The organism is Aminobacter sp. SR38 (assembly GCF_014843375.1).
Taxonomy (GTDB): Bacteria; Pseudomonadota; Alphaproteobacteria; order Rhizobiales; family Rhizobiaceae; genus Aminobacter; species Aminobacter ciceronei.
Genome location: NZ_CP062112.1, coordinates 451827 through 566155 on the forward strand (window position 1 = coordinate 451827; position 114329 = coordinate 566155).

A 114329-nucleotide genomic window follows, 5' to 3' on the forward strand; every position below is an offset into this window, starting at 1 on the left:
CGGCGCTCGTCGATGACGTCCTTGGCGGTCAGGATCTCGTTGCGTTGCGACTTGAGCTCGAGCAGCATGTTGTTAAACGTGTCACTCAGCGCGCCGACGTCGCCATCCGACTGCCGCACCGGCACCGAGACGTCGAGATTGCCTGTGGCAACCTCGTCGGCGGCGCCGATCAGCTGGCGGATCGGCCGGACGATGCGGTCAGCGACCGCAATACCGGTCCAGATCGCCGACAGCACGACGATCAGCGTCAGGCCGAGATAGAGCAGCGCAAAGGCGATCTGCGTGGTACGCCGGTTGGCGCCGAGGTCGCGATATTCCTCGGTGTTGGCGGTGACGATCTGGCGCGCCTTGATCACCTCCGGATCGACCAGCCGGATCGTGTAGAGGTAGAGCCCTTCGATCTCGCGCAGCTTGATGATGGCGCCGACGATGTTGCGCGTCTTCGGCTCGATCAGCACCGGCTTGCCGTCGGCGGCGGTCTGGACCGCAACGGCCGGAGGCTCGGGCATGGCGAAATCGGCGCCGGTCTTGGCGCTCATGACGAAGGAGCCGTCGGCGCTGATCAGAGCCGCGTGGGCCAGCGCCCGCAATTGCGCTTGCCGGCCCATGAAGTCGAGGAAGCCGCTGCGGTCGAGACCGTAGAGCGGACGGTTGTTGTCGAGGTCGTTGGCCATCGACAGGGTCGTGCTCTGCAGGTTGCGGGCGTTTTCCTGGACATAGGCTTCGGCGATCGACAGCGATGAATTGACGATCGTCGTGGTGCGGATCTGGAACCAGCGGTCGAGGCCGATGTCGAGCGTGATCGAGGCGACGACGGCGACAAGCAGCGCCGGCAAGGCTGCCACCAGCGCGAACATCGTGACAATGCGCACATGCAGCCGCGACGCGGCCTTGCCGCGCTTGCGGGCCATGACGATGCGCTGGATCTCGAAGGCGATCAGCCCGACGAGGATCAGCACCAGCGCGGCATTGATGGCGATCAGCGCCAGCGTCGTCGTCGAATCAGGCGTGATCGGGGTGACGCCGATCAGAATAGCGAACGACACCGCTGCCGAAACCAGCGCGGCGGCGATAGCCAGCACGCCCGGAAGCGCGAGAAGGCGGCGACCTTCCTGCCGAGGGTGTACGGGCGTCTTGTCGTTTAGAGGTTTTGCCTGGCTCGCCATGCTGCCGTGTAGAGACATTGATTGCGGCGCATCTATGCAACGCATTGTGGCGATTATGCAACATTTTCGCCCGAAGCAAAAATGTTTAGACGGGCTATCGACAGATAAGCGTATTCAGTCCCGACGCGATGTTCGCGCGTCAGGCCGGCCGCGACGATTTGTAGACGTTGACGCCGAGTTCGCGGATCTTCTTGCGCAGCGTGTTGCGGTTGAGGCCCAGAAGTTCTGCGGCCTTGATCTGGTTGCCGCGCGTCGCCGTCATCGAAGCGAGCACCAGCGGGTATTCGACCTCGGCAAGGATGCGCTGGTAGAGCCCGGGCGGCGGCAGGTCGCCGGCGAACATCGCGAAATAGCGCTGCAGGAAATGTTCGACCGCTTGGCCGACCGACAGATCGTCGGGGATGAGATTGCCACCTGGGACAACCGGCTGCTCGCCGGTCTTGAGTTCGGATTCGATGATTTCGGCCGAAATCTCGTCCTGCGGATAGAGTGCAGCCAGCCGGCGCACCAGATTTTCCAGCTCGCGCACATTGCCCGGCCAGGGATAGCGCTTCATCAACTCGACGCCGCCGGCCGAGATACGCTTGGCCTGAAGCCCTTCGCTGACGCCGAGCTTGAAGAAGTGGCGGACGAGGTCGGGGACATCTTCCGAACGTTCGCGCAGCGCTGGAAGGCGAAGCGGCACGACATTGAGACGATAGAACAAATCTTCGCGGAACAGGCCCTGGTTGATGAGCGTGCGCAGATCCTTGTTGGTGGCTGCGACGATACGCACATCGGTCTTGATCGGGGTGCGGCCGCCAACGGTGGTGTATTCGCCCTGCTGCAGCACGCGCAGCAGCCTAGTCTGCGCCTCCATCGGCATGTCGCCAATCTCGTCAAGGAACAAAGTGCCGCCGTCGGCCTGCTCGAACCGGCCGGTGGAGCGGTTCTGCGCCCCGGTAAAAGCGCCCTTCTCGTGACCGAACAGCTCGGATTCGATCAGGTCGCGCGGGATGGCGGCCATGTTGATGGCAACGAACGGTCCGTTGCGGCGACGCCCATATTCATGGAGCGCGCGCGCCACCAGCTCCTTGCCGGTGCCCGATTCGCCCGAGATCATGACGGTCAGGTCCGTCTGCATCATGCGGGCGAGCATCCGGTAGATGTCCTGCATCGCCGCCGAACGGCCGACAAGTGGCATGGCGTCGGGCTGCTCGTCATGGCGCTGGTCGCTCTTCGGCCGCCGTGGCTCGGACAGCGCACGATTGACGATGCTTAGCAGCTCGGTGAGATCGAAGGGTTTGGGCAGATACTCGTAGGCACCGGTTTCCGACGCGCGGATGGCGGTCATGAATGTGTTCTGCGCGCTCATCACGATAACCGGCAGCTCCGGGCGCGCCTTCTTGATGCGCGGCAGCATGTCGAAGGCGTTCTCGTCGGGCATCACCACGTCGGTAATGACAAGATCGCCCTCGCCGGCCGCCACCCAGCGCCACAGCGTCGCGGCGTTGGAGGTGACGCGAACCTCATGACCCATGCGCGACAGCGCCTGGTTGAGCACCGTGCGGATCGCCGCATCGTCGTCGGCGACAAGAATGTTTCCGCGCACGCTCATCGATGGGCTCCTTCGCTGTCGTCGTCGAGATGCACGGGCAGTTCCTTCCAGGCAGGCATCAGGATGCGGAAGGTGGTGCCGCGCGGGGTCGAATCGCACTCGATCACGCCGCCATGGTCACCGACGATCTTGGCGACAAGCGCCAGACCGAGACCCGAGCCATTGGGCTTGGTGGTGATGAAAGGGTCGAACAGGATCGGCAGGATGTCCTCTGACACGCCCGATCCGTTGTCGTGGACGCAAAATTCCAGCGGCAACGAGACACGATCCTGTGTGCCAGGGATCGACATGCGTATGCCGGGCTTGAAGGCGGTCGACAGCGTGATTTCGCCATGCGGGTCGTGGCCGATCGCCTCGGCGGCGTTCTTGACCAGGTTGAGAAACACCTGGATCAGCTGGTCACGGTTGGCATAAACCGGCGGCAGCGACGGATCGTAATCCTCCAGGATCTTGATTCCATTGGCAAAGCCGTTCCTGGCCAGCGCCTTCACATGGTCGAGCACGACGTGGATGTTTACCGGATAGCGGTCAACAGGTCGCTCATCCGAAAACACCTCCATGCGGTCGACGAGCGAAACAATACGATCAGTTTCATCAACGATCAGCCGCGTCAGCGCGCGGTCTTCGTCGGAAGCGGAGAGCTCCAAAAGCTGCGCGGCCCCCCTAATGCCGGAGAGCGGGTTCTTGATCTCATGCGCCAGCATCGCGGCCAAGCCGGTGACGGAGCGCGCGGCACCGCGATGCGTCATCTGACGGTCGATCTTGTCGGCCATCGAGCGCTCCTGGAACATAACCACCACCGATCCCGGCAACTCGGATGCAGGTGCGACGTAGAGATCGACCATCTTCTCGATGCCCAGCCGGGGCGACGAAACATCGACGCGGTACTCGTTGACGGGCGTGTTGCGCTCGCGCACCTGCTCGACCAGCGTCAGGATGGGGCTGCCGAAAGGCACGAAGCGCGACAGCTCGCTGCGCGACAGCATGGCAGCACTGGAACGGAAGAAATCCTCGGCATCGGCATTGGCGAAAGTGATGAAATTGTCCGGCCCGATCATGATGACCGGGCGACGGATCGTGTTCAGCACGATCTGCGCGGCATCAACCGACTGAGGCGCCCGGTCGAAACTCATGCCGCATTCCTTTCGAACATGCATTCACCGAAAGCCGCAAGTGCTTCACGCAGCGATGAAATCACCTGCTGCGGCTCGAACGATGTCAGCACCCGGCGGCGCAGCTCGTCAGGCAGTAAAGCGGTGTGGCGATCGAGATACCAGCCGAGATGCTTGCGCGCCTGGCGCAGGCCACTCTCGATGCCATAGAGCGCCAGCATGTCCTCGTAATGGGCAACGACATAGTCGGCCACTTCGGACGACGACCTGGGCACATCAGTTGCATCGTTCCTGCCTGCGGCAGCGGCGATCACGCCAGCAGTCCATGGCGCACCATAATGCGAACGCCCCGCCATGACGGCATCGGCACCCGACTGCTCGAGAATGCCCATCGCATCTCCCGGTGTCGCCACATCGCCATTTGCGACGACGGGAATGCTGACTGCCTGCTTGACGCGCGCGATGGCGCGCCAGTCGGCTTTGCCCTGATAGAACTGGCAGCGCGTGCGGCCATGCACGGTGACCATCCGGACGCCCGCCTGCTCAGCACGGAGGGCCAGTTCGGGGGCATTGAGCACGTCGTCGTCCCAGCCCAGCCGCATCTTGAGCGTCACGGGCACGTCGACTGCGCCAACGACGGCATCGATCAAGGTCAGCGCGTAGTCGAGGTCGCGCATCAGCGCCGAGCCGGCATAACCGCCCGTCACCTTCTTGGCCGGGCAGCCCATGTTGATATCGATTACATCGGCGCCTTCGCCGACGGCGATGCTGGCGGCCTCGGCCATATGCGCTGCCTCGCGGCCGGCCAACTGCACCATGTGCACGGGCAGGCCGGAGTGGCGGATGCGGAAGCCGCTGGAGCCGCGCCCCTTTGCCAGTTCGCCGCTCGCCACCATCTCCGACACGACCAGGCCGGCCCCATGGGCATAAGCGCGCGTGCGGAAGGCTTCGTCGGTGACACCCGACATCGGCGCCAGGAACACCCGATTGCGGATTGTCACATCGCCGATCGAAAGCGGCTCGCCGAGTTTTTCCAGATCAGTCATGCACAAAAACAAAGCACCATTCACTGCTGCACAATGAGTAGCCACTGTCGGGTCATTGTGCAACTGCGAAATGACAGCCGAATGCGGCGCTTTCTGGATTCCTCTGGCCTTCCTGAGGGCTCGCGGCTAAGCCTCTGCTCATGAATCCGAAGCCGTTGCCGAACCAGCAGAATTCGAACGTCGCCGTCGTGGTCGTGGCGGCCGGGCGCGGTGAACGCGCCGGCCAGGCTGACGGACCGAAGCAATATCGCCGGATCGGCGGCAAGGCGGTGATCTGGCACACGCTGAAGGCATTTCTCGACCACCCCAAGGTTGGCCCGATCGCGGTTGCCATCCACGCCGACGATAGCGAGCTTTTTGCCTCAGCTGCCGGCGAACTGGCCGCGCGCGTCACCACTGTCGTCGGCGGCGCCACGCGCCAGGATTCGACGCGCTTTGCGCTCATTGCCTTGCAGCAATCCAAGCCACAGGCCGTGCTGATCCATGATGGCGTCAGGCCGTTCATCAGCCCTGAAGTCATCGATCGCGCCATTTCGGGCATCGACGCCAGTCACGGCTCACTGCCGTCGCTGCCAGTTTCCGACACCCTCAAGAAAGAAGCCTTTGACCGTACCGTGGCCGAAACAGTGCCGCGCGCGGGCCTGCATTCGGCGCAGACGCCGCAAGGCTTTCCCTTCGATCCGATCTTTTCCGCGCACCAGCGCGCCTTCGAGGCCGGCCGCAGCGATTTCACAGACGATTCCGCCATCGCAGAATGGGCAGGCATCCCGGTTCGCCTCGTGCTCGGCTCGCCCGACAACGTCAAACTCACCTGGGCTAAGGACATCGCCATGGCCGATCAGCGCCTTTCCGGCCAAGCAATCAGCTTTCCCGACGTCCGTACCGGCAACGGTTACGACGTGCACTCATTCGAAGCAGGCGACCATGTCTGGCTGTGCGGCGTGAAGATCGCGCATTCGAAGAAGCTGAACGGACATTCCGATGCCGATGTGGGACTGCATGCGCTGACCGACGCATTGCTGGCCACCTGCGGCGCCGGCGACATCGGCACCCATTTCCCGCCATCCGACCCGCAGTGGAAGGGTGCCGCGTCACGCCAGTTCGTCGAACATGCGGCGGCGATCGTGCGCTCGCGCGGTGGCCGCATCGCCAATGCCGACGTCACGCTGATCTGCGAGGCGCCAAAGGTCGGTCCCCATCGTGCGGCAATGACGGCGGAACTCGCAGACATGCTGCGCATCGCGCCCGAGCGCATCTCGATCAAGGCAACGACCAACGAGAAGCTCGGCTTTATCGGGCGTGAAGAGGGCATCGCCGCAATCGCAACCGCAAGCGTGGTCTACCCCGGGGAACTGCCGGAATGAGCGACGTCACCGCCCTCGCCTCGGCCCTGCTCGACGCCTGCCTTGCCCAGGGCATCATGATCGCAACGGCCGAAAGCTGCACGGGCGGCATGATCATCGCTGCCCTGACTGACATTGCCGGCTCGTCGGCCGTCGTCGACCGCGGCTTCATCACCTATTCCAACGAAGCGAAGATGGAGATGCTCGGCGTCTCCGAGGCGACGCTCAAGGTCCACGGCGCGGTGTCGCGCGAAACTGCGCTTGAAATGTCAGCGGGTGCGCTTGCCCATTCGCGTGCCAGCCTGGCGCTTGCGGTAACAGGCGTCGCCGGCCCCGGCGGCGGCTCGGCCGAAAAGCCAGTCGGCCTGGTCTGGTTCGGCGTCGCGCGCAAAGGCGCGCCAGTGGAAGCGGAGTTCCGCATCTTCGAAGACAAGGGCCGCGACTTCATCCGCCGTGAGACGGTCAGGACAGCGCTGGGACTGGGCCTGCGGGCCGTCGGTCAGGCCGGCTTCGCCGGACCGTAGATCGCGTCGGCGCGCTTCTCGAAAGCTTCGGCGAACATGCGGAAGGCGCGGTCGAACATGGTGCCCATCAGGGCGCCGAGGATGCGGTTCTTGAACTCGTAGTCGATGAAGAACTCGACGCCGGAGCCACCGTCGGGCGCTGGGACGAATTTCCATTCATTGGTGAGATAGCGGAACGGGCCATCGAGATATTTGACGTCGATGGTATTTTCGTCAGGGGTGAGCAGCACCTGGGTGGTGAAGGTCTCGCGGAATGCCTTGTAGCCGACGGTCATGTCGGCCACGAGAATCTCACGTCCATCGCGCTCACGCCGCGAGCGGACGTTGAGTGCTTCGCACAGCGGCAGGAATTCGGGGTATTTCTCCACGTCGGCAACCAGGGCGAACATCTTGTCCGGCGGGTGGCCGACGTGACGGGTGGTTTCGAATTTCGGCATCCGGCGCTGATCAGGCCTTTTTCGTGAGCAGCGCTTCGCGCGCGGCGCGCAGCTTGGCGAAATCATCGCCGGCATGGTGCGACGAGCGCGTCAGCGGGCTTGAGGCAACGAGCAGGAAGCCCTTGGACTTGCCGACCGTCGCGTAGGACTGGAATTCATCAGGCGTCACGAACTTCTTGACCGGGTGGTGCTTCTTCGACGGCTGCAGGTACTGGCCGATGGTCATGAAGTCGACATTGGCGCTGCGCAGGTCGTCCATCAGCTGAAGCACTTCATTGCGCTCCTCGCCGAGCCCGACCATGATGCCGGACTTGGTGAAGATAGAGGGATCGAGCTCCTTGACCCGCTGCAGCAGGCGGATCGAATGGAAGTAGCGCGCCCCGGGGCGAACGGTCAGATAGTTCGACGGCACGGTTTCAAGATTGTGGTTGAAGACGTCGGGGCGCGCGGCAACCACGATCTCCAGCGCCCCTTCCTTGCGCAGGAAGTCGGGCGTCAGGATCTCGATGGTCGTGGTCGGCGTCAGCCGGCGGATGGCGTGGATCACGTCGGCAAAATGCTGGGCACCGCCGTCGGCAAGATCGTCGCGGTCGACCGAAGTGATGACGACGTGGGTCAGGCCCATCTGGGCGACGGCCTTGGCCACGCTCTCCGGCTCGTTCGGGTCGAGCGCCGTCGGGATGCCGGTGGCGACATTGCAGAATGCGCAGGCGCGGGTGCAGATCTCGCCCATGATCATGAAGGTAGCGTGCTTCTTTTCCCAGCACTCGCCAATGTTGGGGCAGCCGGCCTCCTCACAGACGGTGACCAGCTTGTGCGACTTCACGATCTCGCGCGTTTCCTGATAGCCGCGCGACACCGGCGCCTTAACGCGGATCCAGTCTGGCTTGCGCAGAACCTCCTGATCGGGCCGGTGGGCCTTTTCCGGGTGCCGCGCGCGCGGACGGTCTTTGAGATCAAGCACAGTGACCATCAGTCTATCCTATCAAGGCCGACGCGCTTGCGAGCGGCCGAAAATCCAGAGCACGATGACCGCGCCTGCGATGGCGACGATCAGATTGCCCATGAAGCCGTAATAATTAATACCGAGCAGCCCCGCCAGAGTGCCGCCGACAAACGATCCGGCGATGCCGACGAGGATGTTGGTCAGGAAGCCGTGGTCGCGGTTCATCGTGCGCTCGGCGACGTAGCCGGCAAGGAAGCCGATGAGCAGCATACCGAAGAAACCGACACCCGGCATGCCCATGATTCCGTAACTCTGTTCCATCAGTCGTCTCCGGCCACTCGCGGACGTTCTGCTGATATAGTTCCATCAGGCGCGCCGCAACAGACGCGCCGATGCGTATCGGTCATGCGTTGAGCGCACGCCCATAGGCGTCGAGCACGCTTTCCTTCATCGTTTCCGAGATCGTCGGATGCGGGAAGATGGTGTGCATCAGCTCTTCTTCCGTCGTTTCGAGGTTCATCGCCACGACAAAACCCTGGATCAGCTCGGTCACTTCGGCGCCGACAAGGTGCGCGCCGAGCAACTGGCCGGTCTTCTTGTCGAAGATGGTCTTGACCATGCCCTGATCCTCGCCAAGCGCGATTGCCTTGCCGTTGGCGACGAAGGGGAAGCGGCCGACGCGGATGTCGTGGCCGGCTTCCTTGGCCTTGGCTTCGGTCAGGCCAACGGACGCGACCTGTGGGTTGCAGTAGGTGCAACCTGGGATCTTGAGCTTGTCCATCGGATGCACGTTGGGCAGGCCGGCGATCTTCTCGACGCAGATGACGGCCTCGTGCTCGGCCTTGTGCGCCAGCATGGGCGGACCTGCGACGTCGCCGATGGCATAGATGCCAGGCACATTGGTCTTGCCGTAGCCGTCAATGACGATGCAGCCGCGGTCAGTCTTCACGCCGAGCGCTTCGAGGCCGATGTTTTCGATATTGCCCTGCACGCCGACGGCCGAGATCATGCGGTCGGCGGTGATCTTCTCTATCTTGCCGTCCTTCATCTCGACATGGGCGGTAACCGAATTGGCGCCCTTCTCGACCTTGGTAACCTTGGCTTCGAGATGGATCTTCATGCCCTGCTTTTCGAACTGCTTCTTGGCGAAGGCCGAGATCTCGGCGTCTTCCACCGGCATGACGGCTGGCATCACTTCGACGACGGTCACCTCGACGCCCATCGTACGGTAGAACGAGGCGAATTCGATGCCGATGGCGCCGGACCCCATGACCAGCAGCGACTTCGGCATCTCCGGCGGCACCATCGCCTCGAAATAGGTCCAGATCAGCTTGCCATCCGGCTCGATGCCGGGCAGCGCGCGCGGACGGGCACCGGTAGCAACGATGATGTGCTTGGCGCTGTAGGTGCCCTCACCCAGCGTGTTCTTGGGCAACGGCGCCTGCGGCTCCATCGGCTTTTTCGACGATTTCGACACGACGATCTGGCCGGGCTTGGTAAGCTTGGCCTCACCCCAGATAACGTCGACCTTGTTCTTCTTCATCAGGAAGCCGACACCGCCATTCATGCGCTGGGCGATGCCGCGCGACCGGTCGACGATGGCCTTGAGGTCGGGCGAGATCGAGCCTTCGAGCTTCAGGCCGTAATTCTTGGCGTGCTCGGCGAGATGCAGCACTTCGGCCGAACGCAGCAGCGCCTTGGTCGGGATGCAGCCCCAGTTGGAGCAGATGCCGGCGAGGTGCTCGCGCTCGACGACTGCAGTCTTGAGACCGAGCTGGGCAGCGCGGATCGCAGCGATATAGCCGCCGGGGCCGGAGCCGATAACGATGACGTCGTAATTGTCAGCCATGAGTGTGCCTCTTGTTCAGGTCGCGCTGCGGGTGAGCAGCACCCAGTCGTGTTGTTTGCTGTAGGTGTCGGTCGATACGGATGGCTGGCGCGCGATTTCCTCAAACCCGCAGGATTTGTAGAGGCCAAGCGCCACGTCGTTGTCGCTTTCGGTGATCAGGCTGACCGGCCGCGCGCCGGCACGCTCGAGCTCATGATCGACGAGCTTTCTGCCGATGCCATGTCCGCGATGGTGCTGGTAGACACCGACGCTGTCGATGAACCAGTGGCCGATGGTCTGTTGCTGAAGCACGAGGATCGGCTCGAACACCGGGTGAGGCGCTTCCTCTTCGGCAAAGGACGGTTCGACGACATGGCCGATCACGAGACCGGCGATCTCGCCATCGACCTCGGCCAGGCTGGCATTTTTCCAGCCGGCACGGTCGTCGTCGCAACGCAGCTGGTTGCGGCCATGCTCGAGAGCCGTCTGCGTCGTGCCTTCCAGCACCGCGCCATACCATAGCCATGACGCCAGCCCGTGCGATGACAGGTCGACGAGGATGGCGAGTTCGGCGGCATCGCGCCGCTCGGCCCTGCGGATGGTGATAGCGCCAGCCAAGCTCTAGAGCTCCAGCATGACGCGCACGATCGGCGCGAGTGCCGTGCCGATCGCCCGCGTGTTCTGAGCATCGAGATGCACGCCGTCGAGCGGTGTCGTCTCGGCGATGGAGCCGGCGTCGAAGAAACCGCAGCCGACCTCGTCGGCTAGCGCTGCATAAAGCGGGGCCAGATGCTTCGAAGCTGCGTCGCCGCCGGCGAACATGTCCTTGTATTCGGCATTTTCGGTGCGACTAACAGCTGGCGGCGAAACCAGCAGGATTTCTGGCGCGGCATGGCCCATGCCGTGGTCGTAGGAGCGCACGATGGAGACGAGGCGCGCCATGCCCTGCCTCGCGGCCAGCGGGTTGCCGTGGATCCAAGGCTTCATGTCGTTGGCGCCGAGCATGATGACGACCACATCGATCGGCGCATGAGTGCCGAGGATGGTCGGCAGAAGCCGCGCACCATTACGGTCGGCAGCGGCAAGGTTGTCGTCGAAGGCAGTCGTGCGGCCGTTCAGCCCTTCCGCGATAACTTCGACGCCCTCGCCCAGTTCGGCCTGCAGCACGCTTGGCCAGCGGTCTTCAAGCGCGTGACGGCCCGGCCCCGCGGCATCGTAGCCCCAGGTCAGCGAGTCGCCGTAACAAAGCACAGTCTTCATGATTGAAGTCCTCGAATCCCCTCCCTTGGCAGGGAGGGGAAATGGGGAAACTACACCAGCATGCCCATCGGGTTTTCGATGAAGCGCTTGAAGGCCGAGAGCAGTTCGGCGCCAAGCGCACCGTCGACGGCACGGTGGTCGGTCGACAGCGTCACCGACATCACATTGGCGATCTTGATCTCGCCATTCTTGACGACCGCCCGTTCCTCGCCCGCGCCGACCGCCAGGATGGTGGCGTGCGGCGGGTTGATGACGGCCGAGAAGTCCTTAATGCCGAACATGCCGAGGTTGGAGACGGCACTGGTGCCGCCCTGATATTCCTCAGGCTTGAGCTTGCGGTTGCGGGCCCGGCCGGCAAGGTCCTTCATTTCATTGGAAATGACAGACAGCGTCTTGATGTCGGCCTGGCGGATGATCGGGGTGATCAGGCCACCCGGGATCGACACGGCAACACCGACATCGGCGTGCTTGTGCTTGACCATGGCCTGGTCGGTCCATGACACATTGGCGTCGGGAACGGCCGTCAGGGCCAGCGCCATCGCCTTGATGATCATGTCGTTGACCGACAGCTTGTAGGCCGGCACGTCGCCCTTTTCAGTCTTGCGCACCGGCGCCGCCGCGTTGAGCTGGGCGCGGAGCGCCAGCAGCGCGTCGATCTCGCAGTCGAGTGTCAGATAGAAGTGCGGGATGGTGCTCTTGGCCTCGACAAGACGGCGCGCGATGGTCTTGCGCATGTTGTCGTGCGGGATGAGTTCGTAGCTGCCTTCTTCGAACAGCTTGAGCACCTGTTCGTCCGACATGCCCTTGGCAGCGGGTGCTGCAGCCGGAGCACCGGCAGGAGCCTTGGCAGCAGGAGCAGCCTTTGCGCCGCCACCCGAGATCGCAGCCTCGACGTCGGCTTTGACGATACGGCCATGTGGACCGGTGCCGGTGACAGCCGAAAGGTCGACGCCCGAATCCTTGGCGATGCGGCGGGCGAGCGGCGATGCAAAGGTCCGGCCGTCGCCGGAGGGTGCAGCGCCGTTGGTCGCAGCCGGCTTGGCTGCCGAAGCAGCAACGGGCGCGGCAGCGACCGGAGCAGCAGCGGGCGCCGCAGGTGCCGCGGCAACAGGTGCTTCCGCCTTCGGCGCGTCTGCCTTGGCAGGAGCGGCATCGCCGCCCTTGGCTGCAGCCGCGACATCTTCGCCGTCGCCGGCGAGAATGGCGATCAGCGCATTGACCTTGACGCCTTCGGTGCCGGCCGGAACCAGCAGTTTGGCGACAGTGCCCTCATCGACGGCCTCGACTTCCATCGTTGCCTTGTCGGTCTCGATCTCGGCGATCACGTCGCCTGGCGAAACCTTGTCGCCTTCCTTGACCAGCCACTTGGCCAGATTGCCCTCTTCCATGGTCGGCGAAAGGGCAGGCATGGTGATATTGATCGGCATGATGACCTCCCGCCCGTGTCAGCGATACGTGACTGCTTTGACCGCCTCGATCACTTCGCCGACATTCGGCAGAGCGAGCTTCTCGAGATTGGCGGCGTAGGGCATCGGCACGTCCTTGCCAGCGATGGTGATGACAGGCGCGTCGAGGTGATCAAAGGCGCGCTGCGACACCTGGTTGGCAATGTGGTCGCCGACCGACGACTGCGGGAAGCCCTCTTCCACCACGATCAGCCTGTTGGTCTTCTTCACCGAGGCAATGATGGTGTCGAAGTCGAGCGGACGGATGGTGCGGAGATCGATGATTTCAGCATCTATGCCCATGCCGCGAAGTTCTGCCTCGGCCTTGATCGCATAGGTCATGCCGATGCCGAACGACACGATGGTGACGTCCTTGCCGGTCTTGTGGATGCGCGCCTTGCCGATCGGCAGAACGAAATCATCGAGCTTCGGCACGTCGAAGGAATGGCCGTAGAGGATTTCGTTCTCGAGGAAGATGACCGGGTTCGGATCGCGGATGGCAGCCTTGAGCAGGCCTTTGGCGTCGGCTGCCGAGTACGGCATCACCACCTTGAGCCCCGGAATGTGGCTGTACCATGCGGCATAGCACTGCGAGTGCTGGGCCGCGACGCGGGCAGCCGCACCGCTCGGTCCACGGAAGACGATCGGCGCGCCCATCTGGCCACCCGACATGTAGAGCGTCTTGGCAGCCGAGTTGACGATCTGGTCGATCGCCTGCATGGCGAAGTTGAAGGTCATGAACTCGACGATCGGCTTGAGGCCGGTCATCGCAGCACCGACGCCGACGCCGGCGAAGCCGTGCTCGGTGATAGGGGTATCGACGACGCGGCGCGGGCCGAACTCCTGCAGCAGGCCCTGGGTGATCTTGTAGGCGCCCTGGTACTCGGCGACCTCCTCGCCCATGATGAAGACGTCACCGTCGCGGCGCATTTCTTCGGCCATGGCATCGCGCAGCGCTTCACGCACCGTCGTCGACACCATCTCAGTGCCGGCGGGAATGTCGGGGTCGGCAGCGACTTCAGTCTTGGGCGCGGCAGCGACAGGGGTGGCGGCAACCGGAGCAGCGGCAGCGGCCGGTGCTGCCGCGGCAGCGGGTGCCTCGGCCTTGGCAGGCGCAGCACCCTTACCGATGTCGGCAGCACTTTCGCCGTCCTGCAAAAGCACAGCGATCGGCGTGTTGACCTTGACACCTTCAGTGCCGGCGGCGATCAGGACCTTGCCGAGGGTGCCCTCGTCAACAGCTTCCACTTCCATGGTCGCCTTGTCGGTTTCGATTTCGGCGATGACGTCGCCGGCGACGATCTTGTCGCCTTCGTTCTTCAACCACTTGGAAAGATTGCCCTCTTCCATCGTCGGCGAGAGCGCAGGCATGAGAATTTCGATCGGCATGTTCGCGCCCTCCCTTAGATCAAGATGTCGGTCCAGAGCTCGGAAGCATCCGGCTCGGGATCGGTCTGAGCAAAGTCTGCGGCGTCAGCCACGATGTCGCGAACATCCTTGTCGACCGCCTTGAGGTCGTCTTCGCTGGCCCACTTCTTGGCGATGAGGCGCGCCTTGACCTGTTCGATCGGGTCGTGCTCGGAGCGCATCTTCTGCACTTCGTCCTTGGAGCGGTACTTGGCCGGATCAGACATCGAGTGACCGCGATAGCGGTAGGTTTCCATCTCGAGGATCATCGGACCGTTGCCCGAACGGCACCATTCGGTGGCGAGATCGCCAGCGGCCTTGACCGCGCGCACGTCCATGCCGTCGACCTTGATGCCCGGAATCTTGAAGGACACGCCGCGCTGCGAGAAATCCGTCTCGGCCGAAGCACGCGTAACGGCGGTGCCCATGGCGTAGCGGTTGTTTTCGATGACGTAGATCACCGGCAGCTTCCACAGCGCGGCCATGTTGAAGCTCTCATAGACCTGGCCCTGGTTGGCAGCGCCGTCGCCGAAATAGGTCACCGAAACATTCGGATTTTCGCGATAGCGGTTGGCGAAGGCCAGGCCGGTGCCGAGCGACACCTGGGCGCCGACAATGCCATGGCCGCCGTAAAAATGCTTTTCCTTGGAGAACATGTGCATGGAGCCGCCCTTGCCTTTCGACAAGCCGCCCCGACGCCCGGTCAGTTCCGCCATGACGCCGCGCGCCGACAGGCCCATGGCAAGCATGTGGCCGTGATCGCGATAGGCAGTGATCATCTGGTCGCCTTCGATCAGCGACATCTGCAAGCCGGTGACGACCGCTTCCTGGCCGATATAGAGGTGGCAGAAGCCGCCGATGAAGCCCATGCCGTAGAGCTGGCCGGCCTTTTCCTCGAAGCGGCGGATCAGAAGCATCTCGCGATATGCCGCGAGGTCCTGTTCCTTGGTGAAATCGACCGGCTTGGGTGTTACCGGCGCTGAAAGGGATTTTGAATCGGATCTAGATTTGGCAGGCGCTTTTTTGGCTGCGGTGGCCATGCATCACTCCCTAGTGGCGTCTCTTTGCGGACAATGAGGAGATCATGCATAATCTCTCCTCTCCATGTCCAAACGCTAGCATGGTGAGTGACGCTGCGCCATGCGGAAAAATGCATAGCAGGCATGCGGTTAAGCGTCTAAAAACGTTGGATTTCTTGTTGATTAACTGGAAGTCAGTTAATACGGCGCCCGGATGGCCGCATTATGGTCAGTTCATCAGCATGGGACATATTCAAGGCGTTGCGCGCCTGTTCGTCAAGCATGTCCTTCTCCAGCGAGCCGTCGTGGAGCATGTGGACGCGGCGCTCGACATCGAGGCGTTGCGCCCTGACCGTGTCCAGCCGGGCCTGGAGTTCGATGGCGCGCGCCTCGAGCCTGTACTTGGAATAGATACCGAATTCGCCATGATAGGCGTGGAAGCCGAAATAGGACAGGAACATCACCGCCAGCGCCGGCACGATCAGGCGCCCGGTGTTTGTCTGCTTATGCTGGCGTGTCCACATGGTCAGAACCTCTTTCAGGCTCTTGTCGCTCCATTGTGCTTAATGGAGCGTTACGGTCTGGTGCTCACCCGCTTTCAGAACCAAAAAAGGCGGGAAACATCCCGCCTTTTTCAATCATCTATGCAACAAGCGATCAGCCGCGCAGGATCGACCTGCCGGCGAAGCGCGCCTGCTTGCCGAGCTCTTCCTCGATGCGGATGAGCTGGTTGTACTTGGCGGTGCGATCCGAACGGGCGAGCGAGCCGGTCTTGATCTGTCCGCAGTTGGTGGCAACGGCGAGATCGGCAATGGTCGAATCCTCTGTCTCACCCGAACGGTGCGACATGACGGCGGTGTAGCTTGCCTTGTGCGCGGTCTCGACGGCGTCAAGCGTCTCGGTCAGCGAGCCGATCTGGTTGACCTTGACCAGGATCGAGTTGGCAACGCCCATCTTGATGCCGTCGCGCAGGCGGGCCGAATTGGTAACGAACAGATCGTCGCCGACCAGCTGCACCTTGTCGCCGCACAGATCGGTCAGGTACTTCCAGCCTTCCCAGTCGTCCTCGGCCATGCCGTCCTCGATCGAGATGATCGGGTAGTCGGCGGCGAGCTTGGCCAGGTACTTGGCCTGGGCCTTGGGATCGCGGGTCTTCTTCTCGCCTTCATAGACATAGTTGCCGCCCTTGAAGAACTCGGTCGCAGCGCAATCGAGCGCGAGTGCCACGTCCTCGCCCGGCTTGAAGCCGGCCTTCTCGATCGATGCCATCACGAAGTCGAGCGCAGCCTGCGCGCTCTTGAGGTTCGGCGCGAAGCCGCCTTCGTCGCCGACATTGGTGTTGTGGCCAGCGTCCTTCAGCCCCTTCTTCAGGGTGTGGAAGATTTCCGAACCCCAGCGCACGGCGTCGCGCAGCGAAGGCGCGCCGATCGGCATGATCATGAACTCCTGGAAGTCGATCGGATTGTCGGCATGCGCACCGCCATTGATGATGTTCATCATCGGCACCGGCAGGACGCGGGCGTTCGGGCCGCCAACATAGCGGTAGAGCGGCAGGCCCGACGATTCGGCAGCGGCCTTGGCAACGGCGAGCGACACGCCGAGGATGGCGTTGGCGCCGAGGCGGCTCTTGTTGGGCGTGCCGTCGAGCTCGATCATCGTCTGGTCGATGTGGATCTGGTTCTCGGCTTCCATGCCGCCGATTGCCTCGAACAGCTCGCCATTGACGGCTTCGACGGCGCGCTCGACGCCCTTGCCGAGATAGCGCGGGCCACCGTCGCGCAGTTCCATCGCCTCATGGGCGCCGGTCGAGGCGCCAGACGGAACGGCGGCGCGGCCCATCGAGCCGTCCTCGAGAACCACGTCCACCTCGACGGTGGGATTGCCGCGGCTGTCGAGAATCTCGCGGCCGACGATATCGATGATTGCTGTCATGTGAGGCATCCCCGGGAGCTGATCGCAGATGGATCGGTTGGATTTCCGCGCCCGTCTTAGCCAAAGATCAGGAAAACGCAATCGCGGGCGGCCAAATATCACGCTGCGTCAGCCGCGGGATTCACTTTAGACAAAACGCTGTCATCATAATTCATCCGAACAGGCAGGCATCGGCCAAACTTTCGGGTAAACTGCGGGCGCGCGGGGCGAAACAGAGGGAGTTTCGCCATGTCCGAGTTGAGTGGTATCTTGAGTTTGTTCTTTATCGCCGCGGCGTTTCTGACCTCATGCGACAGTCAACCGCCCCCGCAAGGCGTGTCGCAGGTGCGGATACTACCGACACCAAGGTAAGTCGCCGGCACAAAAGAAAAGCCCCGCTTCGGCGGGGCTCAGACTGCTGACAAACCCTGGCGAGAGTTGGGGGTTTGTGATTCAGTGGGTGATGTTGAAGCGAGCCGGCCCTGAACAAACCGCACTTGAGATCGTCACGCTCGATCAACTGGTTCCAGTTGATCACCTTCTGCGCAAGATCGATGGTGTTATCGATTTCTCGTTCATCCACGATCTGACAGCGCCGCTTTACTGCGCCGACAATGGTCGCCCGCCACTTGATCCGACCTTGATGTTCAAGGCGCTGTTCATCGGCTACCTGTTCGGGGTGCGCTCGGAGCGGCAATTGGTGCGAGAGATCGAGGTCAATGTCGCCTACCGGTGGTTCCTGCGGCTGAAGCTGACGGACAAGGTGTTCGACGCCTCGACATTGTCGCAGAACCGACGCCGGCGCTACCAGGACGAGACGATCGCGCAGGCGATCTTCGACCGCATTGTCGAGCAGGCGATCGGGGCAGGCTTGGTCGACGGCACGGTGCTCTACACCGACAGCACGCACCTGAAGGCCAATGCCAACAAGGGCAAGTACGACCTTGCCATGGTCGCCAAGTCGCGTGCCGACTACTGGGGCGAGCTCGACCGGGCGATCGATGCCGAACGGGCGTTGCACGGCCAGAAGGCGCTGAAGGAGCAGGAGCGGCAGCCTGCGGTGAAAGAGACGAAGGTCTCGCGCACCGATCCTGAGGCTGGCTATATGGTGCGCGAGGGCAAGCCGAAGGGCTTCTTTTATCTCGATCACCGCACGGTGGATGGCGGCTTCGGCATCATCACCGACACGTTTGCCACGCCGGCCAACGTGCATGACTCGATCGTCTATCTCGACCGGCTCGACCGCCAGGTGGAGCGTTTCGGCTTCGACGTCACGGCGGCGGGGCTGGATGCCGGCTATGCCACGCCAGGCATCGCCAAGGGCCTGGAGGACAGGAACATCCACGGTGTCGTCGGCTATCGCAACCCGCCCCGGCCAAAGCCTGGCAAGATGAGGAAGGGCGCTTTCGTCCATGAGCCGGACCTTGACGGCTATCGTTGCCCGCAGGGCCAGTTGCTCACTTACGCCACCACCGATCGCGGCGGTTATCGCCACTACAGGAGCGACCCGACGATCTGCCGCAACTGTCCGCTGCTGGCGTCTTGCACATCAAACGCCAAGGCCGAGCGCACCATCACGCGCCATGTCTGGCAGGATGTCCGCGAGCGGGTCGATGCCAACCGCTTAACCGCATGGGGCAAGGCGATCTATCGACGCCGCAAGGAGACGGTCGAGCGATCCTTCGCCGATGCCAAGCAGCTCTTCGGCCATCGCTATGCCCGCTTCCGAGGGCGAACACGCGTCGCCTGCCAGTGCCTGATCGCAGCCGCCGCCCAGAACATGAAAAAGATCGCAATCAGCCTCTGGCCAAAGCCAAAACCAAGCCTCGCATGAGGCCAAAGCCGGCTCGCAACGGCCTTGGCATCTGCCCCCCGACATCAATCCAAAAAAGCTCAATCAACCCACAAAACAAAACCCCGCCGAAATTCGACGGGGTTTGTCAGCAGTCTGAGCCCCGCTTCGGCGGGGCTTTTTGCTTGTCAGGCATTCGCCACCAGCACGCCTAGTGCCAGTAAGGCTCGACGCGATAGTGTTCATAGGATGCATCGCGCGCCAGACGGCCATCGTCCTCGGTCAGTTCGTTCACCGAGTAGGAGGGTGCCGCCTTGAGCTGCTCCTTGGAAAACGGGACGACATAGCCGCCGCGACCCTTGTCGAAGTCCAGCGTCGACCACGGTATGGCGTGGTAGCGCTCGCCAATGCCCAGGAATCCGCCGAAACCGATGACGGCAAACATGATGCCGTTCGACAGCTTGTCGAGCATCACGTCCTCGATCGTTCCGATGGTCTCGCCCGACGTGTTGTAAACGTTGGTGCCGATGACCCTGGATGCGGGAATGGCTTTGGTGTGACCAGTGACTGTCGTCATGATCCTGCTCCTCGTTGGTTTGTGGATGCAGGACTAACGATCCCCCGGCGTGGAGGTTCCCCGATTTTCCCGGCGACAGGAATGCCGGTTCAGTCGTTGAGGATGAAGGTCACTTTCATGTTGACCCGGTAGGCGACGATCTTGCCATCCTCGACGACGACCTTCTGGTCCTGAATCCAGGCGCCCTCGACATTCTTGAGCGTCTTCGAGGCGCGCGCGATGCCCTCTTCGATGGCGTCCTTGAAGCTCTTGGTCGACGACGAGGTGATTTCGGTAACGCGGGCAACAGACATGGAGGCTCTCCGGCTGATACGCTCAGTCACGGAAGCGAGCCTACGCCCGGCGCAAGCCAGGCTCAAGCTGGAGTTGCAGGCAGCCTGCCTCAGCCCTTGGCGATACGGTCGAAGGCCATCAGGCGTTCGAGCAAGGCCGGCATGTCCTTGAACGGCACCATGTTGGGACCGTCCGAAGAGGTCGAATTGTCGGGGTCTTCGTGTGTTTCGATGAACACGCCGGCAACGCCGACGGCAACGGCCGCCCGCGCCAGCGTCTCGACGAAGCGGCGCTCGCCGCCCGAGGTGGCGCCCTGCCCGCCCGGCTGCTGCACCGAATGGGTGGCGTCGAAGATCACGGGTGCGCCTATGTCGGCCATGACAGGCAGGCCGCGCATGTCGGAGACCAGCGTGTTGTAGCCGAACGACGTGCCGCGCTCGGTCACCAGCACGTTCGGATTGCCCGAGCCGGTCACCTTTGCCACCACATTCTTCATGTCCCAAGGCGCCAGGAACTGGCCCTTCTTGACGTTGACCACCTTGCCGGTTTTTGCGGCGGCAATCAGCAAGTCGGTCTGGCGGCTAAGGAAAGCCGGAATCTGCAGCACGTCGACAACTTCGGCGACGATGGCGCACTGCTCCTCGGTGTGGACGTCGGTGACGACGGTGACACCGAGTTCCTTGCGCAGGTCGGCGAAGGCGGGCAGCGCAGCTTCGAGGCCCGCGCCGCGCGTGCTCGACAGCGAGCTGCGGTTGGCCTTGTCGAAGCTTGACTTGTAGACGAAGCCGATGCCGAGTTTCTGGGTAAGTTCCTTGAGCTTGCCGGCCATGTCGAAGGCATGCTGGCGCGATTCGAACTGGCACGGGCCGGCGATCAGCGACAGTGGCGCATCATTGGCGAAGAGGGTCTTGCCGACCGTCACATTTGCATTCGGCTTGGTCATTTCTGCTCCTCGAAAATGAAGATTGCGCCCTGCCCCGGCGCAGCCGGAACCACAAGGCGCTGGCCGTCTAGATCGTGCGCGACGGCGCGTTCGACAAGAAGCGCCCTTGTCGCGGCAAGGTCGTCGACGACAAAGACGATGGCTTCAAGTCGAATGCCCGGCGCATATGGCCCGTAGCGGATGCTTAGCCGCGCATTTGCGAGTGCCACGCCGGCATCGTCGGCCGCACTCCGTGCGATTGTCGCAAGCAACTTGGCCGCCGCCGCGATGTTTCCGGCAGCAAGCTCGATCGCCAAGACGCGTCTGGCGCCATTGGCATGTGCCTGGAGCGCCGACCGGTCGACGGCAGGTACGTTGGCACGCTCGCAGGTGAAAAAGAAGGCGTCGGCATCGGCATCCGGCTGGGCAGCGAAAGCCAGCCGAAACGATGCTACGTCGGACCTGCCCGAGGCGTCGACGAAAGGACGCGAAAAATCGAGCCGGCTGCCTGCGGATACGCCTGCAGCCACGAACGCGGTATGGTCGGCGTCGGCGTCACCGGATCCGAACACAACGGCCGAAAAGCCCTCCTCGCCATGCGCGTCGCGGAAGACACGATCGCGCGCAACAAACGCGTTGCCTTCACGAACCGCCTTGTCGGCCGCGACCCGGTCACCGACGGCAAGCGGCTCCAGGAAGGTGCCGTCGCTGAGATAGACGCAGCAATTGATGGTTCCGAACGGGTGCGTGCCTTGCGGCGAGACGCTGAAGCCAAGTGCGGCAAGCCGGTCGCGCGCCAGCGTCAGGTCACCGGTCGGCAGGACCACGTGGTCGAGCGGCCGCGGGCTGTTGGTTTTCGTCATGGCTGCGCTGTGCCCGAAATCCCGATGTGAAGCAAGAGTGCCCCGCTCGCGCTACGACGCCACCATGTCGCCCAGCCGGCGGACCGTGTTCCAATTGCGCGACGTGCCGACACCACCGGCGCGCTTGGGCGTCAGAGCGCCAAGCAGCCGCGACGACGCCATATTGCGGGAAAAATAGAGCCAGATGTCGCCGTCGACAGATGTGAGCTTTTCGTCGGCGGCGGCATAGGGGCGAAGCCGCTCGATCACTTCCGAAGTCACCGGCTCGCGCATCACACGGACACCGACCTGATCGGCGTGCAGTTCGGATTCCGCGAGAAAAGGGTTGGCAGCGACGAGCTTCAGCCAGGCGGCGGCATCGCGGACGATGATATCGACATGCTTGCCGAATTTTGGCGCGAACGCCGTTTCGAGTTCGCGCTCCAGTGCCGAAACCGTCTTGCCTTCTGCCTCGAAGACGAGGTTTCCGGTTGCAACCAGCGTACGCGGATTTTCGAGGCCGAGATCCGTCGCCATGTCACGCAAGTCGGACATGACGAGGCGACGGCCGGGTCCGAGAACGACGCTGTAGAGCAGCGCGACATAGGTGGTCATGCGGCCGGCCACCCGGGGAAAGAAATGCGCGCCGGCGAGTTCACGTCGGCGCGCATGGATATCAGACCAGCCGGCTCTGTTCGACAGCGGCTTCGATGAAGCTCGCAAACAGCGGGTGCGGCTCCAGCGGACGGCTCTTCAGCTCCGGATGGTATTGCACGCCGATAAACCAGGGATGGTCGGGATACTCGACGGTCTCGGGCAGCACGCCGTCGGGCGACATGCCGGCAAAGACCAGGCCGCACTCTTCGAGGCGGTCCTTGTAGTCGATGTTGACCTCGTAGCGGTGGCGGTGACGCTCGGAGATGTCGGTGTCGCCATAGATCTCGGCGATCTTCGAGCCTTCGGTAAGCTTGGCGTCAAACGCGCCGAGACGCATCGTGCCGCCGAGATCGCCCGAAGCCTTGCGCTTCTCGAGCATGTTGCCCTTGAGCCATTCGGTCATCAGGCCGACGACCGGCTCCTTGGTCGAACCGAACTCGGTCGACGAAGCAGCCTCGATGCCGGCCAGCGAACGGGCAGCCTCGATGCACGCCATCTGCATGCCGAAGCAGATGCCGAAATACGGCACCTTGCGCTCGCGGGCGAACTTGGCCGCCAGGATCTTGCCTTCCGAGCCTCGCTCGCCGAAGCCGCCGGGAACCAGAATACCGTGGACCTTTTCGAGGAATGGAGCCGGATCTTCCTTCTCGAAGACTTCGCTTTCGATCCAGTCGAGCTTGACCTTGACGTTGTTGGCGAGACCGCCATGCGACAGCGCCTCGATCAGCGACTTGTATGCGTCCTTGAGGCCCGTGTACTTGCCGACCACGGCGATGGTAACTTCGCCTTCCGGGTTGTGGATCAGCTGCGACACATTCTGCCAAGGGTCGAGACGCGGCTTAGGTGCCGGATCGATACCGAAGGCGGCCAGGACTTCCGAGTCCAGACCTTCCTTATGGTAGGCCAGCGGCACGTCGTAGATGTGGCCGACGTCGAGCGCCTGGATGACGGCGGATTCGCGCACATTGCAGAACAGCGACAGCTTGCGGCGTTCTTCCTTCGGGATGTCGCGGTCGGCGCGCACCAGGAGGATGTCGGGCGCAATGCCGATCGAGCGCAGTTCCTTGACCGAATGCTGGGTCGGCTTGGTCTTGAGCTCGCCAGCGGTGGGGATGTACGGCATCAAAGTCAGATGGACATAGACAGCGTTGTTGCGCGGCAGGTCGTTGCCGAGCTGGCGGATCGCCTCGAGGAACGGCATCGCCTCGATGTCGCCCACCGTACCGCCGATCTCGCAGAGCACGAAGTCGTACTCGTCATTGCCGTCGAGGATGAAGTTCTTGATCTCGTCCGTGACGTGCGGGATGACCTGGACGGTTGCGCCGAGATAGTCGCCGCGCCGCTCGCGTTCGATGATGTTCTTGTAGATGCGGCCGGTGGTGATGTTGTCGCTCTGGTTCGCCGAACGCCCGGTGAAGCGCTCATAGTGACCCAGATCGAGATCGGTTTCCGCGCCGTCGTCGGTCACGAACACCTCACCATGCTGGTAAGGCGACATCGTTCCCGGATCGACATTGAGATACGGATCGAGTTTTCGGATGCGCACGCGATATCCGCGTGCCTGCAGAAGAGCCCCGAGGGCCGCTGCGGCTATGCCTTTTCCAAGGGAAGAGACCACGCCGCCGGTAATAAAAACATATCGCGCCATGGGATTCATCGCTTAACGCGGCCAAATCGATTCCGCCAGAGAAAAATCCGCCGCGTCGGACTTTTCCCTATCTGGCTGTTCAGTGTTGCTGCCTGTAGGCCATGCAAACAAAAAGGCCGGCGTGACCGCCGGCCCGCTATCAGCGTTTTGAAAACGCCTTACATGACGATGACTTCAGAGCCCATCCTCACGCGGTTGTAGAGATCCATGACGTGGTCGTTGACCATACGGAAGCAACCGTTCGAAGAGTTTGTGCCGATCGTCTGCGGCTGGTTGGTACCATGGATACGGATATGGGTATCCTTCTTGCCCTGGTAAAGGTAGATGGCACGCGCTCCCAGCGGGTTTTCCGGCCCGCCGTTCATGCCGTCCTTGTACTGGCCGTACTTCTTGGGCTCGCGTTCCTGCATTTCCTTGGTCGGGATCCAGCGCGGCCATTCCTGCTTGTCGCCGATGGTGGCCTTGCCCTTGAACTCCAGGCCTTCGCGGCCGACCGCAATCGCATAGCGGCGCGCCGTCGACGACGATTCGATCAGATAGAGATAGCGCGCGCCGGTATCGACGACGATCTGGCCGCGCTCGTAGCCGGAGAACGAGACTTCCTGCGGCTCGAAGTCGGACTTCACCTTGAACTGCTTCTTGGCCTGCTTGGCTTGCAGCACGGCGTCGAGCGCACGTGTCTGCGGCAGCATCGACTGCTGCGGCGCGCTGCCGCCGAAGATGCCGGCGAGCAGGCCGGTCTGGCGCGGACGATCCTGGCTCTCGCTGCGCAGCTCGCCATTGTTGCCGGCAGAAGCCACTTCCGCGACATCGGGCGCCAGTGGCTCGATCGGCTTCATCACAGCGAGCGGCTGGAGATCGCGCTTGGGAGCCGGAGCTGAGGCGGTGGCAACCTGGGCGGTTGCCTTTTCAGACTTCTTCAGGCGGGCAAGTTCGCGGGCCTGTTCGGCCTTCGCCTTGGCTGCGGCCCGCATCGCCATCTTCTTGGCTTCGAGCATCTTGAGGCGCGCGACTTCCTTGTCGGCCTTGATCTTGGCTTCTAGGTCCTTGATTCGCGACAGGTCCTCGTCGGTCGGCTTCTTCTTTTTCTTGAGCAGCTTGAGTTCAGCTGCGTCGCTCTTGGCAGCGACGGTGATGACGTCGCTTGCGACGGGCTGAGGTGCCGCAACCGTTCCCGCCGAGGTGGCGGCAAAGGCTGTCGAGCTCATGAAAGTGGCGCAAAGGCCAGCAAGAAGGATGCGGCGGAGCTGCATGGCGAAGGGATCCCGAACGTTCAACGCGAAATTTTCTTGCGACCAAACGCGGTGCCCCCAAGGCTCCCCCGCCGAATGCCGCAACCCTGCTATAATAGATCAGCCGGAGGCGCCTCAAGGGAGGCACCACCGGCTGACCAATCGAATTGTCGTGATTGATGCGGCATTTGCCGCAACTGTGTTCAAACAACAACAGGTTGCGGCAAAGGGTAAATAGTTAGTTAGGAACCTGGGGCGTCGCAGGGGCTGCCGGCGTGACCGGAGCTGGCTGCTCGGTGCCCGAAGCGGCAGGCGCGGCGGGCTGAGTCGCGGGAGCGGCGGGTGCCGTGGCGTCTGACGCCGGAGCAGCCGGAGCGGTCGACCCGCCGAGCTGGTCGAGAACGCCGTTGCCGCCGGTGGTTCCACTCTGGGTAGTCGGCACGCGGTCGAGGATGTCGGTCGGCTTGGCGCCGTAACGGGCAACGATCGACAGCGTCAGCGACGTGACGAAAAACACCGTCGCGAGGATGGCGGTGGCGCGAGTGAGCGCGTTGGCAGCGCCACGCGCCGTCATAAAGCCCGATCCGCCACCGATACCGAGGCCGCCGCCTTCAGAGCGCTGCAGGAGCACAACGCCGACAAGGGCGAGCACAACCATCAAGTGGATGACGATGAGGACGGTTTCCATTGCGCTTCCTGGGATCTTTCCTGACGTGGGAGGGCCGCGCACAAAAGCGCCCGGCACTCCGGAGGCGGCTCAATACAATGCTTTCTAGGCATTTCCAAGCCCGCCGGCCGAATATGGGGTGACACGCTGCCTTTGCAACGGTCACGTGTGGTGAATCAGAGCTTGCGATAGGCGTCGGCAATGCCGAGGAAATCTGCTGCCTTGAGGCTGGCGCCGCCGACCAATGCGCCATCGACGTTGGCGACAGCCAGCAATTCGTTGGCATTAGACGGCTTGACCGAACCGCCATAGAGAATGCGCATCTTGGCAGCCGACGCCCCCAGCTTCGCGGCAAGGCGTTCGCGGATATGGGCATGCGCCTCGGCGACATCGGCAGCCGTGGGCGTCAAGCCGGTGCCGATCGCCCAGACCGGCTCATAGGCGATGACAGCATTGGCAGGCGTTGCCGTCGTCGGCACCGAGCCTTCGATCTGGCGCGACAATACCTGCAGCGTCGTTCCGCCTTCCCGCTCGGCATGGGTTTCGCCAACACAGATGACGGCAACAAGCCCTGCGCGCCAAGCCGCTTCCGCCTTGGCACGCACGATCTCGTCGGTTTCGCCATGGTCGGTGCGGCGCTCCGAGTGACCGACGATGACGTGGCTGGCACCGGCGTCCTTGAGCATCTCGGCGGAAACGTCGCCGGTATGGGCGCCGCTCTCCTTGGCATGGCAGTCCTGGCCACCCATCTTGACCGGGGTTCGGTGCAGGATCTCGGCGGCACGCGAAAGCAGCGTCGCCGGCACGCACAGAAGCGCGTCGGTCTCGGCATCGAGGCCGCTCATGAAACCGCCGGCAATGTTGCGCAATTCGTTGAGCGAGTTGCTGGTGCCGTTCATTTTCCAGTTGCCGGCAACGAGTGGGCGGATTCCTGGCGTCATAGTGCTCTCCCTCGAAATCGATGTTCGCTCGGGCAACCTCACTACCAAAAACAAGCCACAAAGCAATCGACACTGGCGGCGAAGGGCGCTATTGCGCTTCGTTCATGCAGGCGCATGCGACAATGCGCGTATACGGGATCTGTTACATGCTCGAATCGATGCGAAGTGCTGCTGGAACCTGGGTTGCGAAGCTGTTGCTTCTGCTCCTCGTCGTCAGCTTCGCGATCTGGGGCATCTCGGGTCAGATGATGAGCCAATTCGGCGGCGACCAGGTGGTCACGGCCGGCGGCACGCATGTTACAGGTGTCGAATACCGCCTCGCCTATGACCGCCAGCTGAACGTCATGTCGCAGCAGTTCGGCCAACGCCTGACCCGCGACCAGGCCAACGCGCTCGGCATCGACAACCAGGTGCTTTCGCAGCTCGTCGCCGGTGCGGTGCTCGACGAACAGGCACGCAAGCTCGGCCTCGGCCTCTCCAAGGACCGCCTCGCCGAACTCACCTGGGACGACCCGACCTTCCGTGGCGCCGACGGCAAGTTCGACCGCCAGGCTTTTGAATACATCCTGCGCCAGATCGGCATGCGCCCCGAAGACTATCTGAAGAACCGCGCCCAGGTTGCGGTCCGCCAGCAAATCGTCGAAGCCGTTTCCGACGGCCTCGAGGCTCCTGATACCTTCCTGCGCGCCGTCGCACTTTACCGCGGCGAAGATCGCACCATCGACTACCTGCCGCTGCCCAAGTCGCTCGTCGAGCCGATCGCGGCACCGGGCGACGACGTGCTCAAGGCCTGGTTCGAGGAAAACAAGAAGAACTACGCCGCCCCTGAATTCCGCAAGCTGAGCTACGTCAAGCTCGAGCCGGAAGACATCATGGATGCCGCAGCCGTGACCGAAGAACAGGCGCGCCAGGACTACGACAAGAACAAGTCGCACTTCACCACCGCCGAGACGCGCAAGATCGACCAGCTTGTGCTGAGCGCCGATGCGGCCAAGGCTGCTTCCGATGCGATCAAGGGTGGTGCGACCTTCGACAAGGTTGTCGCCGACCAGGGCAAGACCGCGGCTGACGTGGCCCTCGGCTCGCTGACCAAGGACAGGATCGCCGACAAGGCGGTCGCCGACGCCGCCTTCGCGCTGCAGGCCAATCAGGTCAGCGACGTCGTCCAGGGCGCTTTCGGCCCAGTGCTGGTTCGCGTCAGCGAGATCACGCCGGAAACCGTCAAGACCTTCGACGAGGTCAAGGACCAGATCCGCAAGGAGTTGGCGCTGGCCGAAGCCAACCGCATCCTGCTCGACGTGCACGACTCCTACGAGGACGCCCGCGCCGCAGGTGAGTCGATGAAGGCTGCCGCCGACAAGCTGAAGCTCAAGATGGTGACGATCGATGCCATCGACCGCGCCGGCCAGCAGCCAGACGGCACCATCGTCAACGACCTGCCGGACTCGCGCAACCTGATCCAGGCGGCCTTCACCGCCGAATCCGGCACCGAAAACCCGCCGCTCAATGTCGGCACCAATGGTTTCGTCTTCTACGAGGTCGACGAGATCACGCCTGCCCGCGACCGCACGCTCGACGAGGTCCGCGAGAAGGTCGTCGCCGACTGGACCGCTGCCGAAGCGACGAAGCGTCTCAAGGCAAAAGCCGACGAGTTGGAGAAGCGCCTCAAGGACGGTGCCTCGCTCGACGTGATCGCCGGCGAACTCAAGCTCGAAAAGCAGACCAAGCGCGGCCTCAAGCGCGAGGCCGACGATGCCGATTTTGGCCGCGAGGGTGCCTCCGCGATGTTTGCAATGGGCCAGGGCGGCACTGGCATCGTCCCCGCCCCTGCCGGCGATGCGCAGATTCTGTTCAAGGTCGCCGAAGTGTTCGAGCCGGCCGGTGCGGACAAGAGCGCGGTGCCAGAGGACGCGCAGAAGCAGTTTGCCTCGGGCATGTCGGACGACCTGCTCGACCAGATCGTCGCCCAGCTCCAGGGCGAGTATCAAGCAACGATCAACCAGGCGGCGATCACCCGCGCACTTGCGGTGGGAACGCCATGAGCGCACTCAAGCCGCATATCGCCAAGGTCGCCGCGGGCACCCCTCTCACCTTCGAGGAGGCACGCGAGGCCTTCGACATCATCATGTCGGGCGAAGCCACGCCCGGCCAGATCGGTGGCTTTCTCATGGCGCTGCGGGTGCGCGGCGAGACGGTCAGCGAGATTTCGGGCGCCGTCGCCACCATGCGCGACAAGATGCTGCGCGTCGAAGCCCCTGCCGATGCCATCGACATCGTCGGCACCGGCGGTGACGGTTCGCACAGCGTCAACATCTCGACTGCCTCGGCCTTCGTCATCGCGGGCGCAGGTGTGCCTGTCGCCAAGCACGGCAATCGCGGCCTGTCCTCGCTGACCGGCGCCGCCGACGTTCTGACCGCCCTTGGCGTCAACATCGACCTCACGCCCGAGGCGATCGGCCGCTGCATCCATGACGCCGGCGTCGGCTTCATGTTCGCGCCGGCGCATCACCCGGCGATGAAGCATGTCGGCGCGACCCGCGTCGAACTTGGCACCCGCACCATCTTCAACCTGCTCGGCCCGCTCTCCAATCCCGCCGGCGTCAACCGCCAGCTGGTTGGCGTGTTCTCGCCCGAATGGGTGCGTCCGGTGGCCGAGACGCTGAAGGAACTTGGCGCCCAGCACGTCTGGGTCGTCCACGGCGACGGTTATGACGAGATCACCACCACGGGTGAGACCCATGTCGCAGCCCTCAAGGACGGTGTGATCACCACGTTTGCGCTGACGCCCGAACAGGTCGGCTTGAGCAAGCATACGCGCGAAGAGCTGCGCGGCGGCGATTCCGCCCACAATGCCGCTGCCCTGCGCGGGGTTCTCGAAGGTGCCAAGGGTGCCTATCGCGACACGGTGCTAATGAATGCCGGTGCCGGCCTCGTCGTTGCCGGCAAGGCTGCAACGATCGGCGAAGGCGTGCCGCTTGCCGCCGAGGCAATCGACAGCGGCCGCGCCAAGGCAGTGCTCGACCGACTGGTCGCCGTTTCGAACGGATAGAGACATGGCCGATATCCTGCGCCGCATCGAAGCCTACAAGCGCGACGAGATCGCCGCAGCGAAGGCGCTGCTGCCGCTCGCCGAGCTCAGGGCGCGCGCCCGCGACGTCACCAAGCCGCGCGGCTTTCTCGCGGCACTCGAAACCAGGCACAGTGAAAGCCGCTTTGGCCTGATCGCCGAGATCAAGAAGGCGAGCCCGTCCAAAGGCCTGATCCGTCCCGACTTCGATCCGCCGGCGCTCGCCAGGGCCTATGCCGACGGCGGCGCTGCCTGCCTGTCGGTGCTGACGGACACGCCGTCCTTCCAGGGCGCACCCGAGTTCCTGACCGCCGCGCGCGACGCCTGCGCCTTGCCGGCATTGCGCAAGGACTTCATGTTCGAGCCCTATCAGGTGCACGAAGCACGTGCCTGGGGCGCGGACGCGATCCTGATCATCATGGCGAGCCTGAGCGACGAAGATGCCAGGCGTATCGAGGATGAGGCGTTCGAAATCGGCATGGACGTGCTTGTCGAGGTCCATGACGAAGAAGAGACAGAACGCGCGCTGAAGCTTCAGTCGCGCCTGCTCGGCATCAACAACCGCAACCTGCGCACATTCGAGGTCAGCCTCGACACGTCGGAGCGCCTGGCGCCGATGGTGCCGGCAGACCGGCTGCTGGTCGGCGAAAGCGGCATCTTCACGCATGCCGATTGCCTGCGTCTGCAGAAATCCGGCATCTCCAGTTTCCTCGTCGGCGAAAGCCTGATGCGGCAGGCCGACGTGACCTCGGCGACGCGTGCGCTGCTCGATGGCGCAGCCCTGGCAAGCGCCTGACATGGCAACCACCCTCACCCATATCGGCGCCACCGGCGAGGCCAACATGGTCGACGTCGGCGACAAGGCCGAGACGACACGCACGGCAATTGCCGAAGGCCATGTCGTCATGCGCCCGGAGACACTGGCGTTGATCCTGTCGGGCAACGCCAAGAAGGGTGACGTGCTCGGCACCGCCCGCATCGCCGGCATCATGGCGGCCAAACGCACCCATGAGCTCGTGCCGCTCTGCCATCCCATTCTTTTGACCAAGGTTTCGGTCGAGATCGAGCCAGATGAGGCGCTGCCCGGCCTGCGCGTCACGGCGCTTGCCCGCGTCACCGGCAAGACCGGCGTCGAGATGGAAGCGCTGACGGCTGCCTCGGTCGCCTGCCTTACCATCTACGACATGGCCAAGGCCGCCGACCGCGGCATGGTGATCTCCGGCATCCGGCTGGTCGAGAAGACCGGCGGCAAGTCGGGCGACTACAAGGCTGCCGAATAGATGGCGCTGCTGCCCGTCGCCGACGCCCTGGCGCGCCTGCTCGACGCTGCCGAACCACGCGGCACGGAAACTGTCGGCCTTGCCCAGGCATCGGGCCGCGTGCTCTCGGCTCCACTACACGCCCTGCGCACCCAGCCGCCCTTTGACGCCTCCGCCATGGATGGCTACGCCGTCCAGGCCGCCGACATCGCTTCACTGCCGGCGCAGCTCAAGGTTATCGGCCAGGCACCCGCCGGCAAGCAGTTCACGGGCACCGTCGGACCGGGCGAGTGCGTCCGCATCTTCACCGGCGCACCGGTGCCTCAAGGCGCGGATACCGTCGTCATTCAGGAAAACGTTCGCGATCTCGGCAATGGCGAGATCGCGGTGCTCGAGCCAACGCTTGCTGGCCGCAACATCCGCGCCAGGGGCCTCGACTTCAAGCAGGGCGACCTCATCCTTGATGCAGGACGTGTGCTCGACCCGGCAGCGCTCTCGCTGATCGCAGCTGCCAATCATCCCAGCGTCGAAGTGCTGCGGGCGCCTCTGGTCGCCATCATCGCCACCGGCGACGAGCTGTTGCCGCCGGGCAGCAATCCCGGGCCCGACCAGATCATCGCCTCCAACGCCTATGGCGTCGCGGCGATCGTTCAGTCGGTTGGCGCGCGCGTACTCGATCTCGGCATCGCCGCCGACCGCACCGAGGCAATCTCCGCACTGGTCGCCAAGGCGCTCGCCGCCGACGCCGATGTGATCGTCACGCTGGGCGGCGCTTCGGTCGGCGACCACGACCTCGTTCACCGTGTCCTGACCGATCTCGGCATGGATCTCAACTTCTGGAAGATCGCGATGCGCCCGGGCAAGCCGCTGATGTTCGGCCGGCTCGGCAACAGCCGCTGCGTCGGCCTGCCGGGCAATCCGGTTGCCAGCCTGATCTGCTCGCAGATTTTCCTGAAACCTCTGCTGGCGAAGCTTGGCGGCCGCCCTTATTCGCCCGACATGCGCAACGGCATTCTCGACACGGCAATGGCGGCCAACGACCTGCGCCAGGACTTTGTCCGCGCGATTGCGCGCGAGACCGCTGAGGGTCTCGTCGTCACACCCTACCTGATCCAGGACTCTTCGATGCTGCGCACGCTGGCCGACGCCAACTGCGCCATCGTGCGGGTGCCCTTCGCGCCTGCAGTCGAAGCCGGCAGCGCCTGCAAGGTGATGATGTTGCGCTGAGCAGCACCTTCCACCCTTCACGAAATATCAACAGTTGCGGAACACAACTGGAACAGATAGTGTTTGTTCTGGGTTTGTTTTTCTTCTGATTCCTCGGGGGTGGCGATGCTGACGCGCAAACAACACGAGCTTTTGCTATTCATCCACGAGAGGCTGAAGGAAGCGGGTATTCCGCCGTCCTTCGACGAGATGAAGGAAGCACTCGACCTCGCCTCCAAGTCCGGCATCCATCGCCTGATCACGGCGCTCGAAGAACGCGGCTTCATCAGACGCCTGCCCAACCGGGCGCGCGCGCTTGAAGTGCTGCGCCTGCCCGATTCGATCGCGCCTGGCCTCAACGCGGCGAAGAAGTTCTCGCCCAGCGTCATCGAGGGTAGCCTCGGCCGCAAACCCGAGCCGTCACGCAGCATGTCGGCCGGCAATGACGACGATGTTGCTTCGGCGGTTGCCATTCCCGTCATGGGACGCATCGCTGCCGGTGTGCCGATCGACGCCATCCAGCACAAGACGCATTCGATTTCGGTGCCGCCAGACATGATCATGGGCGGCGAGCATTACGCGCTCGAAGTCAAGGGCGACTCGATGATCGAGGCCGGCATCTTCGACGGCGACACTGTGGTCATCCGCAGCTCGACCACGGCCAATCCCGGTGAGATCATCGTCGCCCTCGTCGACGACGAAGAAGCGACGCTCAAGCGTTTCCGCCGCAAGGGTGCCTCGATCGCTCTTGAGGCTGCCAATCCGGCCTATGAAACCCGCATCTTCGGACCGGACAGGGTCAAGGTGCAGGGCAAGCTTGTCGGCCTGATCCGCCGCTATTGATTGCCGGGGCTGCGTTTCCGCCACCTCGGCATGTCCATCCTGCTGCAATCTGTAAGCCGGACTGATCTGCCCTGTTGCTATCTTGCCTTATCTGACGGCTCTGCGACGGCGGGTACAGATTTCGGACTCACCGTGTGGCCGCAGTCGGCGCTTTCGGGTGCGCCTTGGTTGCCCCGGCAGGTGTCTTCGGGGGCATCTCCGCTCGCTTGTAGGGTGACAGGCCCCTCGCCTCGCGCGAAAATTGGCGCTGCGCATGCCACGGGCGGTACGGTTCCGCCACGGCGTGGCGTATCTCGACCGCCCGATCTACGCCAGCCGCCTCGGCTGTGATGAATATCGACGCACTGCCAAGGCGCGCCAGCTCGCGTTTGGTAAGCACGGCCACGCCGGGGCAGACATCGCTTGCCGTGGCATCGTCGACGACGACGAGATCCGCGTTGTCGCAGGCTCGTGCAGCGGCGCTCGCATTCGCCGCATGGACGATTCGTGCACCCTCTGGTTGCTGAACCTTGCAGAGCCCGCTATCACAGACGAAGGCGTCCGCGCCGGCGGGGTTTAGCTCTCCAGATACTGGTTTGCCGGGTATCGTACCGGCGACATCTGCATCGGCTGCTGGCTGTGAGCCGGTCTCGCTGGGCATACGGACAGTCCCGTTCGTTGCATTCGCGGCCGAACGGGCCGGGGTGACGAGTGTTTCCGACGCCAGCGCGCGCTGCCAGTTGTCGACGGTGAACTGGTTCGGCCGGACGCGATTGACGGCCAGCTTGCCATCGTCGACCGGGACGCCGACGAGGCGGCCATCTTCCGAAACGAGAACGGCGGGCGTTTCCGTTTCCACGACCGTCAGCAGCCCAAGGGCCGCGAATGGCAGTGCGGCGGCGCGCAGCCAGGTCGTTGCCGTCGACGCGATGACGAGTGCTGCTGTGAGCAACAATACCGCATGTGACGAGACAAGGCCGACCGCATCGACCGGCGAGCGCTCGGAGAACCAGGTGGCGATGCCAATCATTGCCTTCAGGCCAAAGCCCATCGTGTCGAGGAAGGGGCCGTCGAGCCCAAGCGGCATGAAGATGCCAGCCATGACGGCAAAGGGCATGACCAGGACAGACACAAACGGGCTGACTGCCAGATTGGCGAACAGGCTGAGGGGCGAAACACGTTGGAAATGCCATGCGCCAAAAACGCTGGTCGCGAGCCCGGCAATCACCGACGTCGCGGCGAGACCTATCGCAACTGTCGCAAGCCAGCGCCAGATTTTGGACGGCAGCGATCTCTGACCTACCGGCAGCGCCTGCTCCTCCCGCCGATCCGACCACCAGGCATATGCGCCAACGAGGGCTGCCGTTGCGGCGAACGACATCTGGAAGCTCGGCCCGACGACTTCGTGGGGCGAGATCATGATCACGACGACGGCCGAAATCGCCAGGTTGCGCGTGGTGAGTGCTGCACGGTCGAACAGCACGGCCGTCAGCATCACCGCCAGCATGATGAAGCTGCGTTGCGCCGCGACCTCGGCGCCTGAAATGAACAGATAGCCACCGATGGCGAGCAGTGCTGCGCCTGCGGCGTACTTCTTGACCGGCCGGTGCGAGGTGAAGCCGGGAAAGGCGGCGAAGCATAGCCGCATCAAAAGCATGACCGTGCCTGCGACCATCGCCATGTGCAGACCCGAGATCGAGATGATGTGGTAGAGCCCGGTACGCCGCAGCGCCTCGTTGACATCCTCGGGAATGCCGCCGCTCACGCCGACGACCAGGGCAGCCGCGATTTCGCCCTCCGGACCGCCAATGCGGTCGCGAATGCGCTGGGCAATCTTCTGGCGCACATTCTCGATCGACGCGAATGCACGATCACTGGCCGACAGCGGCTGGGTGGTTGAAGCAAACTCCGGGCCTTTCATGAAAAAGCCGCTGGCGCCGATGCCGTCGAAATAGCTTTCGAAGGAAAAATCATAGCTGCCCGGCCGCACAGGCCCGGACGGCGGCATCAGCCTGACATAACCCGTCACCTCGGACCCCGCCATGACGCCCTCAGGAAGCTTGCGGGCAACGAGCCGCACCCGATCGGGCGTATAGCGCAAGACCGGGCGCGCAGTCGCCAGAACGTCGAGCGTCAGCCGCACCCTGCCCTTGTCCAGATTGTCGATTTCGACAACGCGCCCGGTGATGGCAGTCGAGATCTCGGCGCCCAGCATCTTCGTTGCCATGCGTTCCGTCTCGAACTTTGCAACCGCCATGCCGAGCATTGAGGCGGCGAGTGCGGCCAGCGCGTAGTGAACAGGCCGCCGTCCGCGCGTTAGGAAGGCGAGGACGGCCAGTGTCGCTGACACAACGACGAGCGGCGCGAGATCCGGCTCGTTCGGAAGCGCGAAATACACCAGGGCACCGGCGGCCAGAAAAACCGGAAGAAGCAGGAACGCCGCACCGCGGTCGAGTTCCGTTTCGATCGCGGCCAGGGTGGATCGTGCGGTGATCCGGTCACCGATCAGCAATTGCGATCCTTGCCGTAGCCAGGACTTGTGTCCTCGCTGAAACGGCGATGCATCGGCGTCAGGAGCAGCATCTCTCTCGGGCAGAGCTGGTGGTGTCCACGCAACGGCAGGCACGGCTGGAGAGGTCAGCAAGTCGCGCTCGCTGGCTTCGACCACCGGATTGTTACCGGCCTGCCCCTCCCGCATGCGGTCGCCCATCGGGCCTGCCTCTTGCGCCCCAGACCTTCTATGCTACATCAACCGCACACAAACGCCATGCGCCGCCGGTTTTTCGGCCAAGCGCCCTGCTTCCCTTGGAAATCGCCATGCCTGTCGTCACCCGCTTCGCCCCCTCGCCCACCGGCTATCTGCACATTGGTGGCGCGCGTACCGCTCTCTTCAACTGGCTTTATTCCCGCCACACCGGCGGCACTATGCTGCTGCGTATCGAGGACACCGATCGCGAGCGCTCGACCGACGCCGCAACGGCCGCGATCCTCGAGGGCCTGACCTGGCTCGGCCTGACCTGGGAGGGTGAGCCGATCTCGCAGTTCGAGCGCGCGCCGCGCCATCGCGAGGTGGCCGAAGAACTCGTGCGCACGGGCAAAGCCTATTATTGCTACGCCTCGCAGGAAGAGCTGACCGAGATGCGCGAGAAGGCGCGCGCCGAGGGCAAGCCGCCACGCTATGACGGCCGCTGGCGCGACCGCGACCCGTCCGAGGCGCCGGCTGGCGTCAAGCCGGTCATTCGCATCAAGGCGCCGCAGGACGGCGAGACGCTGGTGCTCGACCGCGTGCAGGGTGATGTGCGCTTTCCCAACAAGGATCTCGACGATTTCATCATCCTGCGTTCGGACGGCGTACCGACCTACATGCATGCTGTCGTCGTCGACGATCACGACATGGGCGTCACCCACATCATCCGTGGCGACGACCACCTGACCAACGCCGCGCGCCAGACCGTCATCTACAACGCCATGGGCTGGGACGTGCCGGTGATGGCGCATATCCCGCTGATCCATGGTGCGGACGGCGCAAAACTGTCCAAGCGCCATGGCGCGCTCGGCGTCGATGCTTATCGCGCCATGGGCTATTTGCCTGAGGCCCTGCTCAACTACCTCGCCCGCCTCGGCTGGAGCCATGGCGACGACGAGGTGATGAGCATCGAGAACATGATCAGATGGTTCGAGATCGAGGACGTCAACAAGGGTGCGGCACGCTTCGACTTTGCCAAGCTCGAGGCGCTGAACGGCGTTCACATGCGCCAGATGGACGACAAGAAGCTGTTCGACATCTTCGTTGCCACCTTGCCCTATCTGCCCGGCGGCGATGCCATCCTCGGCGGGCTCGACGACACGCGTAAGGCACAGCTGCTTGCCGCCATGCCGGGCCTCAAGGAGCGCGCCAAGACGCTGATCGAACTGGCTGACGGCGCAGGATTCCTGTTTGCCCAGCGTCCGCTGCCGCTCGATGAGAAGGCCGCCGGCCTGCTCGCCGGCCCAGCCAAGGATATCCTCAAGGGCGCGCATGCGGCGCTCGCGACGGTCGCTGCCGCCGACTGGACGGCGGCCAATGCAGAGGCCGCGATCCGCGAGTTTGCCGGCCGCGAAAATCTGAAATTGGGCGGCGTGGCGCAGCCTTTGCGGGCCGCCCTGACGGGCAAGAGCACTTCCCCCGGAGTGTTCGATGTGCTCGCCGTTCTAGGGCGCGACGAAAGTCTAGCCCGCATTTTTGATCAAATCGATTAGGTCAGCAGTGCTTTCCTAGTTTTGCATTGAAATGAGGCTGTTGCGGTGCAACATTGCGGCAACAGGTCAATTTGAAAGCAGCGGGAAAGCTGGGAAGCGAGTTCAAGCGTTCCGGGCCTAATGGGTTGCCTTGTTATGACGATTGCGCCGCGCAAGGCGGCAACTCAGCACTAAGGAGTATGCGATGACTGATTCGACCGCCAAACTGGAGTTCCGCGGCCAGACCCACGAGTTCAAGGTCCGCGGCGGAACGGTCGGACCGGATGTGATCGACATCGCATCGCTCTACGCAACGACCGGCGCATTCACCTACGACCCGGGCTTCACCTCCACCGCAAGCTGCGAATCGGAAATCACCTTCATCGACGGCGACGCCGGTGTCCTGCTGCACCGCGGCTATCCGATCGACCAGCTCGCCGAGCACGGCGACTTCCTCGAAGTCTGCTACCTCTTGCTCTACGGCGAACTGCCGACCAAGGCGCAGAAGGACGACTTCGACTACCGCATCACGCGCCACACCATGGTGCACGAGCAGATGTCGCGCTTCTTCACCGGCTTCCGCCGCGACGCACACCCGATGGCGGTGATGTGCGGCGTGGTCGGCGCGCTGTCGGCCTTCTATCACGACTCGACCGACATCTCCGATCCGCACCAGCGCATGGTCGCCTCGATCCGCCTGATCGCAAAGATGCCGACGATCGCTGCGATGGCCTACAAGTACCACATCGGCCAGCCGTTCATTTACCCCAAGAACGAGCTGAACTTTGCCGCCAACTTCCTGCACATGTGCTTTGCCGTGCCGTGCGAGGAGTACAAGGTCAACCCGGTGCTGGCCCGCGCCATGGAGCGCATCTTCATCCTGCACGCCGACCACGAGCAGAACGCCTCGACCTCGACCGTGCGCCTCGCCGGCTCGTCGGGTGCCAATCCGTTCGCCTGCATCGCCGCCGGCATCGCCTGCCTGTGGGGCCCCGCACATGGCGGCGCCAATGAAGCAGCGCTCAACATGCTCAGCGAGATCGGCCACGTCGACCGAATTCCCGAGTTCGTCGCCCGCGCCAAGGACAAGAACGATCCGTTCCGCTTGATGGGTTTCGGCCACCGCGTCTACAAGAACTACGATCCGCGCGCCAAGATCATGCAGAAGACCACGCATGAAGTGCTGGGCGAGCTCGGCATCAAGGACGATCCGATGCTCGACGTGGCAATGGAACTCGAGCGCATCGCGCTGACCGACGAGTATTTCATCGAGAAGAAGCTGTATCCGAACATCGACTTCTATTCAGGCATCACGCTGAAGGCGCTGGGCTTCCCCACCACCATGTTCACCGTGCTGTTCGCGCTCGCCCGCACTGTCGGCTGGATCGCGCAGTGGAAGGAAATGATCGAGGATCCGCGCCAGAAGATCGGCCGTCCGCGCCAGCTCTACACCGGCGCCACCGAACGCGACTACGTGCCGATCGCCAAGCGCTGAGCCTTTCAGCGCCGCGTTCGTTCAGGCGCGCGGCGCTGTCGCAGCTCGAAGCTGCGAACGACTTGAAAATCACCCGCTAGGCCATCGCCTCGGCGGGTGTTTTTCATTTCGTGATGTGTTTGAGAACCGTTTCGGCAGCGATCTCGCCTGACGGCCGTTCGGTCGCCATGCGTCTGGCAATTTCGGCAAAACCGTCTTTCTGCCAGCGTCGAAGGGCGCCATCCTCGAACAGGCCTTCGACATAGCGCGCCATCCATTGCGGACGCACATATTCGTTGTAGTTTTCCTGCACGACCGGCCTGTCGGCAATCAAGTTGGGCAGTGCAGCACTCCACACCGTGACCATGCTCTGGATCATCCGCGCCAGCGTATCGAGTTTGTAGGACGACAACATCGGCACACCCGCAAGCGCGAGTTCCAGCGACACCGTGCCCGATGCGATCAGGGCAGCATCCGCCTCACCAAAGGCCTGCCACTTGTGCTGCGGATCGAGGATGATCTCCGGCTTTTGCTGCCAGGTGGAGACAGCCTCTTCGACGAGGCCGGTGACATGCGGCACCGTCGGCAAGAGCAGCCGCATACGATGGCCGCGTGCGCGCAGGATCGAAACGGTCTCACCAAATGGACCGATCAGGCTGCGCACTTCGCTGCGGCGCGATCCCGGCAATAGTAGAAGCGTCTTCTCGCGGTCAGGCGCCGGATTGGCCTTTCCCTCCTGCATCGCCGCGGCAATGGCGATGCCCGGATCGGTCGCCAGGCGATGGCCGACAAATGTACCATGTGGGCCGCCCAGGCGCTCCAGTTCGGCCGGCTCGAACGGCAGGATGCACAGCACCTCGTCGACATGCGGCTTCATCGCCTTGGCCCGTCCCGGTCGCCAGGCCCAGACGCTCGGGCAGATGTAATGGATGATAGGAATGGTGGGATCGAGCGCCCGCACCTTCCTGGCAACGCGCAGCGAAAAATCCGGGCTGTCGATGGTTACAAGGCAATCCGGCTTTTCGGCCGCGACGAAACGGGCGGTCTGGCCAATCCGCCTGATCAGGCGCGGCAGGTCGCGAATGACCGCCGTCAGTCCCATCAATGCGATCTCGCTGGCATTGAACAGCGGCGAAAGGCCAAGCTCCTGCAGATGCCGGCCGCCAGTGCCGACAAGCCTGACCTCGCGCCCGCTCAAGCGCTGCAGCGCCTGCACCAGATCGGTGCCGAGCAGGTCGCCCGACTCCTCGCCCGCGACGATGGCAATCTTGAGCGGTGGCTGGGTCATCGCTCATTTCCCTCGCCGGACAGGCCGATGACGAACAAGCCGAGCCTGTCGGCGCGTTCGACCACCTCGCCATAGTCGAGCACCAGTGAGCGTCCGGCCTCAATGCCGATCCCGGCAAGCCCCGCTGCATGCGCAGCATCGACCGTTGCTGGGCCGATTGTCGGCAAGTCCGCACGCAGTTCCTGGTTCGGCTTGGCGCATTTCACCAGAACGCCGCGCTTTCGCCCGGCAATGCGGCCATTGTCGCGTAGCTCGCGCACGCGTTCGAGCAACAGGTCTGTGCCCTCGATGCCTTCGAGTGCGATGGCGCGCCCGCCGATGGCAACCGCCGCCTGGCCGATATCAAGCGCACCGATCGTGCGTGCGGCCTCCTGGCCTGCTCGAAGGTCGGCCCAGTCACTCTGCTGGGGCGCCAGCGCCCCCATGCTGCCGGCCACGGCCAGCAGCTCCGGAACGACCTGATGTGCGCCGGCGACCTTGATACCGTTGTCTTCGATCGTCGTGACCAGGATGCGCAGCAGGCCGTCGTCGCCGCGGGCAAGCGCTGAAAGCGCGCGCGGCAGGACACGCAGCAGGGCGATGCTGGGGCGAATGGCCCGCCACACCGGGCGACGGCTGATGCCACCGGCAAGCACGCAATGGGTGATGCCGTGGCGCTTGAGCAAAGGCACCAGCGAGGCGAACTGCTCGATGGCAAGCCGCTCGCCGGCATAGCTCCAGAGGCTGGTGCCGGGATCGGTCTCACCGTCAATCAGAACGATGAAAGGCTTGTGCCCGGCCTCGGCGAGACTGTCGGCGACATTGACCGGGAGCCGACCGCTGCCGGCAACGACAGCAATCCGGTCGGTCGCGGAAAGGTTGATCCTCTTTCCGCCCTCAGCCTTCGTCATCGGCGGCGTCTTCGGCGACGGCGTTTCTGAGCGGCGGCACGGTGAAGTGGCGCTTGCCGCGCGCCTGGATGAAATCCAGGACGTCACGCACGATGGGCGAGCCGGCGAATTCGCGTTCGACTAGCGGGATGCTCTCGGCCACCGAACGGGTTGGGTCGAAGATCATCTTGTAGGCCTTGCGCAAGGCGAAGATCTCGGCGCGCGGCAGGCCGGAGCGGCGCATGCCGATGACGTTGAGCCCGCGCAGGCGGGCGCGATTGCCCATCACCATGCCATAGGGGATGATGTCGCCATCAATGATCGCGCCACCGCCGGCAAAGGCATGATGACCGATACGCGTCATCTGATGGACGGCACACAGGCCACCAAGCGTGACGTTGTTGCCGACTTCGACGTGCCCGCCGAGGGTCGCGACATTGGCCATGGTGACGTTGTCGCCGACGATGCAGTCATGCGCAATATGCGCATAGGCGAGGAACAGCCCGTTGTCGCCGACGGTCGTGGCACCTCGACTGGTGTCGGTGCCGACATGCATGGTCACGCCTTCACGCATCGTGCAATTCTTGCCGACAGTGAGCGTCGTCCGGCCACCCTTGTGCTTGTTGTTCTGCGGAGCAGCGCCAAGCGTTGCCTGCGGAAACACCTTGCAGCCTTCGCCAAGCGTCGTTGCACCCAGTATCGCGACATGGCTCATCAGTTCGACGCGGTCACCGATGACGGCATCAGCGCTGACATGGCAGAAAGGACCAATGCGGACGCCTGCACCCAGTTGTGCACCGGCTTCGACGACAGCGGCAGGATGGATAAAGGTTTCAGTCATGGAGTTGTTGCTTATTCCTTGGGCACCATCATCGCGGCCACCTCTGCTTCGGCTACCGTCGCACCATTGACCTGCGCGTCGCAGGCAAACTTCAGGATGTTGCCGCGCTTCTTGATCTTCTTGACGTGAATGCGGAGCTGGTCTCCCGGCACGACCGGCTTGCGGAACTTGGCGCCGTCGACCGTCATCAGGTACACAAGCGACGGCGTTTCGTCGACGACCAGCCGCAGGCAGATGGCGCCCGCCGTCTGTGCCATGGCCTCGATGATCAGCACGCCGGGCATGACCGGATGGCCCGGGAAATGCCCTTGGAAGTGCGGTTCGTTGAAGGTGACGTTCTTGATGCCGACAGCGGAATCGTCGCCGTCGATGTCGACGATGCGATCGATCAGCAGGAACGGGTAACGATGCGGCAGCAGCTTGTGCAGGCCGAGGATATCGACGGCTTCGAGTGTCCTGGTCGCCTGGTCAGTCACTGCTCCCACCCCCCTTTGGTTTTCCCATGGCCATTTTTCTGATCAACGCGAACTCGCGCATTGCCAATTTCATCGGTTTTGCAGGAAATCCTGCCCAGACTTCGCCTGCCGGCACGTCATGCATCAGGCCGCTGCGCGCTGCCAGCTGCGCCCCCGATCCGATGGTCAGGTGATCGGCCAGGCCGACGCCGCCGCCCATCATCACGTTGTCGCCGACGACAACCGAGCCCGAAATACCCGTTAGCCCTGCAATAACGCAATTGCGGCCGATGCGCACGTTGTGAGCGATCTGGACGAGATTGTCGATCTTGGTGTTTTCGCCAATGATCGTGTCCGACATCGCGCCACGATCGACCGTCGCATTGGCGCCGATCTCGACATTGTCCTGGATGATGACGCGGCCGATCTGCGGGATGCGTTCAGGACCCCGCGCACCGCCGGCGAAACCAAAGCCATCCTGGCCGATGCGGGCGCCGGCGTGGATGATCACGCCATTGCCGATCAACGCATATTGGACCGAACTGTGCGGGCCGACATAACAATCGCGGCCGATCTGGGTCGAACGACCGATGACCGCATGAGCGGATACCACAGTCCCGCTGCCGACTGCCGCGTTCGGGCCGATCACCACACCAGCCTCGATGACGGCGCCTGGCTCGACGTGAGCGGTCGGATCAATGTGGGCGAATGGCGAAATGCCTGCTTCACCGCTCACACCTACCGGGCGCTCGGCATCCGGATAAATTAGCCTGCCGATGCGGGCAAAGGCCTGCTGCGGACGCGGCGAAACGAGAATGGCAATGCCATAAGGCACGAGGTCGGCGACGTCAGACGTGCACAGGACAGCGGCAGCATGCAGCGACTTGAGCGGTGCTGCGTTGCGCTTGCCGTCGACAAACACCAAAGCGCCATCGCCACCACTGCTTGCCGCTGCGATAGTCGAGATGGCGATTTCGGAATGTTTGGGGTCGACGAGCATCGCGCCGGTAAGGCCGGCCACCTCGCCCACCGTGTAGCGGCGTGACGGCACAAAAAATACCGGTTCCGTCATGAAATGCTGTTCCAGCCAAGCCGGGCAAAGAGTTTCCGGGCCGTGACGGCCCGGAAACGTTGTACCACGCAATTAGAAGCGGGTCGAAATGCCGAAGTTGAATTCCTGCGTATTGTCGGTGTCCAGCTTCTTGACCGGTACCGCATAGTCGATGCGCAGCGGACCGAAGGGCGAAGCCCAGAGCAGGCCGACACCGACCGAGGCACGCAATTCCATGTCAGTCGAGACGATGTTGGTGCCCGCGACATTAACCTTGCTGCCATAAAGCGTCGCTGCATCCGCAAAGACGGCGCCACGCAGGCCGAAGCTCTCCGGCACGACCGGGATCGGGAACTGTGCTTCGGCAGACGCATTGAAGTAGGTCGTGCCGCCGAGATGGTCGCCACCGTTCTTGTCGTACGGTCCGATGCCGTTGTACTCGAAGCCGCGGATCATCCGATCATTGTTCTTGAAGTGATCGAAGACGCGCAGGCCATCGTCGCCGAAGCCTTGGATGTGGCCGGCACCGGCTGACACGAGACCGACGATATCAAGCTCTTCCGAGAGCGTCTGATAGTAGCTGGCACGACCGGTGAACTTGACGAACTTCGCGTCGCCGCCAAGGCCAGCCACTTCGGTCGTGAAGTTGGCGTAGATGCCGTTACGCGGGTTTTTCATGTCGTCGATGGTGTTGTAGACCAGCGTACCGCTGACCGACGACTTGATCCACGGACTGTTGGCGATGCCATCCTTGATCGCCGGCGAGATCGTGCACTTCGCAGGGTCAAGAACACCGCCGCTCAGACAGTCCTCATCATACTCATACTTCTCTTGCGCGATGTTGTAGGCAAGTTGCGTCGAGATGTTGTTGGTGATCGGCAGGCCGAAACGGATGGTGCCACCCGTAATGTCGCTCTGGTACTTGTCGTCATACTTGCGGGTCTGGCGATAGATGTCGAAACCAGCAGCAATACGGCGGCCGAGGAAATACGGCTCGGTGAACGAGAAGCTGTAGTCACGAGAGTTTTTGCCGCCACCGGCCGAGAACTTGATGAACTGACCACGGCCGAGGAAGTTGCGCTCGGTGATCGAACCTTCCACCGACGGACCGGCATTGTCGCCGCCGGTCGAATAGCCGGCGCCGATCGAGAACTCGCCGGTCGACTTCTCGACCAGATCGACAACCAGCACGACCTGGTCAGGCTGCGATCCGGGAGCGGTCGAAACTTCGACACGCTCGAAGAAGTTCAGCGCCTCGAGGCGCTTCTTGGCGCGCTGGATCAGCACCTGGTTGAAGGCATCACCTTCGGAGACGTCAAATTCGCGACGGATCACGAAGTCGCGGGTGCGTTCGTTGCCGCGGATTTCGATACGCTCGACATAGGCCTTGGCGCCCTGGTCGACGGTGTAGACAACCGAGATCGTGCGGCTTTCGAAGTTGCGGTCACCGCGCGGCGTTACCTTGGCGAAGGCATAGCCAGCGCCGGCAACGTTCTCGGTGATCGCGATGATCGAATCTTCGACGTCCTTGGCGTTGTAAACATCGCCCTTGCGCGTCTCGACGAGACGCTGCAGGCTCGCGCCGTCGACCTCGGGGATGCTGCTTTCGACCGACACATCGCCGAACGTGTAGCGCTGGCCTTCGTCAACGGTGATCGTGATGGTGTACTGGTTGGTCGCCTCGTCGAGTTCGCCGAAGGCGGAGACAACCTGGAAGTCGGCGTAGCCGTGATTGAAATAGAAGCGACGCAGCGCTTCCTCGTCGGCGCGCAGGCGGTCTTCGTCATAGATGTCATCACGCAACATGAACGACAGGAACGACGAGCGCTTGGTCGAGATGACATCTGCGAGGCGGCGATCGCCATAGGCGTCGTTACCGACGAAATTGATCGCGGCGATCTTCGTGCGGCCGCCTTCATTGATCTCGAACACCACGTTCACGCGGTTTTCGCCGAGATCCATGATCTGGGTGCCGACGGTGACGTCGTCACGGCCGACGCGCTTGTAGGCTTCCTTGATCGCCTGGGTGTCAGCCTCAAGCGCTGCCTGCGAAAATGCGCCGCGCGGTTTGAGTTGGATGGCGCCACCGAGTGCCGCGTCCTTGAGCTTCTTGTTGCCCTGGAACAGCACGTTGTTGACGACCTGATATTCGGAAACCTGAACGACGAGCGTCGAGCCGACCTGATTGATGCGGACGTCGGAGAACAGGCCGCTGCCGAACAGCGCCTTCACCGCGTCGTCGATATCGGTGTTCGAGAACGACTTGCCGGGCTTGATGGAGATGTAGTTGCGGACGGTATCCGCATCGACGCGCTGATTGCCGCGCACTTCGACCCGGTTGACCACCGCCGCTTGCGCGGCTGACACGGCAACAAACTGGACCGCCACGGCGCCTGGAATGGCCAGAGCGGCGGAAAGAGCAACCGCGGACGCGGCGCTCGCAAACTTAGATGCTGCCTTCATAATCGGCCTTTACAACCTTTTCTCGAAGTCCCCACGGCGAGAAAACCGGACGTCGCGGTAATTTCCCGTACCGTAATAACTGGATTTTCCCTACACGCAAGGCTTCTGGTTAATTTGCGCTTACTTCCTCAGCGAGCGTGACTTTCGCGTCACGCATACCGCCCCGGATGGTAAACGCCCTCTCAACGGACCCCTTGCCGGCCCCAAATTTCTTCATGATTTCAGCAGCCAAACAGGTCGTTCCAGAAAACGAAGCCCATAAACGCCAGCACGAGAATCATCCCCACTCGATATACAGCCTCCATCGCCCGCTCGGAAACAGGGCGCCTGATGACAGCTTCAACTGCATAGAACGCCAAGTGGCCGCCGTCGAGTGGAGGAATCGGCAGAAGGTTCAGAAAACCGATGCCGACCGACAAAAGAGCCACCAATTGCACCAGCCAGACGAAGCCCAGCTGGGCCGCCTTGCCGGCCATGTCGGCGATCTTGACCGGTCCACCGAGCTGACACTTGTCCTCCCGGCCAACGACGAATCGCTTCAGGAACTGACCGGTACGCTCGATGATGTGCCCGGTTTCGGAAACCGCCTGCACAAATGCGCCGCCTGGGCTGTAGCTGATGAGCCTGGGCTGCCCCAGCTCCTCATTGTTGACGACGCCAATGACCGCAACCTTGACCGAATTGCCGAGCGCGTCCTTCTGCTCCATCATTTCGGGCGTCGCCGTAACAGAGACTTCCTTGCCGTCGCGCATCATCACGAAGGTTAGCGGATCGCCACCGCGTCCCGAGACGATGCGCTGGACGTCGGAGAAGGTTTCCACCGGCTGGCCGTCGACACTGACGAATCGGTCGCCCGGCTGGATACCGGCATTCGCCGCCGGGCTGGCGGCGCGCACCTCGGCAACCGTCGGCTCCATGACATAGCGGCCATAAGCCGAAAACAGCACAGTGAAGACGGCAATCGTCAGCAGGAAATTGAACAGCGGTCCGGCGAACACGGTCGCCGCACGCTTCCACACTGGTTGCGTATGGAACGCGATCTTACGTTCGGCGGCACTGAGATTGTCGTCCCCGCCGCCCTCCGGCTTGCTGGTGACGCTCATGTCGCCGACGAACTTGACGTAGCCGCCCAAGGGAATGGCGCAAAGCTTCCAACGCGTACCGCGACGATCGTTGAAGCCGAGCAGTTCGGGGCCGAAGCCGATCGAAAAGGCCTTCACACCGATACCGCACCAGCGGCCGACCAGATAATGGCCCATCTCGTGCACGAACACGACGATGGTGAGCACGAACAGGAACGGCACGATGGTGCCGATCAGGAGACCATCCGTAGTCAGGAACGCGGGAAGATACTCGCTCAATTCAAGCCCTCAACCAGATACCTTGGCGCTTCAAGTGCAGCACCGCGCCTTGCCCGAGGCTTGCGCCCCTGAACTTGGTCGCTCAGGCGGGAAACAATCCCTGAGCCGGATGGTCGGCGGAACCGGACATCCAGCCGATGACGTATAGGGCAAATGCAGCCGCGACAAGCCCATCGACGCGGTCCATCACGCCGCCATGGCCGGGAATCAGCGACCCCGAATCCTTGTAGCCATGCCGACGCTTGACCCATGATTCGAACAGATCGCCGGCCTGCGAGATCGCCGAAAGCAGTAGGCCTATCACGGCCAGGAGGAACAAGTTGCCGGTACCGGCAAAGTTGGCGAGCAGCAGTCCGGCAACCACACCACCGACAGCGCCGCCAACAGCGCCGCTGCGCGTCTTGCCGGGCGAAATGGCCGGTGCCAGCTTGGGCCCGCCGACCTTGCGGCCGACAAAATAGGCAAAAATGTCCGTCGCCCAGACAACCGCGAACAGAAACAGGATGGCGACGAGGCCCGACGCGTCGTCGCCGCGCAACAGGGCAAGGGACAGGCCGGAGAGCGCAGAATAGCCAAAGCCGGCAGCTTCCCACGCCCCTGCCCTGCGCAGCTTGCCCAGCCCCCACAGGATGAACGTGAAGACAGCGGCCAGGATGATCAGCGCAAGTGCCGGAATGCCCGCGACCAGGGCGCCGGCGAACATCAGGATGAACACTTCCGGCAGCATGTTGAGGTTGCCGCCGGCCCATCCTGTCTCGCTGTTCGGCCGCGACATGCGCGACCATTCGTAGAAGATGGCAAGCGCTATCGCCGCGGTCAGCATCCTGAACGGCAGCCCGCCCAGCCATGTCAGCAACAGCACAGCAGCTGCCAGCACGATCGCTGAAATTGTCCGGAGCTGGAGATTGCTCATGGCAAGGTCACGAAGCGACGTCGCGCGCTGCAAGCCCGCCAAAACGGCGTTCGCGGCCGGTATATTCGCGCAAGGCCTCCGACAGATGCTCGCGGGTGAAATCCGGCCAGTAGCAAGGCTGGAAGATCAGCTCGCTGTAGGCCGACTGCCAGGGCAGGAAATTGGAGAGCCGGATTTCGCCGCTGGTGCGAATGACCAGATCGGGATCAGGAATGCCCGATGTGTCGAGTTCCTCGGCAAACAGCTCCGGCGTGATCTGCTCGCTTGAAATGTCGCCACGCTTGACCGCTTCCGCCAGCCGGCGCGCGGCGCGCGCGATCTCGTCGCGCCCCCCATAGTTGAACGCGATGACCAGTGTCAGCGCATCATTGCCCGATGTCAGCGTTTCGGCTTCCTCGAGCAGGCTGCGGATATCGGGCTGCAGTGTGGCCCTGTCGCCGATGATCTGGACGCGCACACCGCTGTTGTGGAGTTCGGCAAGATCGCGCCGAATGAAGATCTTGAGCAACCCCATGAGGTCGGTGACCTCGGACTTGGGCCGCGACCAGTTCTCCGAGGAGAAGGCGTAGACGGTCAGCCAGGAAATACCGAGGTCTGCGGCGGCACGAACGGTGCGGCGCAACGCCTCGACTCCGGCCCGGTGGCCCGCAACGCGCGGCAGGCCGCGGGCTTTTGCCCAGCGACCGTTGCCGTCCATGATAATCGCGACATGCGCGGGCGTAGTCATCCGTTCGCTTTCGGGCCGGCCGTATGCCTGCCTCAGACTTGCATGATCTCGGCTTCTTTGCCTGCGAGCAGGCTGTCGATCTGGCTGATCGTATCGTCGGTCAGCTTCTGGACCTTGTCGGACTGGACGCGCTGGTCGTCCTGGCTGATGTCGCCATCCTTCTCGGCCTTCTTGAGTGCGTCCATGCCGTCGCGGCGCACATGGCGGGTGGCGACCTTGGCGTTCTCGGCGTAGGTGTGGGCGATCTTGACCAGTTCCTTGCGGCGCTGCTCGTTGAGCTCCGGCAGCGGAATGCGCAGGTTGGTGCCGTCGACGATCGGGTTGAAGCCGAGGTTGGATTCACGGATGGCGCGATCGACAGCACCGACCATAGACTTGTCCCAGACCGAGACCGAGATCATGCGCGGCTCAGGCACGGACACTGTGGCTACCTGGTTGAGCGGCATCGACGAGCCATAGGCCTGGACGTGGATCGGATCGAGCAGGTTGCTCGAGGCACGGCCCGTGCGCAGCGAGGCGAGGTCGTGCTTGAAGGCGTTGATGGCGCCTTCCATGCGGCGCTGAAGATCGCTGTAATCCGTGCTCATTGCAGTCTCCTTGGTCCCGATTTCGGGGCCATCGTTCCAATCGTCAGGCGTCCGCAACAATCGTGCAGCGGCCGCCACCTTTCAATATTTCGCCGAACCCGCCTTTTTCATGGATCGAATAGACGATTATCGGGATGTTGTTTTCGCGCGCAAGAGCAATCGCGGCCGTATCCATGATGGACAGGCCTTTTGTGATGACTTCGGCGTGCGTGATGCGTTCGAAGCGCGTCGCAGCTGGGTCCTTCTTGGGATCGGCCGAATAGACACCATCGACCTGGGTGCCCTTGAACAGCGCGTCAGCGCCAATCTCGGCGGCACGCAGGGCCGCTGCCGAATCGGTGGTGAAGAATGGGTTGCCCGTGCCACCGGCAAAAATCACGACCTTGCCGGCATCCATGTAAGCGGTTGCCTGGCGCTGCGAGAAGCTCTCGCACAGTTCGGGCATGGCGATCGCCGAAAGCACCACGGCATCAACGCCAAGCTTGTGCAGCGAGGTGCGCAGAGCCAGCGAATTGATGATGGTGGCAAGCATGCCCATGTGGTCGCCAGTGACGCGATCGCCACCCTTGGATGCCACTGCCACGCCGCGGAAGATGTTGCCGCCGCCAATGACTACGCCGACCTCGACGCCGAGCGCCCTCGCCTCGGCGATGTCGCTGGCAATACGGTCGACAACGGAAACATCGATGCCGAAATGCTGCTCGCCCATCAGGGCTTCACCCGACGCCTTAAGCAGTACGCGCCGGTAGAGCGGCTTGTCGGTCATGGGTTCCTCGCGGCTGTTGAATTTGGGTTCCGATACACGAAGGGCGCCGCGATGTCACGCGGCGCCCTTCGGCTATCCTCAGGAAGCGCTTGATGCAGCGCTGCTTTTTAGCCCTTGACGGCCGCAGCGACCTCAGCGGCGAAGTCGCTCTCTTCCTTCTCGATGCCTTCACCGAGCGCGAAGCGAACGTAGCCGGTGATCTTTGCCGGCGCGCCGATCTGCTTTTCAGCGTCCTTCAGTGCCGCCTCGACCGTCAGGTCGGGGTTGAGCACGAAAGCCTGCTTCAACAGCACGACTTCCTCGTAGAACTTGCGCATGCGGCCTTCGACCATCTTCTCGATGATGTTCTCCGGCTTGCCCGACTGGCGGGCCTGATCGGCGAAGATCGACTTTTCGCGCTCGACGGCAGAAGCGTCGACTTCGTCGGGCGTCAGGGCCAGCGGGTTGGTCGCAGCAACGTGCATGGCGACCTGACGCGCGAAGGCGCGGGCCGCGTCATGATTGCCGGCGGTCTCGATAGCGACCAGCACGCCGAGCTTGCCGAGGTTGTCGGCAACCGCGTTGTGGACATAGGTCGCAACGACGCCTTCAGAAACCGACAGCTTGACCGAACGGCGGAAGCTCATGTTCTCGCCAATGGTGCCGACAGCGTCCTTGATAGTGTCGGCAACGGACTTGTCCGAACCCGGATATTTCGCAGCGGCAACAGCGTCGGTGTCGCCATAAGCGAGAGCGACCTTCGACACGTTGGCGACGATTTCCTGGAAGGCGGCGTTGCGGGCAACGAAGTCGGTCTCCGAGTTGACTTCGACGACGACGGCTTCGCGCACGCCGGCATCGACGCCGACCAGGCCCTCGGCCGCGGTACGGCTGGCCTTCTTGTCGGCCTTGGAGATACCCTTCTTGCGCAGCCAGTCGACCGCGGCTTCCATGTCGCCGCCGGTCTCGGTGAGAGCCGCCTTGCAATCCATCATACCCGCGCCCGAGAGTTCGCGGAGTTCTTTAACCTGTGCTGCCGAAATGCTCATTGTGGCCTCTTTGCTTCAAAATGCGCGAGCGCACCACCGAGGGTTCGATGATGCGCCGAACGCCGGCGCTGGTTGCGCCCAATCCTGAAAAGGAAGGCCGGTCTCCCGGCCTTCGTGATTACGCCTGGGGCGCTTCAGTCGACGGAGTCTCGTCGAGCGCAGGCTCAACCGGGGCTTCGGCCGATGCGCCGATGTCGACACCGAGCGCGCCCTGCTGGCGAGCGATACCGTCGATCGCAGCCTTGGCAACCAGATCGCAGTAGAGCTGGATGGCGCGGGCAGCGTCGTCGTTGCCGGGGATCGGGAAGTCGATCTTATCCGGATCGCAGTTCGAATCGATGATCGCGACAACCGGAATGCCGAGACGCTTGGCTTCCTGGATGGCGATGGCTTCCTTGTTGGTGTCGATCACGAACATCAGGTCCGGCGTCGAGCCCATGTCCTTGATGCCGCCGAGGGCCTTGTCCAGCTTTTCGCGCTCGCGCTCGAGGTTCAGGCGCTCCTTCTTGGTGAAGCCGTGGGCTTCGCCAGCGAGCAGCTCGTCGAGCTTGCGCAGGCGCTGGATGGAGTTCGAGATCGTCTTCCAGTTGGTCAGCATGCCGCCGAGCCAACGCGAGTTGACATAGTACTGGGCCGAACGCTGAGCAGCGTCAGCAACGATGTCCGAAGCCTGACGCTTGGTGCCGACGAACAGCACGCGGCCGCCGCGCGAAACGACGTCCGAAACCTGCTTGAGAGCCTGGTGCAGAAGCGGAACAGTCTGCGACAGGTCGATGATGTGGATGTTGTTGCGGGCGCCATAGATGTAGGGCGCCATCTTCGGGTTCCAGCGGTGGGTCTGGTGGCCGAAGTGAGAACCAGCTTCAAGAAGCTGGCGCATGCTGAAATCAGGCAGTGCCATCGTTATTTCCTTATCCGGTTGGCCTCCACGGACAATGACGCTTTTCGCTGGATGCTCGAAACGCCACCGGGGGGTCTCAGCCGGATTTCTCCCGGACAGAAACCGAAGTCCGTGTGTGGAATGCGGCGGCATATAGACGTATTGGCTGGTGAGCGCAACCCCGGGACCGGCCCGATTGCCCGGGAAATCGAGGCTTTCCGTGCTTGTGGGCCTCAACCAAAGCCTCCCGAAGCGCACGATCGCCACTGGTCAGGCAGAGGATTCCTTGGCAGCGATTCCCTTCGGAACAGAAGATCAGCTGCCGGCCGCCCAGCGCGACATGCCGGGCTCCTGTTCCACCGGTTCCTGCACCACCTTGGGTTCGCGGCGCTTGAAGTTGCGCACGCGCACGCGGCGAAACACCGCCACGATCTCGTCGCGACTGCATTCGATCGCGCCAAGACGCACGGCACGATCACGCTCGAAGCCTGTAATGTCGTAATGCGGCGCCGAGGTCTTGGGCGGGCCCTGATAGGACGAACGCTTCAGGCCGAGCTGGGCGGCGAAACGATGCAACTCGTCGCTGTCGTCGGCGAGCAGGTGGCACCAGCGATGGCCCACCCACTTCCAGATTGCCGCGTCGACATAGACCGCCACGACAGCGGCCTAATGCTTGCAGTCGCCTTGCGGCACAGGAAACAACGATAGATTGACCAGCTTGCCGGTCATCGAGAAATCGCCGTAATCCATCACCAAGTCGCGCGTCAGGCCGTTCTCATGCAGCTTGAAGCTGATGCGATACTCCGGCACTTCCTCACCGCCGCCCTTGCTTTCGTCGAAATAGGCGATGTCGACCGGCCAGAACTTGTCCTTGGCGAGTGCCGCAAGCGCAGGGCGCTCCGGATCGGCCTCCGGCGCCTCGCTTTTCTTGCCGACGATGACGGTGGTGGTCATCACCTTGTCGGCGTCCTCGGAGCCGTCGAACAGGCTCGTTTCATAAAAGGTCTCGCCCTTCTCGGCCTTGTCGATCAGCTCGACGAGATGCTGGGTCGGGAACTGCGTCTTCGCGAGGTCGACGGAACCCGCCGACGGTTTTTCCAAAGCGACCTTGAGCCCGTTGGCTTCGCGCGTCGCCGTGCCCTTGACCTCGCGGTCGAGGTTCTGATCGACGAAGGATTTGGTGACGAACGAGAAGGTCTTGCCCTCGCCGTCCTCGAAGGTGGTCGTCTGCTGATCGGTCAGCCGCGTGTTCTCGCTGGTCGCGATCTGGGTCACGAAGCGGAACTTGACCGTGTAGCCTTCGCAAGCGGAGCCATTGAACTCATAGACCATGCGCCCGGAAAGGCCTGTTATCCCTGACCGGTCGGAGGCCTGGTCGAGCACCAGATCATAGACGGCGCGATGGGGCGCAAGCACGGGAGCCGCAAGAGCTGGCGTCAGGGACAGCAGCGAGGTGGACAGGGTGGCAAGAAGAACAAGGCGCTTTGCGCGCATACACTGGCTCCGATCGGCGCGGCCATGACAAGCCGCCTTGAATGATGGTCCACCTTAAAAAAAGTCGTGGCGGAAGCGAGGCAAACATAGCAGTTTCGGCGCAGCCTCACCCGCCACACGAGACTCAGAGATAAGGAAAGACGATGGGCGAAACAATCGAAAAGCGGCTAAGCGATCTTGGCATCACCTTGCCCGAAGCCGCAGCCCCCGCCGCCAACTACGTGCCCTTCATGGGCTCGGGCAATCTCGTCTTCACCGCCGGTCAGCTGCCGCTCAAGGACGGCAAGCTCACCGTCACCGGCCTGCTTGGCCGCGATGTCGACGTTGCAGGCGGCAAGGAGGCGGCCAAGCAGTGCGCCGTTAACATCCTCGCCCAGGCAAAGGCAGCTCTTGGCGATCTCGAAAAGATCCGTCGCATTGTCAAGATCAGCGTCTTTGTCGCTTCGTCCTCCGACTTCACCGAGCAGCATCTCGTCGCCAATGGTGCGTCCGACTTCCTGGTCGCGGCACTTGGCGACCGCGGCAAGCATGCGCGTTCGGCCGTCGGCGTCGCCTCGCTGCCGCTGAATGCCGCCGTCGAGATCGAAGCCATCATCGAGCACGAATGAGCGGCCTCATGACCGACCTATCCTGGCTGACCGCCCGCCCGATTGCTCATCGCGGCCTGCACGACCTCAACAAGACCTGCTGGGAAAACACGCTGTCCGCCTTTGAGCGCGCAGCGGCGCGCGGCTTTGCCATCGAGTGCGATGTCCATCTGACCGCCAACGGCGACGTTGCCGTGTTTCATGACGACGTGCTCAACCGGCTGACGGGTACGGATGGCTTCATCTGGCAGCGTACGACACGCGAGCTTGCGGCACTTCGCGTCGGCGGCACCGCCGATCATGTGCCGACGCTTGCCGAAATGCTCAAACTGGTCGACGGGCGCGTACCCCTGGTCATCGAACTCAAGGGCATTCCCGGGCATGACGGCGAACTCGTCGAACGCGTGGCGGCGGCCTTGCGCAACTACAAGGGCAAGGCCGCGATCATGTCCTTCGATCATTGGCTGATCCGCGACTTCTCCCGTCACGCGCCGGGCATTCCGGCCGGACTGACCGCATGGGGCGATCTGGATCACGAGCTCGAAGCACATTTTTCGATGCTTGCACACGGCATTTCGTTTGTTTCCTACTCCGTGACGCACCTGCCGAACAGGTTCGTCAGCTTTGTGCGCGACAAGCTCGCCATGCCGGTCATCACCTGGACAGTGCGCGACGAAGACGCCGTGCGGACGACCTTCGCGCAGGCCGACCAGATGACCTTCGAGGGTTTTGATCCGGATGCGCTGGCGGTGGCCTGACCCTTGCAACGGCTGTTATCGAGCGTAAGTAACTACGCATGAGCAATGCGAGCGATGTCGGGGCGACGAATGCGGATGGCGGCTACGCCGTCCGCGTCGTCTCAAGCATCAGCGAATTCGGACGCGACGACTGGAACAGCCTCTCAGGCACGTCAAAGGCTTCAGGATCGGCCTATAACCCGTTTGTTTCATTTGATTTTCTGAGCATCCTCGAGGACTCCGGCTGCGCCGTACGCAAGACCGGTTGGCAAGGCCACCATCTCCGGCTGGAAAAGGCCGACGGCAGCTTTCTCGGTGCCCTTGCCTGCTACGCCAAATCACACAGCCAGGGCGAATATGTCTTCGACCATGGCTGGGCCGACGCTTTCGAGCGCGCCGGCGGGCGATATTATCCCAAGCTCCAGGCTTCGATACCGTTCACGCCGGCGACCGGCCCTCGCCTTCTGGCTGTTCCCGGCAACACGGCAACCGTAACCAAGGCGGCGCTGGCAACGGCGCTGCGCAGTGTCGCCGAGGGCGTCGGGGTGTCGTCGGCACATGTCACCTTCGCCGAGCCGGACGAAGTCGACATCCTCGCCGACACCGGCTTCCTTCGCCGCACCGACCAGCAGTTCCATTTCTTCAACGAAGGCTTCGGCACCTATGACGACTTTCTCGCCACGCTGGCCTCGCGCAAGCGCAAGGCGCTGAAGAAGGAGCGGCGCGAGGCGCTGACCGAAGGCATTTCGATCGAACGACTGACCGGCAAGGACATCACCGAAGCGCACTGGGACGACTTCTTCGCCTTCTACATGGACACCGGCGGCCGCAAATGGGGTCGGCCTTACCTCAACCGGACATTCTTCTCGCTGATCGGCGAACGCATGGCCGACGACGTGCTGCTGGTCATGGCCAGACGCGGCGGCCGCTACATCGCCGGCGCGATCAACTTCATCGGCTCCGACACGCTCTACGGCCGCAACTGGGGCTGTATCGAGGACCACCCCTTCCTGCATTTCGAGGTCTGCTATCACCAGGCCATCGACTTCGCCATAGAACGCAAGCTGCGCATCGTCGAGGCCGGCGCCCAAGGTGAACACAAGCTGGCGCGCGGCTATCGACCCGTCACGACGCAGTCGGCGCATTACATCGTCCACCCCGGCCTTCGCCGCGCCGTCGCTGAATATCTCGAGCGCGAACGCCGGGAGGTCGCCCAGATCGGCGAGTATCTCGATGATCACGGGCCGTTCCGGCGCGGCTGAGGTTCAGTGGGCTATCGACTTCGAGAAGAGGTTGATCACGATGACGCCCGCCATGATCAGCCCGATGCCGAGAAGTGCCGGCAGGTCGAGCGTCTGGCGGAACCAGATCCAGGCAATCGCCGTGATGAAGACGATACCGGCACCGCACCACATCGCATAGACGATGCCGACCGGCACCTGGCGCAGCACAAGGGAAAGGAAATAGAAGGCGCAGGCATAGCCGGCCAGTGCTACGACGGATGGCCACAGCCGCGTGAAACCGTTGGTTTCCTTGAGGGCGGAGGTTGCAACGACCTCGAAGGCCACCGCCACGATCAGATAGATGTAGTTCAACTCAGCTCCTTGCAGCCTTCCGCGGCTTGACGTTCCGCCTGCCAGCGCCGAAACATCCACCACGAAATCGCAGCAAACGGGATAGGCCATGTCGAGCGCCGGTTACGATCCAAACAACATCTTCGCCAAGATCCTGCGCGGCGAGATCCCCTCGCATCGTGTCTACGAAGACGATGCCGTGGTGGCGTTCATGGATGTCATGCCGCAGAGCACCGGGCATACGCTCGTGGTGCCCAAGACGCCGTCGCGCAACCTTCTCGACGCCGAACCCGAGACATTCGGCCGGCTGTTCGCAGCAGTCCAGAAGGTGGCAAGGGCCGCCCAGCAGGCTTTCGACGCCGACGGCATCGTGATCTCGCAGTTCAACGAAGCTCCGGCCGGCCAGACGGTGTTCCATCTCCACGTCCACATCGTGCCTCGCTTCGAAGGCGTCGCACCCAAGGGTCACGCGGCGGTGATGGAAAAGCCTGAAGTGCTGGCGGCAAACGCAGAGAAGATCAGGGCTGCGCTGGCGGGAGCATGACAGACGCAGCGCGTTTCAGGCCAGCGAGAGCGCTGCCTCGGCGGCCGGCCTGTCGAATGCGCCGTAGTCTCAACCGCTACTTCAGAGACCCTGCTCCAGATCACGCGATGGCTTCCACGGCAAGCCGGCCTTCAACAACCGTTGAGAGCTTCTCAGCCATCCCCCAGGCCAAAAACGCCACAAGAAGGCCGGCCAACGCGTCGGCAAGATGATGGCCGCCGTCAACTGGGGAAGACAAAATGACGGCAAGGTTCAGCGCCAACACAGGCCAGAACCAGATCCTGACCCTCCAGAAAGCAATCACGGTCAACACAGACAGCGCCCAGTGATAGGACGGGAACGCAATGAGCCCTTGGGGGTGGTCAAGTGAGATCAAGCGTGATGTGCCGGCGCGAATGTCAAAAAACGCCTGCTTGTATGCGAGATCGACGATTGGCTTGTTCATAGCCATGAAGTCGGCGGATGGACGGACGGTCCCGAGAACTCCGGCTGCTGGCAAGAGGGCTGAAACCAAGACGCACACCAGCGCACCCAGCATAACCGCAGTCACGACCTGCTGAACGCGCCGGGTTCGTCCCAGCAAACTGGTCGCAAATATTGTCAATGCAACCTGCGACAGTGATGTGACATAGACCATTGACGACAGTTGGGCGAGCCAGGGTCTCGCATTGACGAAATCGACATAGGCACGCCAATCGAAACCCAACGCAGCGTCGAATGTGATCAACCGGTCGTCGATCAGCGGCATGTCGTTGGAATCACCAGAACGCTGAGCACGGTCGCGGCCGCAGAGAATGCTAACAGCACAGCTGTTTCGGCACACAGGACCTGGAAGCGTTCGACCGGGCGCATTACGGCATAGAACCAGGATATGGACGCCAATCCGGATACCACGGCAACTACTTTGACCGCGCTGACAGGGTCAAAAACGAAGTCCGTCGCCCCTATCCACTGCGCATCGATCGCAATCAGCAAACCAACGAGCGCCATTTTGACGGACAGCAGGGCATCAGTCCGCTGCCTGAGTTCAGGCGCCGTCACGTCCAGTTCGGTCATTGTGGATCCCCCAACCCTTGGAGGATATTAGGCATCAGAATTTAAGCCGTCGCGAATGTACCGAGACACAGCGGAACCAGCGCTGTGGCTCTGGAATGCGGGCAATGTCCCAGCGGCTCAGGATGTCCACATCCCTACCAGCAGGATCACTTCGGCCGCAACGATGCCGACCAAAATCTTTCGCCCGAGGCAGATATAGGCAACGAACCCAGCGCAGGCGGCACCGATGCGGAGGGCAAGCGCGGTGTCGACAAGCGCTCCGCTGGGAAAGACGATCAGATTGCCGATGACCGCGGCGACGAGTGCGGTGGCGAGTGCGCGGACCAGGACAAGCAGGTCCGAGTCCTCCGACAGGCGGTCGCCGAGATAGACGCCAAGGAAGCGCCAGGCGTCAGTGGCGAGCCAGCCGCCGACGAGGATGAACAGGAACGGCCACCACCAGTTGTCGAAAGCGGCGAAGGTCATGCCGATGTCCTCCGCCACGCCCGCTTGTGGAAGGCAAATGCGATACCGCCGCCGATCAAGCCGGCGCCGAGCAGGTCGAAGCCGGGCACGACGAGGTGGAGAAGCGGGCCGAGAATGAGGCCGAGGATCATGGCAACGTGCCCTGCCCGCTCGCGCGCCGAGCCCCAGAGCGAGGTCAGGAAGTACATCGGCGTGAGCAGGAACAATGCCGCCGAGACGATAGGCGGCAGGCTGTCGGCGACGAGATAGACGATGGCCGTGACCACCATGTTGAACAGCACGAGCGTCGAGCCGAGCCCGGCATAGTAGGTGGTGCGAAGCTCCCGCGGGATGCCGCGCAGCCGCTCCATCGCCAGTACCCAGGAGGTGACGGCGACGAAGTGCGACAGGACATAGAGCACCCAGCGCGGCGTCCTCGGCCCACGCAGCTCCGGCACCAATGCCACCACCATCGGGGTCAGACGTATCGATGACAACGCCACCGCAAAGGCCGCCGCCGGCAGCGAAGCGCCTGACAGAATGGCACCGATCAGCACCACCTTGGCCGGAAGAGCCCAGACCATGCCGACCATGAAGACGGTCTGCGCAAGCGTCAGCCCGGCCTCTTTGGCAAGCCCGGCGAAGCCGATAAAGGCGCTGGCGAGGATCAGGCCGGGGATCGAGAAGGCAGCGCGAACGCCGCGCAGATACCAGAGGCGGCGTGTCGACAGGCTCGGCGTTGGAGATGCGTGGTCAGCAGGCATTGAAACCGCGCATAGCATGGCCTCCCTGCCAAGTCAGCGCTTCGATCCGCCTGGCGCAATCAACTGCACCTCGTGACCACCGATCCGACCGCGCCATATCGCGCCAACCAGCGAAAGAGACGGCATATTAACGGTTTACCTACCGCGAATGTGTAGATAGGCCTTTGGGTGGGAAGCGAGGAACAGCCAGGTCATGACAGGTGCATTGCTGCTGGTCCTGCAAGCGCTGATCTACTTCGTGACCATGGCCGCGGTTTTCCATTCACGGCACAGATTCGGCATCGGAATCTTTGTTTGCGTGCTTGGGGTCATGCATTTCCTCGAGACCTATCTTGCCGCCGTCTTCTTCGTTCAGCTGCCCTTTGGCCTGATATCCCCCGGCTCTACGGTGATGTTTTCCGGCAAGCTGCTGATGTTCCTTCTGCTCTACATCAAGGAGGATGCCGAGACAGTACGCCAGCCGATCTACGGGCTTCTGATCGGCAACTGCCTGATGGTGGCGCTGGCCCTGATCCTGCGCCTCTACGGCGATGTCGCGGAAATGCCGGGTTATCAACCCGACCTGACGTTCCTTGACGACATGGGCGTACTGATGGTCTGGGGCACGGCCCTGCTGTTCCTCGACAGCATCGCCTTGATCCTGATCTACGAGAAGCTCGGACAGCGCATCGCCAACACCCTGTTCAAGCGCATTTTCCTCAGCGCCGCTCTGGTCCTCACCTTCGACCAGTTGATGTTCTTCCTTGGCTTGCATCTGGTGTCGGGTGTGCCGATCAGCGCGCTTTACGGCGGCTGGATCGCCAAGATGGCGGCAGCGGCCCTCTACAGCGCAATGCTCGTCATCTACCTCAGATATGTCGAGACACGTCCGGCACTGGCCGGCCCCGAGCCGCTGCTCAAGGTCTTCGACCGGCTGACGTTTCGCCATCGCTACGAGGACCTGCTGGAAAAGACCGGCAAGGACACGCTGACCGGCACCAGTGACCGTGGCCATTTCGAAGCGGTGGCACAGTCGCTGATCGACCGGCCACTGGCCGACCGCAAGCCGGTGAGCATGCTGATGATCGACATCGACCACTTCAAGAGCATCAACGACCAGTATGGCCATGTCACCGGTGACAAGGTGCTCAAGGACGTTGCACGCGCGCTGGACGGCGCTTTGCGCAGCGGCGACCGCCTGTTCCGTTATGGTGGCGAAGAGTTCGTCGCCATCTGCCAGGACTTGAACGCCGGCGACGCGACGATCCTCGCCGAGCGCCTGCGCGCTGCGGTAGCGAGCATGACCCTGGCTGAGCCCGGCCTGAGCACCACCGTCAGCATCGGGGTGACGACCGCCAGAAGCGGTCCAGTTTCGGTCGAGCAGATGATCAGGGATGCCGACACCTGGCTGTATCGTGCCAAACGGCTCGGCCGGAACCGCGTCGAGAGCCCCGTCATCGCCTGAAGCAAGCCGCCGGGCAGTTTCGATCAGCCAAAAAGGAAGCCCCGTTGCCGGGGCTTCCTTGTTTTTCCAATCAGCCCTTTCGAGGCAATTGGGGAACGAGGCTGCGCTTGCCGCCATCCTTGCCCTTCGGCTCGGACTTCGGCTTCGCCGACACGACCTTCTTGGCGACCGGCTTCTTGGCAGCAGCTTTCTTGGGCTTCGGACGATCGGCCGGATCTTCCTTCTTCGGCTTCACCGGCACTTCGTCGGCAACCGTCTCGAGTTTCAGGCCGGATTCGCCGGTTTCCTTCTTCTCGACGGTGACACGCACCGTGCCGCCCTTCTTGAGCTTGCCGAACAGCACCTCGTCGGCCAGCGGCTTCTTGATGTGCTCCTGGATGACGCGGCCGAGCGGACGCGCGCCCATGCGCTCGTCGTAGCCCTTCTCGGCCAGCCAGGCGATGGCATCCGGCGACAGGTCGAAGGTGACGCCCCGCTCGGAAAGCTGGGCTTCCAGCTGCATGACGAACTTCTGCACGACCTGATGCACCACCGGCACCGGCAGCGAGCCGAACGGGATGATGGCATCGAGGCGGTTGCGGAACTCGGGCGTGAACAGCCTGTTGATCGCCTCGACATCGTCGCCTTCGCGTTTTGTCGACCCGAAACCGATCGCCGCGCGCTGCGCGTCGGACGCGCCCGCATTGGTGGTCATGATCAGGATGACATTGCGGAAGTCGATCTGCTTGCCGTTGTGGTCGGTCAGCTTGCCGTGGTCCATGACCTGCAACAGGATGTTGAACAGATCGGGATGGGCCTTTTCCACTTCGTCGAGCAGCAACACGCAATGCGGATGCTGGTCGACGCCGTCGGTCAGAAGACCACCCTGGTCGAAGCCGACATAGCCGGGCGGCGCGCCGATCAGGCGGCTGACGGTATGGCGCTCCATATACTCCGACATGTCGAAGCGGATCAGCTCGACGCCGAGCGACAGAGCGAGTTGCTTTGCCACTTCGGTCTTGCCGACACCGGTCGGGCCCGAGAACAGGTAGGAGCCGATCGGCTTCTCCGGTTCGCGCAGGCCGGCACGTGCCAGCTTGATGGCCGAGGTAAGCGCGGTGATCGCCGTGTCCTGACCATAGACGACGCGCTGCAGCTCGACCTCGAGGCCGGCCAGCACCTTTTCGTCGTCGGCCGAGACGGTCTTCGGCGGAATACGCGCCATCGTGGCGATCGTCGCCTCGATCTCCTTGATGCCGATCGTCTTCTTGCGCTTGCCTTCCGGCAAAAGCATCTGCGACGCGCCCGTCTCGTCGATCACGTCGATCGCCTTGTCGGGCAGCTTGCGGTCGTTGATGTAGCGTGCCGAAAGCTCGACGGCCGCCTTGATCGCCTCGTTGGTGAACTTCACCTTGTGGAAGTCCTCATAATAGGGCTTGAGGCCCTTCATGATCTCGATGGCGTCGTCGACGGTCGGCTCGTTGACGTCGATCTTCTGGAAACGACGGACAAGCGCCCTGTCCTTCTCGAAGAACTGGCGGAACTCCTTGTAGGTGGTCGAGCCGATGCAGCGGATGGCACCCGACGACAGCGCCGGCTTGAGCAGGTTGGAGGCATCCATCGCGCCGCCCGATGTCGCACCCGCACCGATGACGGTGTGGATCTCGTCGATGAACAGCACAGCGCCCGGATACTCCTCGAGCTCCTTGACCACCTGCTTCAGCCGTTCCTCGAAATCGCCGCGATAGCGCGTGCCGGCAAGCAGCGTGCCCATGTCGAGCGCGAAGATGGTGGCATCCTCGAGCACTTCGGGAACATCGCCCTCGACGATGCGCTTGGCGAGGCCCTCGGCGATCGCAGTCTTACCCACGCCGGGGTCGCCGACGTAGAGCGGGTTGTTCTTGGAGCGGCGGCACAGCACCTGGATGGTGCGGTTGATCTCGGACTCGCGGCCGATCAGCGGATCGATCTTGCCGGCCCGCGCCTTGACGTTGAGATTGACGCAATAGGCCGTCAGCGCATCCTGCTGCTTCTTGCCCTTGCCTGTCTCTTCGTTTGCCTCATTGTTCGAGCTGCCCTGCTCCTCATCGGCGCCGCGCGGGCTGCGCGTTTCGGTGGCGCCGGGACGCTTGGCGATGCCGTGCGAGATGTAGTTGACCGCGTCGTAGCGGGTCATCTGCTGTTCCTGCAGGAAATAGGCGGCATGGCTCTCGCGCTCGGCGAAGATCGCAACGAGCACGTTGGCGCCGGACACTTCCTCGCGGCCGGACGACTGGACGTGGATGACGGCGCGCTGGATGACGCGCTGGAAACCGGCGGTCGGCTTCGAATCCTCGTCATAGCCGGTGACGAGATTGTCGAGCTCGGTGTCGATATAGGTCAGCACTGTCTGCTTGAGTTCGTCGAGATCGACGTTGCAGGCGCGCATGACCGCTGCTGCCTCATTGTCGTCGATGAGAGCGAGCAGCAGATGTTCGAGCGTCGCATATTCATGGTGACGCTCGTTGGCGAGCGTCAACGCCTGATGCAGCGCTTTTTCGAGGCCCTGGGAGAAAGCCGGCATTCAATACCTCACTTCTTCTCCATCACGCATTGCAGCGGATGCTGATTTTGTCTGGCGAAATCCATGACCTGGGACACCTTTGTCTCGGCCACTTCGAACGTGTAGATCCCGCATTCGCCGACGCCATGGTTGTGGACATGCAGCATGATGCGGGTAGCGGCCTCCCTGTCCTTCTGGAAGAAGCGTTCGAGCACATGCACGACGAACTCCATCGGGGTGTAGTCGTCGTTGAGGATGAGCACCCGGTAGAGGCTCGGCCGCTTGGTCTTGGTCTTCGTACGGGTAATGACTGCGGTGCCGCGGCCTGGGCCGTTGCCTCCCTCGTCACCGCTCTGCATCCGCGCCACGTCGAAGTTCGTGGCTTCCAAGCCGGTCGTCAATCTGGTCCTGCCCTTCATCAATTCCGACACTTCGTCATGTAGGTGTCATTAGGGGGATTTTAAGCCCTTCTGACGTGCTGACAATATGGTGACGGGGGCGGCATGGCCCGAATTGCCATAAACGTGAAGCACTTGTGCAAAAGAAAAACAAAAAACCCGGCTGCGCGGGCGCAACCGGGTCTTATCTGCCGGATCTTTCGATCCAGCCCCCTGAAATCGGGGATCAGTCGATCACTTCGCCTTGGCGACGAGCGACTCAAACGGCTTGTAGGCATCCTTGGCGAGTTCGGCATAAAGTTCGCCGAGCTTGGTCGCCTCGGCGACAAAACCTTCATAAGCCTGCTTGGCATAGTCGGTCTGGATTTCGACGGCCTTCTCGAGCGACTTGACGCCGAGCAGCTTCTCGAAGGTGGCAGCACCTGCCTCGAAGCTCTTCTTGGTGTAGTCGGTCGTCTCGGTGGCGATCGCCTGCGCGCCCTTGGAGAGCGAAGCGAAGCTCTTCAGGCCGGTGTCGACGAAGTCCTTGCCGTATTTGCTGAAATCTTCATAGGTCTGGGTCATCGCTGCATCCTTTCGGGTTCCGCGCGCTGCGCTATGTGATTGTGCGATGCAGCCTAGATATTGTGCAGCGCACAAAATGTCAACTGACCCCGCGTCATTCCATACCGCCCGAAGCGACGATCCCGTTCGGTAAAGTTAGACTAAAGCCCAAGCAAAAGTGTGAACGAGCCGGTTACCATAAACGGATTGGTAACGCTGTGACCCTACTGTGCATCGATACGGGGCAGGAACCTTTGCCGCCCCACATGCAACAATAATTCAAGGGTGTAACAGTGCGTCAAGCGTTGCCGGGTAAAGTGCTCAAGTCGGCCATCTCCATCAAATCGTTCATGGTTTTCACCCTCGCCGCAGCCATAGGGATGGCGTCGGCGGCTCCTGTTTCTGCAGCCAAGGCGACCAGGGACAGTCGCTACGCAGCGATCGTCGTCGATGCGAACACCGGTGAAACCCTTCACTCCTCGAGTGCCGATTCCCGGCGCTATCCGGCGTCGCTGACCAAGATGATGACGCTCTATCTGACCTTCGAGGCGCTTTCGAAGGGTCGAATCCAGAAAGATACCAAGGTCGTGTTTTCCAAGAACGCAGCCGCCGAGCCGCCGACCAAGATCGGCGTCAAGGCAGGCGGTTCGATCAGCGTCGAAGCAGCGATTCTCTCGCTCATCACGCGCTCGGCCAACGATGCCTCGACCGCGCTCGGCGAAATGATCGGCGGCTCGGAAGAAAACTTCGCCCGCATGATGACCGCCAAGGCACGCAGCCTAGGCATGAAGGGCACCGTGTTCCGCAATGCCAACGGCCTGCCCAACACCGCCCAGTTCACCACCGCGCGCGACATGGCCAAGCTCGGCATCGCGCTACGTGAGCATTTTCCGCAGTATTACAGCTATTTCTCGACGCGCTCGTTTGCTTTCGGCCGCCAGCGCATTGCCAATCACAATCGCCTGCTCGGCCGCATCAAGGGCGTCGACGGCATCAAGACCGGCTACACCCGCGCCTCGGGCTTCAACCTGGTCTCGTCGGTGCAGGACGGCAACCGCCGCATCGTCGCCGTGGTTCTCGGCGGCACCAGCGGCGCCAGCCGTGACAACAAGATGGCTGAACTGATCAAGACCTACATGCCGCAGGCCTCGAAGCGCGGCGGTGGCGACCTGATCGCCAAGACCGATACGCCGATGCCGGCCGTCGCGGTCGCCAAGGCTCAGTTGCCCAAGCGCAATGCGCCGACGCCCGACATGCGCCCGGAAGCCGAGGAGATCGTCGTCGCCGACGCTTCCGCCGATGAGGCCGTCGAGAGCGACGAAGTTGTCGTGGCTGCTGCCGTGCCCGCTCCGAAGCCGGTCATCGCACGCACCACCGAGCCGAAGATCGCCATGGCTTCGACCGAACGTTTCGGCGGCAAGATTCCGTTCCAGATCCGCAAGGCCAAGGATCGCGCTCCCGCTGAGGGCGTCGAGCAGGCCTACGCAGAAGAGCGCGCTCCGGCCGTCCAGGCCCTCGACCAGATGAAAACCGCGTCAGTCCCGTCGGGCTGGGCGATCCAGGTCGCGTCGTCGCCGAGCGACGGCGAGGCGCGTGCCATCCTCGACAAGACGGCAAAGCAGGCTGGAGCAGCACTTGCCAAGGCTTCGCCCTTCACCGTGCCCTTCGAAAAGGGCGGCGTGACCTACTTCCGTGCCCGCTTTGCCGGCTTCGAATCCAAGGACTCCGCCTGGAATGCCTGCAACGCACTGAAGAAGAAGAAGATCGCCTGCTACGCCATCGCGCAGTAGGCGCCCCCAACCTCCTGGAAAGTTCTGTGTCGAAGGAGAGTCTAGTGATGATCGGAGAGAAGGACGTCCTTGGCTTCGTTGATCCTCGCCGCGAGGAAAGACGAGCCTCCGAGATCGGGATGCAGGCGCTGAATCAGTCGTCGATGCGCCTTGCGGACATCCGCCGCGGCGGCCCCCGCTTCAAGACCAAGGACCTTGTAGGCCTCCTCCTTAGTCATGGCGCCAGAACTTGGCGCAACACGCTGCCCGTCGTCTCGGTCAGGTTGCGCGTCTTCTCGCCAAACGGGAAAGCGGCCGTCAAGATAGGTCTCAAGTAGCTGTAGGCTTTCCGGATCGCCGGACAGCTCCTTGTAGAGTGCCTTGAGTTCGGTAAGGCCGAGTGAGGCGAGTGACTTGCCTTCCTGGTGGCCGGCCAGGACGAATCCCTGCAGGCCACCTGTGTCGTGATCAAGCTCCATTTCGAGCGCCGCGGTCCTTACGGTCGAACGCCGCCCCGGCGTTCGACTGGTAGAAGCCCCCCTCCTGCCGGCCACATACCAGGCCAGGGCCGCGGAGATCAGGCCGCCGCCGACGGCTGCCCGACCCAACAGCAACAGAACCACGCCAACCAGCCCCAGCGCCAATGGCCCTGCCATCTTCAGCGCCCTGGCAAGCTGGGTCGCATCTGCGCGCAAGAAGATGGTGACGGCCAGCGTCGAAAATACCAGGACAGCGGCGAGGACGGCGAGAACTGTCATGGCGCCTTGCCGCTCCTCAAATGCTCGAGCATCAGAATGTCCTCGGGACGGCCCCTCGCCTCCAGCGCCTTGATGCCGCCCGTGGCAAAGACGGCGACCGCGGACAAAAGCTTCGACAAGGTCGTCGCGGCCTTGCGGTCAAAGCGGAACCAGGCGCCCTTGCTGAGCCGCGCGATCTCCTTGAAGGCGCGCTCGGCGTCTGCGTCATGGCCTTCCTGGAAGACGAAGGCCGGAACGCCTAACAAGCCAAGTTTGCCGGCCTTTTCGGCCAGTTCGTCGATGTTCTCTTCCATCGCATCGCCGATGTAGACCAGCGCATCGACCTTGGCGGACGACGTCTCCTTGAGCGCATGCGCCAGCACCTTGCCGACCTGCGTCTGACCGCTGCGGCACTGGATGGACGTCATCAGCTGCTTGAGTGACGCCGTCTCGGCAACAAATTTGGACGCCCGGCATTCGCCAAGCCCGCGGAAATAGACAAGCTGCACGTTCAACCTGCCGGTGTTGCCGACGGCGTCGAACATCTGGCCCTGCAATTCACAGGCGAGATCCCAGGTCGGCTGCCGGCTCATCGTGGCGTCGAGCGCCAGCACCAGTCGACCATTGGCCTTGCCGGTGGCCAGCGCGCGCGCCTGGCGCACGAATGCGTCGATCGCCGCGGAATCCGAACGGCGCTCGACCGGCGGGTGATTGGCTGACGTAGCCGGAGGTTTGCTTTGGTCGCTCATCACCAAAGAAGATGTGGCGGCGCGCGATAGCTTGCAAGCCCGTCGTTGCGGGCTTCGGCACCCGAGCTAGAGTAGCCCGAGCTCGGCAAGTTCGAGCCGCAGCTTTGGCGGCATTTCGGCCAGCGCTGCATTGCCCTGGCCGAGATCGGCCGGCGCATCTACCGGCTTGAGGTAGCGCCAGCCCTGGAAGGCGCGGCGCGGCTGCCAGTCGGTGCGCACAACGGTCGGCTCGAGAATGAGATGGCAACGACCAATGCCTTCTGCATCGGTGAAGGGCCGGATTTCCAGCAAGCGCTGGCGGCACTGAACGTTGCCCTTGATAACCCAATAGAGCGAGCCACCCGACGTCAGTTCGGCACCGCGGGTCGGCACCATGCGCGTGGTGTGGAACTGCTCCACCGGCTCGCCATTGCGCCTGCGCTCGTCCAAGCGGAAGGCGATCCATTCCTCGAGATCCTCGACGCTGTCGCAGCCGACGCAGAGCTTTAGCATGTTCAGTGACATGGGCTGAAAACTAGCGTCTCCGTCAGACGCATTCAACGCCGTCAGTGGTTTTGCACAGGTTGGCCCGTTGGGCCATCCCGTCGGACACCTTCAGCACTCGACCACGTTGACCGCGAGACCGCCAAGGCTGGTTTCCTTGTACTTCTCGCTCATGTCCATGCCGGTCTGGCGCATCGTCTCGATGGCGGCGTCGAGCGGCACGAAATGCTTGCCGTCGCCCTTGATGGCGAGCGAGGCCGCGGTGACCGCCTTGACCGCGCCGAGCGCGTTGCGCTCGATGCACGGCACCTGGACAAGGCCGCCGACGGGATCGCAGGTCATGCCGAGATGGTGTTCGAGCGCGATCTCGGCGGCGTTCTCGACCTGCTCGGGTGTACCGCCCATGACGGCGCACAGCCCGGCCGCCGCCATCGCCGACGCCGAGCCGACCTCGCCCTGGCAGCCGACCTCGGCGCCGGAAATGGAGGCGTTGGTCTTGATGATGCCGCCCACGGCGGCTGCAGTCAGCAGGAAGTCGCGGATGCTGTCCTTGTCCGCCTCGACATGGAAATGCAGCCAGTAGCGCAGGACGGCCGGCAGCGTGCCGGCAGCACCGTTGGTGGGCGCCGTAACGACACGGCCGCCGGCGGCATTCTCTTCGTTGACGGCCATGGCGTAGATCGACAGCCAGTCATTGGCAAGCAGCGGGTTGGGCCGGTTCTGGCTCCACTGCTCCTGCAGCTTGTCGTGCAGCTGGCGGGCGCGACGACGAACCTTGAGGCCGCCCGGCATGATACCGTCCTGCGACAGGCCACGGTCGATACAGCGGCTCATTGCGTCCCAGACGGCATCAAGACCGGCATCGAGATCGGCGCGCTGCATGTGGATTTCTTCATTGGCGCGCTTCATCTCGGCAATGGAGAGCCCGCTCCGCGACGCCATAGCCAGCATCTCGACGGCATTCGCAAACGGATAGGGCACACGCTTGCCCGCCGCCGGAGCCGCGGTCTTGGCCTTCATGCGCTGCAGCTCTTCCTCTGAAACGACGAAGCCGCCGCCGATGGAGTAATAGATGCGCTTGAGCAGCAGGCGGTCGCTCGCGTCATAAGCGTAAAACGCCATGCCATTGGCGTGGCCGAGCAGTGGCGTCTTCTTGTCGAGCACAAGATCGATGCCCGGATCGAAGCGATAGGACGGATGGCCCTCCGGCGACACACGCTTGTCGCGCGAGATCTGCTCGACGATGCCGTCCGTCTGGTCCGGGTCGACGGTGACAGGGGTCAGCCCGTAGAGGCCGAGCATGACGGCGCGGTCGGTTCCGTGGCCGACGCCGGTATAGGCGAGCGAACCGTGCAGACTGGCGCCGACGCGGTCGACCTTGGCGCCGGCCGGGCGCGGCCAGTCGCCGGTGAGGATCTCGTCAAGAAAACGCGCGGCCGCCGTCATCGGCCCCATCGTGTGCGAGCTCGACGGACCAATGCCGATCTTGAACAGGTCGAATACCGAAAGAAACAAATCTCACTCCCTGCGACGTCGGCGGCTCATGTCGCGTATGTATACGATCATTCCGCCCTTTTCACGTCTGTGGCTAGGCGCGATCCGACGTGGTTTGCTCAGCGCGCGACATTTGAAAAAACCGCCTGACAACGCAAGGCCATATAGCAAAAAAGCGCGGCCCAGCCGCGCTTTTTGTATCCAATCCTGGCGATTTTCGATCAGCCGGCGGCCACGACAGCTGCCGTTTCGGCACCGCTCACCAGCCAGGCAATAAGAAGAAAACCTGCAAAGCCAATCACTGCCTTGGCCGTAAGGCCCCAGCAGGATTTCTGAACGCCGTCATCCATGATGTTTAGCAAGATCCTTGTGGTTCGTTCAGCGGGCGGTGGGTCCGCCTCAGCACGCGGCCGAGTTGCCTGCTGGATACGCCTTTGCGCGCGCCTTCGCAATTGCAAAAAATGGCCAAAGCATGGCGAAATCTGCATGGCAGCCATGCGGCCATCAATCCATTTTTAATCAAATCAGGCACTTATGCCGAATTCACGATTCACGCTTTCTAAACACCTGTGACACTGCCGTGGCAGGCAGATGATCTCGAAATAGGTGCGGCGCACATGCTAGCCTGCACTGGATGATCAACGATTCCGTTTCCATGACCGGCCCATTGGGCGCTCTCGACATCGCGGCACTGGCGTTCTTCCTCGCCGGCTGGGTATTTCATGCCCTTGGCGCCGAAGGCCATATTGTCACGCGCCTGTCGCTGACGCGGGCGATGAACGCCCAACGTGCCGCCTGGATGGCGACGATGGCTCGGCGCGAGGTCAGGATCGTCGACACCTCAATCATGAACGGGCTGCAGCAAGGCACCGCCTTTTTCGCCTCCAGCTCGCTGATTGCCGTCGGCGGCTGCTTTGCCCTGCTTGGCGCCTCCGATCGCGTTCTGGCCATCTTGAGCGACGTGCCGCTTGCAGGCGCCACCGCACGGCCACTGTTCGAGATCAAGGTCATCGGCCTGATCGTCATCCTGGCCTATTCGTTCTTCAAGTTCGGCTGGGCCTACCGGCTGTTCAACTACTGCTCGATCCTGATCGGCGCCGTTCCCCAGCTCAGCCCCGGCAGCGAGCCCAACGCGGCGATCGACGTCGCAGTCATGCGGGCGACCCGGATGAACCAGCTGGCCGGCAAGCATTTCAACGCCGGCCTGCGCGGCGTGTTTTTCTCGATCGGCTATCTCGGCTGGTTCGTCGACGCGCGCGTCTTCTTCGTCACCACAGTGGTGCTGCTCGCGGTGCTGATCAGACGCCAGTTCTTTTCCGAGGCTCGCAAGGCGGTGCTGGTTCAGGATTTCGGACCTGGGAACGGATCGTCGATCCGTCCCGACAGCCAGTAGGCGAGAAGGCCGATCCACTCACGCATCGCCATGGTCGTGTTCTGGAGCGAATCGGCCGGATTGTCGGTGAACAGGCCGACGCCCTCTTCGCCCGATGTCCGGTAGTCGACAGGCCAGGCGGTGACATCGAAACCGGCCTTGGCAAACAGCGCCATCGAACGCGGCATGTGGAAGGCCGAGGTGACCAGCAGCCAGGTCTCGCCAGGCTTTGGCGTCACCATCTCCTTGGAGAACAGCGCATTTTCGTAAGTGTTCCGCGAACGGTTTTCGAGAATCAGCCTGTCGCGCGCCACCCCGAGCGCTTCGAGCAGGCGCGGCGCCGTGTCGGCATCGCCTTCGCCTTCGAGTACCAGCGTTCCTGTGCCGCCTGAAATGACGACCTTCGCATCGGGATAGCGCCTGGCAAGGATCGCCGTCTCGACCATGCGGTCGCCACCGCTGTTGAGCTCATAGCCGCCCCGCACCAGATTGATCGCGCCCTCGAAGCCGCCACCGAGCACGATGATGCCGTCGACCCTGGCCGGCTGGACTGGTCGCTGGAACCGCTCTTCCAACGGATTGAGCATCAGCGAGCCAAGCGAGGTCCAGGTCGCGAGGGCCAGAATCATCAGCGAGGCGAAAGTCGCAATGCGGAAGAGGCGCCGGCGCCCGAAGAAGCTGGCAACGAGCCCGGCCGCAAGCAGGAAGATTGCGAAATTGAGCGGCTGGGCGAAGAACCAGAAGATCTTGGAGAGATAGAAGAACAAACCGATATGCCGTCCGTACTGGAATGGAGCCCCCTCCAATCCACTACTATGTCAGTCCGCAAAGTACGACCCCGGACTTGCTCGACTGGACAGCTGACACGTGCCCGGCTTCGGCTGATAGGCGCTATACGCCTACCACCATTTGTCCGGCTGGAAACGGCCAGCGGCCTGCTCGATGACATGAGCGGTCTGGAACAGCGTCTCTTCGTCAAACGGGCGCCCGATCAGTTGCAGGCCGAGCGGCAGGCCGTGGCCGTCGAGGCCGGCGGGGACGGCGATGCCAGGCAGGCCGGCCATGTTCACAGTCACCGTGAAGATGTCGTTGAGATACATCTTGACCGGATCGGCGGCCATGTCCTCGTCGGCGACGCCGAACGCGGCCGAAGGCGTTGCCGGCGTCAGGATGACATCGACGCCGGCAGCAAACGCCAGTTCGAAGTCGCGCTTGATCAGCGTGCGCACCTTCTGCGCCTGGAGGTAGTAGGCGTCGTAATAGCCGGCCGACAGCACATAGGTGCCGATCATGATGCGGCGCTTGACCTCGCGGCCGAAGCCGGCGGCGCGAGTGTTCTCGTACATCTCTATGATGTCCTTGCCCGGCACGCGCAGGCCGTAGCGGACGCCGTCATAGCGAGCGAGGTTCGACGACGCTTCGGCAGGCGCCACGATGTAATAGGCCGGCAGCGCGTATTTGGTATGCGGCAGCGAGATATCGACGATCTCGGCGCCGGCATCCCTGAGCCAGGCAATGCCCTTCTGCCAAAGTGCCTCGATGTCCTCGGGCATGCCGTCGACGCGGTATTCCTTGGGAATGCCGATCTTCATGCCCTTGACCGATTTGCCGATCGCCGCTTCGTAGTTCGGCACCGGCAGGTCGACCGAAGTGGTGTCCTTGGCATCGACGGAGGCCATCGACTTGAGCAGGATCGCAGCGTCGCGCACGTCGCGGGCGATCGGACCGGCCTGGTCGAGCGACGAGGCGAAGGCAACGGTGCCCCAGCGCGAAACACGGCCATAGGTCGGCTTGATGCCGACAGTGCCGGTAAAGGCCGCCGGCTGGCGGATCGAGCCGCCCGTGTCGGTGGCCGTCGCACCGGCGCAGAGGAAGGCCGAAACGGCTGCCGCAGAGCCACCCGAGGAGCCGCCTGGCACAAGTTGCATGTTGTCATAGACACGCGCGGTCTTTGCGCCACCTGATGCAACGAAGCCGCCATCGCCTTGATGGGTTGTCGGCATCACCACCGTCTCGGTGCGCGACCGCCGCCACGGGTTGATCACTGGACCGTAATAGGAGGTCTCGTTGGACGAGCCCATGGCGAACTCGTCCATGTTGAGCTTGCCGAGCATGACAGCACCGTCGGCCCACAGATTGGCCGTCACCGTCGATTCGTAGCGCGGCTCGAAACCGTCCAGCACATGGCTGCAGGCCTGGGTATGCACGCCTTCGGTGGCGAACAGATCCTTGATGCCGAGCGGAATGCCCTCGAGCGCACCGCCGTCGCCCCTGGCGAGCCTGGCGTCGGACGCCTTGGCCATCTCGCGCGCCTTGTCAGGCGTGGTGGCGACATAGGCGTTGAAGGTCGCGTTGGCCTGATCGATCGCCTTGACGTAGGCGTCGGTCAGCTCCGTGGCGGTGATATCCTTGCCGCGCAGCTTCTCGCGCGCTTCGGCAATCGTCAGTCTGGTCAGGTCGGTCATGGCGAATTCACTTCGGGGTCACGCAGCCGAAAGCTGCTTTTGATGAGACGACGGACTGGCCGGCAGGGCCTATTCCACCACTTTCGGCACAAGGAAGAAATTCTCGTCGGTGGCAGGCGCGTTGGCGACGATGTCGGCCGCCTTGTTGCCGTCGGTGACGGCATCGACGCGCTTCTTCATCTCCATCGGCGTGACCGACGTCATTGGCTCGACGCCCGTGACGTCGACCTCGTTGAGCTGCTCGACGAAGCCGAGGATAGCGTTCAATTCGCCGGTCATGCGCTGGGCATCGTCCTCGCTCACGGCGATACGGGCGAGATGCGCGACGCGCTTGACGGTCTTGAGATCAACGGACATCGAAAAACTCCGGAAAGCCGGTAAATTTGGTCAGGTCGGGCTATAACGGCGCGGCGCGCGCGGTGCAACATCGATGATCATGCTCATGGCATGGCGACGCCATCGCACAGCACGTAGGTGCCGCCATTGTCGGTCTGGCCGCCCTCGGGATCGACCTGGCGCACCGAAACGAGCTCGAGTTGCGTCGGGCTGAGTTCGAGGATGGAGAGCGTGTCTGGGAACAGATGCCCGGGCTCCTGGCACACGGCGGTCACCGCCCATGCAGGCGCCCGCGTCGCCCGGGTGACATTGAGAAACTCGCAATTGTATTCGACGCTTTCGAGCCCGTCCGCCGACAGGACAAGGCTGCCGGCGTCGATGACCGACTGCAGCGAATCCTTCTTGGCCTGGGCGCAGAGCTCCTCGGACTGAAGATAGACGCCCTTGATGAAGTCGACGGCATGGGCCGAGGTGCCGAACGCTGCCAACCAGGACACTGCTAGAATGCGCCAGATCTTCATTGCCGGTCTCCGCTACCTTTAGGGCGAATCTTCCGTATTCTCGGCGGGCCACCGCCATGCGTTTCAGGGTCAGGATAGTCCAACAACCAGACGTCACCTGACTTGTCGTCAACATACTCATTCGTCCAGTTTTCTGGGTCCGTCTTGAGCAATCTCAACCGCCTTGTGCGCTCGATCGCCTCGGCGCCGCGACATTCCACTTCGCCTTCCACAGTTGGCCCCACCACGTTGACGCCACGGCACAGCCAGCTCAAATGTCAGTCGCCACGCCAACCCTGGGCAACACCACCTCGACACCAGAGCCTTCGAGCCCGGCGACGAACTGTTCCGCCGTCTGGTCGATGATCGGGAAGCTGGCGAAGTGGCATGGCACCACCGTTTCGAACTTGAAGAAACGCCGGCAGGCAAGGGCCGCCACAGCACCGCCCATGGTGAAGCGGTCGCCGATCGGTACGATGCCGATGGCCGGTTCGTGCAGTTCGTTGATCAGCGCCATGTCGGAGAAGATGTCGGTATCGCCCATGTGATAAAGCGTGCGCTCCTCGGCGAAATGCAGCACCAGGCCGCCGGGATTGCCGAGATAGACGTTGCCGCCATTCGGCCCGCTGACCGACGACGAATGCAGCGCAGCAACGAAGGTGGTAGTGAAGCTGCCGCAATCGACGGTGCCGCCGATGTTGCCGGGATTGATCTGCTTGTCGCCGACACCCTGGCCGACGAGATACATGCAGATCTCGAAATTGGCGACGAGCATGGCGCCGGTCTTCTTCAGGATCGCTGCGGCATCGCCGATATGGTCGTCATGGCCGTGCGTCAGAAGCACATGGGTGACGCCCTCTGCGGCCTGCTCCCAGGACTGTCCCCATGACGGATTGCCGGTCAGGAACGGGTCGATCAGAATGGTAGCGCCAGCGACTTCAATCCGGAATGCCGAATGTCCATACCAGGTCAGCTTCATCGTTTCGGCACTCCTCGTCATTTCGTCGGCCAAAGGATAGAACGCACGAAGCCCCTTTCAAAGAGGCCGATACGTAAATTCAAGGTGTTAGGACCTGCGCTGCCCGTCCGGGCGCACGCATCCGGCAATTCATAGAGGAAAGCCGCTTGGCCATCGTTACGATTGAACAACTGCCCGGGCTGCTGGCCGGCGGAAAGACGCTAGCCGGGCTCGACCTCGGCGACAAGACGATCGGCGTTGCTGTCTCCGATCGCGGCCTCTCCTTCTCGCATCCGCGCCAAGTCATCATCCGCAAGAAATTCACGCTCGACGTGGCCGCCTTGCTTGCCATGCTGGCGAAGGAGAACACCGGTGCGATCGTCATCGGCCTGCCGATCAACATGGATGGCTCCGAGGGGCCACGCGCCCAGAAGTCGCGCGCCTTCGTGCGCAACGCAGCCAACCTGACCGACCTGCCGTTCCTGTTCTGGGATGAGCGGCTGTCGACGGTCGCCGCCGAACGCGCGCTGATCGAGATGGACGTCTCGCGCAAGAAGCGTGACGGCCGCATCGATTCGGCCGCCGCCGCCTTTATTCTGCAGGGTGTACTCGACCGGCTTCAGACACTCGACGCATCTCCGGCTGGGGATTAGAGCGCCAGCCCCTCACCTTCTCGGCAATCAGCTTGCGGCGGCGGAACGCCCAGATTCCCAAAAGGATGAATGTGTCGATGATGCAGGCCTTGCCGATCATCCACGGAATCTTGGCCGCTTCGACGCCGAGCAATTCGCCATAGAGGTCGAAGATCGCCAGGTTCAGGGCGCGGCTCAGGATCGGGTAACCGAAATGGAGGTCGTTGATCGACAGGAAGTACCAGCCCCAGAACAGGACCAGCGGCGCAGCCCAAACGGCGAAAATATAGCGCATCAGACGCTACCTCTGGCCGGCGGTCTGGCGGCTTCATCGCCCTGGAACTGGTTCGAAAGGACCGGCATCGGGATTCCTGCTTCTTTGCAAAAGACAGTGGGCCCTGCGCCTGCGACGCGCAACGTAAACCATTTGTTAAGGTTAATTTGGCCTCAGCCGTCCGAAAATGGGACGGCCTGTGACCCGGAACGTGTCAGCCCACCTGTGGATAGAGCGTATCGATGATCAGGCGCGAATCGTGGCGCGCGTCGAGCATGCCGTAGGTGCCGCGCCACTGGCCGGCGAGACGGGTCTCGATGAAGGCGTCGGCGATCCGCCCTGCCCCCATGCGGCGCAGTTCGGCAGCGGCCGCCGAGATCGCCAGTTGTTCGGTCAGGATGCGTGCCGAGCCCTCGTCCGACGAAGCCACCTGCATGGCTGCGCGGAGCACGCCGAGCACACTGCGTCCGCCGGGCCCAAGGTCGCGCTCAAGTGTAGCCAGTACATCCTCGAACAGGCCAGGCGCGCGCTGCAGAACGCGCAGCACGTCGAGCGCCATGACATTGCCCGAGCCCTCCCAGATCGCGTTGACCGGCGCCTCACGATAATAGCGGGCCAGCGGCGCTTCCTCGACATAGCCGTTGCCGCCGAGGCACTCCATCGCCTCGTAGAGCAGCGCCGGCGCGATCTTGCAGACCCAGTATTTGACGACGGGCGTCATGGCGCGGGCAAAGGCCGCCTCGCCGCGATCCGATGCCGCTTCGTCAAAGGAACGTGCCAGGCGGAAGGCGAGCGCGGTCGCGCCGGCGACATCAAGCGCCATGTCGGCCAGCACGCGCTGCATCAGGGGCTGATCGACAAGATTGGCACCGAACACCTGGCGGTGACGGGTATGATGGACGGCTTCCGCAAGCCCTGCCCGCATGATCGCCGAGGAGGCGACGGCGCAGTCGAGTCGCGTCAGCGTCACCATGTCCATGATCGTCTTGATGCCGCCGCCCGGTTCGCCGACGAGGTCACCGATGGCGCCCTGGATTTCGACTTCCGACGAGGCATTCGAGCGGTTGCCGAGCTTGTCCTTCAAGCGCTGGAACTGCAGCCCGTTGGCCGAGCCGTCGCTCAATATGCGCGGAACGAGGAAGCATGACAGCCCTTCGGGCGCCTGCGCCAACATCAGGAAGGCGTCGGACATCGGCGCCGACATGAACCATTTGTGGCCGGTCAACCGGTAGAAGCTGCCGCCGGCGCGTTCGGCCTTGGTGGTGTTGGCGCGCACGTCGGTGCCGCCCTGCTTCTCGGTCATGCCCATGCCGAGCGTCAGCCCGGTCTTTTCGACCGGCGGCTTCTGCGCCTGGTCATATTTGCGCGTGGTGACACGCGGTGCCCATTCGCGAAACAGCTTCGGGCTCGCCATCAAGGCAGCAAGCGAGGCATTGGTCATGGTGATCGGGCACAGATGCCCGCATTCGAGTTGTGCTGTCAGATAAAAGCGCGCCGCGCGCACCTGGTGGCGGCGGCCGGTCTCGGTGCCGCCATTCTCCCAGACGGAGGAATGCAGGCCGCCCGCGATCGAGCGGCGCATCAGCGCGTGATAGGCGGGATGGAACTCGACCTGATCGATACGGCGGCCCTGGCGGTCATGGGTCCTGAGCTTCGGCACTTCGCTGTTGGCGAGCCGCGCCAGGTCCTGGGCTTCATGGGTCAGCACGAAGCGGCCGAGCCCGTCGAGGTCACGACGCACGGGATCGGAGAAGCCTTCCGCGATCTGGATCAGCAGCGGGTCACCGCGCCAGGCATTGCTGCCCGTCAACGGAGGGGGCTGGTTCGGCACGTCCTGCGTCACGCCTTGTCCTTCATCGGTGTGGGCGACGGGCACGAATCCGCAGCCATGGCCGGCTTTATAGCCGAAATGCTTATCGATAGCTTATGGCCCAGCTTGGAAGCGACGAAAATCCCGTGGGAGAACTTTCATCGATGAAATGCCGGCTTGCGGGTCACCTAAGCACAGCCTATAGCAGCGCCTTGAGATGACAGACCTATCGTCCCTGCCGCCCTACCCGCACCGCCATCTTCTTGGCATCCGCGACCTTTCTCCATTCGACATCGAAATATTGCTCGACCGCGCCGACGCGGCCGTCTCCATTTCGCGTCAGTCGGAGAAGAAGACTTCGACGTTGCGGGGCAGAACCCAGATCAATCTGTTCTATGAAGCCTCGACGCGCACGCAATCGTCGTTCGAGCTCGCCGGAAAACGCCTCGGCGCCGACGTGATGAACATGTCCGTGGCGAGCTCTTCGGTGAAGAAGGGCGAAACGCTGATCGACACGGCGATGACGCTGAACGCGATGCGGCCCGACATCCTGATCATTCGCCATCAGTCGGCGGGTGCCGCCGCACTGTTGGCGCAAAAGGTTGGCTGCTCGGTGGTCAATGCCGGCGACGGCGCGCATGAGCACCCGACGCAGGCGTTGCTCGACGCACTGACCATCCGCCGCGCCAAGGGCCGCATTGCTCATCTTACGGTGGCGATCTGCGGCGACATCCTGCATTCGCGCGTCGCCCGCTCCAACATCCTGCTGCTCAACGCGCTCGGCGCCCGCATCAAGGTCGTGGCTCCTTCGACGTTGCTGCCGTCGGGCATTGCCCAGATGGGCGTCGAGGTGACGCAATCGATGGCCGAGGGGCTCAAGGACGCCGACGTGGTGATGATGCTGCGCCTGCAGCGCGAGCGCATGGCCGGCGCCTTCGTACCGTCGGTACGCGAGTACTTCCGATACTACGGACTGGACGCAGAGAAACTGAAGGCGGCCAAGCCCGACGCGCTGGTAATGCACCCCGGCCCGATGAACCGCGGCGTGGAAATCGCCTCGGAGATCGCCGACGGCCCGCAGAGCGTGATCCAGGAACAGGTGGAAATGGGCGTCGCCGTGCGCATGGCGGTGATGGAAGCGCTGCTCGACCCGCGCCGCAATCGCGACGGAAAGAACGTATGAGCATCACGGTTTTCCAGCGCGCCCGCCTCATTGACCCCTCGCGCGGCATCGATGAGACCGGCACCGTCATCGTCGACGGCAAGAAGATCGTCGCCGCAGGCGCAGACGCGCTCAACCAGGGCATACCAGGCGGCGCCGAGGTCATCGACTGCACCGGCAAGGCGATCATACCCGGCCTGATCGACGGTCGCGTCTTCATCGGTGAACCCGGCGGCGAACATCGCGAGACGATTGCCTCGGCAAGCATCGCCGCTGCAGCCGGCGGCGTCACGTCAGTCGTCATGATGCCCGATACCGACCCGGTCATCGACAATGTCGCGCTGGTCGAGTTCGTTCTGCGCACCGCCAAGGAAACCGCATCCGTCAACATCTTCCCGGCGGCGGCCATCACCAAGGGACTCGACGGCCATGAGATGACCGAGTTCGGCCTGCTGCGGGAAGCCGGTGCCGTCGCCTTCACTGACGGACGCCACACCATCGCCAGTTCGATGGTGATGCGCCGGGCGCTGACCTATGCCCGCGACTTCGACGCGGTGATCGCGCATGAAACGCAGGACGCCGACCTCGCCTCGTCAGGCGTTATGAACGAAGGCCTTTATGCCAGCTGGCTCGGTCTTTCAGGCATTCCGCGCGAGGCCGAGACCATCCCGCTCGAGCGCGACCTGGCGCTCGCCCGGCTGACCCGCGGAAAATATCACGCGGCAAAGATCTCGACCGCGATGGCGGCAAGTGCCGTGTCGCGCGCCAAGGCCGACGGCGCCAAGGTCACAGCGGGCGTCTCGATCAACAGCCTGTCGCTCAACGAAAACGACGTCGGCGAATACCGCACTTTCTTCCGGCTGGCACCGCCCTTGCGCGCCGAGGAAGACCGCATCGCCATGATCGAGGCGTTGAAGGACGGCACCATCGACCTGATCGTTTCTTCGCACGACCCTCAGGACGTCGATACCAAGCGCCTGCCCTTCGCAGACGCAGCCGTCGGCGCGATCGGCCTGGAGACGCTGCTGGCCGTGGCCTTGCGCCTGCACCACAATGGCGAAGTGTCGCTGCTGCGCATCATCGATGCACTTTCGACCGCCCCGGCAAAGCTGTTCGGCCTGCCGGGCGGCACGCTGAAGCCCGGTTCGATTGCAGATTTGGCGCTTGTCGATCTTGGCGAGCCGTGGCTGGTGCGCGAGGCCGACATCCGCTCGCGCTCCAAGAACACCTGCTTCGAAGGCGCCAGGCTGCAAGGCAAGGTCTTGAAAACCTTGGTCGGCGGACGCACAGTGTTTTCGGCCTGATAGGCCACGGGGGAGACCACAGACCTTGATGCCGGATGACATTTTTCCGACGGCCATGCACGTGCTCATCGCGGCCGCCGTATTCGGCTATGCCCTCGGCTCGATTCCGTTCGGCCTGCTGCTGACCCGCGCTGCCGGCCTCGGCGACGTGCGCAAGATCGGCTCCGGCAATATCGGCGCCACCAATGTGCTGCGCACCGGCAACAAGAAGCTGGCGGCAGCAACGCTGCTGCTCGACGCGCTCAAGGGCACGGTGGCTGTGCTTGTCGCTTCGCGTTGGAGCCACGACGCGGCCCTTGCGGCCGGCCTCGGCGCCTTTGTCGGACATCTCTATCCGATCTGGCTCGGCTTCAAGGGCGGCAAGGGCGTCGCCACCTATCTCGGCGTGCTGTTCGGCCTGTCGGGGCTCGGCGCGCTTGCCTTCGCCGTTACCTGGCTGCTCGTCGCCTTCGTCAGCCGCTACTCGTCGCTCGCCGCGCTGACCGCCGCCATCGTCGTGCCGATTGCTCTTTATATGATCGACATGCCCAAGGCCGCCGGCCTGCTGGCCCTGATGAGCCTGATCGTCTTCATCCGCCACCGCGCCAACATCTCGCGTCTGCTTGCCGGCACTGAATCGCGGATCGGGTCCAAGGGATGACCCGCGCCGCCGCCGGGCCGCATCTCAGCGACCGGCAGCGGCTTCATTGGCTGCGCCTGATCCGTACGCCAAATGTCGGCCCCGCAAGTTTTCGCGACCTGATCAACCGCTTCGGATCCGCCGAAACGGCAATTGAGATGCTGCCCGAAATCATGATGGCCGGCGGCGCAAACCGTCCGGTTCGGGTTCCCTCGATGGCCGAGGCAGAGGCGGAGATGCAGCTGGCGCGCAGATGCGGCGCGCGCTTCGTTGCGCTTGGCGAGCACGACTACCCGCAGACGCTCACGCGCATGGACAACCCACCGCCGCTGCTCGCCGTCAAGGGCACCGCTGCCGTCTTCGGCTTGCCGCCGGTGGCCATCGTCGGCGCGCGCAACGCCTCGCTCGCCGGCATCAAGATGGCGCGCATGCTTGCCTCGGAGCTTGGTCGCAACGGCTATGGCGTGATCTCGGGACTGGCCCGCGGCATCGACACCGCGGCCCATCAGGGCAGCCTCGACACAGGCACGGTCGGTGTCCTGGCCGGCGGCATCGATCGCCCCTACCCGCCCGAGAATGTCGGCCTCTGCGACGAGATCGCCGAACGCGGCGCCATCGTCTCCGAAATGCCGTTCGGCTGGGAGCCACGCGCCCAGGACTTTCCGCGTCGCAATCGCATCGTCGCCGGCCTTTCGCTCGGACTTGTCGTCGTCGAGGCGGCTCAACGTTCGGGTTCGCTGATCAGCGCGCGGCTTGCCGGCGAGATGGGACGCCTGGTCTTCGCCGTACCCGGCTCGCCGCTCGACCCGCGCGCCGCCGGCAGCAACGGCCTGCTCAAGGACGGCGCGACGCTGGTGACAGAGGCTGCCGACGTGCTGGAAGCTCTGGCGCCGCTGGTTGGACGCCAGCCTTTTGCACCGGCCAGACTCGAGGAACCGCCTGATTTCACCGCGACGCCGCCACCCGTCGACGGCGACCGCGCCCGGGTGATCGAGGCGCTCGGCCCGGTTCCCGTCGAGGTCGATGAATTGATCCGCCACACCGGGCTTCATGCGGCGCAGATCTTCATGATCCTTCTGGAGCTCGACCTCGCCGGTCGGCTCGAGCGCCATTCAGGCGGGCGTGTTTCGCTCGTTGAGCCCGACATGTGACGGGCGCTCGCCGGGGACGACACCGGCGGCTTCGACATAGGCCATGTCGATCAGACAAGCGGGTATGCCGCGAGGCGTCGACCAGGATGCCGAGCTGGCCAGGCATCGACAGTATGGAATCAAGAGTTTTGGCCCGCCTTTGCGCAGGTGCCTGCTTGTCCGGAAGTGGGCCCTCTGGCGCCCCGCGTGAGTCGCGTGACCAAGGCCGATTTCAACGCCAATAGCCGGCTCAACCGACGATGGTGGACATGCGACAAATCTATCAACGATTGCAATCAGACGAATTAATATACTCAGGATTGCAATCCGGTTCTTCACCGTCGTTTTTGCCCCCTTCCCCTTGACCGGACCGAAAAGCGCGGCCATGTGACGAGCGAATTGAAAATCTTCGCCACGCGCCGTTTGCCGTTGTTTGGGCGCTTCACTGGAAAATCAGCCACATATGGACGTCGTTGTCGTCGAGTCACCGAACAAGGTGAAAAGCATCAACAAGTACCTGGGCCGGAACTACAAGGTTCTCGCCTCGTTCGGCCATGTCCGCGATTTGCCGGCCAAGGACGGCTCGGTGAAGCCGGAAGACGATTTTGCCATGTCCTGGTCGGTCGACACCGCATCGGCCAAGCGGCTCAGCGATATCGCCAAGGCGGTCAAGGAAGCCGACGGCCTGATCCTCGCAACCGATCCGGATCGCGAAGGTGAGGCCATTGCCTGGCACGTGCTCGAGGTGCTGAAGCAGAAGCGCGTGCTGAAGGACAAGACGATCAAGCGCGTCGCCTTCAACTCGATCACCAAGCAGGCCGTGCTCGAAGCCATCTCCAACCCGCGCGAAATTGACCCGCCGCTGGTCGATGCCTATCTGGCGCGCCGCGCGCTCGACTATCTTGTCGGCTTCACCCTGTCGCCTGTGCTGTGGCGCAAACTGCCCGGCGCCCGTTCGGCTGGCCGCGTGCAGTCGGTGGCCTTGCGCTTCGTCTGCGACCGCGAAGCCGAGATCGAACGTTTCGTGCGTGAGGAATACTGGCAGATCGCCGCCATCCTCGGCACGCCGCGTGCCGAAAACTTTGAAGCCAGGCTGACCGCCTTCGACGGCAAGAAGCTGCAGAAGCTCGACATCTCGTCGCAGGCCATGGCCGATGACATCAAGGCGATGCTCGATGGCGCAAGCTTCAAGACGCTGTCGGTCGAGGCCAAGCCGACCCGGCGCAACCCGAGCGCGCCCTTCACCACCTCGACCTTGCAGCAGGCTGCGTCGTCGCGCCTCGGCTTCTCGGCAAGCCGCACCATGCAGGTCGCCCAGCGCCTCTATGAAGGCATGGAGATCGGTGGCGAGACCGCCGGCCTGATCACCTATATGCGTACCGACGGCGTCCAGATGGCGCCGGAGGCGATCGAAGCCGCACGCAATGCCATCGCCAAGGAATTCGGCACAAAGTACCTGCCCGAAAAGGCGCGCCAGTACACCACCAAGGCCAAGAACGCCCAGGAAGCGCACGAAGCCATTCGGCCGACCGACTTCAATCGCACGCCGGCAGAGATGCGCAAATTCCTCGATGCCGACCAGGCCCGGCTCTATGAGATGATCTGGAAGCGCGCCATTGCCAGCCAGATGCAGCCGGCCGAGATCGAGCGCACCACGGTCGAGATCGAGGCGCGCAACGGGTCAAGAATCGCCGGCCTGCGCGCCGTCGGTTCGGTCACCCGTTTCGACGGCTTCATCGCCGCTTATACCGAGCAGAAGGACGAGGATTCGGAAGACGAGGAAAGCCGTCGCCTGCCCGAGATCCGCGCCGACGAAACGCTGAAGCGCGAGAGCGTCGACGCCAGCCATCACACCACTGAGCCGCCGCCCCGCTACTCCGAAGCCAGCTTCATCAAGAAGATGGAAGAGCTCGGCATCGGCCGGCCCTCGACCTATGTCGCCACGCTCAAGACGCTTGAGGACCGCGACTATGTGAAGATCGAGAACCGCAAGCTCGTGCCCCAGGCCAAGGGCCGGCTGGTCACGGCCTTCATGGAGAGTTTCTTCCGGCACTATGTCGAGTACGACTTCACCGCCTCGCTCGAGGAAAAGCTCGATGAAGTCTCGGACGGCAAGCTCGCCTGGCGCGACGTGTTGGCCGATTTCTGGAAGGACTTCTCGGGTGCGGTCGACGAGATCAAGGAACTGCGCGTCACCAACGTGCTCGACGCGCTGAACGAGGAACTCGCGCCACTGGTCTTCCCGGAACGCGAGGACGGATCGAACCCGCGTATCTGCCCGAAATGCGGCAACGGCAACCTGTCGCTCAAGCTCGGCAAGTACGGCGCCTTCGTCGGCTGCTCCAACTATCCCGAATGCGGCTTCACCCGCCAGCTCGACGGCCCCGGCGGCAACGGCGACAATGGCGGCCTCGAAGACGGCACCAAGGTTCTGGGCAGCGATCCCTACACCAATGAAGAGATCACGCTGCGCAGCGGCCGCTTCGGCCCCTACATCCAGCGCGGTGATGGCAAGGACGCCAAGCGCTCCAGCCTGCCCAAGGGCTGGGCGGCTGCGTCCATCGATCACGAAAAGGCGCTCGCCTTGCTGGCACTGCCACGCGATGTCGGCCAGCACCCAGAGACGGGCAAGATGATCTCGGCCGGGCTTGGCCGCTACGGCCCGTTCGTGCTGCATGACGGTGCTTATGCCAATCTCGAAAGCATCGAGGACGTGTTCTCGATCGGCCTCAACCGCGCGGTCACGGTGCTTGCCGAAAAGCAGGCCAAGGGCAAGGGCGGACGCGGCGGCGGTACGCCGGCGGCGTTGAAGGATCTCGGCGAACACCCCGCCGGAGGCGGCAACGTCACCGTGCGCGACGGCAAGTACGGCGCCTATGTCAATTTCGGCAAGGTCAATGCTACCTTGCCGAAGAACACCGATCCGGCCACGGTGACGATGGAAACGGCACTCGCGCTGATAGCCGAAAAAGAGGCGAAAGGCGGTGGCGCCAAGAAGCCTGCCCGAGCCGCCAAGAAGCCGGCGGCCAGCACAACCAAGAAAGCGGCCGCCAGCAAGGCCAAGAAGAAGGACTAGGCGACCGTGGCGCGAAAGATTTCCGGACGAAATGCCGGCACCAGACGCGCCGCAAGCGACGAGGTCCGTGGCAAGGACGTCTACCGGCCGTCGCGGGACGAGATTCTGCGCTACATCGCCGAGAATCCTGACCGCAGCGGCAAGCGCGACATCGCCAAGGCCTTTGCGCTCAAGAACGACGACCGCATATGGCTGAAGCACCTGCTGCGCGAGTTGCAGGACGAAGGCCTGCTGGAAAAGAGCCGCAAGCGCCTGACCCGCGCCGGCGCGTTGCCGCATGTCGCCGTGCTCGACATTTTTGGCCGCGACGCCGAAGGCACGCTTTTGGCCCGCGCCTCCGAACAGCCTGACGGCCCGATCGTGGCCATCAAGCTGTCGCGCAGCGGCAATGGACCTGTGCCCGGCGTCGGCGACCGCGTGCTGGCCAAGACCTTCCCCGTCGACGATCATATCGACGACAACGAGCCGGCCTACACCGCCCGCGTGATGAAGATGTTCGAGAAGCGCGCCGACACGGCGCTCGGCATTTTCCGCATCCTCAAGGACGGCAGCTTCCGCATCGAGCCGGTTGAACGCCGCCAGCCCGAGCTGGTGATCGACAAGGACCACCACAACGGCGCCAAGGACGGCGATCTGGTCGAAGTGGTGCCGGAACGGGCCAGCCGTTACGGCCTGCCGCGCGCCAAGGTGGTCTCGGTACTGGGTTCGTTGACCAATGAGAAGGCGGTCTCGATGATCGCCATCCATGCCCACGACATTCCCCACATATTCCCCGCCGACGTGATCGCCGAAGCCGAGGCCGTGAAACCGGCGACGCTAGACGGTAAGCGCGAGGACTGGCGCGAGCTGCCGTTGGTCACCATCGACCCCGCCGACGCCAAGGATCACGACGACGCCGTCTATGCCGTCGCCGACAGCGACGAGAAGAACCCCGGCGGCTTCATCGTCACCGTCGCTATCGCCGACGTGGCAGCCTATGTCCGTCCGGGCACGGCGCTCGACAACGAGGCACTGAAGCGCGGCAACTCGGTCTACTTCCCCGACCGCGTCGTGCCGATGCTGCCCGAGCGCATCTCCAACGATCTGTGCTCGCTGCGCGAAGGTGTCGACCGCCCGGCGCTGGCCGTGCGCATGACGTTTTCGGCCGAGGGCCGCAAGATCAGGCACGCGTTCCACCGCATCATGATGCGGTCTTCGGCCCGCCTCGCCTATCCGCAGGCGCAAGCCGCCATCGATGGCATCCCGGATGAGAAGACCGGGCCGATCCTGGAGACCGTCCTCAAGCCGTTATGGGCCGCCTATGACGTGCTCAAGCGCGGCCGCGACAGTCGCCAGCCGCTCGAACTCGACCTGCCCGAACGCAAGATCCTGCTCAAGCCGGACGGCACGGTGGACCGCGTCATCGTTCCCGATCGCCTCGACGCCCACAAGCTGATCGAAGAGTTCATGATCCAGGCGAACGTCGCGGCTGCCGAGACGCTGGAGAACAAGAAGCAGAAGCTCGTCTACCGCATCCATGACGGCCCTTCGCTGGCCAAGCAGGAATCGCTGCGCGAGTTCCTGCAGACGATCGGCCTGTCGCTGGCGCGTGGGGCCGCGATGCGTCCAAGCCAGTTCAACGGCATCCTCGAGCAGGTGCGCGGCGGCGACAATGAGCAGCTCGTCAACGAGGTGGTGCTGCGTTCGCAGAGCCAGGCCGAATACAATCCCGACAATATCGGTCACTTCGGCCTCAATTTGCGCCGCTACGCGCATTTCACCTCGCCGATCCGCCGTTATGCCGACCTCATCGTGCATCGCGCGCTGATTGGGTCGCTCGGCCTCGGTGCCGGCGGCCTGACGCCCCAGGAGGAAGCGCGGCTGGAAGAGACCGCCGGGCTGATCTCGCAGACGGAACGCCGCGCCATGGCGGCAGAGCGCGAGACCGTCGACAGGCTGGTCGCGGGTTTCCTGGCCGAGCGCGTCGACGAGACATTCGAGGCGCGCATTTCCGGCGTCGTCAAGGCGGGACTATTTGTCCAATTGCCGCAATATGGCGCGGATGGTTTCATCCCGGTGTCATCGCTAGGTGACGACTATTACCATTTCGACGAAGCAGCCCGCGCCCTGTTCGGCGAACGCTCCGGCAAGGGCTATCAGCTCGCCGATCGCGTCGAGGTCAAGCTGGTCGAGATCGCGCCGCTGGCGGGTGCCATGCGCTTCGAGATGCTGACCGAACCGAAGCCCCTGCCCGGTTCCAAGCGGTCCTTCCACAAGACCAAGGGGCAACGAACGCGTGCCCGCGCCTCCCAGCCACGGCGAGGACCTCGCGGCAGGAGATGACGATGGAAGAGCAGGTATTCGGCGGCAACCACCACAAGGTTGCGCGTGAACCTCGGCCGGTCTGGCAAGCGATCAAGCGGGGCCTGCTCTGCAAGTGCCCGAACTGCGGCCAGGGCCGGCTGTTTGCGTCGTTCGTCAAGACTGTCGACAGATGCGAAGTCTGCCACGAGGAGATTTTCCATCATCGCGCCGACGACCTACCCGCCTATCTCGTGGTTGTCATCGTCGGCCACATCGTCGTCGGCGCCTTCATGGGCGTCGAGGCGACCAGCAAGCTGGCCCTATGGCAGCATCTGCTGATCTGGGTACCGCTGACCATCGTTTCCGCGCTCGCGCTGCTGCGCCCGATGAAGGGCGCCGTGGTCGGCATGCAATGGGCGCTCTACATGCACGGCTTCGGCGGCGAAGAAGACGTGATCGAAACGCATCCCGAGGCCTGAACCCGCGCTGGCGCAATGCCCGAGAGCAAGCAAGTGCTTCCGTCCAACCCGACATTCCGTTAGGACAGCCGCGATGGATGGCATTAGCAAAGCAGACCTCGACAGGCTCGAAGCCAGGGAAATGGCCAAAGGACCAGCCCCATTGCGTCCGCGCGACGCGGCGACGTTGATCCTGCTCGACCGCAAGGGCGACGACGTGCTGGTGCTGATGGGCCGGCGCCACATGAAGCATGCCTTCATGCCCGGAAAGTTCGTCTTTCCCGGTGGCCGCACCGACCCGGCAGACAGCCGCATCAAGGTGGCCGAAGAGCTCCATCCCGACGAGCAGGACAAGCTGCGCGCCGGCACCGGCCGGGTCAGCGTCGCGCGCGCCCGGGCGATTGCGCTTTCGGCTGTTCGCGAAACCTACGAAGAAGCAGGGCTTCTGATCGGCCGGCGCGGCCCGTTCTCGACCACCAAGGCCGACTGGCAAGGCTTTGCCGAGCATGGCGTCGCGCCTGCGCTCGGCTGCCTGCGCTTCATCGCGCGCGCGGTGACCCCTCCCGGCCGGGTCAGGCGTTTCGACACACGCTTCCTCTCCGCCTGGCGCAGCGACGTCGCGGTCGAGTTGCCTCAGGGCGGACCGACAAACGAGCTCGAGGAACTGATCTGGTTGCCCTTGGCAGATGCCATGCAGGCCGACATTCCGGCGATCACCCAGTCGGTGCTTGGCGACCTGAGGCAGCGGCTAGCTGTCGATCCCGGACTCCAGCCGGGTGGCGAGGTGCCATTCTACCGCATGCTCGCCCAACACTTCCGCCGCGACATCCTGTAGGGCTTTGCATGACCGATACCGTTCAGGAGGCTGAAAACGTCGAACGCGTGCACTGGCGCGCGATTTCAGCGGCCATTGCCTCGATCAGCGTCGTCGGCATCGCCATTGGGCTGGGCATACCGCTGTTGAGCGTGATTCTCGAATCGCGCGGCTATTCCTCCTCGATGATCGGCCTCAACACGGCGGTCGCCGGCATCGCCTCGATTGCCGCCGCCCCGCTGGCGACGCCGATCGCCATGCGCTTCGGCGTCGTCTGGACGATGCTGGCGATGATTCTCGCCGGCGCCGTGGCCTTCGTCGGCTTCTATTTCGCCCAGTCCTTCTGGATGTGGTTTCCGTTGCGGGCCGTGCTGCATTTCGCGCTGACGGTGCTGTTCATCCTGTCGGAATTCTGGATCAGCACCTGTGCTCCGCCACATCGGCGCGGCCTGGTGCTCGGCATCTATGCCACCGTGCTTTCGCTCGGCTTCGCCGCCGGCCCATGGCTGTTCTCGCAGATCGGCAGCAGCGGCTTCCTGCCGTTCGGCCTGACCTTCGCCTTCGTCATGATCGCCGCGATTCCCGTCTTGCTGGCGCGCAGCGAAAGCCCCAGGATCGTCTCCGAAGGCGGCAAGGGTGGCTTCTTCCGCTACATCTGGATCGTGCCGACAGCGACCGCCGCCGTTCTCGTCTTCGGTGCGGTGGAAACAGGCGGCTTCGCCCTCTTCCCGATCTACGGCCAGCGCATCGGCTACAGCGAGGGCGAGGCAGCGATGCTGCTGACCATGATCGGGCTCGGCAATTTCCTGCTGCAGATTCCGATCGGCATGCTGAGCGACCGCATCGGCGATCGCCGCATCCTGCTGCTCATCTGCGCCCTCGTCGGTCTGGGCGGAACGCTGGCGATGCCGTTGTTGACCATCAACTGGCACCTGATGGCGGGCATGCTGTTTGTCTGGGGCGGCGTGGTGGCGGCACTCTACACCGTCGGCCTCGCGCATCTCGGCGCACAGCTATCAGGCCGCGACTTGGCCTCGGCCAACGCCGCCTTCATCTTCTGCTACGGCCTCGGCATGATCCTTGGGCCGCAGGTGATCGGCATCTTCATGGACGTCTTCGGCCCGAACGGATTCGGCTGGGCGCTGGCGGTGTTCTTCGGCGGCTACATCGCCATCGGACTGGGCCGAATTGCCGCGAAAGCGAGCCGATAGCGCTCCAAGGCTTGACTTTCCGGGCGCGTTCTTTATGTGTCCCGCAGGTTTTCCGCGTCCGGGTTGTTTTCCCGTCCTGAGGCGGGTGCAACTCCAGACGATTAACGGACGAGAATCATGGCCAAGGCTGCAAACATCAAGATCAAGCTTCTGTCGACCGCCGACACCGGTTTCTTCTACGTGACGAGCAAGAACAGCCGCACGAAGACGGAAAAGCTGTCGTTCCGCAAGTACGACCCGGTTGCGAAGAAGCACGTCGAATTCAAGGAAACCAAGATCAAGTAATCTGGTTGCCTCCAGGAATTCCAAAACGCCGCCCATCGGGCGGCGTTTTCGTTTTCAGGACTGTCTACCGCACGGCGGCTTGCGCCAACGCATCGAAGGGCACGCGGAAAGCCGCCTGCCCCATACTCAGTCAAAACGGGATGATTTCGAGATAGGGGGCCGGTCGGCGTCTGGCAGCGGTACGAGGAGGCCACTATGTGCCAGTGCCGGCCGGCCGACCCCACGGACCCAGGAGATGCGGCGGACCTGAGCATCATGGGGTATCGATAGGGCTATCCGGCCTGTGCTCCTCGTGCCGGCGCCCGTCCTTCTTCTCGATCTCACAGTCGCGCAAGATCGCTTGAAAATCAACACTTTCTTAACCACGGCTCGCGAATCGCTCGGGTTAAGGTAAACGATTGAGCTTAACGCGCTTGACCGTGAAGCCGTTCTGCGGCTCAGGCCGCTCTCGCCACCACGCGATTGCGACCACCTGTCTTGGCGTCGTAAAGCGCCAGATCCGCGCGCTTCATCAGCCCGGCAACTGTGTCACCTTCCATGACCAGCGCCGAGACGCCGACGCTGACCGTCACCGACACGCCCTGCTCGGTTCCGCCGACCTTGAACGGCGTCCTGGCGATTTCGGAGCGGATGCGTTCGGCAACGATCTCGGCCAGCGCGCCTTCGGTATCCGGCATCACGATGACGAATTCCTCGCCGCCGAATCGGCAAGCGAGATCAATGCCGCGCACGCTCTTCTTCACGCGCCGTGCAAATTCACGCAGGACCTCGTCGCCGCCGTCATGGCCAAACGTGTCGTTGATGCGCTTGAAGCGGTCAAGGTCCGTGATCATCAGCGACAGCGGTCGACGACGGGCAGCCGCACGTTCGACCAGCCGCGGCAGGTGGCTGTCGAGGTAGCGGCGGTTATGCAGACCGGTCAGGCCATCAGTCACCGCCATCTCGATGGTCTGGCTGACGCTTTGCCTAAGCTCGTCATTGTAGCGCTTGCGCCGCACCTGGGTGCGCAGGCGCGCGATCAGCTCCTGCCTGTCCAGCGGCCGCACGAGATAGTCGTTGATGCCGAGTTCGAGTCCGCGAACGGTAAGGTCGTCCTCTTCCTTGTTGACCAGCAGTACGATCGGCAGCGAGCGCGTGCGGTCGAGCGACCTGAGCTGCGAGCACAGTCTGAGCGGATCGAATGCGGAAAACCCTGACGACACGATGATGCACTCATAGGCACCTTCGGCCGCGTTGAAGAGCCCCGACTGCGGATCGGCGGCCAACTGCACGTCGGCGGCGCCATCCAGCAGCGCGCAGATATGAGCAGCGGAAGACGTTTGCTCATCGATGAGCAGGACCTTCGGCAATTCCCCCCGGACCAGGTCGGATCGGGCCAGAAGCTCGTCCATGCCGATGCTGTGGGTGGTCGAGGCGCGCAGCCTGAGCTCGTCGGTCAGCACCTTGAGACGGACGAGACTCTTGACGCGGGTGATCAGTTGCAGGTCGTTGACTGGCTTGGTCAGGAAATCGTCGGCGCCGACGTCAAGGCCGCGCACGCGGTCGGTGACATGGTCGAGCGCAGTGACCATGACGACGGGAATGTGGGCGGTTGCCGGATCGGCCTTCAGGCGGCGGCATACCTCGAATCCGTCCATGCCGGGCATCATCACGTCGAGCAGCACGACATCGACCTTGCCGTCCTCGCAGGCGGCGATGGCATCAGGTCCATTGAAGGCGGTCAGCACCTCGAAATACTCGGCGAGAAGCCGGACTTCGAGCAGCTTCACATTGGCCGGTATGTCGTCAACGACGAGGATGCGCGCTGTCATGCTAGTCCCTCGAGCGAGCCGGCGAGCACATCAGGCATCGCCCAGATAGGATTTGATCGTCTCGATAAAGCGCGGCACCGAGATCGGCTTGGAAATGTAGGCTTCGCAACCGCCCTGCCTGATCCGCTCCTCGTCGCCCTTCATGGCGAATGCGGTGACGGCAATGACGGGGATGGTGTGGAGGTCGTCATCCTCCTTCAGCCATTTGGTGACCTCAAGGCCCGAGACCTCGGGCAGTTGGATATCCATCAGGATGAGGTCCGGCCGATGCTTCCGGGCAAGATCGAGCGCTTCGAGCCCGTTGCGCGTGCGCACGGTCTCGTAGCCGCTTGCCTCGATGAGGTCGCGAAAGAGCTTCATATTAAGCTCATTGTCCTCGACGATCATCACCTTCTTGACCATAGAAATTCCGTCCCGATTGCTCGCCACAGGCCCGCGGCAATCCTGTTGCGCGCCGGATGCGCACACCAACCCCGAATCCGACCGTAACTCAAGAACATTACGAAACGTAAAACACCGAAGCCAAATCACGGATGGTTGCGCGACCGCTTTAGCGGTTGCCGCGATGGCTGCTTGCGGTTACTCCCGACAGAGGTCGATCGGGGCGAACACCAGATGCAGAAGAACCAGCAATCGCAGGAAAGCGCCGAAGCGCTGGCAGTACAGGCACTTGGCTTCGTCGCCTCCGACGCGGAACTCCTGCCGCGCTTCCTGGCCATATCAGGCATCGAGGCGCACCAGATCCGCCGTGCTGCGCAGGAGCCCGGCTTCCTGGCCGGCGTCCTGAACTTCATTCTCGCCCATGAGCCGACGCTGCTGCGCTTCTCGCAGGAAGTGGGCATCGCGCCGGGCGAAATAGGCAGCGCCCTGCGTGCCCTTCCACTTGGCAATGACGATCACGAGCGTTCCGCATGAGCGAAGACCCCGAAACAGCACGGCAGATCGCCGAACTGGCCCGCGACACCAGGCCGTTGCTGGTGCTCGACGTCGACGAGGTGCTGCTCGAATTCATGGTGCCCTTCATGCGCTTCCTCGATGCGCAGGGGCTGGCCTTCTCGGCCAGGTCGTTCAAGCTGACCGGCAACATCATCAACGTGAACACACAGATCCCGCTGGACCAGGAAGCGGTTTCGGCGCAGCTCGACGGTTTCTTTCATGCCCAGAGCGAATGGCAGACGGCGGCACTTGGCGCGGCCGATGCAGTGGCGGGGCTCGCGGCAGGCGCGGAAGTGGTGCTGTTGACCGCGATGCCGCATCGCCACCGCGACATCAGGCGCCGGCATCTCGATGCGTTGGGTTTCCCTTACCCGCTTCTGACCACTGAAAGGGCCAAGGGCCCCGCGCTGCGGCTGTTGCGGGGCGAAACCAGCCGTCCGGTCGCCTTCGTCGACGACATTCCGCACAATCTGGTCTCGGTGCGCGACGCCGTCGCCGACGCGCATCTGTTCAACCTGATGTCCTATCGTGAAATGCGTGCATTTCTGCCGCCGCTGCCGGACGGAATCGTCATCGAGGACGATTGGTCCCAGGCCGCGCCGAAGATCGCCACGGCCTTGGGTCTCTAGTCTCACTGACTATTCGCCGAGATCGCGCCACCAGTTGCGGCCGGTGTCGAGCCTCTCGATGCCTTCGCTGTCGAGCCCGGCGGCCCATTCGGCAGCCGACTTGCCGGCCAGCATGAGATTCGGCGCGATTTCAGCCAGCGGGACCATGACGAACGCACGGTCGAGCATGCGCGGATGCGGTATCTCAAGTCCGACATCGCTGACATTGCTGTTGCCCAGCAGGAGCACGTCGATGTCGATGAGGCGCGGGCCCCAGCGCTCGATGCGCACGCGCTTCAGCCGCCGCTCGAGCTCGAGGCAGAGCTCCAGCAGTTCGAGCGGCGCGAGCGTGGTAGCGACTTCGGCGGTGACGTTCAGGAAATCGGGCTGATCGACCTTGCCCCAAGGCGGTGTGCGATGCAGAGACGAGACTTCCACAACGCGCGTGCCACCGGAACTGTCGAGCATGTGCAGCGCCGACGCCATCGACTTCGCCGGGTCGCCCAGGTTGCCGCCGAGGCTGAGAAAGCCGCGCTCCTCAACCTGGCCAGACAACGGTCACCTCTACGTAATCGAGGACGCCGGGCACGGGCGCATTCGGCTTGCGGACCGTAATTTCGGCACGCTTGATCTGGGGGAAACGCGCTGCGAGCGCGCGACCGCACTCCTGCGCCAGCGCCTCGATCAGGAAGCGCCGCTGGCCGGTGATGATCTTTTCGATGACCTGGAAGGCAACACCGTAGTCAACGGTGCTGTCCATCGAATCGTCCTCCAGCGGACGCGACGGATCGACCGTCAGCTCGGCATCGACATAGAAGCGCTGGCCAAGTGCCTCTTCTTCGTCGAACAGGCCGTGCCGGGCGAAGAAGGCGCAGTTTTTCATACGGATAAGGTACATCTGGGTCAGCGTCCCGGCAGGTTGGTCTGTCGCGCCAGCATAGCATCTGCGAATGCCAGCGCGTCCACGTTGATTGCGACATCATGGACGCGAAATATATCCGCGCCCTGCAGGCGGAGTATGACGCTCGTCGCCGCCGTCCCCGCGTCACGGTCGGCGGCTTCGCGCCCGGTAACATGGCCGACGAAGCGCTTGCGCGAGGTGCCGGCGAGCAGCGGATAACCGAGCCCTTTCAGCTCCGAAAAACGCGCCATCAGGTCGAGATTTTCGTCCCCATCCTTGGCGAAGCCGAAGCCCGGATCGAGGACGATCTGAGCGTCCTGGACACCGGCCTCCCGGGCGATCTCCAGCGAACGGCGCAGGAACAGCAACTGGTCGTCGATCACGTCGGGCAGCTTGTCGCGCTCGCGTCCGGTATGCATGAGCACCAGCCCTGCCCCGGTGTCGGCTGCGACCCGGGCAATACCTGGCTCGCGCTGGGCGCCCCAGACATCGTTGACGATGTGCGCGCCGGCGGCAACGGCGAGCCGCGCCGTCTCCTCCCGGTAGGTGTCGACGGAGATCAGTGTATCGCCAGATCGGGCGAGTGCGGCGATGATCGGCAGCACGCGATCCTGCTCTTCGGCTGAAGAAACAGGTGCTGCGCCCGGGCGGGTGGATTCACCACCGACATCGATGATCACGGCCCCTTCGGCGACCATGCGGCGCGCCTGTTCGAGCGCGCGCTCGGGCGCATCGAACGCGCCGCCGTCGGAAAAACTGTCGGGCGTGACGTTGAGGATGCCCATCACAAGCGCCCTGTCGCCAAAGTCGAGTTGGCGCCCATGCGCCAGTTGCCATCGTTTGCCGGTCATGCCGTCGCCACAAAACAATTCCAGAGCACAGACCACGTCACGAAATATCAACGCTTGCAGCTTCAACTCGCTGCACGGTCACATCAGCGGCACGATCCGATTTCCGTTGCGCCGCCATCGCCCCTAACGCAAGGTAGGCCAAGAGGCAACTAATGAAGCAACTCTTCCTGGCCGCCCTACTCGCTGGAGGCATTTGCCTACCCGTTCAGGCGGCAACTGTGTCCAAATCCTACAGCTATTTCACCATCACCGGCAAAACGCTCGACGAGATCGAGCAGCAGCTGATGACGCGCGGGCCCGAGGTCAAGAGCACCGGCGGCAGGCACCCGGGCGCAACCCAGATGGAATTCACCAGCCGCATCGGCTACGCCGAGGTCAAGGGCGGCTGCGCCATCGTCTCGGCCCAGGTCACCGTCAAGGCCAAGGTGATCCTGCCGCGCTGGCGCCAGAACGGCAAGGCAGCCCAGGACGTCAAGCTGATCTGGAACACGCTGTCTTCCGACATCAAGCGCCACGAGGAAAGCCACGTCGTCATTGCCAAGAACCACGCCCGTGAACTGGAACAGGCGCTGAGGGCGATCGGCAAGCAGAAGAGCTGCGACATCGCCGCCACCAAGGCAAAGGCGACGAGCAACCGCATCCTCAATGCTCATGACCGGGCACAGGAGGAATTCGACCGCATCGAAGGCATCAATTTCGAAAGCCGGATTGTCAGGCTGCTGCGCTACCGGCTGGAGCGCATCGACGCCGGCAAGCTCAAGAACTAAGGGCCAGGCCTCTGCAAAATCAGTCAGGAACGCCGAGCTTCTTGTGCAGGCTCGTCGACGACGTCGTGTATTGAAACACGACGCGTTCCTTGGGGCTGATGATGTGTTTGGCAGCCTGCGTCATCAGCGCGGCTTCATGAAAGCCCGACAGGATCAGCTTGAGCTTGCCCGGGTACCAGTTGATGTCGCCGATGGCGAAGATTCCCGGCTCCGACGTTTCGAATTTTTCGGTGTCGACCGGGATCTGGTTCTCGTGAAGATGGAGGCCCCATTCTGCCACCGGCCCCAACTTCATGGTCAGGCCGAAGAACGGCAGCAGCCGCGTGCAGGCTACCTCGGTATCGGCATCCGCTCCCTTGACGGTGACGGAGCGCAATATGCCGTCCTCGCCTGACAGGCCTGAAACCTGGCCGATCACAAGGTCGATGGCGCCCGCATCGCGCAGCGCATGCATCTTGCCGACATTGTCGGGCGCGGCACGGAATTCCGGACGCCGATGGACCAGCGTGACGCGTCTGGCCACCGGCTGCAGGTTGAGCGTCCAGTCGAGCGCGGAATCCCCGCCGCCAACGACGACCACCTCCTGATCGCGGAAATCCTCGATGCGCCGAACCGCATAGCGGACGCTGGCCTGCTCATAAGCCTCGATGCCAGGGATCGGCGGGCGCTTGGGGTGGAACGAGCCGCCGCCGGCGGCAATCACCACGACCTTGGCGTCGAAGACCTCATTCTCGTCGGTCGTGACGCGGAAGCTGCCATTCTCGAGCCGCTCCAGCGCAGTCACCATCCGGTTGAAGGTGAAACCGGGCTTGAATGGCGCGATCTGTTCCAGAAGCTTGTCGACCAACTCCTGGGCGCCGATCACCGGATAGCCGGGAATGTCGTAGATCGGCTTTTCCGGATAAAGCTCGGCGCATTGCCCGCCGGGGCGGTCGAGAATGTCGATAAGGTGGCAGCGCATGTCGAAGAGACCGAGCTCGAACACCGCAAACAGGCCGATCGGCCCGGCTCCGATGATCAGGACGTCGGTTGTGGTGATGTCGCTCAAGGCCACCTCGCCGCTGACGCACGCATTTCGAGAATGTGCATGACAACAGCTGTCATGCCAAGCAAGGCCAAGTTGGGAACGTCAGCCCTGGCGCTCGGGAATGGAGACAACCAGGCCGTCGAGTTCGTCGCGAACCTTGATCTGGCAGGAAAGGCGCGACGACGGCCGGACCTCGTAGGCGAAGTCGAGCATGTCTTCTTCCATTGCCTCGGGCTCGCCGACGATCGCCGTCCATGCGTCATCGACATAGACATGGCAGGTGGCACAGGCGCAAGCGCCGCCACATTCCGCCTCGATGCCCGGCACGGCATTGCGGATCGCATTTTCCATCACGGTCGAGCCGTTCTCGGCCTCGACGTCGAAACGCGTGCCATCATGGGCGATGTAAGTCAGCTTGGTCATGCTCGTTCCCGAAATAGGTCACACGGCAGATAATCACTCCGCCGTGTGTGTCAACTGCCGTGCGATAGCGCCGCCGGCTGTCGGAATTACACTGACTGGTCCACAAATGTTACTGCGGCCATTGCACGCCCCCCCGGGAAGGCACCGCCGAACGTCAGCGGCTGAACGAGGCGATGAAGTCGCGCGCCTCGTCGATCAGGCGGGTAAGCCGCGTGATCAGAGCGACATTGTCCGGGTCCGCTTCGATCGCCGCCACGCAGTCGGCAATGGGAAATGCGCCGACGCCACGCGCCGAACCTTTCAGGGCGTGGCACAGCATCAGCCGCTCGGCAAGATCGGCTTTGACGATCGCATCTCGAACCGAGAGCGCCTGATGGACGAACATGTCGAGCACCTCGCGCTCGACATCGCGGTCGCCGATCGTCTGCCGGGAAAGATGTTCAAGGTCGATCGGACGGCCATGAACCGATGCCGAGGATTCGCCTCCCGGCATACCAAAAGCCATCGAAGCCGTCTCGCGCGTTACCATTCAACCCGTACCCCGCTACTCGCCCTTGGGTTGGTAAGCTAGGGCGTCCGTGTGGATAACCCGTTAACCTGACAAAGCCCGGAACCGTGCGGGATTGGGGCCAATAATCACTGCAATGTTAACCTTATATTTAAACTTTTACGTATCGGGGCGAATGCATGTTTTCTTTACCCGATTGTGTCACTACGATACGGGCAGTCCATATTGAGCCTCGGCCGCGGACAAAAATAGGACAAAAAGTCCAGCAAATCCGCGTCTTTAGTACAGGGTAGCGAAGGCATGGCGAAGAAATCCACTCCGACAAAGAACCTCGATCTCGACGTGGCCAAGGAGCTCGAGCAGGCGCTCGACCTCGACCTGAGCGGCGACGAAGGCGGCCTCGACATGGCCGCGTCGATGGACGATCTCGAAGCACAGATTTCGCAGGCAGCTGAAGAATTGGCACGTGAAGGCCGCAAGCAGAAGGCTGCTGCGCCGAAGGCCGAGCCCGCCCCTGCGGCACGCGCAGCCGAGCCGCCGACCCAGTTGCGCCCCGTCGAAACCCGCCCGCTGCAGCCCGAAGGCTTCAAGCCCGCGAACGACGATCGCGCCAAGGATTACAAGTCGCTCCTGCACAGCCTCAACCGCCGCGCATCGAGCACCATCTATTGGATGGTCGGCCTGGTTTCGGTCGCATGGGTTGCCGGTGCCGTGGCGCTGGCCGATCGCATCGTCACGCCCAGCATCTGGACCATCCGCTCGTTCGACGACGCGCTGGCACGTCCCGGCCTGCTGATGCTGCTCGTCGCCACCATCGTGCCGATCGCGCTGTTCTGGGCTTTTGCCGCGATGATCCGCCGCGCCCAGGAAATGCGCATTGCCGCGCAGTCGATGACCGAAGTCGCCTTCCGCCTCGCCGAGCCCGAAAACATGGCACAGGACCGCGTCATGATGGTCGGCCAGGCCGTGCGCCGCGAGGTGGCGGCCATGGGCGAAGGCATCGAACGCACGCTGGCGCGTGCCGTCGAGCTCGAAACGCTCGTCCACACCGAAGTCAACCAGATCGAGCGCTCCTATTCCGAGAACGCCGCCCGCATCCGTTCGCTCGTCGATGGTCTCGGCAGCGAGCGCGAGGCCGTCGTCTCCCACGCGGAGCGCGTCCGCGCCTCGATCTCCGGCGCCCATGAGACGCTGCGCGACGAACTCGGCTCGGCCAGCGACATCATCCGTGACAGCATCCTGAATGCCTCGACCAAGCTGTCGATGACGATCACCAATTCCGGTGACACGCTCATCGACCGCATCAACGAAGGCGGCATGGGCCTGTTCGAGGCGATCGACAACCGCATGGATTCGCTGAGCGACCGCCTGTCGACCTCAGGCGAAGCCTTCGCCAGCCTGCTCGACACCCGCATCGCCAAGCTGACGCAGAGCACCGACGAGGTGACCCGCTCGCTGACCGACCTGCTCGACAACCGCACCTCGGGCATGGTCTCGCTACTCGGCGGCGCTGCCAAGACGATCAACTCTGAATTCGAGGCGAGCCTGCACGGCATCGAGCGCACGCTGGCTGAACGCGGCCAGGCGCTGATCGGCGAATTCCAGACCCGCGCCGAAGCGCTCGACACCGGCACTGCCAAGCTCAATGCCGCTCTCGAAGCCCGCGCCCGCCAGATCAACGAGACGCTGGTCGAGCGTGCGCGCGAAATCGCCACCACCTTCGTCCAGGGCCGTGACTCGCTGTCGGCGATGATCGACCAGGGCAAGACCCAGATCGGCACCGACCTCGCCGACATCATCACCTCGACCTCGACCATGCTCGAAGCCCGCGCCAGCGATTTCGCAGGCCGCATGGAAGCGGCCCGCCATCAGGTGTCGCGCGCATTCGACGGCGACATCCAGCGTCTGTCCGAGGCCCGCGTCGGCATCGAGCAGGCCGTGGAAGACCACACCACCAAGCTCTCCGAAGCGCGCGACCGCATGGCAGCAGCGCTACGCGACGACCTCAGCAAGTTCGCCGAGGGTCGCGCCAGCATCGAGGCCGCCGTCGGCTTCCAGGTGCAGAAGCTTGCCGAAGGCCGCAGCCTGATCACGCGCGCCCTCGACGACGACATGCGCAAGCTGGAGCAGTCGCGCCAGGCAATCGACGACACGCTCAGCAGCCAGTTCAGGCAGCTCGCCCAGGGCCGTGAACAGCTTGCCCAGGCGCTCGTCGAAGACTCCGAGAAACTCGTCCAAGCCCGTACGAACATTGATGAAATGGTCGCTGGCCACGTCGGTAAGCTGGCCGAAGGCCGCAACATCCTGTCGCGTGCGCTCGAAGCTGATCTCGGAAAGCTCGCCGACAGCCGCGCGAGCATCGACGGCCTCGTCGCCGGCCAGGTCGAGAAGATCGCCGAGGGCCGCGCCATCCTGGCCAACGCGCTCGAAACCGACCTCGCCGGCATCAAGGCGCTCGTTGACGGCCATTCCTCCAAGATCGCGTCCGATCGCGCCGAACTGTCGCGCAGCCTGGAAACCGACATCGCCAACGTCCATGGCCTGATCGAAGGCCATGCCGAAAAACTTGCCGGCGAGCGCACTCTGCTCTCCAAGACGCTGGAAACCGATCTCGCCAAGCTGGCGGACAGCCGCGCCAGCATCGACGGTCTCGTCGCTGGCCAGGTCGAGAAGCTGGCCGAAGGCCGCGACATCCTCAAGCGCGCGCTCGAGACCGACCTCGACAACGTCAAGGGTCTCGTGTCGAGCCATGCCGAACGGCTGATCGCCGAGCGCAGCACCCTGTCCAAGGCATTGGAAGACGATCTCGCCAAGCTGGCCGAAAGCCGATCCGGCATCGATGGCCTCGTCGCCGGGCAGGTCGAAAAGCTGGCCGAAGGCCGCGACATCCTCAAGCGCGCCCTCGAATCCGATCTCAATGCGATCCACAGCACGATCACGGCACAGTCGGAAAAGCTTGCCGAGGATCGATCCATGCTGTCGCGTTCGCTCGAGGCCGACCTCGACAGCGTCAAGGGCCTTGTGTCGAGCCACGCCGAACGCCTGGTCGCCGAGCGCGGTACGCTGTCCAAGGCACTGGAAGATGATCTCGCCAAGCTGGCTGAAAGCCGCTCGGGAATCGACGGCCTCGTCGCCGGCCAGGTCGAGAAGCTGGCCGAAGGCCGCGATATCCTCAAGCGCGCCCTCGAAGCCGACCTCAATGCCATCCGAAACACCGTTGCATCCCAGTCGGAGAAGCTCGCCGAAGACCGCGCCATGCTGACCCGGTCGCTCGAAGCCGACCTCGACAGCGTCAAGGGCCTCGTATCGAGCCACGCCGAACGCCTGGTTGCCGAACGCAGCACCTTGTCCATGGCGCTCGAAGACGACCTCGCCAAGCTGGCCGAAAGCCGCTCGGGCATCGACGGCCTCGTTGCCGGCCAGGTCGAGAAACTGGCAGAAGGCCGCGACATCCTGCGCCGCGCGCTGGAAGCCGACCTCGCCAAGATCGACGGCATGATGCTCGGCCAGGTCGACAAGCTGGCCGCCGGCCGCGACACGCTGACCAAGGCGCTCGAAGCCGATCTCGCCATGCTGAACGACAGCCGCGCCACCATCGACAACATCGTCGCCGGCCATGTCGGCAAGCTCGCCGAAGGCCGCGACACGATGGCCCGTGCGCTCGATGAGGATCTCGGCAAGCTCAGCGAAGCCCGCCGCGACATCGACCTGGCCATATCGGGCCACATCGACCAGATCGCCGCCCGCCGCGTCGACATCTCCGACGCGATTGCCGGCGATATCGAGAAGATCGAAGAGAGCTTCCGCCGCCAGACCGGCGTCATCGAAGAGCGCACCTCCACCATGGAACGCGCCCTGTCGCTGGGTGTCGACAATGTCCGCGGCGTGCTCGAAAAGAGCGCCGTCTTCGTTGCCGGCGCCCTGCGCGAAAAGGTCATGGAAGTGACCGCAGCTCTCAACGAAGAGGCAGGCAAGGCCTTCAGCGACGCCGACCGCGTCATTGCCGAGCGTGCCGAGCAGACATCGAGCGCCCTGCTCGCGCGGGCCGAAGACATCGCCCGTGCCTTCGACGACGCCGACCGTCGCCTCGCCGCCCGCGCCGACGAAACGTCGAACGCGCTGCTGGCGCGTGCCGAAGAGACTGCCGACACGCTGTCGGCCAAGGCAGGCGAGATCGCCAGCACCTTCGACGCAGCTGACCGCTCGCTGATCGCCCGCGCCATCGAAACCGCGGATGCCCTGTCGGCTCGCGCCGGCGACATCCTGCGCAATTTCGACACCGCGGACGAACGCCTGGGCATGCGCATCGGCGAATCCGCTGACGCGCTTGCCGCCCGCGCCTCCGAACTCGGCCGCATCTTCGACACTGCCGACGAGAAGCTCGCCGCCCGTATCGCCGAAGGCGCGGATTCGCTGGGCAGCCGCGCCGGCGAACTCAGCCGCATCTTCGATGCAGCCGACGAACGTATCGCCGCTCGGGTCGCCGACAGCTCGGCGACGCTCGGCAGCCGTGCCGGCGAAATCGTGCGCAACTTCGAGGAGGCCGACGAAAGGCTCGCTGCGCGTGCGGCCCAGACCGCCGACACGCTTGCCGGCCGTGCCGCCGAAATCGGCCGGACCTTCGAAGAAGCCGACGGCCGCATCGCCGCCCGCGTCGACCGTACGGCAGAATCGCTGCTTGGGCGCGCCGCCGAAATCAGCCGGACCTTCGAAGAAGCCGACGGCCGCATCGCTGCACGCGTCGACCAGACAGCGGAAACGCTGCTTGGCCGCGCTGCCGAGATCAGCCGCGCCTTCGACGAAGCCGACAGCCGCATCGCTGCACGCGTCGACCAGACGTCAGAGGCCTTGCTCGGCCGCGCATCGGAAATCGGCCAGGCCTTCGACGAGGCAGGACGCCAGCTTGCCGCCCGCGTCACCGAGAGCACTTCGGGCATCGGCGAGCATGCGGCACTGATCGCCAGCGCCTTCAACGAGACCGAACAGCGCGTCGTTGCCCGCGCCCATCGCACCTCGGCCGATCTCGATGCCCGCGCCCGCGCCATCGAAGAAACGCTTGCCAATGTCGATGAGCGCCTGGCTGCCGGCGCCGAAAGCGTCGCAGCCCGTATCGGCGAACATCTGTCGAGCGCCGAGAACCGCCTCGCCTATGGCGCGGAATCGATGGGCCAGAAGCTCAACGAACAGGTCACCCAGGCCGAGGCACAGCTTGTCGCCCGTGCCAACGTCATCGCCGAGACCTTCACCGCCGTCGGCCAGCATATCGGCCAGAGCACCAACGAAGCTGCACGCACCATTGGCACCAACACGCGTGAACTCAACGCGATGCTGACCGAACGCTCGAACGAGATCGCCAAGATCCTCGACGAGACGGCGCGCCCGCTGGTCGACCGCTTCGCCGAAAGCGGCAGCGAGCTTCACCGCTCGATGGAAGAAGCGACCGCACGTGCCACCGAAAAGCTGCGTTCGGAAAACGCCGCTCTCGTCGACGCGCTCGCCAACCGCACGGCCGAGACGCTGTCGGCTGTCGAGGGTGCACGTTCGACGCTCGCCGAAAGCGTCGCCGACCTGATCGGCCGCATGACGACGTCGAGCGCGCAGCTGGGCAACCTCATCGACCAGGCGACGGCAAACCTCGCCAATGTCGACGAGCGCCTGACCAGCAGCACCTCGAACTTCGCCAACACCACCGAAAAGGCCGCTCAGACCTTCTCGAGCGCCGCCCGCCTGGTCGACTCGAACACCAATCGCCTGACCGACCTGTCGTCCAGCACATTGCGCGAGGTGGCGTCCATCGCCACCAAGTTCGACGAACACAGCCGCCTGCTGTCGAGCGCTTCCAACCTGTTGTCCTCGGCGCAGAGCAACCTCGAGCACACGCTTGAGCGCCAGTCGTCGCTGGAAGACCTGGCTGTCGGCCTGGTCAAGAAGTCGGAAGACCTCGAGCGCGTCATGCAGTCGTTCGAGCGCCTGGTTGGCCAGACGCTCGAAAACGCCGAAGGCAAGACGATGGAGTCGGCGGACAAGATCCGTGCGGCGATCTCCGACGTCGTCGAGACAGCGACCAAGCGTTTCGCCGACGCCACCGAGGACATGCGCCGCACCGCAGGCTCGATCAAGACCGAGCTCGAAAGCACCCGCGCCGAGCTCAAGAAGGGCGTGCTCGACATGCCTGAGGAAGCCAAGGAATCGACGACGGCCATCCGCCGCGCAGTTTCCGAGCAGATCAACGCGCTCAAGGAACTGTCGGCGATCGTCGCCAAGTCCGGCCGCAGCGTCGATGTCTCCGATGCCTCGCTGCGCCCTGCGCAGCAGCCGACGCCGCGTCGCCCAGCGCCTCAGCCCGAGCAGCGTCGCGAACCGCCGGCACCCCAGGTGCCGCTAGGTGGCGCCGGTCTGCGCGGCACGCTCGACATCGAGCGCCCGGCCACTCCTGCCCCGCAGCAGCCGGCACGTGAACCGGCCGCCAGCCGTGGCGGCCAGCAGCAGGGCGGTTGGGTCCGCGATCTGTTGACCGGTGCTTCACGCGAAGAGCAGCTGACCCGTGGCGCTGCCCAGGCAGAACCACGCGCCGTGCCTGCCCAGCGTTCGCCGCTGCACGTCGTCGAGTCGCTCAACTCGCTGTCGGTCGACATCGCCCGCGCCATCGACCACGACGCCTCGATCGAGCTTTGGGACCGCTATCGCCGCGGCGAGCGCGACGTCTTCACCCGCCGCCTCTACACGCTCAAGGGTCAGCAGACCTTCGATGAGATCCGCCGTAAATATCAGTCGGATGGCGAGTTCCGCTCGGCCGTCGACCGCTATTGCGACGACTTCGAGAAGCTGCTGAAGGACGTCTCGCGCAACGACCGCGACAGCATCATGACCAAGACCTACCTGACGTCGGATACCGGTAAGGTCTACACCATGCTCGCACATGCGGCCGGCCGCCTGAAGTAAGGCTGCCGCGGCCCATGAGGGCAGTATGGCAATAAGGAAATGGGGCAGTGGGGTGTTAACCTACTGCCCCTTTTGCTGTCTGAAGTTACGATTTGTGGCGTTGATCTGCCCTGGGTCACATGGCAGCGCCGGGGCCTGCGCCGACTTGGCAGCCGAATTTCGCATTGAGAGATGCGCGCCACGTTGGAAAGGAAGCGTCAAGAACCCAGGCGAGCAGACCGGAAGAGTTCGCGAACCTACTGCCCTATTGCCTCATTCCCCTACCGACCTGGTCAGATCAGCGTCTCGGTCCATTTGACGATTTCGGTCGCGGCTTGGCCGAATGCGCTGTCGAGCGCCGCCGCATAGGCATCGTTGCCGCCGCCGGAAACCGGGGCGCTCACAGTGAAGACGCGCGAGGCGCGCACCTGGCCGTTGCGGTCGTTGAGCAGCCTGACGAACAGCTCGACGTCGGCGCGTTCGCCGCCGCCGACCTTGATCTCGAAGCTGCGCAGCTCGACGATCACCTGATAGTCGATGGCCAGGCCCTCGCCCGGCTTGCCGACGCCGATATAGCCGCCGGCGCGCTGGAAGGTTTCGGCGAGCCGTGCCTGGACGATGCGCGGCAGCCTGTCCGACCACTGCGCCCCCTTGAGGAACTGTATCGACCCGGGCGATGGCTTGATGACGATGCTCTGGCCATCCAGCGATTTGAGCGCCGAAGGTTCGGCAATCAGGATCTGGCGGCGGCTCGGGCCGTTGCGGCCGTCGACAGCGGGCGCAGTCAGCTCGTAGGTGTCGAGCGGCGGCGGCGTACTGACGAACAACGAGGTGCAGCCGGACAGCGCAAGCGTGACTGCGCTCAGCAGCAAAGTTGATCTAGCAGCCTTCACGTGCTGTCCCCGAAACAGACTCACCCGCGCCGCGCGCGAACACCCCTCATTTGCCTTCATGCGATTGCATGCCGGCGATGTCAACGACGCACCCGGCCGTCAAACTCGCGCACCGAGCCCTCGCCGCCGGTGATGATGCGTTGCGGATTGCGCTCCAGGTCGGAAATGGCCTGTTCTATGCGGCTGATCGAACGCCTGGAGTCCTGAACCAGCGCGTCGACGTCGCGCAGCCCCTGGCCGGAGAAGCGCGACAGGCCGTCCATGATCGTGGCGAGCCGCGAATTCAGCGTGTCGGCCACCTGCTTGAACGACTTCAAGGTAGCGCTGGCGTCCGACATGACGCCCTCCGCCTCGCCCGAGCCGAGCAGCTTGTCGACCTTGGCCATGACGCCGTCGACGCGCACCGAAGCGGCGTTGAGGCGCGACGCCAGCTGCTTGGCGTCCGTAATGATCTGGTCGATGTCGTCGGCACGGTCGCCGAACTTTTCGGTGACCTTGGCGACGTCGGCCGCAGCCTGGTTGGCACTTTCGCTGGCCTTGCGGATGTTGTCGAGCGACTCACGCACGCTGGCCGCATCGACGCCGTCGAGCACGCCGTCGACCTTGGTCAGCGTCTGCTGGGTCTTCTGGGCGAAGTCGTTGATCGAGGCGACCGCGGTGTTGACGCCCTTGACGATGCCGTCGAGCTGGTCGCTCTGAGCGCTCAGGTTCTTGGTGAAGGTGTCGACACTGGCAACGATGTTCTTGACCTTGTCACGGTCAACCGACTTGAGCAGGCCTTCCGCCGCCTCGATGGTGCCATCGAGCTTGCCCGAGACCGCAGACAATTGCTCCGACAGCGCACTGACGCTCGCCAGGAACTTGTCAACGCCATCGGCATTGCGCGCCAAGGACTCCGAGAATTTCTGGGCATTGCTGACGGTCTCGGTCAGCGGTCCGCGCACGTCGTTCGTGAAACCTTCGAGATTGGTGAGCACCGTGTCGGCGCGCTTGAAGATGTCCTGCGCCGTCTGCAGCAGATTGGTCACGGCGGACGGATTGGCAACGATCTCGGCGATCTTGCCCTCCGCCTCGGCCTGGTCGAGCAGGTTGGGCTCCTTGATGTTGGCACCCTTGAGCTCGATATTGGCCTGTCCCGTCAGGCCGGCGAGGCCGATATCCGCCTGTGTCGACTGGGTGATCGGCGTCAGCTTGTCGATCTCGGCGTCGGCGATCGCCACCTGGGGATTGGAAATGTCGAGATAGACGCGCCGGACGTCGCCGACCTTGACGCCGTTGAACAGCACGAAGCTGCCCCTGGCCAAGCCCGATGCGGAACCGGGAATACGGACACGCAACGTTGCCGTCTCGCCACGTTCACCGATTGCCGCCGTCCAGTAGACGAACGCAAAGGCGGCCAGAACGGCAAACAGCGTGAAGATACCGACAATGACGTAGTTTGCCCTGGTCTCCATCACATCATTCCATTCTATGCCCTTGCGGCAAGATCAAGCTGCCGCGCGCGTTTTCCGCGGAAATACGACCTTACCCACGGTTCTTCGCTCTTCAGCATGTCTTCGATCGTGCCTTCGACGAGCACCTTCTTGTTGCCCAGCACCGCGACCCGGTCGCAGACCGAAAACAGGCTGTCGAGATCGTGGGTGACCATGTAGACGGTGAGCCCCATCGTATCGCGCATCTTGCCGACCAACTCGTCGAACTCGGCAGCACCGATGGGGTCGAGACCCGACGTCGGCTCGTCGAGGAAGACGATGTCAGGGTCGAGCGCCAGCGCACGCGCCAGTGCCGCACGCTTGATCATGCCGCCGGAAAGCTCGGACGGAAACTTGCGGGCCGCGTCAGGCGGCAGGCCGACGAGCTCGATCTTGAGCATGGCGAGCTCGTCCATCAGCTTTTTCGGCAGGTCGAGATATTCGCGCATCGGCACCTGGACGTTCTCCAGCACGGTCAGCGCCGAAAACAGCGCGCCATGCTGGAACAGCATACCGACCCGCATGTCGATCCTGAGCCGCTCCTCCTCGTTGGCCTGCTCGAGATCGACGCCGAACAGCTTGATCGTGCCGGATCGCTTGCGGATCAGGCCAAGCACGGTGCGCAACAGCACCGACTTGCCCGACCCCGAAGCACCGACGAAGCCGAGAATTTCGCCGCGCCGGATGTCGAGATCGAGATCCTCGAGAATGACCTTGTCGCCAAAGGCCACCGTCAGGTCGCGCACCGACAGCAACACCTCGCCCCTGGCGTCCTGGCTTTGGCTCTCCGCCTCGATAGTCTGTGTCCGGTTTGCCATGTCAGAAGTTGATCGCTGCGTAGAACATGGCAAACAGGCCATCGAGGATGATGACGACGAAGATGGCCTTGACCACCGACGCGGTGACGTGGCGGCCAAGCGATTCAGCGCTGCCGCCGACCTTCATGCCCTCGACGGAAGCGATGGTGCCGATGATGAGCGCCATGAACGGCGCCTTTATCAGCCCGGCGAAGATGGTGCTGAGGTCGATTGCCAGGCGCAGGCGGTCGATGAAGGCGGCAATCGGAATGTCCGAATAGAGCCATGCCGCCAGCATGCCGCCGCCAAGCGCTGCGAAATTGGCGATGATGGTGAGGCATGGAAGCGCAATGACCAGGGCCACGAGGCGCGGGAACACGAGCACGCCGATGGGATTGAGCCCGATGACCGTCAGCGCGTCGACCTCTTCGCGCATCTTCATCGAGCCGATCTCGGCGGTGATGGCGCTGCCCGAGCGGCCTGCGATCATGATCGCGGTCATCAGCACGCCGAGTTCGCGCAACACCAGCACACCGACCAGGTCGACGACGAAGATATCGGCGCCGAAATAGGCCAGCTGGTAGGCGCCCTGCTGGGCGACGATGGCGCCGACGATTGCCGACATCAGTACGACGACGGGAATGGCGCCGACGCCCATGCGGTCGATCTGGTTGAAGATGGCGGCCGGATTGACAGCATGGCCACGGCCGAGCTTCATCTGGGCGCCGCGAATTGTTGCGCCAAGGATGTTCATCGACGACAGGAAGTCGTCGCGCATCTCGTAGACGCGGCGGCCGACAGCCTCAAGCATGCGCATGACGATGTTGGGCGGACCAGCCGGGGCGGATTCGCCCTCGCGCCGCACGGCCTCGCTGACGGCGCCCAGCAGGATCTTGGCCACCTCGCTGTGGCCTTCCATCCTGACCTCGACGCCCTTCTTCTCATTGGCGCTGACGAGCCTGTCGATGACCCAGGCGCCGGCGGTGTCGATCTTCTCGATGCCGCCGAGGTCGAGCGCCAGGGTCTTGTAGCCCTTGCGGGCTTCGATATTGCGCATCTCGGCGTCGACGAAGGCAACGGTGCGGGTGGTCCAGATCCCGGTGAACACACAGGCGAGCACGCCTTCGCGCTCCGCCACAGCAACCTGCGGCCGGTGATCTCGGCCGTCGGCTGCCCCGCCGCTTGCTTCCCGTTTGCCGATGGTCAACATGGCACACTACTTAACGCGTCGGCTGCGGCATGTCGATTTTCGCAGCCGCGCCAAGCAGTTGAACGGAGCAGATTTTCATGACGCGTGTCCTTTCGGTCGTTGACGAGCGTTTTCCCATCGCCGGAACGTTCACCATCTCACGCGGTTCCAAGACCGAAGCCGAGGTCATAACCTGCGAAATCGCCGAATCAGGCGTCATCGGACGCGGCGAGTGCGTGCCCTACAAGCGTTATGGCGAGACCATGGCTAGCGTGGCTGAGGCGATCGAACAGGCGCGCCACGCCATCGAGGACGGTGCTTCGCGCACCGACCTTCTGACGCTGATGTCAGCCGGTGCAGCGCGCAACGCCGTCGACTGCGCGCTCTGGGACCTGGAAGCGAAGTTGAGCGGCGTGCCGGTCAAGGACAGGCTCGGCATTGCTGCGCCGCTGGCGCTCGAGACCGCCTACACGCTGTCGCTCGGCGAACCCGAGACTATGGCAGCCCAGGCCCGCGCCAACGCGGCGCGGCCGTTGCTCAAGGTCAAGATCGGCGGCGACAACGACATCGCCCGCATCCGCGCGGTCACCGAAGCCGCCCCCGACAGCCGCATCATCCTCGACGCCAATGAAGGCTGGACCGATGCCAACATCGCCGAGAACCTTGCCGCTGCCGCCCAGCTCGGCATCGCGCTTATCGAACAGCCGCTGCCCGCCGGCGCCGACCAGATCCTCGGCCGCATCCCACATCCTGTGCCGATCTGCGCCGACGAGAGCATCCACATCGCCGCCGATCTCGCCGAGATCAAGGGCCGCTACGACGCCGTCAACATCAAGCTCGACAAGTCGGGTGGGCTGACGGCAGGACTCGAACTGCGCGACCAGGCCCGCGCGCTCGGGTTCCAGGTGATGGTCGGCTGCATGGTCGGCACTTCGCTCGCCATGGCGCCTGCGGTGCTGCTCGCCCAGGGCGCCGAGTTCGTCGACCTCGACGGCCCGCTGCTCCTGGCGCGCGACCGTTCGCCGGGGCTTGTCTACGAGGGTTCAATGGTGTCGCCGCCCCTGCCCGAACTTTGGGGCTGAACGGGATCCAAGCAGCACAAGCACGATAGCGCAGGCGGCGACCGCCGCCATGAAATAGAAGCCGTCGACGCCGAAGCGCTGGTAGAGCGGACCGGACAGCAGCGTCACGATCGCCATCGACATGCCGTTGGCGAAATAGGCAACACCCTGGGCAGCGCCCGTGCGCTCTTCCGGAACCGACTCGGCGATCAGCTTTTGCACGCCAATCAGAACCAGCGCTGTCGACACGGCGTGCAGGCTCTGGACGGCAAAGAAGCCAGGTACACCCAGACCGAGCGGCCAGATCAACGGGTATGCGACCCAGCGGACGATAGCGCCTGCGCCCGCCAGAACGAGCACCAGTGCCGTCGATCTGTTGCCGAACAGCCGCGTGAAAAACATGAACATGACGATTTCGGCCGCCACGCCCCAGCTCCACAGCAACCCGACGATCGTTTCGTTGATGCCGAGCGACTTCCAATAGATCGACACGAAGCCATAGAGAAAGCCGTGGCTGCCGATGATGACGCCGGTGCCGCCGGCCATCAGCAGGAAATAGCGGTTGAACAGCTTTGGCGCCGCCTGCATGTCGGTCGCCGAGAGCGGTGAAGCCTTGCGCGGTCGGCCAAGGCGCGGCGAGATGAACGACATCAGGAAGCAGCCGAGCAGGCCGATCGAGATGATCGCCGGCACCGCGTCCGCACCGGTCAGCGACAGGATGAAGCCTGCGCCAAGGCTGCCGGCGAGGAAGGCGATCGACCCCCAGATGCGCATGGCGGCATAGTCCGATCCGAAGCGGCGGACACCTGAGAGCGCAAGCGAATCGGCTATCGGCGAATGCGGGGTCCACACCACCGCCAGCGCCAGCGAGACGGCCAAGACGATGAGGTAGGTCGGCTCGAGGAAATAGCCGAGCGACAGAAGCAAGGACGATGCAGCCAGGAAGATGAAGACGTTGGCGCGGTCCTTGGCACGATCGGCCATGGCCGCGATCAATGGAGTTGTGATGACGCGCAGGAACATTGGCGCCGACAGCACGATGGCGATCTGCTCGGGATCGAATCCCTTGGCTTCGAGCCACAGCGGAAAATACGGCAGATGCACGCCCATCGGCACGAAAAGTGCTGCGAAAAGCAGGGAGATTCGCAGTTCAAAGCGTCGTGGCTTGACCTGCTGCTCTGGCGTGAGTGGCGGTAATGTCATGGTGGGTAAGCGTGTCCGGGCGCGACCCGAACCAACCAAGCCTCACCGATTTGCCTGATCCCTTACCATGGGCGGCCACGCCACGAAAGCCAACGGGGCCGAGCATTTACCCAAAGCTTGGGCCAGCTGCCACGGCCTTATCGGCCAAGGCGCGGCATGGCCTGCGCTTCCATCGGCAAGTGGTGCGCGCCGAGCCGCCGTGCCCGTCTTAGCAGCGTCTCGGCAACGCGCGGCGCGGCAATTGCCGCATGACCTGGTCCATCCCGCCATGGGCGCGAGGCATATCTGGAGCTGCACATCGATGTCGTTCCGTTCAGGCGGCTGCTTTGTCGGCGCGCTGATCGACGACCATCGGCACGAAGGGTTCGTTGACCAGCTTGCCCGCCAGCACGTGCGGCCAGTGCAGGATGACGAAGCTGCCATCAAAATCCTCGGCGACCGCCGTGCAGTTTTCGACCCAGTCGCCGGTGTTGATGTACTGGATGCCGTCGAAATTCTCGATCGTCGGATGGTGGATGTGGCCGCAGATGACGCCGTCCACGTCCGAACGCCGCGCCTCGTCGGTCAGCACGTCCTGGAAGGCGCCGATGAAGTTGACGGCCTTCTTGACCCGGACCTTGGCCCAGGACGAAAACGACCAGTAAGGCAGACCGAAGGTGCGGCGGAAGCGCGCCACCAGCCGGTTCATCGCCATCGCCGCGTCATAGGCGAAGTCGCCGAGATAGGCGAGCCAGCGGGCGTTCTGCACCACTGCGTCGAACTGATCGCCATGGATGACCAGGAAACGCTTGCCGTCGGCCGCCTCGTGGATGGCCCGATCGGCAACGACGATGCCGCCGAAATGCACGCCCTGGAAATTGCGGGCGAACTCGTCATGATTGCCGGCGATGTAGGTGATTTCGGTGCCCTTGCGCGCCTGGCGCAGCAATTTCTGGACGACGTCGTTGTGCGTCTGCGGCCAATGCCAGGACCGGCGCAGGCGCCAACCATCGACGATATCGCCGACGAGGAAGATCTTCTCGGCCTCGTGGTGACGCAGGAAGTCGATCAGGAAATCGGCCTTCGCTCCCTTCGATCCCAGATGCACATCTGAGATGAACAGCGTGCGAAAATTGCGTGTGCTCGTGCCGGACATGGCAATCGACCCGTTGCTTTTGCCGTGGCTATGCCCAGATTCATGCAACAGCCGTATGACGGTTGCGGCTTTGGCCGGGCAGTTCTAGGCTGGGTCATCACCGACAGGAGAACGATCATGGATCTCGGCATCAGCGGGAAGAAGGCAATCGTCTGCGCCTCGAGCAAGGGACTCGGCAAGGGCTGCGCGATGGCGCTGGCCGAAGCCGGCTGTGAGCTGTTCCTCAACGGCCGCGACGCCGTCATCCTGAGCCGCACGGCAACCGAAATTCGTCAACGCTACGGCGTGCGGGTCACCGAAATCGTCGGCGACATCTCCGATCCGGCGATCCAGAAGACCCTGCTCGCCGCCTGCCCTGACCCCGACATTCTGGTCAACAACAATGGCGGTCCGCCCTACCGTGACTTCCGAGAGCTCGACCGCGAGAAGATCCTTGCCGGCGTCACCAACAACATGGTCACGCCTATCGAGTTGATCAAAGCTGTCATCGACGGCATGGCGGCGCGTGGCTTCGGCCGCATCGTTAACATCACCTCGTTGTCGGTCTACACGCCCATCCCCGGCCTCGACCTGTCCTCCGGCGCCCGCGCCGGCCTGACAGCCTTCCTGGCAGGCGTTGCGCGCACTGTCGCCGACCGCAACGTCACCATCAACAACATGCTGCCCGGCAAGCTCGACACCGACCGCCTGCGCGGCCCGCACGAGCCCGGCAGCATCGAGGATCCGGCGGAAGGTGCTGCGCGCCGCGCCCGCCTCAGCGCCGGCATACCAGCCGGCCGCCTCGGTACGCCGGAAGAATTCGGCCAGATCTGCGCCTTCCTGTGCTCGACCCATGCAGGCTACATGACCGGCCAGAACATTCCTGTCGACGGCGGGCTTTACGTGAGCTCATTCTAGGCTCACGGCGGCACGAACCTATCCCAAAGGCAGCCAACAGCGCGTCGCAAGGACGCGCTGTTTCAGCCAAGCCTCACAAAAGACCGAATCAATCTCTCAACCGCCACCCGCAAGTCGCTGGAATGATTGCAGTTCCGGCGCTTGAAAGTGATTCAACGTCCATTTGGCCGTTGAAGCCTCGAAAATCGTGCTGGCCGTGCTAATAACGGCCTTTGCTGTTGGATTCTGAAGGAGCGGGACATGGCTGGGGAAGACAAGAAGAAGGAAGCACTGTCCGATCTGGATCAGGCCGCGCTCTTCTTCCACAAGCACCCCATTCCCGGCAAGCTCGAGATTCAGGCGACCAAGCCTCTCGGCAACCAGCGCGACCTGGCGCTGGCCTATTCGCCCGGCGTCGCCGCCCCTTGTCTCGCCATCAAGGATGATCCCGAGACCGCCGCCGACTATACCGGCCGCGCCAATCTGGTCGCCGTGATTTCCAATGGCACAGCCGTGCTCGGTCTCGGCAATATCGGCCCGCTGGCATCCAAGCCGGTGATGGAAGGCAAGGCCGTTCTGTTCAAGAAATTCGCCGGCATCGACGTTTTCGACATCGAGATCGACGCGCCCGAGATCGGGCAGATGGTGAGCACGATCGCGGCGCTCGAGCCGACCTTCGGCGGCATCAACCTCGAGGACATCAAGGCCCCAGAGTGCTTCGAAGTCGAGGAGCAGCTCAAAGCCAAGATGCGCATCCCGGTCTTCCATGACGACCAGCACGGCACCGCGATCATCGTCGCGGCCGCCGTTCTCAACGGCCTGGAACTCGCCGGCAAGAAAATCGAGGACGTCAAGATCGTCACCTCGGGCGCTGGTGCCGCGGCACTCGCCTGCCTCAACCTGCTGGTGTCCCTCGGCGCCAAGGTCGAGAACATCTGGGTCACCGACCGTTTCGGCGTCGCCCACAAGGGCCGCGTCGAGGAGATGGACCGCTGGAAGGACCCATACGTCAAGGACACCAACGCGCGCGTCCTGGCTGATGTCATCGGCGGCGCA

At 63.3% G+C, this 114329-nt stretch carries 110 protein-coding genes and 1 pseudogene (2 of these 111 cut by a window edge); 36 read left to right on the plus strand and 75 right to left on the minus strand.

Going from position 1 to position 114329, the window contains the following annotated elements:
- The 4 genes from IG197_RS02250 to dusB form a co-directional block, all read right to left on the minus strand.
- On the minus strand, window positions 1–1166 hold the 5' portion of the coding sequence (locus tag IG197_RS02250) for a PAS domain-containing sensor histidine kinase (RefSeq protein ID WP_192316713.1). The gene continues 1123 nt to the left of window position 1, outside the view; the window shows 1166 of its 2289 coding nt (coding positions 1–1166); it begins with the start codon at window positions 1164–1166; the stop codon falls past the left edge of the window.
- A 139-nt stretch (window positions 1167–1305) separates the two neighbouring features.
- On the minus strand, window positions 1306–2763 hold the full coding sequence (gene ntrC, locus IG197_RS02255; RefSeq protein ID WP_067962314.1) for a nitrogen regulation protein NR(I): 1458 nt from the start codon (window positions 2761–2763) through the stop codon (window positions 1306–1308).
- Window positions 2760–3896 (minus strand): nitrogen regulation protein NR(II), encoded by a 1137-nt coding sequence (locus IG197_RS02260; RefSeq protein ID WP_067962316.1) that lies wholly within the window; start codon window positions 3894–3896, stop codon window positions 2760–2762. The genes ntrC and IG197_RS02260 overlap by 4 nt, the downstream gene beginning before the upstream one ends.
- Window positions 3893–4921, minus strand: a complete 1029-nt coding sequence (gene dusB / locus IG197_RS02265; protein WP_192316715.1) for a tRNA dihydrouridine synthase DusB — start codon at window positions 4919–4921, stop codon at window positions 3893–3895. Before dusB ends, IG197_RS02260 begins: the two co-directional genes overlap by 4 nt.
- A gap of 140 nt (window positions 4922–5061) precedes the next feature.
- On the opposite strand from dusB, the gene IG197_RS02270 reads away from it, so the two are divergent.
- Both IG197_RS02270 and IG197_RS02275 read left to right on the plus strand, forming a co-directional pair.
- Window positions 5062–6285: a bifunctional 2-C-methyl-D-erythritol 4-phosphate cytidylyltransferase/2-C-methyl-D-erythritol 2,4-cyclodiphosphate synthase gene (locus IG197_RS02270; protein ID WP_192316716.1), complete on the plus strand. Its 1224-nt coding sequence runs from the start codon at window positions 5062–5064 to the stop codon at window positions 6283–6285.
- Entirely contained in the window at window positions 6282–6788 is a 507-nt protein-coding gene (locus IG197_RS02275; protein ID WP_067962320.1) for a CinA family protein, read from the plus strand. The genes IG197_RS02270 and IG197_RS02275 overlap by 4 nt, the downstream gene beginning before the upstream one ends.
- On the opposite strand, the gene IG197_RS02280 is transcribed toward IG197_RS02275, so the two are convergent.
- The 11 genes from IG197_RS02280 to eno all read right to left on the minus strand — a co-directional run bounded on the left by IG197_RS02280 (window position 6764) and on the right by eno (window position 17062).
- Window positions 6764–7225 (minus strand): type II toxin-antitoxin system RatA family toxin, encoded by a 462-nt coding sequence (locus IG197_RS02280; RefSeq protein WP_067962323.1) that lies wholly within the window; start codon window positions 7223–7225, stop codon window positions 6764–6766. The two genes, IG197_RS02275 and IG197_RS02280, sit on opposite strands and share 25 nt — an antisense overlap.
- A gap of 10 nt (window positions 7226–7235) precedes the next feature.
- Window positions 7236–8198, minus strand: a complete 963-nt coding sequence (gene lipA, locus IG197_RS02285) for a lipoyl synthase (RefSeq protein ID WP_067962324.1) — start codon at window positions 8196–8198, stop codon at window positions 7236–7238.
- 12 nt (window positions 8199–8210) lie between these two features.
- Entirely contained in the window at window positions 8211–8492 is a 282-nt protein-coding gene (locus IG197_RS02290; RefSeq protein ID WP_067962325.1) for a GlsB/YeaQ/YmgE family stress response membrane protein, read from the minus strand.
- 82 nt (window positions 8493–8574) lie between these two features.
- Window positions 8575–10020: a dihydrolipoyl dehydrogenase gene (gene lpdA / locus IG197_RS02295; RefSeq protein WP_067962327.1), complete on the minus strand. Its 1446-nt coding sequence runs from the start codon at window positions 10018–10020 to the stop codon at window positions 8575–8577.
- 15 nt (window positions 10021–10035) lie between these two features.
- A complete protein-coding gene (locus IG197_RS02300) occupies window positions 10036–10617 on the minus strand; it encodes a GNAT family N-acetyltransferase (protein ID WP_067962329.1) in 582 nt (193 codons plus the stop codon).
- A gap of 3 nt (window positions 10618–10620) precedes the next feature.
- Window positions 10621–11259: an SGNH/GDSL hydrolase family protein gene (locus IG197_RS02305; RefSeq protein WP_192316718.1), complete on the minus strand. Its 639-nt coding sequence runs from the start codon at window positions 11257–11259 to the stop codon at window positions 10621–10623.
- Between the two features lie 50 nt (window positions 11260–11309).
- A complete protein-coding gene (locus tag IG197_RS02310) occupies window positions 11310–12686 on the minus strand; it encodes a pyruvate dehydrogenase complex dihydrolipoamide acetyltransferase (RefSeq protein WP_192316720.1) in 1377 nt (458 codons plus the stop codon).
- 18 nt (window positions 12687–12704) lie between these two features.
- Window positions 12705–14093 (minus strand): pyruvate dehydrogenase complex E1 component subunit beta, encoded by a 1389-nt coding sequence (locus IG197_RS02315; RefSeq protein WP_067962333.1) that lies wholly within the window; start codon window positions 14091–14093, stop codon window positions 12705–12707.
- Between the two features lie 14 nt (window positions 14094–14107).
- On the minus strand, window positions 14108–15151 hold the full coding sequence (gene pdhA, locus IG197_RS02320) for a pyruvate dehydrogenase (acetyl-transferring) E1 component subunit alpha (protein ID WP_067962334.1): 1044 nt from the start codon (window positions 15149–15151) through the stop codon (window positions 14108–14110).
- A gap of 173 nt (window positions 15152–15324) precedes the next feature.
- A complete protein-coding gene (locus IG197_RS02325) occupies window positions 15325–15654 on the minus strand; it encodes a septum formation initiator family protein (protein ID WP_154387072.1) in 330 nt (109 codons plus the stop codon).
- Between the two features lie 133 nt (window positions 15655–15787).
- Window positions 15788–17062 carry a phosphopyruvate hydratase gene (gene eno, locus IG197_RS02330; RefSeq protein WP_067966597.1) on the minus strand — a complete coding sequence of 425 codons (1275 nt, stop codon included), beginning with the start codon at window positions 17060–17062 and terminating at the stop codon, window positions 15788–15790.
- Window positions 17063–17504: 442 nt separating this feature from the next.
- Between eno and IG197_RS02335 the strand changes: the two genes are divergently transcribed.
- On the plus strand, window positions 17505–18875 hold the full coding sequence (locus tag IG197_RS02335) for an IS1182 family transposase (RefSeq protein WP_185910139.1): 1371 nt from the start codon (window positions 17505–17507) through the stop codon (window positions 18873–18875).
- 169 nt (window positions 18876–19044) lie between these two features.
- On the opposite strand, the gene IG197_RS02340 is transcribed toward IG197_RS02335, so the two are convergent.
- The 9 genes from IG197_RS02340 to tpiA form a co-directional block, all read right to left on the minus strand.
- The gene (locus tag IG197_RS02340) at window positions 19045–19410 is read right to left on the minus strand and encodes a PRC-barrel domain-containing protein (RefSeq protein ID WP_067962336.1); all 366 of its coding nucleotides are present in this window, start codon (window positions 19408–19410) and stop codon (window positions 19045–19047) included.
- Between the two features lie 89 nt (window positions 19411–19499).
- Window positions 19500–19703: a dodecin family protein gene (locus IG197_RS02345; RefSeq protein WP_067962338.1), complete on the minus strand. Its 204-nt coding sequence runs from the start codon at window positions 19701–19703 to the stop codon at window positions 19500–19502.
- A gap of 89 nt (window positions 19704–19792) precedes the next feature.
- On the minus strand, window positions 19793–20626 hold the full coding sequence (kdsA, locus tag IG197_RS02350) for a 3-deoxy-8-phosphooctulonate synthase (RefSeq protein ID WP_067962342.1): 834 nt from the start codon (window positions 20624–20626) through the stop codon (window positions 19793–19795).
- The gene (locus IG197_RS02355; RefSeq protein WP_192316722.1) at window positions 20623–21468 is read right to left on the minus strand and encodes a VOC family protein; all 846 of its coding nucleotides are present in this window, start codon (window positions 21466–21468) and stop codon (window positions 20623–20625) included. Before IG197_RS02355 ends, kdsA begins: the two co-directional genes overlap by 4 nt.
- 51 nt (window positions 21469–21519) lie before the next feature.
- Window positions 21520–22062 (minus strand): DUF1697 domain-containing protein, encoded by a 543-nt coding sequence (locus IG197_RS02360; protein WP_192316724.1) that lies wholly within the window; start codon window positions 22060–22062, stop codon window positions 21520–21522.
- Window positions 22063–22123: 61 nt separating this feature from the next.
- The gene (locus IG197_RS02365) at window positions 22124–23761 is read right to left on the minus strand and encodes a CTP synthase (protein WP_154386024.1); all 1638 of its coding nucleotides are present in this window, start codon (window positions 23759–23761) and stop codon (window positions 22124–22126) included.
- A gap of 149 nt (window positions 23762–23910) precedes the next feature.
- Entirely contained in the window at window positions 23911–24960 is a 1050-nt protein-coding gene (locus IG197_RS02370) for a L,D-transpeptidase (RefSeq protein ID WP_371746503.1), read from the minus strand.
- Between the two features lie 262 nt (window positions 24961–25222).
- Window positions 25223–25672: a preprotein translocase subunit SecG gene (gene secG / locus IG197_RS02375; RefSeq protein ID WP_192316728.1), complete on the minus strand. Its 450-nt coding sequence runs from the start codon at window positions 25670–25672 to the stop codon at window positions 25223–25225.
- A gap of 155 nt (window positions 25673–25827) precedes the next feature.
- Complete coding sequence (gene tpiA / locus IG197_RS02380) at window positions 25828–26592, minus strand: triose-phosphate isomerase (RefSeq protein ID WP_067962354.1); 765 nt, start codon at window positions 26590–26592, stop codon at window positions 25828–25830.
- A 146-nt stretch (window positions 26593–26738) separates the two neighbouring features.
- Here tpiA and IG197_RS02385 point away from each other — a divergent pair, with 146 nt between their 5' ends.
- The 6 genes from IG197_RS02385 (at window position 26739) to lexA (ending at window position 32967) form a co-directional block, all read left to right on the plus strand.
- Window positions 26739–28634 carry a SurA N-terminal domain-containing protein gene (locus IG197_RS02385; RefSeq protein WP_067962358.1) on the plus strand — a complete coding sequence of 632 codons (1896 nt, stop codon included), beginning with the start codon at window positions 26739–26741 and terminating at the stop codon, window positions 28632–28634.
- Window positions 28631–29641: an anthranilate phosphoribosyltransferase gene (gene trpD, locus IG197_RS02390; RefSeq protein WP_192316730.1), complete on the plus strand. Its 1011-nt coding sequence runs from the start codon at window positions 28631–28633 to the stop codon at window positions 29639–29641. The genes IG197_RS02385 and trpD overlap by 4 nt, the downstream gene beginning before the upstream one ends.
- 4 nt (window positions 29642–29645) lie before the next feature.
- Window positions 29646–30455, plus strand: coding sequence for an indole-3-glycerol phosphate synthase TrpC (trpC, locus tag IG197_RS02395; RefSeq protein ID WP_192316732.1), 810 nt, complete (start codon window positions 29646–29648; stop codon window positions 30453–30455).
- A 1-nt stretch (window position 30456) separates the two neighbouring features.
- Window positions 30457–30939, plus strand: a complete 483-nt coding sequence (gene moaC, locus IG197_RS02400; protein ID WP_182573877.1) for a cyclic pyranopterin monophosphate synthase MoaC — start codon at window positions 30457–30459, stop codon at window positions 30937–30939.
- A complete protein-coding gene (glp, locus tag IG197_RS02405) occupies window positions 30940–32145 on the plus strand; it encodes a gephyrin-like molybdotransferase Glp (protein WP_192316734.1) in 1206 nt (401 codons plus the stop codon). It begins immediately after the preceding gene.
- Window positions 32146–32250: 105 nt separating this feature from the next.
- Window positions 32251–32967, plus strand: a complete 717-nt coding sequence (gene lexA, locus IG197_RS02410) for a transcriptional repressor LexA (protein WP_067962367.1) — start codon at window positions 32251–32253, stop codon at window positions 32965–32967.
- A gap of 127 nt (window positions 32968–33094) precedes the next feature.
- On the opposite strand, the gene IG197_RS02415 is transcribed toward lexA, so the two are convergent.
- Window positions 33095–35656, minus strand: a complete 2562-nt coding sequence (locus IG197_RS02415) for a ComEC/Rec2 family competence protein (protein WP_192316736.1) — start codon at window positions 35654–35656, stop codon at window positions 33095–33097.
- Between the two features lie 101 nt (window positions 35657–35757).
- Here IG197_RS02415 and gltX point away from each other — a divergent pair, with 101 nt between their 5' ends.
- Both gltX and gltA read left to right on the plus strand, forming a co-directional pair.
- The gene (gene gltX, locus IG197_RS02420; RefSeq protein WP_192319541.1) at window positions 35758–37185 is read left to right on the plus strand and encodes a glutamate--tRNA ligase; all 1428 of its coding nucleotides are present in this window, start codon (window positions 35758–35760) and stop codon (window positions 37183–37185) included.
- Between the two features lie 184 nt (window positions 37186–37369).
- Complete coding sequence (gene gltA, locus IG197_RS02425) at window positions 37370–38659, plus strand: citrate synthase (RefSeq protein ID WP_115731863.1); 1290 nt, start codon at window positions 37370–37372, stop codon at window positions 38657–38659.
- Between the two features lie 103 nt (window positions 38660–38762).
- Here gltA and lpxB read toward each other — a convergent pair whose 3' ends face one another.
- The 15 genes and pseudogenes from lpxB to IG197_RS02500 form a co-directional block, all read right to left on the minus strand.
- On the minus strand, window positions 38763–39926 hold the full coding sequence (gene lpxB, locus IG197_RS02430) for a lipid-A-disaccharide synthase (RefSeq protein WP_192316738.1): 1164 nt from the start codon (window positions 39924–39926) through the stop codon (window positions 38763–38765).
- On the minus strand, window positions 39923–40816 hold the full coding sequence (locus IG197_RS02435) for an LpxI family protein (RefSeq protein WP_192316740.1): 894 nt from the start codon (window positions 40814–40816) through the stop codon (window positions 39923–39925). Before IG197_RS02435 ends, lpxB begins: the two co-directional genes overlap by 4 nt.
- A complete protein-coding gene (gene lpxA / locus IG197_RS02440; protein ID WP_192316742.1) occupies window positions 40803–41636 on the minus strand; it encodes an acyl-ACP--UDP-N-acetylglucosamine O-acyltransferase in 834 nt (277 codons plus the stop codon). The genes IG197_RS02435 and lpxA overlap by 14 nt, the downstream gene beginning before the upstream one ends.
- A gap of 11 nt (window positions 41637–41647) precedes the next feature.
- Entirely contained in the window at window positions 41648–42112 is a 465-nt protein-coding gene (fabZ, locus tag IG197_RS02445; protein WP_067962382.1) for a 3-hydroxyacyl-ACP dehydratase FabZ, read from the minus strand.
- Window positions 42105–43163, minus strand: coding sequence for a UDP-3-O-(3-hydroxymyristoyl)glucosamine N-acyltransferase (gene lpxD / locus IG197_RS02450; RefSeq protein ID WP_192316744.1), 1059 nt, complete (start codon window positions 43161–43163; stop codon window positions 42105–42107). The genes fabZ and lpxD overlap by 8 nt, the downstream gene beginning before the upstream one ends.
- Before the next feature lie 72 nt (window positions 43164–43235).
- Window positions 43236–45605 carry an outer membrane protein assembly factor BamA gene (gene bamA, locus IG197_RS02455; protein ID WP_192316746.1) on the minus strand — a complete coding sequence of 790 codons (2370 nt, stop codon included), beginning with the start codon at window positions 45603–45605 and terminating at the stop codon, window positions 43236–43238.
- 221 nt (window positions 45606–45826) lie between these two features.
- Window positions 45827–46966, minus strand: a complete 1140-nt coding sequence (gene rseP / locus IG197_RS02460) for an RIP metalloprotease RseP (RefSeq protein ID WP_154386038.1) — start codon at window positions 46964–46966, stop codon at window positions 45827–45829.
- 82 nt (window positions 46967–47048) lie between these two features.
- The gene (locus tag IG197_RS02465) at window positions 47049–47879 is read right to left on the minus strand and encodes a phosphatidate cytidylyltransferase (protein ID WP_192316748.1); all 831 of its coding nucleotides are present in this window, start codon (window positions 47877–47879) and stop codon (window positions 47049–47051) included.
- 7 nt (window positions 47880–47886) lie between these two features.
- Entirely contained in the window at window positions 47887–48642 is a 756-nt protein-coding gene (locus IG197_RS02470) for an isoprenyl transferase (protein WP_256441262.1), read from the minus strand.
- Entirely contained in the window at window positions 48639–49193 is a 555-nt protein-coding gene (gene frr / locus IG197_RS02475) for a ribosome recycling factor (RefSeq protein ID WP_067962393.1), read from the minus strand. The genes IG197_RS02470 and frr overlap by 4 nt, the downstream gene beginning before the upstream one ends.
- A gap of 43 nt (window positions 49194–49236) precedes the next feature.
- Window positions 49237–49959 (minus strand): UMP kinase, encoded by a 723-nt coding sequence (pyrH, locus tag IG197_RS02480; RefSeq protein ID WP_067962395.1) that lies wholly within the window; start codon window positions 49957–49959, stop codon window positions 49237–49239.
- Between the two features lie 107 nt (window positions 49960–50066).
- Window positions 50067–50987, minus strand: coding sequence for a translation elongation factor Ts (gene tsf / locus IG197_RS02485; RefSeq protein WP_067962397.1), 921 nt, complete (start codon window positions 50985–50987; stop codon window positions 50067–50069).
- A 118-nt stretch (window positions 50988–51105) separates the two neighbouring features.
- Window positions 51106–51888: a 30S ribosomal protein S2 gene (gene rpsB, locus IG197_RS02490; RefSeq protein ID WP_067962398.1), complete on the minus strand. Its 783-nt coding sequence runs from the start codon at window positions 51886–51888 to the stop codon at window positions 51106–51108.
- A 363-nt stretch (window positions 51889–52251) separates the two neighbouring features.
- Window positions 52252–52524: pseudogene (locus tag IG197_RS02495) on the minus strand (DUF4031 domain-containing protein); the annotation flags it as partial.
- A 9-nt stretch (window positions 52525–52533) separates the two neighbouring features.
- Entirely contained in the window at window positions 52534–53361 is an 828-nt protein-coding gene (locus tag IG197_RS02500) for a cell envelope integrity EipB family protein (RefSeq protein ID WP_067962414.1), read from the minus strand.
- Window positions 53362–53504: 143 nt separating this feature from the next.
- Between IG197_RS02500 and IG197_RS02505 the strand changes: the two genes are divergently transcribed.
- Genes IG197_RS02505 through IG197_RS02515 form a run of 3 tightly spaced genes read left to right on the plus strand, consistent with a single transcriptional unit; the run spans window position 53505 to window position 55947 of the window.
- Entirely contained in the window at window positions 53505–53969 is a 465-nt protein-coding gene (locus IG197_RS02505; RefSeq protein WP_067962419.1) for a RidA family protein, read from the plus strand.
- An 8-nt stretch (window positions 53970–53977) separates the two neighbouring features.
- A complete protein-coding gene (locus tag IG197_RS02510; protein WP_067966615.1) occupies window positions 53978–54706 on the plus strand; it encodes a glycerophosphodiester phosphodiesterase in 729 nt (242 codons plus the stop codon).
- A 38-nt stretch (window positions 54707–54744) separates the two neighbouring features.
- Entirely contained in the window at window positions 54745–55947 is a 1203-nt protein-coding gene (locus IG197_RS02515; RefSeq protein ID WP_192316751.1) for a GNAT family N-acetyltransferase, read from the plus strand.
- Window positions 55948–55950: 3 nt separating this feature from the next.
- Here IG197_RS02515 and IG197_RS02520 read toward each other — a convergent pair whose 3' ends face one another.
- Window positions 55951–56280 carry a multidrug efflux SMR transporter gene (locus IG197_RS02520; protein ID WP_067966619.1) on the minus strand — a complete coding sequence of 110 codons (330 nt, stop codon included), beginning with the start codon at window positions 56278–56280 and terminating at the stop codon, window positions 55951–55953.
- An 88-nt stretch (window positions 56281–56368) separates the two neighbouring features.
- Between IG197_RS02520 and IG197_RS02525 the strand changes: the two genes are divergently transcribed.
- The gene (locus tag IG197_RS02525; RefSeq protein WP_067962427.1) at window positions 56369–56803 is read left to right on the plus strand and encodes an HIT family protein; all 435 of its coding nucleotides are present in this window, start codon (window positions 56369–56371) and stop codon (window positions 56801–56803) included.
- A gap of 100 nt (window positions 56804–56903) precedes the next feature.
- On the opposite strand, the gene IG197_RS02530 is transcribed toward IG197_RS02525, so the two are convergent.
- The 4 genes from IG197_RS02530 to IG197_RS02545 all read right to left on the minus strand — a co-directional run bounded on the left by IG197_RS02530 (window position 56904) and on the right by IG197_RS02545 (window position 59067).
- Window positions 56904–57551, minus strand: a complete 648-nt coding sequence (locus tag IG197_RS02530; RefSeq protein ID WP_192316753.1) for a phosphatase PAP2 family protein — start codon at window positions 57549–57551, stop codon at window positions 56904–56906.
- A complete protein-coding gene (locus tag IG197_RS02535; RefSeq protein WP_192316755.1) occupies window positions 57542–57859 on the minus strand; it encodes a hypothetical protein in 318 nt (105 codons plus the stop codon). Before IG197_RS02535 ends, IG197_RS02530 begins: the two co-directional genes overlap by 10 nt.
- Window positions 57860–57976: 117 nt before the next feature.
- The gene (locus tag IG197_RS02540; RefSeq protein ID WP_067966621.1) at window positions 57977–58324 is read right to left on the minus strand and encodes an AzlD domain-containing protein; all 348 of its coding nucleotides are present in this window, start codon (window positions 58322–58324) and stop codon (window positions 57977–57979) included.
- Window positions 58321–59067, minus strand: coding sequence for an AzlC family ABC transporter permease (locus tag IG197_RS02545; protein WP_067962437.1), 747 nt, complete (start codon window positions 59065–59067; stop codon window positions 58321–58323). Before IG197_RS02545 ends, IG197_RS02540 begins: the two co-directional genes overlap by 4 nt.
- A 193-nt stretch (window positions 59068–59260) precedes the next feature.
- Between IG197_RS02545 and IG197_RS02550 the strand changes: the two genes are divergently transcribed.
- The gene (locus IG197_RS02550; protein ID WP_154386044.1) at window positions 59261–60511 is read left to right on the plus strand and encodes a diguanylate cyclase; all 1251 of its coding nucleotides are present in this window, start codon (window positions 59261–59263) and stop codon (window positions 60509–60511) included.
- A gap of 70 nt (window positions 60512–60581) precedes the next feature.
- Here IG197_RS02550 and clpA read toward each other — a convergent pair whose 3' ends face one another.
- From clpA to IG197_RS02565, 3 genes are all read right to left on the minus strand, one after another.
- Window positions 60582–63053: an ATP-dependent Clp protease ATP-binding subunit ClpA gene (clpA, locus tag IG197_RS02555; RefSeq protein WP_067962443.1), complete on the minus strand. Its 2472-nt coding sequence runs from the start codon at window positions 63051–63053 to the stop codon at window positions 60582–60584.
- Between the two features lie 8 nt (window positions 63054–63061).
- Window positions 63062–63391: an ATP-dependent Clp protease adapter ClpS gene (gene clpS / locus IG197_RS02560; protein ID WP_067966623.1), complete on the minus strand. Its 330-nt coding sequence runs from the start codon at window positions 63389–63391 to the stop codon at window positions 63062–63064.
- A 273-nt stretch (window positions 63392–63664) separates the two neighbouring features.
- Window positions 63665–63994 carry a phasin family protein gene (locus IG197_RS02565; RefSeq protein ID WP_067962446.1) on the minus strand — a complete coding sequence of 110 codons (330 nt, stop codon included), beginning with the start codon at window positions 63992–63994 and terminating at the stop codon, window positions 63665–63667.
- Window positions 63995–64266: 272 nt separating this feature from the next.
- Here IG197_RS02565 and IG197_RS02570 point away from each other — a divergent pair, with 272 nt between their 5' ends.
- Window positions 64267–65763, plus strand: coding sequence for a D-alanyl-D-alanine carboxypeptidase (locus IG197_RS02570; RefSeq protein ID WP_192316757.1), 1497 nt, complete (start codon window positions 64267–64269; stop codon window positions 65761–65763).
- A 41-nt stretch (window positions 65764–65804) separates the two neighbouring features.
- Here IG197_RS02570 and IG197_RS02575 read toward each other — a convergent pair whose 3' ends face one another.
- The 5 genes from IG197_RS02575 to IG197_RS02595 form a co-directional block, all read right to left on the minus strand.
- Entirely contained in the window at window positions 65805–66500 is a 696-nt protein-coding gene (locus IG197_RS02575) for a DnaJ domain-containing protein (protein ID WP_192316758.1), read from the minus strand.
- Complete coding sequence (locus tag IG197_RS02580; RefSeq protein ID WP_192316760.1) at window positions 66497–67228, minus strand: VWA domain-containing protein; 732 nt, start codon at window positions 67226–67228, stop codon at window positions 66497–66499. Before IG197_RS02580 ends, IG197_RS02575 begins: the two co-directional genes overlap by 4 nt.
- Window positions 67229–67294: 66 nt before the next feature.
- A complete protein-coding gene (locus IG197_RS02585) occupies window positions 67295–67732 on the minus strand; it encodes a DUF1489 family protein (protein ID WP_154386046.1) in 438 nt (145 codons plus the stop codon).
- Between the two features lie 90 nt (window positions 67733–67822).
- Window positions 67823–69226: an L-serine ammonia-lyase gene (locus IG197_RS02590; protein ID WP_154386047.1), complete on the minus strand. Its 1404-nt coding sequence runs from the start codon at window positions 69224–69226 to the stop codon at window positions 67823–67825.
- A gap of 200 nt (window positions 69227–69426) precedes the next feature.
- The gene (locus IG197_RS02595) at window positions 69427–69702 is read right to left on the minus strand and encodes a hypothetical protein (RefSeq protein WP_192320038.1); all 276 of its coding nucleotides are present in this window, start codon (window positions 69700–69702) and stop codon (window positions 69427–69429) included.
- Window positions 69703–69860: 158 nt separating this feature from the next.
- Between IG197_RS02595 and IG197_RS02600 the strand changes: the two genes are divergently transcribed.
- On the plus strand, window positions 69861–70598 hold the full coding sequence (locus tag IG197_RS02600) for a DUF599 domain-containing protein (RefSeq protein WP_192316762.1): 738 nt from the start codon (window positions 69861–69863) through the stop codon (window positions 70596–70598).
- Here the strand turns inward: IG197_RS02600 and IG197_RS02605 are convergent.
- The 6 genes from IG197_RS02605 to IG197_RS02630 all read right to left on the minus strand — a co-directional run bounded on the left by IG197_RS02605 (window position 70547) and on the right by IG197_RS02630 (window position 74857).
- On the minus strand, window positions 70547–71344 hold the full coding sequence (locus IG197_RS02605) for a YdcF family protein (RefSeq protein WP_192316764.1): 798 nt from the start codon (window positions 71342–71344) through the stop codon (window positions 70547–70549). The two genes, IG197_RS02600 and IG197_RS02605, sit on opposite strands and share 52 nt — an antisense overlap.
- A gap of 132 nt (window positions 71345–71476) precedes the next feature.
- Window positions 71477–73042, minus strand: coding sequence for an amidase (locus IG197_RS02610; protein WP_192316766.1), 1566 nt, complete (start codon window positions 73040–73042; stop codon window positions 71477–71479).
- A 69-nt stretch (window positions 73043–73111) separates the two neighbouring features.
- A complete protein-coding gene (gene gatC / locus IG197_RS02615; protein ID WP_067962472.1) occupies window positions 73112–73399 on the minus strand; it encodes an Asp-tRNA(Asn)/Glu-tRNA(Gln) amidotransferase subunit GatC in 288 nt (95 codons plus the stop codon).
- A gap of 83 nt (window positions 73400–73482) precedes the next feature.
- Entirely contained in the window at window positions 73483–73899 is a 417-nt protein-coding gene (locus IG197_RS02620) for a hypothetical protein (protein ID WP_246765288.1), read from the minus strand.
- Window positions 73896–74126 carry an Imm27 family immunity protein gene (locus IG197_RS36770; protein ID WP_371746570.1) on the minus strand — a complete coding sequence of 77 codons (231 nt, stop codon included), beginning with the start codon at window positions 74124–74126 and terminating at the stop codon, window positions 73896–73898. The genes IG197_RS02620 and IG197_RS36770 overlap by 4 nt, the downstream gene beginning before the upstream one ends.
- Window positions 74127–74149: 23 nt before the next feature.
- Window positions 74150–74857 (minus strand): metal-dependent hydrolase, encoded by a 708-nt coding sequence (locus IG197_RS02630; protein ID WP_192316770.1) that lies wholly within the window; start codon window positions 74855–74857, stop codon window positions 74150–74152.
- A 146-nt stretch (window positions 74858–75003) separates the two neighbouring features.
- On the opposite strand from IG197_RS02630, the gene ruvX reads away from it, so the two are divergent.
- Window positions 75004–75489 carry a Holliday junction resolvase RuvX gene (ruvX, locus tag IG197_RS02635; protein ID WP_067962477.1) on the plus strand — a complete coding sequence of 162 codons (486 nt, stop codon included), beginning with the start codon at window positions 75004–75006 and terminating at the stop codon, window positions 75487–75489.
- On the opposite strand, the gene IG197_RS02640 is transcribed toward ruvX, so the two are convergent.
- Together IG197_RS02640 and IG197_RS02645 are read right to left on the minus strand one after the other, a co-directional pair.
- A complete protein-coding gene (locus tag IG197_RS02640; protein ID WP_192316772.1) occupies window positions 75428–75763 on the minus strand; it encodes a DUF6105 family protein in 336 nt (111 codons plus the stop codon). The genes ruvX and IG197_RS02640 overlap by 62 nt on opposite strands.
- Window positions 75764–75956: 193 nt before the next feature.
- Window positions 75957–77585, minus strand: a complete 1629-nt coding sequence (locus IG197_RS02645) for an acyl-CoA dehydrogenase family protein (protein ID WP_182573865.1) — start codon at window positions 77583–77585, stop codon at window positions 75957–75959.
- Window positions 77586–77769: 184 nt separating this feature from the next.
- On the opposite strand from IG197_RS02645, the gene IG197_RS02650 reads away from it, so the two are divergent.
- The 10 genes from IG197_RS02650 to rpmG all read left to right on the plus strand — a co-directional run bounded on the left by IG197_RS02650 (window position 77770) and on the right by rpmG (window position 89894).
- Entirely contained in the window at window positions 77770–78735 is a 966-nt protein-coding gene (locus tag IG197_RS02650; RefSeq protein ID WP_192316774.1) for an aspartate carbamoyltransferase catalytic subunit, read from the plus strand.
- Entirely contained in the window at window positions 78732–80018 is a 1287-nt protein-coding gene (locus IG197_RS02655; RefSeq protein WP_192316776.1) for a dihydroorotase, read from the plus strand. Before IG197_RS02650 ends, IG197_RS02655 begins: the two co-directional genes overlap by 4 nt.
- A 28-nt stretch (window positions 80019–80046) precedes the next feature.
- Window positions 80047–80658: a glycerol-3-phosphate 1-O-acyltransferase PlsY gene (gene plsY, locus IG197_RS02660; RefSeq protein WP_192316778.1), complete on the plus strand. Its 612-nt coding sequence runs from the start codon at window positions 80047–80049 to the stop codon at window positions 80656–80658.
- On the plus strand, window positions 80655–81788 hold the full coding sequence (gene dprA, locus IG197_RS02665) for a DNA-processing protein DprA (protein ID WP_192316780.1): 1134 nt from the start codon (window positions 80655–80657) through the stop codon (window positions 81786–81788). The genes plsY and dprA overlap by 4 nt, the downstream gene beginning before the upstream one ends.
- A 442-nt stretch (window positions 81789–82230) precedes the next feature.
- Window positions 82231–84843, plus strand: coding sequence for a type I DNA topoisomerase (gene topA, locus IG197_RS02670; protein ID WP_192316782.1), 2613 nt, complete (start codon window positions 82231–82233; stop codon window positions 84841–84843).
- 6 nt (window positions 84844–84849) lie between these two features.
- Window positions 84850–87165, plus strand: a complete 2316-nt coding sequence (gene rnr / locus IG197_RS02675) for a ribonuclease R (RefSeq protein WP_182573861.1) — start codon at window positions 84850–84852, stop codon at window positions 87163–87165.
- A 2-nt stretch (window positions 87166–87167) separates the two neighbouring features.
- Window positions 87168–87605 carry a DUF983 domain-containing protein gene (locus IG197_RS02680; RefSeq protein WP_067962496.1) on the plus strand — a complete coding sequence of 146 codons (438 nt, stop codon included), beginning with the start codon at window positions 87168–87170 and terminating at the stop codon, window positions 87603–87605.
- Between the two features lie 73 nt (window positions 87606–87678).
- Window positions 87679–88419 carry an NUDIX hydrolase gene (locus tag IG197_RS02685; protein ID WP_067962500.1) on the plus strand — a complete coding sequence of 247 codons (741 nt, stop codon included), beginning with the start codon at window positions 87679–87681 and terminating at the stop codon, window positions 88417–88419.
- Between the two features lie 47 nt (window positions 88420–88466).
- Window positions 88467–89609, plus strand: coding sequence for an MFS transporter (locus IG197_RS02690; protein ID WP_182573884.1), 1143 nt, complete (start codon window positions 88467–88469; stop codon window positions 89607–89609).
- A gap of 117 nt (window positions 89610–89726) precedes the next feature.
- Entirely contained in the window at window positions 89727–89894 is a 168-nt protein-coding gene (gene rpmG / locus IG197_RS02695) for a 50S ribosomal protein L33 (RefSeq protein WP_019173400.1), read from the plus strand.
- Window positions 89895–90331: 437 nt separating this feature from the next.
- Here rpmG and IG197_RS02700 read toward each other — a convergent pair whose 3' ends face one another.
- Entirely contained in the window at window positions 90332–91705 is a 1374-nt protein-coding gene (locus tag IG197_RS02700; protein WP_192316784.1) for a PleD family two-component system response regulator, read from the minus strand.
- 30 nt (window positions 91706–91735) lie between these two features.
- Window positions 91736–92107, minus strand: a complete 372-nt coding sequence (locus tag IG197_RS02705) for a response regulator (protein WP_067962504.1) — start codon at window positions 92105–92107, stop codon at window positions 91736–91738.
- A 213-nt stretch (window positions 92108–92320) separates the two neighbouring features.
- On the opposite strand from IG197_RS02705, the gene IG197_RS02710 reads away from it, so the two are divergent.
- Window positions 92321–92620, plus strand: a complete 300-nt coding sequence (locus IG197_RS02710) for a DUF3572 domain-containing protein (RefSeq protein WP_154386058.1) — start codon at window positions 92321–92323, stop codon at window positions 92618–92620.
- Window positions 92617–93270 carry a hypothetical protein gene (locus tag IG197_RS02715; protein ID WP_192316786.1) on the plus strand — a complete coding sequence of 218 codons (654 nt, stop codon included), beginning with the start codon at window positions 92617–92619 and terminating at the stop codon, window positions 93268–93270. The genes IG197_RS02710 and IG197_RS02715 overlap by 4 nt, the downstream gene beginning before the upstream one ends.
- A gap of 9 nt (window positions 93271–93279) precedes the next feature.
- Here the strand turns inward: IG197_RS02715 and folK are convergent, their stop codons facing one another.
- From folK to folP, 3 genes are read right to left on the minus strand one after another with little or no spacing between them, the layout of a single operon-like run.
- Window positions 93280–93804 (minus strand): 2-amino-4-hydroxy-6-hydroxymethyldihydropteridine diphosphokinase, encoded by a 525-nt coding sequence (gene folK, locus IG197_RS02720; protein ID WP_192316788.1) that lies wholly within the window; start codon window positions 93802–93804, stop codon window positions 93280–93282.
- The gene (folB, locus tag IG197_RS02725; RefSeq protein ID WP_154386061.1) at window positions 93788–94147 is read right to left on the minus strand and encodes a dihydroneopterin aldolase; all 360 of its coding nucleotides are present in this window, start codon (window positions 94145–94147) and stop codon (window positions 93788–93790) included. Before folB ends, folK begins: the two co-directional genes overlap by 17 nt.
- Before the next feature lie 5 nt (window positions 94148–94152).
- Complete coding sequence (gene folP, locus IG197_RS02730; RefSeq protein ID WP_192316790.1) at window positions 94153–95001, minus strand: dihydropteroate synthase; 849 nt, start codon at window positions 94999–95001, stop codon at window positions 94153–94155.
- 152 nt (window positions 95002–95153) lie between these two features.
- On the opposite strand from folP, the gene IG197_RS02735 reads away from it, so the two are divergent.
- Entirely contained in the window at window positions 95154–95768 is a 615-nt protein-coding gene (locus IG197_RS02735; RefSeq protein WP_154386063.1) for a DUF922 domain-containing Zn-dependent protease, read from the plus strand.
- Between the two features lie 19 nt (window positions 95769–95787).
- On the opposite strand, the gene IG197_RS02740 is transcribed toward IG197_RS02735, so the two are convergent.
- From IG197_RS02740 to IG197_RS02750, 3 genes are all read right to left on the minus strand, one after another.
- A complete protein-coding gene (locus IG197_RS02740; RefSeq protein WP_192316792.1) occupies window positions 95788–96816 on the minus strand; it encodes an NAD(P)/FAD-dependent oxidoreductase in 1029 nt (342 codons plus the stop codon).
- 81 nt (window positions 96817–96897) lie between these two features.
- Window positions 96898–97218, minus strand: a complete 321-nt coding sequence (locus IG197_RS02745) for a 2Fe-2S iron-sulfur cluster-binding protein (protein ID WP_192316794.1) — start codon at window positions 97216–97218, stop codon at window positions 96898–96900.
- A gap of 154 nt (window positions 97219–97372) precedes the next feature.
- Window positions 97373–97723, minus strand: a complete 351-nt coding sequence (locus IG197_RS02750) for an Hpt domain-containing protein (RefSeq protein ID WP_246340632.1) — start codon at window positions 97721–97723, stop codon at window positions 97373–97375.
- Window positions 97724–98026: 303 nt separating this feature from the next.
- On the opposite strand from IG197_RS02750, the gene IG197_RS02755 reads away from it, so the two are divergent.
- Window positions 98027–104668: a kinesin gene (locus tag IG197_RS02755; RefSeq protein WP_192316795.1), complete on the plus strand. Its 6642-nt coding sequence runs from the start codon at window positions 98027–98029 to the stop codon at window positions 104666–104668.
- 272 nt (window positions 104669–104940) lie between these two features.
- Here IG197_RS02755 and IG197_RS02760 read toward each other — a convergent pair whose 3' ends face one another.
- The 4 genes from IG197_RS02760 to IG197_RS02775 form a co-directional block, all read right to left on the minus strand.
- Window positions 104941–105540: an ABC-type transport auxiliary lipoprotein family protein gene (locus tag IG197_RS02760; protein WP_246765289.1), complete on the minus strand. Its 600-nt coding sequence runs from the start codon at window positions 105538–105540 to the stop codon at window positions 104941–104943.
- Window positions 105541–105620: 80 nt separating this feature from the next.
- The gene (locus IG197_RS02765; RefSeq protein WP_154386068.1) at window positions 105621–106994 is read right to left on the minus strand and encodes an MlaD family protein; all 1374 of its coding nucleotides are present in this window, start codon (window positions 106992–106994) and stop codon (window positions 105621–105623) included.
- Between the two features lie 14 nt (window positions 106995–107008).
- The gene (locus tag IG197_RS02770; protein ID WP_154386069.1) at window positions 107009–107830 is read right to left on the minus strand and encodes an ABC transporter ATP-binding protein; all 822 of its coding nucleotides are present in this window, start codon (window positions 107828–107830) and stop codon (window positions 107009–107011) included.
- Between the two features lies 1 nt (window position 107831).
- On the minus strand, window positions 107832–109019 hold the full coding sequence (locus IG197_RS02775; protein WP_067962538.1) for an ABC transporter permease: 1188 nt from the start codon (window positions 109017–109019) through the stop codon (window positions 107832–107834).
- 77 nt (window positions 109020–109096) lie between these two features.
- On the opposite strand from IG197_RS02775, the gene dgcA reads away from it, so the two are divergent.
- The gene (dgcA, locus tag IG197_RS02780; RefSeq protein ID WP_192316799.1) at window positions 109097–110080 is read left to right on the plus strand and encodes an N-acetyl-D-Glu racemase DgcA; all 984 of its coding nucleotides are present in this window, start codon (window positions 109097–109099) and stop codon (window positions 110078–110080) included.
- On the opposite strand, the gene IG197_RS02785 is transcribed toward dgcA, so the two are convergent.
- The gene (locus tag IG197_RS02785; protein WP_192316801.1) at window positions 110042–111262 is read right to left on the minus strand and encodes an MFS transporter; all 1221 of its coding nucleotides are present in this window, start codon (window positions 111260–111262) and stop codon (window positions 110042–110044) included. The two genes, dgcA and IG197_RS02785, sit on opposite strands and share 39 nt — an antisense overlap.
- Before the next feature lie 313 nt (window positions 111263–111575).
- Window positions 111576–112397, minus strand: coding sequence for a UDP-2,3-diacylglucosamine diphosphatase (locus tag IG197_RS02790; RefSeq protein ID WP_192316803.1), 822 nt, complete (start codon window positions 112395–112397; stop codon window positions 111576–111578).
- A 117-nt stretch (window positions 112398–112514) separates the two neighbouring features.
- Between IG197_RS02790 and IG197_RS02795 the strand changes: the two genes are divergently transcribed.
- Both IG197_RS02795 and IG197_RS02800 read left to right on the plus strand, forming a co-directional pair.
- Window positions 112515–113294, plus strand: a complete 780-nt coding sequence (locus tag IG197_RS02795) for an SDR family oxidoreductase (protein WP_192316804.1) — start codon at window positions 112515–112517, stop codon at window positions 113292–113294.
- Window positions 113295–113534: 240 nt separating this feature from the next.
- A protein-coding gene (locus IG197_RS02800; RefSeq protein ID WP_192316806.1) for an NADP-dependent malic enzyme crosses the window boundary here: on the plus strand, window positions 113535–114329 show its beginning. Its footprint extends 1524 nt past the window's final position; 795 of the gene's 2319 nt are visible here — the first part of the coding sequence; the start codon lies at window positions 113535–113537; the stop codon falls past the right edge of the window.

Bases quoted from the DNA above. Each gene is read 5' to 3' on its own strand.
- ntrC (WP_067962314.1), bottom strand. From the start codon at position 2,763: ATGAGCGTGCGCGGAAACATTCTTGTCGCCGACGACGATGCGGCGATC.
- IG197_RS02260 (WP_067962316.1), bottom strand. From the start codon at position 3,896: ATGAGTTTCGACCGGGCGCCTCAGTCGGTTGATGCCGCGCAGATCGTG.
- dusB (WP_192316715.1), bottom strand. From the start codon at position 4,921: ATGACTGATCTGGAAAAACTCGGCGAGCCGCTTTCGATCGGCGATGTG.
- IG197_RS02270 (WP_192316716.1), top strand. From the start codon at position 5,062: ATGAATCCGAAGCCGTTGCCGAACCAGCAGAATTCGAACGTCGCCGTC.
- IG197_RS02275 (WP_067962320.1), top strand. From the start codon at position 6,282: ATGAGCGACGTCACCGCCCTCGCCTCGGCCCTGCTCGACGCCTGCCTT.
- IG197_RS02280 (WP_067962323.1), bottom strand. From the start codon at position 7,225: ATGCCGAAATTCGAAACCACCCGTCACGTCGGCCACCCGCCGGACAAG.
- lipA (WP_067962324.1), bottom strand. From the start codon at position 8,198: ATGGTCACTGTGCTTGATCTCAAAGACCGTCCGCGCGCGCGGCACCCG.
- IG197_RS02290 (WP_067962325.1), bottom strand. From the start codon at position 8,492: ATGGAACAGAGTTACGGAATCATGGGCATGCCGGGTGTCGGTTTCTTC.
- lpdA (WP_067962327.1), bottom strand. From the start codon at position 10,020: ATGGCTGACAATTACGACGTCATCGTTATCGGCTCCGGCCCCGGCGGC.
- IG197_RS02305 (WP_192316718.1), bottom strand. From the start codon at position 11,259: ATGAAGACTGTGCTTTGTTACGGCGACTCGCTGACCTGGGGCTACGAT.
- IG197_RS02310 (WP_192316720.1), bottom strand. From the start codon at position 12,686: ATGCCGATCAATATCACCATGCCTGCCCTTTCGCCGACCATGGAAGAG.
- IG197_RS02315 (WP_067962333.1), bottom strand. From the start codon at position 14,093: ATGCCGATCGAAATTCTCATGCCTGCGCTCTCGCCGACGATGGAAGAG.
- pdhA (WP_067962334.1), bottom strand. From the start codon at position 15,151: ATGGCCACCGCAGCCAAAAAAGCGCCTGCCAAATCTAGATCCGATTCA.
- IG197_RS02325 (WP_154387072.1), bottom strand. From the start codon at position 15,654: ATGTGGACACGCCAGCATAAGCAGACAAACACCGGGCGCCTGATCGTG.
- eno (WP_067966597.1), bottom strand. From the start codon at position 17,062: ATGACAGCAATCATCGATATCGTCGGCCGCGAGATTCTCGACAGCCGC.
- IG197_RS02335 (WP_185910139.1), top strand. From the start codon at position 17,505: ATGTTGAAGCGAGCCGGCCCTGAACAAACCGCACTTGAGATCGTCACG.
- IG197_RS02340 (WP_067962336.1), bottom strand. From the start codon at position 19,410: ATGACGACAGTCACTGGTCACACCAAAGCCATTCCCGCATCCAGGGTC.
- IG197_RS02345 (WP_067962338.1), bottom strand. From the start codon at position 19,703: ATGTCTGTTGCCCGCGTTACCGAAATCACCTCGTCGTCGACCAAGAGC.
- kdsA (WP_067962342.1), bottom strand. From the start codon at position 20,626: ATGACCAAGCCGAATGCAAATGTGACGGTCGGCAAGACCCTCTTCGCC.
- IG197_RS02355 (WP_192316722.1), bottom strand. From the start codon at position 21,468: ATGACGAAAACCAACAGCCCGCGGCCGCTCGACCACGTGGTCCTGCCG.
- IG197_RS02360 (WP_192316724.1), bottom strand. From the start codon at position 22,062: ATGACCACCTATGTCGCGCTGCTCTACAGCGTCGTTCTCGGACCCGGC.
- IG197_RS02365 (WP_154386024.1), bottom strand. From the start codon at position 23,761: ATGAATCCCATGGCGCGATATGTTTTTATTACCGGCGGCGTGGTCTCT.
- IG197_RS02370 (WP_371746503.1), bottom strand. From the start codon at position 24,960: ATGAGCTCGACAGCCTTTGCCGCCACCTCGGCGGGAACGGTTGCGGCA.
- secG (WP_192316728.1), bottom strand. From the start codon at position 25,672: ATGGAAACCGTCCTCATCGTCATCCACTTGATGGTTGTGCTCGCCCTT.
- tpiA (WP_067962354.1), bottom strand. From the start codon at position 26,592: ATGACGCCAGGAATCCGCCCACTCGTTGCCGGCAACTGGAAAATGAAC.
- IG197_RS02385 (WP_067962358.1), top strand. From the start codon at position 26,739: ATGCTCGAATCGATGCGAAGTGCTGCTGGAACCTGGGTTGCGAAGCTG.
- trpD (WP_192316730.1), top strand. From the start codon at position 28,631: ATGAGCGCACTCAAGCCGCATATCGCCAAGGTCGCCGCGGGCACCCCT.
- trpC (WP_192316732.1), top strand. From the start codon at position 29,646: ATGGCCGATATCCTGCGCCGCATCGAAGCCTACAAGCGCGACGAGATC.
- moaC (WP_182573877.1), top strand. From the start codon at position 30,457: ATGGCAACCACCCTCACCCATATCGGCGCCACCGGCGAGGCCAACATG.
- glp (WP_192316734.1), top strand. From the start codon at position 30,940: ATGGCGCTGCTGCCCGTCGCCGACGCCCTGGCGCGCCTGCTCGACGCT.
- lexA (WP_067962367.1), top strand. From the start codon at position 32,251: ATGCTGACGCGCAAACAACACGAGCTTTTGCTATTCATCCACGAGAGG.
- IG197_RS02415 (WP_192316736.1), bottom strand. From the start codon at position 35,656: ATGGGCGACCGCATGCGGGAGGGGCAGGCCGGTAACAATCCGGTGGTC.
- gltA (WP_115731863.1), top strand. From the start codon at position 37,370: ATGACTGATTCGACCGCCAAACTGGAGTTCCGCGGCCAGACCCACGAG.
- lpxB (WP_192316738.1), bottom strand. From the start codon at position 39,926: ATGACCCAGCCACCGCTCAAGATTGCCATCGTCGCGGGCGAGGAGTCG.
- IG197_RS02435 (WP_192316740.1), bottom strand. From the start codon at position 40,816: ATGACGAAGGCTGAGGGCGGAAAGAGGATCAACCTTTCCGCGACCGAC.
- lpxA (WP_192316742.1), bottom strand. From the start codon at position 41,636: ATGACTGAAACCTTTATCCATCCTGCCGCTGTCGTCGAAGCCGGTGCA.
- lpxD (WP_192316744.1), bottom strand. From the start codon at position 43,163: ATGACGGAACCGGTATTTTTTGTGCCGTCACGCCGCTACACGGTGGGC.
- bamA (WP_192316746.1), bottom strand. From the start codon at position 45,605: ATGAAGGCAGCATCTAAGTTTGCGAGCGCCGCGTCCGCGGTTGCTCTT.
- IG197_RS02465 (WP_192316748.1), bottom strand. From the start codon at position 47,879: ATGAGCAATCTCCAGCTCCGGACAATTTCAGCGATCGTGCTGGCAGCT.
- frr (WP_067962393.1), bottom strand. From the start codon at position 49,193: ATGAGCACGGATTACAGCGATCTTCAGCGCCGCATGGAAGGCGCCATC.
- pyrH (WP_067962395.1), bottom strand. From the start codon at position 49,959: ATGACCGACAAGCCGCTCTACCGGCGCGTACTGCTTAAGGCGTCGGGT.
- tsf (WP_067962397.1), bottom strand. From the start codon at position 50,987: ATGAGCATTTCGGCAGCACAGGTTAAAGAACTCCGCGAACTCTCGGGC.
- rpsB (WP_067962398.1), bottom strand. From the start codon at position 51,888: ATGGCACTGCCTGATTTCAGCATGCGCCAGCTTCTTGAAGCTGGTTCT.
- IG197_RS02500 (WP_067962414.1), bottom strand. From the start codon at position 53,361: ATGCGCGCAAAGCGCCTTGTTCTTCTTGCCACCCTGTCCACCTCGCTG.
- IG197_RS02505 (WP_067962419.1), top strand. From the start codon at position 53,505: ATGGGCGAAACAATCGAAAAGCGGCTAAGCGATCTTGGCATCACCTTG.
- IG197_RS02510 (WP_067966615.1), top strand. From the start codon at position 53,978: ATGACCGACCTATCCTGGCTGACCGCCCGCCCGATTGCTCATCGCGGC.
- IG197_RS02515 (WP_192316751.1), top strand. From the start codon at position 54,745: ATGAGCAATGCGAGCGATGTCGGGGCGACGAATGCGGATGGCGGCTAC.
- IG197_RS02525 (WP_067962427.1), top strand. From the start codon at position 56,369: ATGTCGAGCGCCGGTTACGATCCAAACAACATCTTCGCCAAGATCCTG.
- IG197_RS02530 (WP_192316753.1), bottom strand. From the start codon at position 57,551: ATGCCGCTGATCGACGACCGGTTGATCACATTCGACGCTGCGTTGGGT.
- IG197_RS02535 (WP_192316755.1), bottom strand. From the start codon at position 57,859: ATGACCGAACTGGACGTGACGGCGCCTGAACTCAGGCAGCGGACTGAT.
- IG197_RS02540 (WP_067966621.1), bottom strand. From the start codon at position 58,324: ATGACCTTCGCCGCTTTCGACAACTGGTGGTGGCCGTTCCTGTTCATC.
- IG197_RS02545 (WP_067962437.1), bottom strand. From the start codon at position 59,067: ATGCCTGCTGACCACGCATCTCCAACGCCGAGCCTGTCGACACGCCGC.
- IG197_RS02550 (WP_154386044.1), top strand. From the start codon at position 59,261: ATGACAGGTGCATTGCTGCTGGTCCTGCAAGCGCTGATCTACTTCGTG.
- clpA (WP_067962443.1), bottom strand. From the start codon at position 63,053: ATGCCGGCTTTCTCCCAGGGCCTCGAAAAAGCGCTGCATCAGGCGTTG.
- clpS (WP_067966623.1), bottom strand. From the start codon at position 63,391: ATGCAGAGCGGTGACGAGGGAGGCAACGGCCCAGGCCGCGGCACCGCA.
- IG197_RS02565 (WP_067962446.1), bottom strand. From the start codon at position 63,994: ATGACCCAGACCTATGAAGATTTCAGCAAATACGGCAAGGACTTCGTC.
- IG197_RS02575 (WP_192316758.1), bottom strand. From the start codon at position 66,500: ATGACAGTTCTCGCCGTCCTCGCCGCTGTCCTGGTATTTTCGACGCTG.
- IG197_RS02580 (WP_192316760.1), bottom strand. From the start codon at position 67,228: ATGAGCGACCAAAGCAAACCTCCGGCTACGTCAGCCAATCACCCGCCG.
- IG197_RS02585 (WP_154386046.1), bottom strand. From the start codon at position 67,732: ATGTCACTGAACATGCTAAAGCTCTGCGTCGGCTGCGACAGCGTCGAG.
- IG197_RS02595 (WP_192320038.1), bottom strand. From the start codon at position 69,702: ATGGCTGCCATGCAGATTTCGCCATGCTTTGGCCATTTTTTGCAATTG.
- IG197_RS02600 (WP_192316762.1), top strand. From the start codon at position 69,861: ATGACCGGCCCATTGGGCGCTCTCGACATCGCGGCACTGGCGTTCTTC.
- IG197_RS02610 (WP_192316766.1), bottom strand. From the start codon at position 73,042: ATGACCGACCTGACCAGACTGACGATTGCCGAAGCGCGCGAGAAGCTG.
- gatC (WP_067962472.1), bottom strand. From the start codon at position 73,399: ATGTCCGTTGATCTCAAGACCGTCAAGCGCGTCGCGCATCTCGCCCGT.
- IG197_RS02620 (WP_246765288.1), bottom strand. From the start codon at position 73,899: ATGAAGATCTGGCGCATTCTAGCAGTGTCCTGGTTGGCAGCGTTCGGC.
- IG197_RS02630 (WP_192316770.1), bottom strand. From the start codon at position 74,857: ATGAAGCTGACCTGGTATGGACATTCGGCATTCCGGATTGAAGTCGCT.
- IG197_RS02640 (WP_192316772.1), bottom strand. From the start codon at position 75,763: ATGCGCTATATTTTCGCCGTTTGGGCTGCGCCGCTGGTCCTGTTCTGG.
- IG197_RS02650 (WP_192316774.1), top strand. From the start codon at position 77,770: ATGACAGACCTATCGTCCCTGCCGCCCTACCCGCACCGCCATCTTCTT.
- IG197_RS02655 (WP_192316776.1), top strand. From the start codon at position 78,732: ATGAGCATCACGGTTTTCCAGCGCGCCCGCCTCATTGACCCCTCGCGC.
- plsY (WP_192316778.1), top strand. From the start codon at position 80,047: ATGCCGGATGACATTTTTCCGACGGCCATGCACGTGCTCATCGCGGCC.
- dprA (WP_192316780.1), top strand. From the start codon at position 80,655: ATGACCCGCGCCGCCGCCGGGCCGCATCTCAGCGACCGGCAGCGGCTT.
- topA (WP_192316782.1), top strand. From the start codon at position 82,231: ATGGACGTCGTTGTCGTCGAGTCACCGAACAAGGTGAAAAGCATCAAC.
- IG197_RS02680 (WP_067962496.1), top strand. From the start codon at position 87,168: ATGGAAGAGCAGGTATTCGGCGGCAACCACCACAAGGTTGCGCGTGAA.
- IG197_RS02685 (WP_067962500.1), top strand. From the start codon at position 87,679: ATGGATGGCATTAGCAAAGCAGACCTCGACAGGCTCGAAGCCAGGGAA.
- rpmG (WP_019173400.1), top strand. From the start codon at position 89,727: ATGGCCAAGGCTGCAAACATCAAGATCAAGCTTCTGTCGACCGCCGAC.
- IG197_RS02700 (WP_192316784.1), bottom strand. From the start codon at position 91,705: ATGACAGCGCGCATCCTCGTCGTTGACGACATACCGGCCAATGTGAAG.
- IG197_RS02705 (WP_067962504.1), bottom strand. From the start codon at position 92,107: ATGGTCAAGAAGGTGATGATCGTCGAGGACAATGAGCTTAATATGAAG.
- IG197_RS02710 (WP_154386058.1), top strand. From the start codon at position 92,321: ATGCAGAAGAACCAGCAATCGCAGGAAAGCGCCGAAGCGCTGGCAGTA.
- IG197_RS02715 (WP_192316786.1), top strand. From the start codon at position 92,617: ATGAGCGAAGACCCCGAAACAGCACGGCAGATCGCCGAACTGGCCCGC.
- folB (WP_154386061.1), bottom strand. From the start codon at position 94,147: ATGTACCTTATCCGTATGAAAAACTGCGCCTTCTTCGCCCGGCACGGC.
- folP (WP_192316790.1), bottom strand. From the start codon at position 95,001: ATGACCGGCAAACGATGGCAACTGGCGCATGGGCGCCAACTCGACTTT.
- IG197_RS02735 (WP_154386063.1), top strand. From the start codon at position 95,154: ATGAAGCAACTCTTCCTGGCCGCCCTACTCGCTGGAGGCATTTGCCTA.
- IG197_RS02745 (WP_192316794.1), bottom strand. From the start codon at position 97,218: ATGACCAAGCTGACTTACATCGCCCATGATGGCACGCGTTTCGACGTC.
- IG197_RS02750 (WP_246340632.1), bottom strand. From the start codon at position 97,723: ATGGCTTTTGGTATGCCGGGAGGCGAATCCTCGGCATCGGTTCATGGC.
- IG197_RS02755 (WP_192316795.1), top strand. From the start codon at position 98,027: ATGGCGAAGAAATCCACTCCGACAAAGAACCTCGATCTCGACGTGGCC.
- IG197_RS02765 (WP_154386068.1), bottom strand. From the start codon at position 106,994: ATGGAGACCAGGGCAAACTACGTCATTGTCGGTATCTTCACGCTGTTT.
- IG197_RS02770 (WP_154386069.1), bottom strand. From the start codon at position 107,830: ATGGCAAACCGGACACAGACTATCGAGGCGGAGAGCCAAAGCCAGGAC.
- IG197_RS02775 (WP_067962538.1), bottom strand. From the start codon at position 109,019: ATGTTGACCATCGGCAAACGGGAAGCAAGCGGCGGGGCAGCCGACGGC.
- dgcA (WP_192316799.1), top strand. From the start codon at position 109,097: ATGACGCGTGTCCTTTCGGTCGTTGACGAGCGTTTTCCCATCGCCGGA.
- IG197_RS02785 (WP_192316801.1), bottom strand. From the start codon at position 111,262: ATGACATTACCGCCACTCACGCCAGAGCAGCAGGTCAAGCCACGACGC.
- IG197_RS02790 (WP_192316803.1), bottom strand. From the start codon at position 112,397: ATGTCCGGCACGAGCACACGCAATTTTCGCACGCTGTTCATCTCAGAT.
- IG197_RS02795 (WP_192316804.1), top strand. From the start codon at position 112,515: ATGGATCTCGGCATCAGCGGGAAGAAGGCAATCGTCTGCGCCTCGAGC.